The following is a 115,343-nucleotide window of genomic DNA, read 5'->3' as shown; positions in this document are numbered from 1 at the left end:
CGACCACGATCACGGCCGCGAGCGTCGTCAGAGCGGCCAGGGCGATCGGGGTCCCCGCACGCCGCACGCGGCTGCGCTGGCGAGAGGTCCGAAGTGTCACCCGTCAAGGGTAAAACCATCTGCGGCCGAAAGATCACCATCGAGTGCAACCCATTCGGGGGACGTGCGGTGATCGGATGCTTCTCGTCGCCCCGGTCGAGATCTGCCACGCGGCGCATAAGCTGAATCATGGCCGTTTACGTGCGCAACATCGCAACAGTCGTTCCCCCGACCGTGCTCGTGCAGAACGAGGCGAAAGAGGTCTTTGCGACCCAACCCGGGCTCACGAGGCTCGGCGAACGACTTGTGCGCACGTCGTTCGATTCGTCTGGGATCGACACCAGGCGCAGCGTGATCGACGAGTTCGATCTCAGCGCCGAGGTGAACGAGCCGATGTTCTACGACCGCGACTCCGGTGCGCTTCTCAGCCCGGGGACCCGCGCGCGCAACGAGATCTACATCGCCAACGCGGGCCCTCTCTACGTCGAAGCCGCGAGGCGGGTCATCACCCAGACGGAGGGTGTCGACGAGAGCACGATCACCCATGTCGTGACCGTCTCGTGCACCGGGTTCTATGCACCGGGGCCGGACTACGAGATCGTTCGGGAGCTGGGCCTGCCGAGCAGCACACTTCGTTACCACATCGGTTTTATGGGGTGTTACGCGTCGTTTCCCGCGCTGCGGGCCGCGCTGGCGTTCTGCCGGGCAGACCCGAGCGCTGTGGTTCTCGTTGTGAGCGTCGAACTGTGCTCGATTCATGTGCGGTCGTCGAACGACCCCGACCAGATCGTCGCCGCTTCGGTGTTCGGCGACGGCGCCGCGGCCGCGATCGTCACCGGTGAGCACGGTGCCGCGGCAGCAGCGTTGCGGATCGACGCACTGGCGAGCGATCTCACACCGGTGGGAGAGCGCGACATGGCCTGGACGATCGGAGACCACGGGTTCGACATGGTGCTGAGCGCCGCCGTGCCGAAGATCATCGACACCTATATCGAGCAGGCCATTCAACCGGTGCTGGCCGACGAACCCGAGCTCGCCGGTGACCCGGCGGCCGGCATCAGCCACTGGGCCGTCCACCCCGGCGGTCGAAGCATCCTCGACAAGGTCGAGTCTCGTCTCGGGTTGTCTGCCGAACAGCTGGAGCCGTCACGCGACATCCTGCGAGACTACGGGAACATGTCGAGTGCGACGATCCTCTTTGTGCTGAAGCGGATTCTCGATGCAGCAGGCTCCGCAGACGGCGAGCGGGTGTGCGCGATGGCCTTCGGTCCGGGCCTGACCGTCGAGACGGGACTCTTCACACGGGTGTCGGCACGGAGCCGGTCGCAGTGACCCCTCTGCTCGGCATACGCGATCTCGATGCCGTCGAGCTGATGGACGACCCCGACTGCGACGCACGGGCTCTGATGCGCACGTACGCCCAGTTCCGAATGGTCAACGCGGTCGTCGCCGGCTGGCGGCACACCTACCGCACGCGGCTCAGGCCGTCATTCGTCTCTGACACCCACTCGCTGCTCGACATCGGCACCGGGGGAGGCGACGTCGCCCGTGCGCTTGTCAGATGGGCGGAACGCGACGGGGTCACCCTCACGGTGACCGCTATCGACCCGGACCCGCGTGCGCTCCGCTTCGCCCGTCGGCACGGCGGCGGCATCGACTGGAGAAGCAGTTTCAGCTCAGAGCTCGCCGATGCGGGAGAGACCTTCGATTTCGTCGTCTCGAACCATGTGCTGCACCATCTCGATGCCGCCCAGCTCGGAACGATGCTCGCCGATTCCGCGGCCCTGGCCACCAGGGCCGTCGTCCACAGCGATATCAGGCGCTCCCGAGCGGCGTATGCGCTGTTCGCCGTCCTCACCGCACCCGCCCTCGTCGCGCCGCCCTCACGGCGTTCGTTCATCCGCGCAGACGGCCTCACGTCGATCAGGCGCAGCTACACTCCTGTCGAACTCGCACGGCTTGTGCCGACAGGCTGGAGTATCGCCCCACAGGCGCCCCATCGGGTCCTCGTGCTCCACGCCGGGCGGGGTGCTGATGCCTGAGGTGGCCATCGTCGGTGCAGGCCCCGTCGGTGTCCTGCTCGCGATTCTGCTCGCCGATCGCGGGATCGAGGCGGCAGTCTTCGAAGCGAGATCCGGTGAGTCGTCGCATTCGCGGGCCATCGGCATCCATCCGCCTGCGCTCGCCGTGCTCGAGCGCGCCGGGGTGGCGCAGCGCCTGATCGCAGACGGTGTCACGATCGAGAACGGCAGTGCCTTCTGCGAGGGTGAGAAGCTCGGCTCGCTGTCGTTCCGGATTGCCGGTGCGTCACATCCGTTTATTCTCGCGGTGCCGCAGCAGAGAACACAGGCGGCGCTCGACTCGGCTCTGCTGCAACGGTCCCCGGATGCCGTTCGCCGCGGATGCCGTGTGCGGCGGCTCTCACACGCGGGCGGCTCACTGCTCGTGCACCACGAGGGCGGAACCGACAGCGCACGGCTCGTCGTCGGGGCTGACGGAGCGAGAAGCGTGGTCAGGCGGGACGCCCATGCCCGCGTGCGGAAGCGCCTCTATGCTGACAGCTATCTGATGGGCGACTTCGCCGACGACAGCCGATTCGGGCGCGAAGCCGTGCTCTTTCTCGAACCCGAGGGTGTTGTGGAGTCTTTTCCGCTCCCGGGAAGGACCAGGCGGTGGGTGGCCCACTGGAACGGATGCGCTCGCCCCCTGACTGCCGACGCGCTCGCGGCGGAGGTGGCGTCGCGAACGGGCGAGACGATAGACCCGGGAACCGTGTCGATGCTGAGCGGTTTCTCACCGCGTCGGGCGCTCGCACACCGGATGGCCGGGCCAGGCGTGCTGCTCATCGGCGACGCAGCGCATGAGGTGAGCCCGATCGGAGGCCAGGGAATGAACCTGGGCTGGCTCGATGCGGCTGCGATCGTCGAACCGATCACGAGGTTCCTGGCCACGGATGACGACGCTCAGCTGCGCGAGGCGGTCGAGCGCCGGCGCCGGGCGGCCGGGCGTGCCGCGACGCTGGCCGAGATCAACATGGCGCTCGGAAGACCGCGATCGGGCCGTTCGCTGGTCGCACGCAACGCGCTGGTCAGGGGAGCCACGCGAGTCGGGGCGCATGTCGCGATCGCCCGCGCATTCAGCATGCAGTGGTGAGGCGCCAGCATGCTTTGTGCGCTGTCGCATAGAATCGCCACGTGCCTGGCTCAAGCGATTCCACGGTGAGTGACCGGATCATCACGGTCCCCAACCTCCTCAGCTTCGCTCGGCTCGCCCTGGTGCCCGTGTTCCTGGTGCTGCTCGTCGTCGAGCTGGACCTGTGGGCGCTCGGCACTCTCGCTGTCTCCGGATTCACCGACTTTCTCGACGGGTACCTCGCGAGACGGCTGAACCAGGTGTCCAAGCTCGGGCAGATTCTCGACCCGGCCGCAGACCGCCTCTACATCCTGGCCGCACTCCTCGGACTCGCCTGGCGGGAACTCATCCCGTGGTGGCTCGTCGGCGTCATCCTCGCCAGAGACGTGATGCTGATCGTCATCGGGTTTCTTCTCGCGAGGATTTCACACGGCGCCTACCCGGTGAACTGGATCGGAAAATGGGCGACGGCATGCCTCTTCGTCGGCCTGCCGCTCCTGATGCTCGCCGCCGCGTTGCCTTCCATCGCGGGCTTCGCACAGCCGTTCGGATGGATCTTTGCGCTCGCCGGCGCGGTGCTCTACTGGTGGGCCGGTGTGCTGTACCTCGTTCAGACGGTCAAAGTGTTTGCCGACCGCCGGCGACAGACGTCCGCCTGATCAGATACGCTGGAAACACAGGAGGTTCAGGTGGCTTTTTCTGACGAGCAGGACCCGCAGACCGGAGCGTTTCTGCGCGAACCGGCAGCGCAGCAGCACGGCGCAGACGACACGACGGCGAGCCTCGGCGACGAGTTCAGCGCCGCGCTTTCTGCTGCGATAGAAGCGGACATCAGCGCAGAGGAACTCGAGGCGATCCAAGCGCTTCCGTCCGGGTCCGCACTGCTGATCGTGCGCCGTGGTCCGAATGCGGGAGCCCGGTTCCTGCTCGACGCCGACGTCACGAGCGTCGGTCGGCATCCGAACGCAGACATCTTCCTCGACGACGTCACGGTGTCGAGGCGGCACGCGGAGTTCGTCCGCCACGCGTCGGCCTTCGAGATCCGTGACCTCCATTCATTGAACGGCACCTACTTCGACGGCGTGCGCATCGAGAATGCTCTTCTGCACGACGGCGCAGAGGTTCAGGTCGGCAAGTTCCGGCTGACCTTCTACCCGTCTCGACGTGACCTGATCGCCCCGTCCCCGGACGCCTAGCGGTGTCTGCGCCTGCACAACGCGGCACCGGTCAACCCGCGTTACTCGGTATCGGACAGGTGCTTGCGCGCCTGACCGAGGAGTTCCCCGACCTGAGCAACTCCAAGCTCCGATTTCTCGAAGAACAAGGGCTCGTCTCGCCCTCGAGAACGAAATCCGGGTATCGCAAGTTCTCGCACGCGGACATCGACCGGCTCAGGCTGATCCTCTCGATGCAGAGAGATCATTACCTGCCGTTGAGGGTCATCCGCGGGTACCTCGCCGATCTCGACGCCGGCCGTTCGCCGTCTCTGCCCGGCGGGATCGGGGCATCGATCTCGAGCATCATTCCCGCTGTTCGCCGATACAAGCGCGACGATCTGCTTCGCGAGACGGGAGCGTCGGCGGCGCTGTTCAACGACGCGGCGTCTGCCGGCCTCATCGTGCCGGCCGAGAGCTACGCCGACGACACGATGAGCGTGGTGCGTGCGCTCGTCGCTCTGCAGAGATGCGGCATCGAGCCCCGTCACCTCAGGGGGTATCGCCAGGCGGCTGAGCGCGAGGTGAGCCTCATCGAGAACGCGGTGATGCCGATGTCCAAGCGTCGGGACACCGCCAGCCGGGCCCGCGCCGCAGAGTTGTCGAGCGAGATCGCGGGGCAGCTCGATGTCGTGCGCTCGAGTCTCATTCGCGCGGCTCTCGGCAGGCTCGTACCGTGATCGGGCCCGTTGGCCGTTCGGCGACGCGCAGCGCGTGTTCGCGAGCGGCACGTCTCTGGATCGGCTGACCTGTGTGGCGTAGACTTGTCGCAGCTGCGTGGTCGAAGATCACGGTAGGGTCACGACCCTCGACACGCCGACACTCACCGGTCGGATGTCGTTGATCAGGACACACTCCATCGATACCGTTGGAACACACGCACGACAAACGCACACGAGAGGGGGTAGTGGATGAGCGAGCTGGAATCCAGCGGCGGCCCCCGCTACGACCTCGGCCTGCTGTTCACCGACGGCCTGCCCGAGATGGACGACGAGGCGGGCTACCGGGGCGCGGTCGCTGCTCGTGCCGCAAGCATCAGCTACCGGCAGCTGGACTACTGGGCACGGACGGGTCTTGTGGAGCCGACGGTTCGCGGCGCGGCCGGTTCGGGCTCTCAGCGCCTTTACGGTTTTCGCGACATCCTTGTGCTCAAACTCGTGAAGCGGTTGCTCGACACCGGCATCTCACTGCAGCAGATCCGAACAGCGGTCAACCAGTTGAGAGAAGCCGGGGTCAACGACCTCGCGCAGACCACGCTGATGAGCGACGGTGCGAGTGTCTATCTCTGCACGTCGAACGACGAGGTCATCGATCTCGTGAGTCGCGGCCAGGGCGTCTTCGGCATCGCCGTGGGCAAGGTCCTCCGCGAGGTCGAATCGAGCCTTGTCGAGTTCGACGCTCAGAAGCCGGACCCGATGGACGAGCTCGCGGCGCGGCGCGCTGCCAGAACGGCCTGAGCCGGAGCTTTTCCGGTGTGGTTCGCCCCCCGTTGTGAGGAGCGAACGATGAGGAGCGTGCCCGGCGTCTGTGTCGGTCAGGCGTCTGTGTCGGTCGGGCAGGATGTGTGTCGGTCGGGCAGGATCTGTGTCGGCAGGATGTGGGCTTCGCGGGCGATGCACGCGCCCCGCTTCGGGATGTGCCGCGAGGTGCGTGGCCCGGCCTGGGCCTGATCGCGACCCCTCTGCCGATCCGCTCCGGCCATACGATCGCAGTGAGGTGAGCTGTCGGTGACTACGTGCGGCGCGGCTCGGCGTACTCGCCGATGCGACCGGTGCGCAGCACCCGGTCGAGGATCTGGTCGAAGTAGTGTGCCATCTCTTGAGCGCTGTCTCCCGGCCAGATGTGCAGGGGTTTGGCTGCTCCCTGCGCCTGTTGGAGTGATGTGCGCTCGGGCAGCTGCGGGCTCAGCACGAGGGGGCCGAACATGTCGCGGAGTTCTTTGATGCGGAACTGGTGCTCGAGCGATGCGCTCCGAACGCGGTTCACGATGATGCCGAGCGGCTGCAGGCGGGGGCTGAGCCCGCGCCTGATCTCTTCGATCGCCCGCAGCGCACGATCGGCTGCTGCGACGGAGAACAGCCCCGGTTCGGTCACGACGCTGACGCGGTCGCTCGCGGCCCAGGCCGTCCTGGTCAGTGCATTGAGCGACGGGGCACAGTCGATGAGAACGAGGTCATAGTCGTCTTCGACGTGCGCCAGCGCTTCTTCGAGCTTCCAGATGTCGCGGATCGACGGGTGCGGCCCATCGAAGTTGATGGCAGACGGGCTGCCGATCATCACATCGATTGTGCCGGGGTGTGTCTTCGTCCACCCGCTCGGGGCGATCGCCTGGCGGACCGTCTTCTCTTTCGGAGAAGCGAGCACATCCGCGACGTTCAGACGACCGGCGAGGGCGATGTCCATGCCCGTCGAGACATCGGATTGGGGATCGAGGTCAACCACAAGGGTGCGAATACCCTTGGAGAACGCGGCTGACGCGAGGCCGAGACTGACCGTGGTTTTGCCGACGCCTCCTTTGAGGCTCGAGACGCTGAGTACGTGCACAAGTAGATACGTTACCTTCACTAAGCTATGAGAACCTAACCGTTCGCTGAGCGGACCGTGTGCCAGAGAGGTCTGAATGTTCCGGAAGATTCTTGTAGCCAACCGAGGCGAGATCGCGATTCGCGCATTCCGCGCGGCCTATGAGCTGGGGGCGCAGACCGTTGCGGTGTTCCCGTACGAGGATCGAAATTCCCTGCACAGGCTCAAGGCAGACGAGGCCTATCAGATCGGGGAACCCGGTCATCCCGTCCGTGCGTACCTGAACGTGGCCGAGATCATCCGAGTCGCGAAGTCGAGCGGCGCAGACGCGATCTACCCCGGTTACGGGTTTCTCTCAGAGAATCCCGAACTCGCCGAACAGGCGGCGGCGAACGGCATCACCTTCATCGGCCCTGGTTCTGGTGTGCTCGAGATGGCGGGCAACAAGGTCACGGCGAAAGAGCACGCGATCTCGGCCGGTGTGCCCGTGTTGAAGTCGAGCCCGGCATCGCGTGACATCGACGAGCTGCTCGCGGCCGCGGGCGACATCGGTTTTCCGATCTTCGCCAAGGCGGTGGCCGGTGGCGGCGGCAGGGGGATGCGTCGGGTCGAGACGCCTGACGAGCTCGCACCGGCCCTCGCCGAGGCGATGCGAGAGGCAGACAGCGCGTTCGGCGACCCCACGATGTTCCTCGAGCAGGCAGTGCTGCGCCCCCGGCACATCGAAGTGCAGATCCTGGCCGATGCAAGCGGCAACACGATGCACCTGTTCGAGCGTGACTGCTCCGTGCAGAGACGCAACCAGAAGGTTGTGGAGATCGCACCGGCACCCGGTATCGGCGACGATCTTCGCCAGGCGTTGTACCGTGACGCCGTCGCCTTCGCGGAGTCCATCGGATACGTCAACGCCGGGACCGTGGAGTTTCTCGTCGACACCGCGGGCGAGCGGGCAGGCCAGCACGTGTTCATCGAGATGAACCCGCGCATTCAGGTCGAGCACACGGTGACGGAAGAGGTCACCGATGTCGACCTCGTCCAGTCGCAGATGCGCATAGCGGCGGGGGAGTCTCTGGACGACCTCGGGCTGTCGCAAGACACCGTGGTGCTCCATGGGGCAGCTCTGCAGTGCCGCATCACCACCGAAGACCCGACACAGGGTTTCCGTCCAGACACGGGCAAGATCACCACGTACCGCTCACCGGGCGGAGGCGGCATCCGCCTCGACGGCGGCACGATCAACCCCGGGGCGCAGATCAGCCCGCACTTCGACTCGATGCTCGCGAAGATGACCTGCAGGGGCCGTGACTTTCCGGCGGCCGTCGCCCGCGCGAAGCGAGGCCTGGCGGAGTTCCGCATCCGCGGGGTCTCCACGAACATCCCGTTTCTGCAGGGTGTGCTCGAGGACCCGGCATTCGTCGTCGGAGACCTCAGCACATCGTTCATCGACGAACGCCCGCACCTGCTGAAGGGGCGGGCGTCGAAGGACCGCGGAACGAAGATCATGACGTGGCTGGCAGACGTCACCGTCAACCAGCCGAACGGCCCGAAGCCGACGACGGTGCAGCCGGCAGAGAAGCTGCCCCGATTCGATGCGGAGGCACCGGCTCCAGACGGCTCGAGGCAGCGCCTGCTCGAACTCGGTCCTCAGGGGTTCGCGCGTGCGCTCAGGGAGCAGACGGCCCTCGCCGTGACCGAGACCACCTTCCGCGATGCACACCAGTCGCTGCTCGCGACCAGGGTGCGCACCCGCGATCTGCTCGCCGTCGCTCCGGCCGTGTCTCGGCTCACCCCTCAGCTGCTCTCCGTCGAGGCGTGGGGCGGCGCCACCTATGACGTCGCCCTTCGGTTCCTCGGCGAAGACCCCTGGGAACGCCTCGCCTCGCTGCGCGAAGCGCTCCCGAACATCGCCATCCAGATGCTGCTTCGAGGCCGGAACACGGTCGGATACACGCCGTACCCGACAGCGGTGACAGACGCATTCGTGCGTGAGGCGGCATCGACGGGGGTCGACATCTTCCGGATCTTCGATGCGCTGAACGACGTCAGCCAGATGAGGCCGGCGATCGAATCGGTGCTCGAGACCGGCACGGCCGTCGCAGAGGTGGCTGTCTGCTACACGGGTGACCTGCTCAACCCGGACGAGGATCTCTACACACTCGATTACTATCTGAGGCTGGCAGACGACATCGTCGCGGCCGGGGCACACATCCTCGCCATCAAAGACATGGCCGGGCTTCTTCGCCCGGCCGCTGCGGCCAGGCTGGTCTCTGCCTTTCGTGAGCGCTTCGACCTGCCCGTGCACGTGCACACCCACGACACGGCGGGCGGCCAGCTCGCCACGCTCCTTGCAGCGAGCCAGGCCGGTGCAGACGCCGTCGACGTCGCGAGCGCCGCGATGGCCGGAACGACCAGCCAGCCATCGGCATCCGCTCTTGTGGCCGCGCTGGCACACACCGAGAGGGACACGGGGCTGTCGCTCAGAGCCGTGTCAGACCTCGAGCCGTACTGGGAAGCGGTGAGGCACGTCTACGCGCCGTTCGAGTCCGGGCTGCCCGGCCCGACAGGCCGCGTCTATCAGCACGAGATCCCCGGCGGTCAGCTCTCGAACCTGCGCCAGCAGGCGATAGCACTCGGGTTGGAAGACCACTTCGAGCTGATCGAAGACATGTACGCAGCCGCCGACGCGATCCTCGGGCGGGTTCCCAAGGTCACGCCGTCGTCAAAGGTCGTCGGCGACCTGGCCCTCCATCTGGCCGCCGTGAAGGCGGATCCGGCCGATTTCGCCCAGAACCCCGAGAAGTACGATGTTCCGGACTCTGTCATCGGATTCATGGCCGGTGAGCTCGGTGACCTCCCCGGCGGATGGCCTGAGCCGTTTCGCAGCAAGGTGCTCGCGGGCAAGAACGTCAACATCGAGGTGGCGCCGCTGAGCGAGGCCGACGCCGCACTTCTCGAAGGAACCTCGGCGGAGCGACGTTCGACCCTGAACCGGTTGCTGTTCGCAGGCCCGACCAAGCAGTACGAGCAGACTCGGGAGCAGTACGGAGACCTCTCGGTGCTCGACACCACCGACTATCTCTATGGCCTCGAATCCGGTGTGGAACACGTCATCGAGATGGAGAAGGGCGTCAGGCTCTATGCGGGTCTCGAAGCGATCGGTGAACCGGACAACAAGGGCATCCGCACGGTGATGACCACACTCAACGGCCAGCTTCGACCGGTCTTCATCCGCGACCGCTCGATCGCCGTCGAGACCAAGACCGTCGAGAAGGCAGACACGTCGAAGCCCGGTCAGGTGGCTGCGCCGTTCTCCGGTGTGGTGAGCCTGAAGGTCGTGGAGGGGCAGAGCGTCAGCATCGGACAGCCCGTCGCGTCGATCGAGGCGATGAAAATGGAAGCGGGAATCACCGCGACGGTGGCAGGCACGATCGAGAGAATCGCCATCGAATCGACCCAGCAGGTCGAGGCCGGCGACCTCATCGTGGTGATCAAGCCGCAGTAGTGGCTCGCACCATGTTCACAGGGTCCTCTAAGCTTGAGGTTCAGCGTTGAACTGAGAGGAGATGTCGCGATGGACGATTCGAAGCGAAACGGCACTGAACGTGATTCTCGGGGCGACGTTTCGGAGCTCGACAACCTGTCGGTCGACACGGCGGCCATCAACATCGTGATGCCGACGACCAGGTCTGTGACCCTCCCCGGCGCGCCCATCCATGACCTGGACGATGAAGACCTGCTCGAGGACGATCAACCGATGCAGCCGGTGACGGACGCTCGGGCGAATGCAGACGCGGACGCGGATGCAGACACCGATCCGGGCGCGACGGCGGGTTCCCGGATGGATGCAGGCCATGAGGACCGTATCGATGCTGCGGCGGACCGCGAACGTGGCCGAGCCGACGATCACGAGACCGCGGAGCAGGCCCGTTCGCCCCGGCACAGCACTCCCGCCCGCGGTGTCGCAGCGGTGACACCGGCACCTCAGCCGACGCCGGCACCGGCTCCTGTGGCCTCTTCGACATCTGCGCCGTCTCCGGCCGACGTGCGACAGGTGAGCGCACTGCGGTACCACACGGGAGCGCCTGAGCTGAGTTCCATGCTGACTGCTGAACGCCTGCTTGAGAACGACGCACGCACCAGGCCCGTTCCGCACGGGTTCTGGCAGAGACTGCTGTACACGGTCTCGTTCCGCCGGATCAACGTCGGGGACTCGCGTGCCGTGCGCGCACGCAAAGAGCTTGACAGGCGCATCTCGCGCCACTTCGACGGGGGAGCGAGGTTCGTTCCCGTGCTCACCCGCAAGGGCGGGGTCGGCAAGACCACTGTGACGGCGCTCCTCGGCATGGCACTCGCCGATGCGCGCGACGATCGAGTCATCGCGATCGACGCGAACCCCGATCGTGGCACGCTCGCCGAGCGTATGGGGCGGGCGAGCAGGTTCACCGTGAGAGACGTTGTGCGCCGGGTCGACGACATCGGCGGCTACAGCGAGTTCTCAGAACTGGTCGCCAGGGATGAGACGCGCCTCGACGTGCTCGCCTCTGACACGGACCCCCACCTCGCCGATGCGTTCAGCGGCGATGACTATGACGCGGTGACGAGGCTCGCGGAGCACTACTATTCGCTTGTGCTGACCGACTGCGGCACCGGCATCGTCCATTCGGTTATGCGCGCGACGCTCGATCGGGCGGATGCCGTTGTGATCGTGTCAGGCGGCAGCGTCGACGAGGCGCGGCTCGCGTCTGAGACGCTCACCTGGCTGGAGTCGAACGGCTACGAAGAGTTGGCGAAGAACGCTGTCGTCGTGCTGAACCTGGCAACGCAGGGCGCCCACGTGGTCCGGCTCGGCGAGATCGAGAGTCATTTCAGCTCACGGGTCCGCAAGACGGTGCGTGTCCCGTATGATCCGCAACTGGCGGCCGGTGCCGCCATCTCGTTCAAGGATCTGCGCCCGGACACACGTGAGGCCGCCCGCCGGCTCGCTGCGCTCGTTGTCGACGGCATCCCCTCTGAGCGCGCGGGCGGCCACCCGTGACAGACGGCCAGCCGTGACAGTCAACCGCCCGTGACAACTGAGAGACAGCAGTGACAGAACGCCAGATCCGCCTGTTCGGCGATCCCGTACTCAAAACACCGTCCGAACCGGTGACCGTCATCGACGATGGAGTGAGGAGGCTCGTCGAAGACCTCGTCGACAGCGTCCGCCCGCCCGGGCGCGCAGGCGTCGCCGCCAGCCAGATCGGTGTGAACCTCCGTGTGTTCAGCTACAACGTCGACGGTGCGATCGGATACCTGATCAATCCGATGCTCGCCGAGGTTCGCGGCGAGAAAGAACTCGTCGACGAAGGATGCCTCTCCGTCCCGGGCCTCTGGTACCCGACGGCGCGATTCCCGTTCGCCAGGGCGACGGGCATCGACCTCGACGGACACGAGGTCGAGCTGTCTGGAACCGGGGTGCTCGCGCAGGCCATCCAGCACGAGATCGATCACCTCGACGGCTACCTGTACCTCGATCGGCTCGACAAGGCCAATCGCCGTGCGGCGATGAAGGAAGTGCGCGAGAGCGCCTGGTTCTAGGCGTTTCCGGCGACTACTTCAGCGAGATCCCCTGCGTCGACGGCGTCTCGGCATAGACCCCGTCGATCAGCGACGCGAAGTCCTTGAGGATCACGTGTCGTTTGATGCTCATCTTCGGCGTGAGGTGACCGCTCTCTTCGGTGAACTCGGTCGGCAGCACAACGAATTTGCGAATGGACTCCGCCCGCGACACCCGCGAGTTCGCCTCATCGACAGCGTGCTGCAGCGCGGCGAGCACAACGGGGTTCTTCGCCGCCTGCTCCATGGTGAGGTCCGACTGGACGCCGTTGTTGCCCAGCCAGGTGGGCATCATCTCGGGGTCGAGGGTGATCAGCGCCGAGATGAACGGTCGCTGGTCTCCGACGACGACCACCTGGCCCACCAGAGGGTTCGCCCTGATCGGGTCTTCGAGCGCCGCCGGGGCCACGTTCTTTCCGCCCGCCGTGACGATCAGCTCTTTTTTGCGTCCGGTGATGGTCAGGAACCCGTCGCCATCGAACGAGCCGATGTCTCCGGTCTTGAACCAGCCGGCATCGAAGCTGGACGCTGTCTCCTCGGGGTTCTTCCAGTACTCCTTGAAGACGTTGACGCCTCTGACCTCGATCTCTCCATCGTCCATCACGCGCACCGAGACGCCGGGCAGTGGAGGCCCGACGGTGCCGATCTTCGATTTGTCTGCAAGGTTGACGGTGGCGGGGGCCGTGGTCTCGGTGAGGCCGTAACCCTCGAGGATCACGATGCCGAGGCTGTGGAAGAAATGACCGAGGCGTGGCCCGAGGGGTGCGGAGCCCGAGACGGCGTACACAACGTTGCCGCCCATCGCGGCGCGGAGCTTTCCGTACACGAGCTTGTCGAAGAGGGCGAACCGAAGCCGCAGGCCGAGGGGGATGGATCCTGCGGCCCCGGCTTTGGAGTACTCGACGGCCGTGTCGGCAGCTCTGCGGAAGATCTTGCCCTTGCCCCCTGACTCTGCCTTCTGTTCGGCGGAATTGTAGACCTTCTCGAAGACGCGCGGGACGGCGAGCAGGAACGTGGGTTTAAACGATCCGAGCGCGGGCAACAGCTGCTTGGTGTCTGCCTGATGACCCACCTTGACACCGGCGTGCACGGCGAGCACCGAGATGAACCGGGCGAAGACGTGAGCAAGGGTGATGAAGAGCAGCGTGGACGATCCCGGACTGACGACGTCTTTGAGCGCAAGGGCCGAGTTGCGTGAGAGCTCGACGAAGTTCGAATGCGTCAGGACACAGCCCTTCGGGCGCCCGGTGGAGCCCGAGGTGTAGATGAGTGTGGCGATGTCGTCGCCGTTCGCGATCGTGCGGCGGCGCTCGATCTCTTCGTCCGATACGCCGGTACCCGACGCGGCCAGTTTCTCGAGGTCACCGAGGTCGACCTGCCAGTGCACTCGGATGTTCGGCAGGTCGGGGTGAACCTCGTCGAAACGGGCGAAATGCTCTGCCGTTTCGACGATGAGGGCGACGGCGCCGGAGTCACTCAGGTTCCACTGCATCTGGCTGGGTGCGCTCGTCTCGTAGACGGGAACGAGCACACCCCCGGCGAACCAGACGGCGAAATCGATGAGCGTCCACTCGTACCTCGTCTTGCACATCAGGCCGATCTTGTCGCCCGGCTCGATCCCGGATGCGACCAGGCCTTTCGCAAGGGCTGTCACCTGGGCGAGGAACTCAGCGCTGGTCACGTCGCGCCATCCGTCGCCGGCGGGAACCGAGAAGAGCGGCTCATGTGGTGTTGCCCGCGCGCGTTCGACGAGAAGATCTGAGGCATTGGCCTGCGGGTCTGCGGCGACCAGGGCGGGCACATCGTGCTGTTCCACGGTAACTCCTTCGGTACCTGGCGGATGATGGTCCTAGTCTATCCGCGCACGACGACTGCGTGCGTCGAATGGCACGGTGTCTTGTCTGTCATTACACTCGGATGGTGCCATGTCGGCGCGCTCATCATCCCGCAGGCCAGAGACCCGGAGGCAGCTACGTTGCACGCCATTGGCATCGACATCGGAGGAACGAAGATCGCCGGTGCCGTCGTCGACTCAGGAGGCGCCATCATCGCTGAGGACCGCACACCGACGACGGCGGCCGCGCCCCACGAGATCGAGGATGCCGTGGTGGCCATGGTCGGTCGGCTCGCCGAACGCCACACCGTGTCTGCTGTGGGCGTCGCCGCGGCAGGGTTTATCGACGCCTCGCGGTCCACTGTGTACTACGCTCCGAACATCAACTGGCGGAATGAGCCGTTCAGAGAGAAGCTCTCTGCGAGGGTCGATCTTCCGATCATCATCGAGAACGACGCGAACGCCGCGGGATGGGCCGAGTTCCGGTTCGGCGCAGCCAGGCTGGTGAGCGATATGGTGATGTTGACCATCGGCACGGGTGTGGGCGGTGCGATCGTCTCAGAAGACAGGCTCTACAGAGGCGGATTCGGAATCGGGGGCGAGCTCGGGCACATGCGGGTCGTCCCCGGCGGACTGCCCTGCGGATGCGGTGCACACGGATGCCTGGAGCAATACGGCTCAGGCCGTGCCCTGCAGAGAATCGCGAACACGTTGGCGGACGCAGGAGGCATCGGGCAGACCCTCGCGGATGCGCGTCTCGAGCACGGCAGCCTTGACGGGCACGTGATCGCGGGACTGATCGGCGCCGACGATCCGGGTGCTCTCGCCGCCCTCCGTGAGCTGGGAAGCTGGCTGGGTCAGGCCTGCGCCAGCTTCAGCGGAGTGCTCGATCCTCAGCTGTTCGTCATCGGCGGGGGCGTGGCCCAGGCCGGCGACAAGCTCCTCGACCCGATCAGACGCTCATTCATCGAGCACCTGCCCGCTCGCGGCTATCGACCGGAGCCGGAGTTCACCATCGCAGAGCTCGTCAACGACGCAGGGGTCGTCGGCGCCGCCGACCTCGCGCGAGAGTACGCTGGGCGCACGCCGCAGGCGTAGTCAGCAGGTCGGAGAAGCCGCGATGTTCTACTGGGTCATGAAACACATCATCGTCGGACCGGTGCTCAAAGCCCTGTTCCGGGTGTGGGTCGTCGGGGCTGAGAACGTGCCGAAGAGCGGTGCGGCGATCCTGGCGAGCAATCACCTGTCGTTCATCGATTCGATATTTCTGCCGCTGCATCTGAATCGACGTCTGTCGTTCCTGGCGAAGAGCGAATATTTCACGGGCAAGGGGCTCAAGGGGCGGGCCACGAAGTTCTTTATGACGGCGACCGGCCAGTTGCCGATCGACAGGTCGGGCGGACGAGCGTCGGAGGCATCCCTCAACACGGGCCTGCAGGTGCTCGGACGCGGCGACCTGCTCGGCATCTATCCGGAGGGAACACGAAGCCCTGACGGCAAGATGTACCGCGGGCGGACGGGCGTCGCCAGGATGGTTCTCGAAGCGGGGGTCCCGATCATTCCCGTCGCCATGATCGACACCGAGAAGGTGCAGCCGATCGGCTCGCGGCTGCCGAAGATCCGCCGTGTCGGCATCATCATCGGCAAACCGCTCGACTTCAGCCGGTTCGAGGGGCTTGAGGGTGATCGCTTTGTGCTGCGGTCGATTACCGACGAGCTGATGTACGAGATGCAGCGACTCAGCCGCCAGGAATACGTCGACGTCTACGCCACCAGCGTCAAAGAGAAGCGAGGCTCTCTTTCCCGCTAGGCTGGTGATCAGTGCCCGCGGACGCGGGCACTGTCATCTGTCACCCGGATGGCACATCGAAGATCACACATAAGATCACAAAGAATCGGACGACAGTGTTAGACCAGATTGAGCCGCACGTGACCGCAGACGAGTCTGTGATTGCCGGTCTGGACTATTGGCGCAACCTGCCGATCAAACAGCAGCCGGTCTGGGCGGACCCGGATGCCGTCGGCCGTGCCTCTGCGCAGATCGCCACGCTGCCTCCCCTCGTCTTCGCGGGAGAGGTGGACGATCTTCGGGACCGTCTGGCGGTCGCAGCACGTGGAGAGGCGTTTGTGCTGCAGGGCGGCGACTGCGCCGAGACGTTCGCAGGCGCGACCGCAGACCAGATCCGCAATCGTGTGAAGACTCTGTTGCAGATGGCCGTTGTGCTCACCTACGGTGCATCGATGCCCATCGTCAAGATGGGCCGGATGGCCGGCCAGTTCGCCAAACCGCGATCGAGTGACACCGAGACCAGGGGTGACGTCACCCTTCCCGCGTACCGCGGCGACATCGTCAACGGATATGACTTCACACCGGAATCCCGCCAGGCGGACCCGCGTCGGCTCGTGCAGGGCTACCACACGGCGGCGTCGACGCTCAATCTGGTGCGTGCGTTCACCCAGGGCGGTTTCGCCGACCTCAGGGAGGTGCACAGCTGGAACAGGGGATTCGCGTCCAACCCGGCGAACCACCGCTACGAGCAGCTCGCGAAAGAGATCGACAGGGCGATCAAGTTCATGGAGGCCGCCGGTGCGGACTTCGATGAACTGAAACGCGTCGAGTTCTACACAGCGCACGAAGCACTGCTGATGGACTACGAGCGGCCGATGACGCGGATCGATTCTCGCACCGGAACGCCGTACAACACGTCAGCCCATTTCGTCTGGATCGGCGAGCGGACGAGGGATCTCGACGGTGCGCACGTCGATTTCCTGTCGCGCGTGAGAAACCCGATCGGCGTCAAGCTGGGTCCGTCGACGACTCCGCAGACGATGAGGGAGCTCATCGACAAACTCGATCCGAACCGTGAGCCGGGGCGCCTGACCTTCATCACCCGGATGGGCGCCGGCAAGATCCGCGATGCGCTGCCGCCCCTTCTCGAGGCGATCACGTCAACCGATGCCATGCCGCTCTGGATCACCGACCCGATGCACGGCAACGGCATCACCACGCCGAACGGCTACAAGACGCGTCGGTTCGACGACGTCGTCGACGAGGTGAGGGGCTTCTTCGAGGCGCATCGTGAGGCAGGCACGCACCCCGGCGGCATCCACGTCGAACTCACCGGCGACGACGTCACGGAATGCCTGGGCGGCTCAGAGCAGATCGACGAGGCGACGCTGTCGACTCGCTACGAGTCCTTGTGCGACCCGCGGCTGAACCACATGCAGTCCCTTGAACTCGCTTTTCTCGTGGCAGAGGAGCTCGGCAAAGCGCAATAGACCGGCCCACGCACGAACAGGCCGGCTCAGCGACGAGCGGGCAGGATGCGGATCCGGGCAGGATGCGGATCGGACTGTCCGACGCAGCCGTCTGCGGGGCGGTCGCCCCGCCTAGTAGTTCGCCTGGATCGTCACCGTGGAGCCCGGAGTCAGCTCGGTGCCGGCGACGGGGTCGGTGCTTACCACGGTGAAACCACCGATTCCCCAGAACGGTTGCGGAAGCCCCGTCGTCACCTCCACATGGAGACCGAGAGACTCGAGCTCTGCCTTCGCATCTGCGACATTGTCGTTGACAACGTCGGGAACGGGGATCGGTTTGGGTCCCTTCGACACGATCAGCGTGACGATGTCGCCCGGCACGAAGGCGACAGACTCACCTGCGTCGTTCGTCTTCGGGGCGATGCCGATCACCGTGCCGGCCTGCACCTCATCGTTGAACTCCTCGGCACGATCGCCGACCGACAGGCCCACCGCCTGGAGAGCATCCTCTGCCCCGCCCGGAGAGAGACCGAACACCTCGGGAACCTGACCGGCCGACACCACCAGATCCACAACCGATCCTTCCAGGGAAGAACCGCCCTGGGAGAGATCGGCGCCGTCAGACTGCTGGAGCGCAGCCAGGACGGTGTCCGCGGGGCTGTCGGTGAACTGTTTCGAGACCTGCCCGACCGCCAAACCGAGATCGTCGAGCGCCACACTCGCCTCGTCGAGCGAGAGACCGGCGAGGACGCCGACGGTCACGGGGCGGGGGCCGACAGAGACCTGCAGCTCGACGTCGCTGTTCTTGTCGACACGGGTGCCGGCCGCCGGGTTCGTTCCGATGACCAGCCCGGGCTGCACGGTGAGACTGTGCTCCTCAACGGGCGCGACCTGGAAACCGAGTTCTTCGAGCTGGGCCGTGGCATCGGCCTGCGTGGCATTCTCGAGAGACGGCACCTCGATCTGGGAGCCGGGGCCTGAGCCGAACCACCATCCGGTTCCGCCGGCCGCGGCGACCAGGAGAAGCACAAGGAGGAGCGCCCACCATCCCTTGGCGCGCCGCCTGGCGCTTTTGGCGCTGAGCGCCGTCGAGGGATCCTCAGGATCGACAGGCCCTGTGCGCACAGACCGAGAGGTGAGCACCTGCGTCAGCTCGGAAGAGTCGACGGTGAGCGGCTGCGGCATGACCATCGTCGACGCGGGAGCGGCACTGCGCCCGAAGCCCAGGTGTTTCTCGACCTCGCGCAGGCGTTCGAGCAGCTCTCTGGCGTCGCGCGGGCGTTCGTCCGGGTTTCGTTCGGTTGCCCAGAGCACCAGGTCGTCGAAATCGTCTGGCACGGCGGAGTTCTGCGAACTCGGCCGGGGAACCGATTCGTTCGCATGCTGATAGGCGATCTGCATCGGCTGCTCGCCCTTGTACGGCTGCTCCCCGGTGAGCATCTCGTACATCATGATCCCGAGCGCATAGATGTCGCTCCTGGCGTCTGCGACGCCCCTCGTGACCAGTTCGGGCGAGAGATAGGCAATGGTACCGAGGAGGGCCTGCCCCGTCGCCGTGTGCGCGCTCGCGGCCCTCGCCAGGCCGAAGTCGCTGATCTTGATGCGCCCGTCGTCGGCGAGAAGGATGTTCTCGGGCTTGACGTCGCGGTGCACGATGCCGGCGCGGTGCGCGGCGGCGAGCCCGCTCGTGACGGCATCCATGATGTCGATGACCTGATGCGGGGTGAGTCGCCCGTGGTCGCGGAGCAGGTCCCTCAGGGTGATACCCGGGAGGTACTCCATAACCAGATACGCCATATCGGAGTCCTGGCCCTGGTCGAAGACACTGACGACGTGCGGGTCTGCGAGCCGGGCGGCGGAGCGTGCCTCCTGCACGAATCGATTCTTGAAGTTCGAATCGTCTGAGAGGTGGCCATGCATGACCTTGATCGCGACGCGGCGCTCCAGGCGCCTGTCCGTGGCGAGATAGACGGTGGCCATACCACCGCGCGCGATACGCGAGCGCACCTCGTATCGGTCGTCGATGAGACGACCGATCATCGGGTCAGTGGCCTGGCTCGTTGTCACGCAATGAGTCTAGGTACGACGGGAGCGCCTGAGCTGGTAAAACACCGCGCGAGGGCGGAATCGCTCCCATTCGTGATGGAATCGTGAACGTCTCAGCCGAGCTCGGCGAGCCAGGCGGTCGCCGATCGTTCCCACGCCGCATAGGCGTCTGGATAGGCCGAGACCTGCACGGCCTGGGCGGCATCGGTGACGCTCATCTGCTCCCAGCCCGGGATGTCGAGCAGCCCGGCCGTCGACCCCGCGTTCGGGTTCGTCGCGCCGCCGAAGAAAGCGAGTGTGGATCTCACCGGGTCCATGATCTCTGCGGGGCTGCCCCAGCCCTGGGTGGGACGCTGCTGAAAGAGACCGAGGGAGTCGAGGTGCCCGTTGTCGAGGTTGCGCAGAGTCGATTCCTGCATCGCGGTGGCCAACGCGATCACGATTCCGCGGTCGCTCACGCCGATCGACCTGGCGGTGTCGATGATGATCCGGGCGTTCGCGGCCATCTCGGCGCTCAGTGCGGTGACATCGGCGTCCGGCATCGGTTCGGTTGTGGGCGGCTGAGCCGGTTGCGCAGTCGTCGACACGCCGGGGATGACGAGCTGCTGACCCGGATAGATGATGCTCGCCCGCTGCAGTCCGTTCGCCGAGAGGATCGCATCGACCGACAGCCCGTATCGGGCGGCGATGCCGCTCACGGTGTCGCCCGCGATGACCGTGTACGAGGTCTCCGCCGCGGGCGGGCTCGCCGGGGGCGGAGCCGTTTCGGCAGGAGCGGCGGCGCTCGTGAGAACGAGTATCTGCCCCGGGTAGATTGTGCTCGACCAGCTGAGCCCGTTCAGCGCGAGAACGTTCGCCGTGGCGAGGCCGTATCTGGCGGCGATTCCGCTGATCGTGTCGCCCGCCGCGACGGTGTAGCTGTGGGGTGCCGATGCCGCCGGTCCAGCCTGGGGAGCGGTTCCCTGACGGCTGGTGCCGGTGAGCGCTCCTGGAGCGAGGTGTGCGCTCTGCTCGGCATCCGATCGCTCAGGTGACCGGCGCTCGGAACGTTGTGGCAACTCGGTTGCTCCCGCGGGAATCGGCCCGGTCAGGTTCATCGCCGCGGCGAGTGAGCCCGCGACGACGATCGGCATGGTGAGTCGGCGAGCGGTGCGTGTCGGCATTGGTGGCCCCCATTCGAGTGACAAGCCTCTCTTACGGTGGCACACCGTGCGACTCGAGTCAACCAATGTGGTTGATGTGACAAGGCGTCAGGCACTGGAAATGCGAGATCTGGAGGGGAACCGGGGTCTGTCATGGCAGACTCGTGGTTGTGAGTGACGCGCATAAAAACAGAGAATGGCTGACAATTCCCGACCTCGTCGACCTGCTCGGCCTGACCCAGAGCCGCGTCAGACGACTGATCGAAGACAAACAACTCCTCGCGGTCAGGCGAGACGGGGTGCTCAAGGTCCCCGCTGATTTTCTTGTGGACGATCAGCCCCTCGGAGACTTGAGAGGCACGGTCTTCGTGCTGTCCGATGCGGGGTTCACAGACGATGAAGCGATGGAGTGGTTGCTGACGACCGACGAAAGCCTCGGTGTCGCGCCGATCGACGCCCTTCGCTCCGGTCGAAAGACCGAAGTGAGGCGCGTTGCCCAGGCATTGGCCTGACCCGCGGGTTCAGTAGGTGCGCCGGGTCACGGCATCGGCAAGCTCGCGCAGATTGTTGACGGCCTCGCTCGCGAGCGGAGCGCCATTCAGGGAATCGCGTGCCTCGCGCACATAACCGGCGATCTGCTCTTCGACCCTCGCCACAGCCCCCGACTGCCTGATGGTCGCCTGCAGTGAGGCGACCTGATCAGGATCGAGCTCGGGGTCGCCGATCAGCTCGTCGAAGATCCGGCGGGCGGGAGCAGGCAGGCCGTTCCTGGTGATCGCGACCAGGACCGTGCGCTTTCCCTCACGCAGGTCGTCTCCGCTCGGCTTGCCGGTGACCTCGGCATCGCCGAAGACTCCGAGGATGTCGTCTCGCAGCTGGAACGCGATGCCGAGGGGGAGTCCATAACTGCGCAGGGCAGAGACCTGCGCATCGTCCGCCCCGGCGAGCAGCGCTCCGATGACCAGAGGGCTTTCGATGCTGTATTTCGCCGATTTGTACGTGATCACACGCTGAGCGCGCTCCAGGTGGGTGTCGTCCGGATGCCGTCGCCAGGCGCGTTCTTCGAGGATGTCGAGGTACTGCCCGGCGGTGACCTCGGTGCGCATCTTCGTGAACTCCAGGCGGGTGCTGCGAGCGGTGCGGATGTCTGCAGCAGCCCAGAGCCCTTCGTCGAGAAGCTCGTCACTCCAGCCGAGCAGCAGGTCGCCGAGCAGCAGCGCCGATGCCTCGCCGTAGTCAGAAGGAGGGCCGTCCCACTCGCCGTCTGCGTGCATCCGTTCGAACATCCGGTGGGCGCTCGGCGCGCCCCGCCGGGTGTCCGACCGGTCGATGATGTCATCGTGCACAAGAGCCGCCGCGTGGAAGACCTCGAGGGCACTCGCCACCGAGACGATCGCGTCGATGTGCTGCGGGGATTGGCGCCGTTCGGCCGCGGCGACGACGCTGTTCCATCCCCAGTAGCAGAAGCTCGCCCTGAATCTTTTTCCACCGCTGAGAAAGTCCCGAGAGAACCGGCAGAAGGGCAAGAGGTCAGGGCTGATCCGGGCGAGAATGGGTTCACGGGAGTCCAGGAATTCATCGATACGAGACTGCACAAGATCAAAGAGATTTCCGGTTTCGCTCACGTAGCTAGCCTAGCCATCCAGAGGTGACTAGAATTGGAACCGATGTACCTGCGTGATACCCGGGTTGGAGGGGAACATCATGCCACTGTCTGAACAGGAGCAACGTCTTCTCGATGAGATGGAGCGCAATTTATACCGCAACGACGCGGATGTTGTGTCGACCAGCGGCGACCATAGAGGGCGTCCGACGTATCGAAGCATTGCGCTCGGCAGTGTCATCACGATCGCGGGAATCGCTGCACTCGTCGCTGGTGTGATCATGCAGCTCGCCGTGGTCGGCATCGTCGGCTTTGCGATTATGCTCGCCGGAGTCATGGTCGCCATCACCCCGACCAGGGTCGCATCCGATCATGAGCCGAGCGCAGAGGACCGGCTGCACGCGGCAAAGGCGGGCGGGTCGAAGCGGAACGTCAACCTCATGGATCGTCTGAACGATCGCTGGGACAAGCGCCAGGACGAACGCTAGCCTCCACTTCCCTCCACGTTCTCACTGAAACAGGTCGGCCTTCGGGCCGGCCTTTTTTGTGCCCGCATGGGAGGTGAGCAGAACCCTGCAGCGACGCAAGCCAACTGTGTTTGAGCAGGCGCGTTTGAGCAGGGTGTTTGCGTGCAGACGTCAGTCCACCGTGGCGGTGCTCACACCATTCGGGGCCTTCCCGGTGCCGGCGGTCGCTCACGCTCTCGCCTGGAGCCCGGCCAGCCGGAGCAGCAGGTCTTCTTGCTCCGGCGTCCGTCCCAGGAGCGCGATCGCCCGCTCGTACTGGCGGGCCGCCTCGCCCGAGCGGCCGAGGCGCTCGAGCAGGCGCGCTCGCGCGGCGTGCAGGTAGGGGTAGTCGTCCAGACCGTGCACGTGCCGCTCGATGAAGGCGAGGCCGCCGGCCGCCCCTGACTCCTCGGCCAGGGCGCAGCCGAGGTTCAGTGCGACGACGGGCGACGGCGACATCGCGTACAGCCGGCGATAGAGCGCGACGACGGTGACCCAGTCGGTCTCGGCGTAGCCGGGGCTCGAGGCGTGCACTGCAGCGACCGCGGCCTGCAACTGGAAGGGGCCGATGCGACGCTGCGCGGTGGCGCGTTCCATGCGGGCGTGCGCGCGCTCGATGAGACGCCGATCCCAGAGGAACCGGTCCTGCGCGTCGAGGAGCACGAGGCGGCCATCGGCGGCGCGTCGCGCCGGCCTGCGAGCGTCGGTGAACTCGAGCAGGGCGGCGAGGCCGAGCGCCTCGGGCTCGCCCGGCAGCAGGCGGGTGAGGAGCTCCGCAAGCGCGCGAGCCTCCATGCAGAGGTCCTCCCGCCCGTCGTCTGCTCCGGCATCCGCGTGGCCGGCGTTGTAGACGAGGTACACGACCTGGAGTACGGCGGCGAGCCGCTCCGCGAGCTGCTCGGGGACGGAGAACGGGATCCCGGACGCACGGATCTTGTGCTTCGCGCGCACGAGGCGCTTGGCCATGGTCGCGGTCGGCACGAAGAAGGCCCGCGCGATCTGCTCGGTGCTGAGCCCGGCGACGTAGCGCAGCGTCAGCGCGATCTGCGCTTCGAGGGGGAGCGCGGGGTGGCAGCAGCCGAAGACCGTCTCGAGCAGCGCGGCGTCCGGATCCCGGCGGTCCCATCCGGCCCGGAGCGCGGGGTCCGCGCGCAGGCTGGTCGCGTGCGCGTGCGCCAAGCGCTCGCGCCGCAGCCGATCGATCGCACGGTTGCGCGCGACGCGGTAGAGCCAACCGGCGGGGTTCTCGGGTGGGGCATCGCCCCACCCGATCGCCGCGGCGAAGGCTTCCTGGGCGCACTCCTCGGCGAGGCCGAGATCTCCCGTGTCTCTCGCGAGCACGGCGACGATCCGCGTCCAGTGTTCGCGAAAGACGCGATCGAGGCTCAGCTCCATTCGCGGATGGGACGGATCTCGACGGAGCCGTACTCGGCCACCGGGATCCGTGCTGCCCAGGCGATCGCGTCGTCGAGGCTGGGCACGTCGAGCACGAAGTACCCGCCGAGCGCCTCCTTCGTCTCGGCGAAGGGGCCGTCAGTGACGAGCGTGTCGCGGCCCCGCACGCGCACGGTGGTCGCGGTGCTCGCGAGCTCGAGCTCCTCGCCGCCGAGCAGCGCGCCCGCGGCTTCGAGCTCCTCGCCGAGTGCGGCGAAGCGTTCCATCTCCGCCTCGGCCTCGGGCGTGCCGGGCGCGGCATACGTCGACTCGTCGGCGGCGAGGATCAGCAGGTACTTCATGGTCATTTCCTCTCTCGGCGCCTCGGAGGACGGGGCGCTCACTGAGAAGACGAACGGGCGCGCCTCCTATGGACATTCTGCCCGAAGGTGCTCGCGGTCCCCGAGGCGTGCATCTGAGGGTCTTTTGTGCCATTTGACTCCATATCCCTCCACCTCTGGCATCCCCGTTATTACGGGGATCTGAGGGACCCAGTGTCCGATTGTTGCGATATTTCGTGGATTTGTGGTTGATAGTGGAGTAAAGTGGAGGCATGAAGGCAGATCGCCGACGCGGAGGGGGAGGTGAGCGGTGTTTCTCGGTACCTACGCCCCCAAGCTCGACGAGAAGGGCCGGATCATCCTTCCCGCGAAGTTCCGCGACGAGCTGGCGGGCGGAGTCGTTATGACCCGCGGCCAGGAGAACTGCATCTACGTGTTCTCCACCCGCGAGTTCGAAGCGCTCCACGACAAGATCCGTCAGGCTCCCGTCACGAGCAAGCAGGCTCGTGACTATCTGCGTGTGTTCCTCTCGGGCGCCAGCGCAGAGACGCCCGACAAGCAGCACAGGGTGACGATTCCGTCTGCACTGCGCAGCTATGCGGGGCTGACGCGCGAGCTCACGGTGATCGGCGCGGGGACCCGCGCCGAGATCTGGGATTCGCAAGGCTGGGAGACCTACCTCGCCGAGCAGGAGGCCGCGTTCTCCGAAACCGCCGAGGAGGTGATTCCGGGACTCTTCTAGCCCCTGGTGCCCGACTCCCAGCCGTTCACTCGCCCTGACACACTTCCCCGGTGCCAGGTCGGAATGGATGGGGATCAGGTCTCAGGGTCCTCCCGGCCCGCCATGAACGACAATCGCATTCACACACCGGTTATGCTCTCGCGCTGCGTCGAGCTGCTCGCCCCCGCCCTCGAGCGCCCAGGCGCTGTTCTCGTCGACGCGACACTCGGAATGGGCGGTCACGCCGAGGCCATGCTCGAGAGGTTCCCCGATCTTGTGCTCGTCGGCCTCGACCGTGATCGAGACGCGCTAGCCATAGCCGAGGGGCGGCTCAGTGCCTTCTCCGACCGTGTGCATCTCGTCCACACCGTCTATAACGGCATCGCCGAGGCTGTCTCAGATCTCGGAGTGGGGCCGGTCAGCGGCATCCTCTTCGACCTCGGTGTCTCATCGCTCCAGCTCGACCGGGCCGAGCGCGGATTCGCGTACGCCCAGGACGCCCCCCTCGACATGCGTATGGACGACACAAGCGAGCTCACCGCAGAAACCGTCCTCGCGACATACAGCGAGGGGGAGTTGCGGCGCATCTTCTATGAATACGGCGAAGAGAAACTCGCCCCGCGGTTCGCCCGCAAGATCGTCCAAGCACGAGACCGGGAGCCTCTCACGAGATCTGAGCAGCTCGTCTCCCTGATCAGGGACGCGACGCCGGCGGCCGTGCAGCGCACGGGGCATCCGGCGAAACGGGTATTCCAGGCGCTGCGCATCGAGGTGAACAGCGAGCTCTCCGTGCTCGCAGAAGCCATCCCGACGGCACTCGACCTGCTCGAGAACGGCGGCCGGATCGTTGTGCTCTCGTACCAGTCACTCGAGGACCGCATCGTGAAGAGGGAATTCCAGAAGCGAGCAGCCTCGTCTGCGCCCGCGGGTCTGCCCGTCGAGCTGCCTGAGCACAGCCCGATGTTCAGGTTGCTGGTGCGTGGCGCGGAGCTCGCGAGCGAGGGCGAGAGAGCAGAGAACCCCCGCGCGAAGCCCGTCAGGCTTCGCGCGGCTGAGCGAGTGAGGACACCACGATGAGCAGCGCGACAGCCCGCAAACACTCTCTCAGCCCCGTACCGGCCCCGGTAAGGGCGCCATCGGCGCCGTCCCGCATCAGGGCGGTTCCCGCAGCGCCGGCCACCCGCACCAGACCGAAGCTCGTATACGCGATCATCGTCATCGGGGGCGTACTGGGCATCGTCGTCGCGCAGTTGCTGCTCAGTGTCGGGATCAGCCAGGGGGCATACGACGTGTCGTCCCTCCAGTCCCGGCAGACGGAACTCGACTGGCAGAAACAGGCTCTCGCAGAGGAGGTCGCCCACATCTCGTCTCCGCAGTATCTCGCCGCCAACGCTCAGGCGCTCGGGATGGTCATCGGCGGCACTCCGGCTTATCTGAGGCTCTCCGATGCGGGAATCGTCGGTGTTCCGGCCGCGGCCTCCGCAGAGGAATCCGAGTATTCGGGCACTCTTCTCGTCGGCAACTCGCTGCTGGACGGCGTGCCGCTCGTCACGGTTTCTGACGGCGTTGTGTCTGAATCGAATGCTGCGGACAGTGGCGCGTCGGACGCACAGGCGCCGCCGGCGACCATATCGTTGGAAAACGGGCTGCCGTCACCGAACACACGCTGACCTGCCCCGATTGTCAGCACTGCAGACGGGACTGGGCGTGGCACGATATTCACTCGCAACCAGGCGACGCATCGCCATAGCGATCGTCTGCATCGTCGCGGTCGTGGGCGCCTTCGTCGTTCGTCTCATCGACATCCAGGTGGTGCGAGCCGACCAACTCGTCGCCGACTCCCTGGCCAAAACGGGAACCTCGAGCACGATCCACGCTCTCCGGGGTGACATCGTCGACACGAACGGCACCGTGCTCGCCTCGAGCGTCACCCTCTTCGACATCACAGTTTCGCCCCGAGACGTGTCAGCGATCACACGGATCGCAGACGACGGGTCAGAAGTGAAGGTTCCCGTCGACGAGCTCCTGGCCGAGATCGCGGCGATCACGGGGCAGACGGCGGAGGAGCTGCGCACCATCATCGATTCCGCGCTCGGCGAGAACCCGGACTCGAACTTCGCCTACCTGACGAAGAGCGTCGACTACGACACCTACCGCAGGCTCGTCGAGCTCGACATCTGGTGGCTGTATCCACAGCAGACCTCTGGCCGGGTGTATCCGCTCGGAGCGGTCGCCGGCAACGTCGTCGGCTACGTCGGCACGGACCAGCACGGACTGGAGGGTGTCGAGCTCTCAGAGAACGACTGCCTCACCGGGGTCGACGGCACCCAGGCGTACCAGCAGAGCAAAGACGGGGTTGCGCTGCCGGGGACCACTGTCGTCACCGAGCCGGCGAAACCGGGCGGAACACTCGAACTCACGATCGACTCCGACCTGAACTGGTATCTGCAGCAGCTGGTCAGCGCACAGGTGGAGAAGACGGGCGCACAGTGGGGCACCGTGATCGTGACAGAGGTGAAGACCGGCAAGATCAGGGCCATCGCAGAGTCGAGCGCGGCAGACCCCAATGCTCCTGGGGCCGAGCGGCAAGGATCGAAGGCCTTCGAGTATCCGTTCGAGCCGGGGTCGATCTTCAAGCCGCTCACCGCCGCGATGCTGATCGACCAGGGCGTCGCCGACCCGTCGACACACGTGCTCGCCGAGTACCGCTACAACCCCAGCAACGGTGCGAGCATCAAAGACGCCGTTCCGCACGACCCGTATCAGCTCACCCTCTCGGGTGTGCTCCAGCAGTCGTCGAACACCGGTCTCAGCATTCTGGGCGAACAGTTGAGCGCCGAGACCCGCTACGACTACCTCGCCGACCTCGGATTCGGAAAAACGAGTGGGCTGAATTTTCCCGGTGAAGAGCCGGGTGTCTTGCACCCGTGGCAGGAATGGGACAACCAGACCTGGTACACCACCATGTTCGGGCAGGCGGTGCAGACCTCTGCCCTGCAGATCGCGAGCGCCTATCAGGCGCTCGGCAACAACGGAGTGCAGCTTCCACTGCAGCTGACAGAGGGATGCACATACCCGGACGGCACAACGACCGGCGTTCCCGAAGAGAGCGACGGGAACCGAGTCTTCTCGGAGGCGGCGGCCGATCAGACCGTCGGCATGATGGAGACCGTGGTGACGGACGGCTTCCTCTCGGAGGATCTCGAAATCCCCGGTTACCGCGTCGCTGCGAAGTCTGGCACGGGTGAGATCTGGGAGGACGGTAAACTCAAGTCGACCTATTTCTCTTCGATGGCCGGACTCGTTCCGGCCGAGGACCCGGAGTACGCGATCACCGTCCATCTGAACCAGCCGCAGACGCATCGGACTTCTGAGTCCGCTGCGCCGGTCTTTCAGCAGGCCGTGCTCCAGGTCGCGAAGAAATACGGAATTCCGCCATCGACCGAGCCAGCGCCCGATTACCCCGGCTGGTACTGACCCGTGAGCCTGCGTCGACGCCGGCCGGCCGGTCGCATACCGTGTCGTCCGGCTCGCCTGCCCTGCAGCGACGCGCCTCTGAAAGACCCTCACCATGATTGAAATCTCGTTTGCCGGTATCGCCGCACACCTCGACGGTGTCCTCGCGCTCCACGGAACAGACGCGACAGGGCGGACCACCGTGTCAGGCCCGGTCGAGACCGACTCGCGAGAGATCGTGCCGGGCGGCATTTTCGTGGCGAAGCCGGGCGAGACGACAGACGGGCACAACTTCGTCCGGCAGGCACGCGAGAAGGGTGCCCGGCTCGCCATCGTCGAGCACGAGGTCGACGAGCAGATCCCGCAGGTGATCGTGCAGGATGCCGTGATCGCCCTCGGTGAGCTCGCACGCCTCGTCGTCGAGCGGGTGAGGTCGTCTGGCGACATAACGGTGGTCGGTGTGACCGGTTCGAACGGCAAGACGACCACGAAGAACATGCTCTCGGCCATCCTCTCGCCCCGGGGACGGACCGTCGCTCCGAAGGGGTCGTTCAACAACTGGGTGGGTGCGCCGTTGACGATGCTCCGCATCACGGACGACACCAGGTATCTCATCTCAGAGATGGGGGCGAACTCGGTTGGCGAGATCGCGCGGCTTGTGCGCATGGCACGGCCGGACATCGGCGTTGTGCTCTCGGTCGGTCTGGCCCACGCCGGGGAGTTCGGCGGCATCGAACGTACGGCCGTGGCGAAGAGCGAGATGGTGACGGACCTGCCGGCAGACGGCCTCGCCGTGCTCAATCGCGACGATCCGAGGGTCGCCGCGATGGCCGAGCTGACGCCGGCGCGCGTGCTCTGGTTCGGGCTGCATCCCGAAGCGGACGTTCGTGCGAGTGACATCGTCGCCGACCGCTCGGGCACAACATTCACCGTGACGCTCGCGTCGGGGGAGAGCTCGCGCATCCACCTGCGCGTTCTCGGGGAGCACCACGTGATGAATGCCCTCGCGGCCATCTCCGTCGCGCACGCACTCGATGTCTCGCTCGAGGACTGCTCGAAAGCGCTCGGCGCGCTCGAGCGCGCCGAGCGCTGGCGTATGGAGGTGCTCGGAGGCAAAGACGGCGTCACCATCATCAACGACGCATACAACGCCAGCCCGGACTCGATGTCGGCGGCGCTCAGGACTCTGGCGCAGCTGCGCGAGGGCGACGGGAGGACGATAGCCGTTCTCGGCGCCATGACCGAGCTCGGCGAGTTCTCGCAGGACGAACACGACCGCATCGGGCTTCAAGCGGTCAGGCTCAACATCTCGCAACTCATCGTGATCGGTCCAGAGGCGAGGCGTATGCACATCACAGCCATCAACGAGGGCTCATGGGACGGCGAGTCGCTGTACTTCGACGACGCAGACGCCGCATATGACCATCTCGCCGCAGGATTACGACCGGGAGACACGGTGCTCGTGAAATCATCGAACTCTGCCGGGTTGCGACATCTCGGTGACCGGCTTGGAGGTCTGTACTCGTGGTAGCTCTCCTGACGGCGGGTGCGTTGTCTCTCGCCTTCTCACTCTTTCTCACGCCGCTCTTCGTACGGCTCTTCAAGAAGCTGGAGTGGGGCCAGTTCATCAGAGACGACGGCCCGCAATCCCACCACGCCAAGCGGGGAACGGCGACGATGGGTGGCATCATCATCATCGTCGGAACACTGTTCGGCTACTTCACGGCCATGCTCATCACGGGCGACCACATCACCATGTCGGCCCTGCTCGTCCTGTTCATGATGGTCGGGCTCGGCATCGTCGGCTTCATCGACGATTTTCTCAAGACCCGCAAGCAGCAGAGCCTCGGGCTCGGCGGCTGGGCGAAGGTCATCGGGCAGGTCGTCGTCGCAGCAGCGTGGGGCCTTCTCGCGATCAGCTTTCCCAACGCACACGGCGCCACTCCGGCATCCGGCGCCATCTCGCTGACCAGGGATCTTCCGATCAACCTGCTGCTCGCGGGACCCATCATCGGTGTTGTGCTGTACCTGCTCTGGACGAGCGCGATAGTGGTTGCGACGTCGAACGGCGTGAACGTGACAGACGGGCTCGACGGGCTCGCGACCGGTGCATCGATCCTGGCCATCGGCTCGTATGTGGTCATCGGTTTCTGGCAGTACAACCAGTCGTGCTTCGGCGGCGTCGCAGACGACGTGGCGTTCAAATGCTACGACGCGAGGGACCCGCTCGACCTCGCGATCGTCGCCGCCGCCATCTGCGGAGCGCTCATCGGTTTTCTCTGGTGGAACACCTCTCCGGCGCAGATCTTCCTCGGAGACACGGGCTCGCTCGCGCTCGGCGGCGCGATCGCCGCCCTCGCGATCCTCACCCGCACCGAACTGCTGCTCGTGCTCATCGGCGGGCTGTTCGTGATCGAAGCAGGCTCCGTGATCGTGCAGCGCGGGTACTTCAAGCTCACCAAGGGCAAACGGATCTTCCGTATGAGCCCGATCCACCACCACTTCGAGCTGAAGGGGTGGGCAGAGGTCACGGTCGTGGTGCGATTCTGGATCATCGGCGGGCTGCTCGTCGCGGCCGGCGTCGGCACGTTCTATCTCGAGTGGATCTCCAGACAGGTATGAACGGGCGACTCCGAACCCTCACGAGCTGGCATGCGGACTGGAACGGGCTTCGAGTCGCCGTGCTCGGCCTCGGTGTCACAGGCTTCTCGGCAGCGGACACACTCACGGAGCTCGGGGCGGACGTGCTGGTCGTCGCGGCGTCCGCCGCAGACGAACGCGCAGCGCTTGTGCCCGTCATCGGTGCGAAGCTCGTGCACGGTGACCTCGGGTCTCCTCCTGCCGAGCTCGTCGACCACACACCCGAGGTCATCGTCGTCTCACCCGGATTCAGGCCAGACCACCCGCTTCTCGTATGGGCGGCAGACGAGGGAATTCCGGTCTGGGGCGATGTCGAGCTCGCGTGGAGGGTGAGAGACAAGGTCGGCACACCGGCCGAGTGGATTCTCGTCACCGGCACGAACGGCAAGACGACGACGGTGCAGCTTGCCGCGACCATGATCAGGGCCGCGGGAAAACGGGTGGCGCCGTGCGGCAACATCGGTGTTCCCGTTCTGGACGCCGTTCGCGATCCACAGGGATTCGACGTGTTCGTCGTCGAGCTGTCGAGCTACCAGCTGCACTACCTTCGGGCTCAGGACCCGGCGAACGCGGTATCGCCGTACTCGGCGGTCTGCCTGAACATCGCCGATGACCACATCGACTGGCACGGAACCCGTGATGCCTACGTCGACGCGAAGGCACGCGTCTACGAGAACACGCGCGTGGCATGCGTCTACAACAAGTCCGACGATGCCACGCGGGCGATGGTGGAGCGTGCGGACGTCGTCGAGGGCGCCAGGGCGATCGGCTTCGACCTCGGTGTCCCCGGTCCGAGCGATCTCGGCATCGTCGACGGAATCCTGTGCGACCGCGCGTTCCTCGATGAGCGGATGTCGAACGCCCTCGAGATCGTCACACTGGAAGACCTCGGCAGGCGCGGCCTCGATGCACCCCACGTGGTGTCGAACATCCTCGCCGCAAGCGCGCTCGCACGATCCTTCGGAGTGCTTCCCGAGCAGATCAGATCCGCGCTCGGTGAATTCGATCTGGATGCGCACCGCATCGAGCACGTCCTGACTGCCGCTCAGGTGACCTGGATCGACGACTCGAAGGCGACGAACGCGCACGCCGCAGACGCCTCGCTCGCGGCATACCCCTCGATCGTCTGGATCGTCGGCGGGCTGTTGAAAGGCGTCGACATCGGCGAGCTCGTCGCGAGGCATGCCTCCCGTCTGAGGGGTGTCGTCGTCATCGGCCGAGACCGCGACGACGTGCTCCGCGCATTCAGGCGACACGCGCCCGAGGTTCCGCTCGCAGAGGTCGTCACAGATGAGACTGATCATGTGATGCCACAGGCGGTCGAACACGCCGGAGCATTCGCCGCACACGGCGATGTCGTCCTTCTCGCGCCGGCGGCTGCGTCCATGGACCAGTTCGCCGACTACGCGGAGCGGGGACGGCTGTTCGCAGAAGCCGTGAGAGCGAGATGGGGAGGTGAGGCGAATGAGCGCCCCACCGACGGCCCGGAATAGCCGCCGTTCGCGTGAGCCAGGCTCTCCGCTGACCGGCGCGCCCGGCGCGACCGCGCCAGGGAACAGCCGTGGGCACGCACCCCGGACGAGCGACGAACCGCGCGCGCGCACCGCCCGGATATCCCTCGGCCGGCTGCAGACCTCAGAGAACGGCACGTATTTTCTTCTTCTCGGCACCACCCTGTTCCTGGTCGTCGTCGGCCTCGTGATGGTGCTCTCGTCGTCGTCTGTCGATTCGTTTCTCGACGACCAGGGGTTTTTCGGGGGATTCTGGAAACAGGCGACGTATGCCGTGATCGGCATTCCCCTGATGCTCGTGCTCAGCCGCATCCCCGTCGGGTTCTGGAAGAAGTGGGCCTGGGCCGCGCTCGGCGGCGCCGTCTTTCTGCAGCTTCTTGTGTTCACACCGCTCGGCATCACCGACGGCGGAAACCGCAACTGGATAGCCGTCGGCCCGATCACCGGGCAGCCGTCGGAGCTGTTGAAGCTGGCCCTCGCGGTCTGGATGGGCGCTGTGCTCACGCGCAAGTTCGATCTGCTGTCGGACTGGAAGCACGCGTTCGTCCCCGTGATCCCGCTCGGTGGCGGAGCGGTCGGACTCGTGCTGCTCGGTCACGATCTGGGCACGGTCGTGATCATGAGCCTGCTGCTTTTCGGCGGGATGTTCTTCGCGGGGATCAAGCTGCGCCACCTCGCCGTCATCGCGCTCGCAGGGGCAGCGCTCTTCGCGGCGATGACCCTCACGAGCGCGAATCGAATGGCACGCTTCGGCATTCTCTTCGATCAGGAGTGCGCAAACGACTACGCGGGCCTCTGCTGGCAACCGCTTCACGGAACGTGGGCTCTGGCGAACGGCGGGCTGTTCGGGCTCGGGCTCGGCAATTCGCGTGAGAAGTACTCCTGGCTGCCCGCCGCATCGAACGACTACATCTTCGCCATCGTCGGCGAAGAGCTCGGGCTCGTCGGTGCCACAGTCGTCCTGCTGTTGTTCGTGGTGCTCGCCATCGCGTTCGTGCGGGTGATCCGGTCGAGTCCAGACCCGTTCGTGCGGATCGCAACGGGCGCCATCATGGTGTGGCTCGTGGGACAGGCGTTTGTGAACATCGGCGTTGTGCTCCGTGTGCTGCCGGTGCTCGGTGTGCCGCTTCCGTTCATCTCCGCGGGGGGCACGGCGCTGCTCACCTCGCTCGCCGCTGTCGGAATCGTGCTCTCGTTCGCACGCGCACGGCCGGGCACATCACCTGATCCTTCCACTCACTCCGCCAGACAGAGGCTTCGATGACAACATATCTGCTCGCGGGCGGTGGCACAGCCGGCCATGTGAATCCGCTCCTCGCCGTTGCCGACGGTCTCACACACAGAGATCCTGATGCCGTTGTGCTTGTGCTCGGCACCCGTGAGGGCCTCGAGGCACGGCTCGTCCCCGCACGCGGATACGAGCTGCTCACCATCGAGAAATTGCCGTTCCCACGTCGGCCGAGCCTGTATGCCATGACGTTCGGCTCCCGGTACCTGCGCGCCGTTCGTCGTGTCACCCAGATCCTGCACGAGCGGGACGTGGATGTGGTCGTCGGATTCGGCGGGTATGCCTCGGCACCGGCATACGCGGCCGCGAAGAAATCGAGGATCCCGTTCGCGATTCACGAGGCGAACGCGAAACCGGGGCTCGCGAACCGTCTCGGCGCCAGGTCCACCGAGTTCGTCGGCATCGCCTTCCACGGCACGAACCTCAGGAACGGCGAGTACGTCGGAATGCCACTGCGCCGCGAGATCGAACAGCTCGACAGACAGACGGCCAGGCATGCCGCCTCGGAGGAGTTCGGCCTCGACCCAGACACGCCGACCATGCTGGTGACGGGTGGGTCCCTCGGGGCCAGGCGCATCAACCAGACGGTGTTCGAGTCGCGTCGGCAGATCATCGACGCCGGCTATCAGATCCTGCACATCGTCGGCGACCGCTCGGACCTCGAAGACCCGGGAACGGACCACTACCGGATGATCGCGTATTGCGACCGTATGGACCTCGCCCTTTCGCTCGCGCGGTTCGCGATCTCGCGAGCGGGAGCCGCAACGGTCAGCGAGCTCTCGGCCCTCGGCATCCCCGCATTGTACGTGCCGTACCCGGTCGGAAACGGTGAGCAGCGGTTCAATGCCGCAGACGCTGTGCAAGCCGGTGGCGCCCTGCTCGTCGATGACGCACGGTTCACGCCGTCCTGGGTGAAAGAGGAGCTGGTTCCCCTCATCGGGGACAGCACGCGTGTGCACGACATGGCCGTGCAGTCCCGCCTGATGGGAACCCGGGACGGCACGACACGCATGATCGGCCTGATCGACCGAGCAGCGGCATCGCGCTGATTGCCAGCGACGTGAGCTATAACGGATACCCGGGGTCACGTCTCAGCACACCCCGGCACCACAAGAGGCCTCGGAAGCGTGACGTGGCAACCGCAGCCGAAAGCGACAGGAAGAGCAATCCCCAGTGATCAAACCGGACTTCACGATCGAGTTACCCGACGACCCCGGCACCGTGCACTTCGTCGGGATCGGCGGGTCGGGGATGAGCGGGATCGCGCGGCTGTTTCTGCAGGCGGGGCACACCGTCTCCGGCTCCGACCTGAGGGAGTCTTCGAACGTCGACGCCCTCCGCGCGCTTGGAGCATCCGTGGAGATCGGACACGACGCGGCCAACCTCGGCGACGCAGACACCGTTGTCGTCACCGGCGCCCTCTGGCAAGACAACCCGGAATACCTCGAAGCGCTGCGCAGGGGCCTTCCCGTCCTGCATCGCTCTCAGGCGCTGGCTTGGCTGATCCGTCGTCACCGCCTCGTTTCGGTCGCGGGGGCGCACGGCAAGACGACGTCGACGGGAATGATCGTCACCGGCCTGATCGAACTGGGGGAGGACCCGAGTTTCGTCAACGGGGGAGTGATCGAGTCCCTCGGTGTATCGAGTGCATCCGGGTCGGGCGATCTGTTCGTCGTCGAAGCGGACGAGTCAGACGGCTCGTTTCTGCTCTATGACACGTCCGTCGCGCTCGTGACGAACGTCGACGCGGACCACCTCGACCACTACGGCTCGCCAGAGGCCTTTGAAGACGCGTTTGTGACGTTCGTCCGGAATGCGAGCGAGCTGGTCGCGATCTCTTCCGACGACGCGGGCGCGCGGCGTGTGGCCGAGAGAATCTCAGACAAGCACGTCATCACCTTCGGCGAGCACGAGGATGCCGACGTGAGGGTTCACGGCATCTCGACTGTTGGCCCCGTCTCGTTCGTCATCAGCTACCGCGGCCAGGACAACGGGGCGACGCTCCGTGTCCCTGGCCGCCACAACGCGATCAACGCCGCCGGCGCGTTCGCGGTTCTGGTCGGGCTCGGCTTCGGGGCGAACGAGTCGCTCAGGGCGATCTCGCAGTTCGGAGGGACGCAGCGCCGTTTCGAGCTGCACGGAACGGTGGGCGGTGTCAGTGTCTACGACGACTACGCACACCATCCGACCGAGGTGGCGGCAGCCCTGAGCGGTGCGAGGAGCGTTGTGGGCGAGGGGCGGATCATCGCGGTGCATCAGCCGCACCTCTACAGTCGTACACGGATGTTCGCCGGGGAGTTCGCCTCGGTGCTCGAGGAGCATGCGGACCTCACCGTGGTTCTCGATGTGTATGGAGCTCGTGAAGACCCTGAACCCGGTGTGACCGGTGCTCTTGTCGCGGAGCGCTTCGCCGAGGCGGACAGCGTGGCGTTCATCGCGGACTGGCAGGAGGCCGCCGATCATGTCGCCCGGATCGCTCGCCCGGGCGACTCTGTGATCACGCTCGGCTGCGGCGACGTCTATCGGATCGTTCCGCAGCTGCTGGGCTCGCTCGCTGCAGTCCGAACCTGAGCTCGGGAACAGACCACGATGATCGACGCAGGAACGAGTATGAGGTGAAGAGACCGGCAGGCTTCCGTCGCGCCAGCCCGGCCGGGCGTCCTGCCGCAGCAGACGCTCCGGTGTCGCCGAGCGCGGATCGGACGACCGCCGAGGCGGACGAGGGTGTGGCCGCCCCGGTTCCCCTGTTCGACGCCGTGGCGACTGAAAGCGTCTCCGGCGCGCGTGAGTCGAACCACAACGGCGACAACGACGATGACCTGCGGTCGACGGCGGCGCTCAAGAAGGCGGCAAGACGCCGACGCCGGGTTGAGCGTCAGGAGATCCGGCGGTTCACGGCTGCCTCACGCCGACGGCGCATCGGGTGGCTGATCGGAATAGCGTCTGTGGCCGGGCTGGCTCTCATCGCGGTGCTTCTCGCCTACACACCACTGCTCAGCGTGCGCCAGATCGTTGTCGAAGGCTCGTACCGCGTGAGTTCCGATGCTGTCATCGCGGACCTCGAATCCCAGATCGGCACTCCGTTTCCCCTCATCGACGAGGGTGAGATCAAAGCTGCGCTCGTCGGCTTCCCGCTGATCCAGTCCTATTCGGTCGAGAGCAGGCCGCCGGACACCCTCGTCGTCCGCATCGTGGAGCGCACTCCGGTCGGGGTCATCGATACGGGTGAGGGGTTCAATGTCGTGGACGCCGCGGGCGTTGTGATCGAGGCCAGCGAGACGCGACCGGAGAGCTATCCTCTCATCACCGTGGACTCGGACGCTGCCGGTGACGGTTTCGAGTCGGCGGCGGCCGTGATCAGAGCGCTTCCAGAGACGCTGTCGACGAGAGTGGACACGGTGAGGGCCGGGAGCGCCGACGACGTCGCACTCACCCTGAGGGATACCGGGCAGCAGATCGTCTGGGGGAGCGCGGAGGAATCGACGTTGAAGACAGCCGTCCTCGAGGCGCTGCTCGTGCAGTATCCGAACGCGCCCTATTTCGACGTCTCGTCGCCCGACGTACCGGTCGTGCGCGCGGAATGACGGCTCCGCCCGTGCTGCGTGCGTGAGAACCCGCTCATTTCTTCGTGGACTTGACGACACGCGGATGGCATCCCCGCGCGAGCACCGAGTCGATCTAACGTCAGGTTCAAGAAATGCATACTGAGCAAAACTTTAAACCTCAACTTGAGGTTGAGAGTTCTCACCGGAGGCCGGACGTGACTACAAACCAGAACTACCTTGCCGTGATCAAAGTCGTCGGCATCGGCGGCGGCGGGGTCAACGCTGTCAATCGCATGATTGAGCTCGGACTCCGTGGGGTCGAGTTCATCGCCATCAACACAGACGCACAGGCCCTGCTGATGAGCGATGCCGACGTCAAGCTCGACGTCGGCCGTGAGATCACCAGGGGCCTCGGCGCCGGCGCCGACCCCGAGGTGGGGCGCCGTGCGGCTGAAGACCACGCCGAAGAGATCGAAGAAGCACTCGCCGGAGCCGACATGGTCTTCGTGACCGCCGGCGAAGGCGGCGGAACCGGCACCGGGGGCGCCCCTGTCGTCGCGCGCATCGCGAAATCGATCGGCGCACTCACGATAGGTGTGGTGACGAAGCCGTTCGGATTCGAGGGCCGTCGTCGCCAGGCGCAGGCCGAGCTCGGCGTGGCGAAGCTGAAAGAAGAGGTCGACACGCTCATCGTTGTGCCCAACGACAGGCTGCTCGAGATCAGCGACCGGGGCATCAGCATGCTCGAAGCGTTCTCGACGGCGGATCAGGTGCTGCTCGCCGGCGTCCAGGGCATCACGGACCTCATCACCACACCAGGCCTCATCAACCTCGACTTCGCAGACGTCAAGAGCGTGATGCAGGGCGCGGGCTCGGCTCTCATGGGTATCGGGTCTTCGCGCGGCGCGGACCGCGCGATCAAGGCCTCAGAGCTCGCGGTCGCCTCTCCGCTGCTCGAGGCGAGCATCGAAGGCGCGCACGGTGTGCTCCTCTCGATCCAGGGCGGCTCGAACCTCGGCATCTTCGAGATCAACGACGCGGCCAGACTCGTGCAAGAGGCCGTGCACCCGGAGGCGAACATCATCTTCGGCGCCGTCATCGATGACACCCTGGGCGACGAAGTCCGCGTGACCGTGATCGCCGCGGGCTTCGATGGCGGAGAACCGCCGGCCAAACAGGTGGAGCCGCGAGCGGATGCTGTTCTCTCGACCGGTGGTGTGATGAAGAGCACGGCCGCCGCAGCTGAGGGAGGTGAGGTTCGTGAGCGCCCGGCCGCGGTTCTCACCGAGACCCAGCCGGCCCCTTCCGAGCCCCGCGGTGATGCGTGGAAGGTCAGCGAAGAGGCTCTCGCCGCGCCGCCCGTTGCGGCCGACCCGGCCTTCGCAGACGAAGACGAGCTCGACATCCCGGACTTCTTGAAGTAGATGGATGGCACGACACTCGCCGAGCGAGTCGATCGTGTGCGCCAGGGCGTGGCCGAGGCGATGAGGTCAGCGGGTCGACGTCCCGATGAGGTCACGCTCATCGCGGTGACCAAGTTCCACCCTGCCAGGCTGGTGGACGACCTGTATCGCCTCGGCCTGCGCGACATCGGAGAGAACCGGCACCAGGAGGCGCAGGCGAAGGCAGACGAGCTTCGCGACCTCGCGGATCTGCGGTGGCATTTCGTCGGACAGTTGCAGTCCAAGAAGGCACGGCAGGTCCGCCGCTACGCCGATGCGGTGCACTCGCTCGACCGGGCATCCGTTGTGGATGCACTCGACTCGGCGGGGAGAGAGGAGACCGGCAGGCTCGACTGTTTCGTGCAGCTGAATCTGACGGACGACCCTGCTCGTGGCGGGGTGGCGGCGGCCGACCTCGATCCGCTCGTCGAACGGGTGCTCGGCGCGAGCTCGCTCAGGCTGCTCGGCGTGATGGCTGTCGCTCCGCTCGGCGAGGATCCCCGCCGCGCGTTCGCGAGAGTGCGTGAGGCCTCTGAGCGTGTGAGGGCGCTCGCGCCGCACGCGTCGGCGATCTCGGCCGGCATGAGCCAGGACTTTCGCGAAGCCGTGCTCGAGGGCGCGACACACCTTCGGATTGGCGCTGCAATCACCGGCAAGCGGCCCGATGGAGGTTAATCTCATGGTGAACCAACAGCTCAAACGGAGGTAGCGATGTCCAACCCGCTCAAGAAGACCATGGTGTACCTGGGTCTTGCTGACGACGAACTCGAATACGAGCAGGAGTCCGGTCAGCAGGCGGCTCCCGCAGCGCAGCCCCAGGCAGCACCGCAGGCTGTGCCCGCGCAGGCCAACCGAGCGCCGGTGACGCCTCTGCGTCGCCCGACCGTCACCAAACAGGCTGCGCCGAGCGAGCTGAACGAGATTCTGACCGTTCACCCCAAGCAGTACCGTGACGCGCAGGTGATCGCAGAAACATTCCGCGAGGGTGTGCCCGTCATCATCAACCTGTCTCAGATGAGTGAGGGAGACGCGCGCCGGCTCATCGATTTCGCGAGCGGTCTCTCGCAGGGCCTCTACGGCAAGATCGAGCGCGTCACGAACAAGGTCTTCCTCCTCTCGCCGCAACACGTGGCTGTGCTCGGCGATTCAGGCGTTGCGGCAGCCGAGGGCGAAGCAACCTTCTTCGCTCAGCAATAATTGACGGGTGGACCTCGTTATATCGCTCGTCGGCAATATTCTCTATTTTGCGCTGCTGCTGTACTTTTTCGCCATGTGGGCCAGGTTCGGCCTCGATCTGGCGCGCAGTCTGAAGCCCCAATGGCGTCCGCGTGGCGCGGGTCTCGTCGCCGCTGAGATAGTTTTTTCGATCACCGACCCTCCGATTCGCTTCTTCCGCAGAATCCTGCCGCCGGTGCGGATCGGCGCGCTCGCGCTCGATTTCGGCTGGAGTCTGACGATGCTCTGCGTGATCATCGCGATGACGGTGGTCAATATCCTGCGGTAGGTGCCTGCACAGGGTATTCTTCACGTGTGTTGTGCGTCGCTCAGGGAACACCGCCGTGGTGTTTGCTAGCGTGGGCACGTTCAAAGAGTCGTTACAAGTTGAAGGTGGAAAGCCATGGCGCTCACTCCGGAAGATGTAGTCAATAAGCAGTTCCAGCAGACGAAGTTTCGTGAGGGTTATGACCAGGATGAGGTCGATGACTTTCTCGATGAGGTCGTCGTCGAACTGCGCCGACTGACGCAGGAGAACGAAGAACTCAAAGAGCGGCTCGCCAAGGCCGAGTCCGGCGAGGGCCAGAGCGCCCCTGTCGCAGCTGCCGCGCCCGTGGTGGCCGCCGAGCCGGTCCCCGCTCCGGCACAGCCGGCGGCAGTGGGCGCTGACGATTCCGAGAGCTCGAGCAGTCTGCTGCAGCTCGCTCGTCGGCTGCACGACGAGCACGTGCGCGAGGGCGCCGAGAAGCGCGACGCACTCATCGCAGAGGGTCACGCCACCGCCGCCCGCGTTGTCGCTGAGGCAGAGGCCAAGCAGCGCGCGCAGATGGAGATCCTCGACGAGGAGCGCGGAGCACTCGAGCGCAAGATCGATGAGCTTCGCATCTTCGAGCGTGATTACCGCCAGAAGCTCCGTGCATACATCGAAGGTCACCTGAAGGACCTCGATGCAGGATCCGGCAGCCAGTCCGGCTCGAGCTTCGCCCAGACCTCCAACGCCTGACGCATTGGATTCCGCGCGCACCGGTCACTCCGGTGGCCGGGCGCTCGTGATGCTCGCCGCTGTTGCGGTCGTCGCGTATGCGCTCGACCAGGTCACGAAGCATCTCGTCCTCACGAACCTCGTCGAGGGCCAGCAGTACAGGATCTTCGGTGACGTCCTGATCTTTCAGTTCGTCCGGAACTCGGGTGCCGCCTTCTCGCTCGCGAGCGGGAGCACCTGGATCTTCTCGATCCTCGCCAGCGCGGTCACCATCGCGATACTGGTCCTGGCGCGCAGGATCCGCTCGATCGCGTGGGGGATCGTCTTCGGGCTGCTCCTTGCGGGGGTCGTCGGAAATCTGACGGATCGCTTCTTCAGGGAGCCGTCCTTCGGACTTGGACACGTGATCGACTTCATCTCGACGCCGTGGATGTTGCCTGCGATCTACAACGTCGCCGACATCGCCATCGTCTCGAGCATGGCCATCTTCGTGATCCTCACCATCAGGGGGATCAGGCTGGACGGCTCGCGAGACGCAAAAGAGCACAGCGACGAACCGGTCGAGTTGTCCGCTGATGACCCTGGGGCACAGGCTCACGCGTCGAAGAACGAGAACGACGTCTCGCCGTGACCGAGAACCGTATGCTGCCGGTCCCAGACGGCCTGGACGGCGCTCGCGTCGATGCGGGTCTTGCGAAGCTCCTGGGATTCTCGCGAAGCTTCGCCGCAGACGTGGCAGACGCCGGCGGTGTCACGCTCGACGGGCGTGTGCTGACCAAGTCGGACCGGTTGCGGGCCGGGGCGTGGCTCGACGTCGCCTGGGAGCCCAGGCAGGCGCCCACCGTCGTCCCCGTTGTGGTCGACGATCTGAGGGTCGTCCACGACGACGATGACATCGTCGTCGTGGACAAACCGCTCGGAGTGGCCGCGCACCCGTCGATCGGCTGGACCGGACCGACCGTGCTCGGCGCCCTCGCGGGGGCCGGGTATCGAATCGCGACCTCCGGGGCGACCGAGAGGGCGGGAATCGTGCATCGGCTCGATGTGGGCACGAGCGGCCTGATGGTCGTTGCGAAATCCGAGAGGGCCTACACGGCGCTGAAGCGCGCTTTCCACGATCGCGAGGTCGAGAAGATCTACCACGCGGTCGTGCAGGGGCATCCCGATCCCCTTGCCGGCACGATAGACGCGCCGATCGGGCGACACCCGAAGCACGACTGGAAGTTCGCCGTGACGGCCGAGGGCAAGCCGTCCGTCACCCACTATGAGACAGTCGAGGCTTTCCCGAGCGCTTCGCTGCTCGTTGTCCATCTGGAGACGGGGCGCACACATCAGATACGGGTGCACATGGCCGCACAGCGGCATCCGTGCGTCGGCGATCCGCTGTACGGCGCCGATCCGACGCTCTCGGCTCGGCTCGGCCTCACCAGGCAGTGGCTGCAGGCGGCTGAGCTCTCGTTCACCCACCCGGCCTCGGGGGATCGCGTCACGTTCCGTTCGCAATACCCGGACGACCTGCGACACGCACTCGACGTCCTGCGCGCAGACTGAGGATGTCGGGTCAGGCGTTTAAGCTGGTCACTCACCACCATCGTCAGTCGGAGTAGTTTTGGCCGGTTCAACGGACTCGTTCGTCCACCTGCACGTTCACAGCGAGTACTCGATGCTCGACGGCGCCGCTCGCGTCAAACCCCTCATCGACGCGGCCGTCGAGAAGGAGATGCCCGCCGTCGCCGTCACCGACCACGGCAACGTGTTCGGCGCGTTCGACTTCTGGAAGACGGCGACAGACGCCGGCATCAAACCGATCATCGGCACAGAGGCCTACATCACGCCTGGCACCCATCGTTCGGACCGCACGCGCGTGCGCTGGGGCAACGGCGACAGAGACGATGTCTCGGGTTCGGGCGCCTACACGCACATGACCCTCTTGTCAGAGACCACGGAGGGCATGCACAACCTCTTCAGGATGTCGTCGCGCGCGTCCATCGAGGGCTACTACTTCAAGCCCCGTATGGACAAAGAGATCCTGAGCACGTACGCGAGCGGCCTGATCGCGACGACAGGGTGCCCGAGCGGCGAGGTCCAGACCAGGCTCAGGCTCGGCCAGTACGACGCCGCCGTCCAGGCGGCCGCCGACTATCGCGACATCTTCGGTGCAGAGAATTACTACTGCGAGATCATGGATCACGGCCTCGGGATCGAGAGACGGATCATGTCGGATCTCATCCGTCTTGCCACAGACCTCGGCCTGCCGCTCGTCGCCACGAACGACCTGCACTACACCCACGCGGCCGATGCGAAATCCCACGCCGCCCTGCTGTGTGTGCAGTCGGGCTCGACCCTCGACGACCCGAACCGCTTCAAGTTCGACGCGGACGAGTTCTATCTGAAGAGTGCTGCAGAGATGCGGCAGCTCTTCCGCGACTACCCCGAGGCGTGTGACAACACCCTGCTGATCGCGGAGCGCTGCGAGGTCGCGTTCAACACGAGCGCGAACTATATGCCGAGGTTCCCGGTGCCGGCCGGAGAGACCGAGGAGTCCTGGTTCATCAAAGAGGTCGAGAGCGGCCTGCACCAGAGATATCCGAACGGCATCACGCAGGCCGTGCGCGAGCGCGCGGACTACGAGGCAGGCGTGATCGTGCAGATGGGTTTCCCCGGGTACTTCCTCGTTGTCGCCGACTTCATCAACTGGTCGAAGCGCAACGGCATCCGCGTCGGGCCCGGCCGAGGCTCAGGCGCAGGCTCGATGGCGGCGTACGCCATGGGCATCACCGACCTCGATCCGCTGCAGCACGGCCTCATCTTCGAGCGCTTTCTCAACCCGGATCGTGTCTCGATGCCCGACTTCGACGTCGACTTCGACGACCGGCGCCGCGGCGAGGTCATCAAATACGTGACAGAGAAGTACGGCGACGAGCGAGTGGCGCAGATCGTCACCTACGGCACCATCAAGGCCAAACAGGCGCTCAAGGACTCGTCGCGTGTGCTCGGGTTCCCCTTCGGCATGGGCGAGAAGCTCACCAAGGCGATGCCGCCTCCGGTGATGGGAAAAGACATTCCGCTGACGGGCATCTTCGACAAGGATCACCCGCGCTACAAAGAGGCCGTCGACATCCGTGCGCTCGTCGAGACGGACGCAGACGCCAAGACGGTGTTCGACACCGCGCTCGGCATCGAGAACCTCAAGCGCCAGTGGGGGGTCCACGCGGCCGGTGTGATCATGTCGAGCGACCCGCTCATCGACATCATCCCGATCATGAGGCGCGAGCAGGACGGCCAGATCGTCACGCAGTTCGACTACCCGGCGTGTGAATCGCTCGGGCTCATCAAAATGGACTTCCTGGGGCTGCGCAACCTCACGATCATCAACGACGCCATCGACAACATCGAGTCGAACCGCGGTTTCCGTCCGATACTCGAAGATCTGAGCCTCGACGACGAAGCGGCATACGAACTGCTCTCGAGAGGTGACACGCTCGGTGTCTTCCAGCTCGACGGCGGGCCGATGCGATCGCTGCTCCGGCTGATGAAGCCAGACAACTTCGAAGACATCTCTGCGCTGATCGCGCTCTATCGGCCGGGGCCCATGGGCGCGAACTCCCATACGAACTATGCGCTCCGCAAGAACGGGCTCCAAGAGATCACCCCGATCCACCCCGAACTCGAAGAACCGCTCGCCGAGATCCTTTCGACGAGCTACGGCCTCATCATCTACCAGGAGCAGGTGATGGCCATCGCGCAGAAGGTGGCAGGCTTCTCGCTCGGGCAGGCAGACATCCTGCGCCGTGCGATGGGCAAGAAGAAGAAGTCGGAGCTCGACAAGCAATTCGAGGGCTTCTCGGCCGGTATGCAGGCGAACGGCTACTCCATGGAGGCCGTGAACATGCTCTGGGGCATTCTGCTGCCGTTCTCGGACTATGCCTTCAACAAGGCGCACTCGGCGGCGTATGGTGTTGTGTCCTACTGGACGGCATACCTGAAGGCGCACTATCCCGCCGAGTACATGGCGGCGCTCCTCACGAGTGTCGGCGATTCCAAAGACAAGCTGGCGATCTATCTCAACGAGTGCCGCCGTATGGGAATCAGGGTGCTTCCCCCAGACGTCAACGAGTCCATCGGATTCTTCGCCGCCGTCGGCGACGACGTGCGCTTCGGCCTCGGCGCCGTGCGCAACGTCGGCTCCAATGTCGTTGAAGGGATCAGGCGTTCGCGTGAGAAGGAAGGTGCGTTCACGAGCTTCCACGACTTCTTGCGCAAGGTGCCGCTCCAGGTCGCCAACAAACGCACGTGTGAGTCGCTCATCAAGGCCGGTGCATTCGACACACTCGGTTCGACCAGGCGGGCGTTGGTCGAGATACATGAAGATGCAGTGGAGTCTGCTGTCAGTCTCAAGCGGAACGAGGCGAACGGGCAGGTCGACCTTTTCGGCGGCATTTTCGACATCGATGAGCATGCAGAGAGTGTTCCGGAGCGCCCAGAGTGGACCAAACGAGACAAACTCGCATTCGAGCGCGAGATGCTGGGCCTCTATGTGTCTGATCACCCCCTCGCCGGCCTCGAGTTGCAGATCGCCAAGCATGCGAGCGCGTCGATCACCGATATCCTCACGTCCGACAGCGCACAGGACGGTGAGACGGTGACGATCGCCGGCCTGGTCACGAGTGTGCAGCACCGTGTGGCGAAGGCATCCGGCAACCAGTACGGCATGATCCAGGTCGAGGACTTCGGCGGTGAGATGACCGTGATGTTCATGGGCAAGGCGTACCAGGAGTTCGCTTCGACGCTCGTCAACGACAGCATCGTTGTGGTTCGTGGCCGCATCAGCATGCGCGATGACGGCATGAACCTGCACGCATACAGCATCATGTCGCCGGAGTTCGACCAGTCAGGACCCGTGGGGCCGCTCACCCTCATGATGCCGGATTCCCGCGCGACGACAGAGGTGGTCGCTGAACTCGGGCAGATCCTCGGACGACACGGCGGTGACACCGAGGTGCGTCTCAAACTGGTCAGGGGAGACACGGCGCGCGTGTTCGACGTGCCATACCCGGTCCAGGTGACCGCCGATCTCTACGGAGAGCTCAAATCCTTGCTGGGCCCAAATTGCCTCGGATAAGATCAGGTGACCCGTTCGGGGGAGGCTTCTGCGTGGCGCTCTCCCTCGTGTCCAACCATGTGAGGACGCTTCGACAATGACCGATCCAGAGACCATCTCGCCACACGATTGGAATTCGCAACCGCCGGCCGGTGAAGAGGCTGCGCGATACGGCATCGGCCCGTTCACACTGCGCGAGGTGATCTTTCTCGGACTGTCGGCGATTGTGCTGATCGCGTCGTTCCTTCCCTTCGTCTCCGGCCTGTTCGTCGGGTACCAGACCGTGTGGGCGCCGTTCAGCTGGTTCGTCGTTCCGGGGCTTCTCTTTCAGCTCGCGGCAGCGATCCTCATGGTCCTCCGGCGTCTTGTGCCGTCGGTCAGATGGCGGGTCGGTTCGCTCTCTGTCGATCAGTTCGCCTCGGCGGCGGTTCTTGTGACGGCCGCGTTCTATTTCGGGATGCTCGTGTTCATCACCAGTGTGCCCGGGCTGCTCGGCGTCGGCGTCGCACCAGGGCCGGGAGCGATCGTCGGGCTCATCGCATCGGTCCTCTCGCTCGCGGTGACGACGCTCGCGATGTTCATTCCCCCCTTCCGCGACGAGTTCTTACAGCGACCCGAGACGGCGGCGCACCCGACGGCGAGGGAGCCGATCGCCGTTCCGAGGCGGCCGAAACCCCACCCAGCGCCCCAGACGACCGGTCAGCAGGATACAGCCGGTTACGCTCAGGGAGTCGAGTACGGCCAGCCGGCGGAACACGCTCTGGCGGGCCAGGACACCTGGGCGGGCGGATACGGTCAGACAGCGGAATACGGCCAGGGTGTGTCTCCTGCTGCCGATGATGTCGGCCCTCGTTATGCCCGCACACCCGCGACTGAGCCGCCCGCAGAAGCCACCGCCGCCGAAGCCGCCAGCACGGCGGGCGCGGACCACCCCGGAGAGGCGGAATCGGCTGACGAGGAGCGCACAGACACCGCGCGGGAGCAGGCAGCCGACGATGAAGAGTCGGCTGTCGATGAGCTTCTCGCCGAGCTGAACTCGGAAGCCGTCGACGAGACTCCTCGCGCAGACGACACGTCGGCACCGGTCGAAGAGCCGGTGCCGGGCGAAGAGCCGCTCGAACAGGATCTTGCTCCGGACGAGTGGCTCGACGACGAGCAGGCAGACGCCGCCGAACCGAGAGCCGCGTTCAGTCACGTTTCGGCACACCCCGCCGTCGAAGAGCACTCCGCGCCGCAGGTGGTCTCGACGCAGCCCTTCTGGGTCTATTCGGCAGTGCCGCGTGTCGTCGTCGACGAAACCACGGGAGCACCGCTGTTCGAGATCGGCCCGACGGCGTGGGCACTCGCCATCGTCGATCGTGGAACCGAACTCGTCATCAGGCACGACGATGGCCGGGTGGGGGTTCTGCGTCACGTTGACGGCCTGATGCGGGGCTGACGAGGAACAAGGCCCAGCCGCGATAAACTGTGCGCAAATGATCAACACCATCGACATGCGGGGCATGCGCCCGAGCCCTGCAGAGCTGCTTCAGCTGATACCACGGCCCCTCGTCGACATCTCGCGCGCATCCGACGCTGCAGCACGTCTGATCGCCGAAGTCGACGAAGAGGGCGTCGCAGCCCTTCTGCGCCATGCAGACGCTTTCGACGGCGGGGCGCCACAACAGATCCGGGTGCCTGCAGAACAGATCTCCGACGCTGTCGCAACGCTCGACACGGCGGTTCGAGACGCCGTCGACGAAGCGATCGCCCGTGTGCGTGAGGCGACGATCGCTCAGGTGCCGCCGACCGTCGACACACAGGTCGCACCCGGAGCGGTGATCACTCAGCGATGGCAGCCTGTTTCCCGGGTCGGCCTCTATGTGCCCGGCGGCAAGGCGGTCTATCCCTCGAGCGTGGTCATGAACGTCGTTCCGGCACAGGTCGCCGGGGTCAGTTCCATCGCCATCGCCTCACCGCCCCAGTCGGAGTTCGGCGGACGTGTGCACCCGACCATCCTCGCCGTCGCCGGGCTCCTTCACATCGATGAGGTGTATGCGATGGGCGGCGCCAGCGCGATCGGCGCATTCGCGCACGGCGTCGCCGAGCTCGGCCTCGAACCTGTAGACGTTGTGACAGGTCCAGGCAACATCTACGTGGCAGCGGCGAAACGCCTGGTGAAGGGACGCGTCGGCATCGACTCGGAGGCGGGAACGACAGAGATCCTCGTGATCGCGGACTCGACCGCCGATGCGACGTACGTGGCCGCAGACCTCGTGAGTCAGGCCGAGCACGACGAAGCTGCCGCATCGGTGCTCGTCACGGATTCCGAGCAGTTCGCACACGACGTCGTCAGGGAGGTGCGCCGGCTCGCCCGCACCACACCGAGTTCTGAGCGTGTGTCACGCGCACTGGCCGGTCAGCAATCGGCGATCGTGCTCGTCGACGACATGCCCCAGGCCGCCGAGTTCAGCAACGCCTATGCGCCCGAGCACCTCGAGATACAGACCGCCGACGACGACGCGCTGCTCCGGCAGATCACGAACGCGGGTGCGATCTTCGTCGGGCCGCACGCACCGGTGAGCCTCGGCGACTACATCGCCGGGTCGAACCACGTGCTGCCGACGGGCGGGCAGGCCCGTTTCTCGTCAGGCCTCGGTGCATACACCTTCCTGCGTCCGCAGCAGATCGTCAGATACAACAGGGATGCCCTCGCTCTGGTCGCCGAGAAGATCGTCACCCTGTCGCGAGCCGAGCAGCTTCCCGCGCACGGCGACGCCGTGAGCATCCGCTTCGAAAGCCGCCCGTCGTTGTGACCTTCGACTAGTCTGGATCCCGATGTATTGTCCGTTCTGCCGCCACCCCGATTCGCGTGTCATCGATTCACGCACGAGCGACGACGGACTGTCGATTCGTCGCAGGCGGCAATGCCCCGAGTGCGGGCGCCGGTTCAGCACCACGGAGACCGCGAGCCTCGCCGTCATCAAGCGAAGTGGTGTCGTCGAGCCCTTCAGCCGTGAAAAGGTCGTGGCAGGCGTGCGCAAAGCCTGTCAGGGTCGCCCCGTGACCGACTCGGACCTGGCGCTCCTGGCGCAGAAGGTCGAAGAGAGCATCAGACAGACCGGATCGTCGCAGATCGACGCGAACGAGATCGGCCTCGCGATCCTCACGCCGTTGCGCGAGCTCGACGAGGTCGCGTACTTGCGTTTTGCGAGTGTGTACCAGGCGTTCGAGTCGCTCGACGACTTCGAAGACGCCATAACTCTTCTGCGGGTCGAACATGCAGAGCAGACGTCGGCGGAACGTGAAAGTGCAGACGACCGCTGAGCGCCAGCGGTGACGGTAGCCTTGCAGAGGCATGTATCGCATACTCTTCTCACACGTCCTGACGAAATTCGACCCGGAACTCGCGCATCACCTGGCGTTCGACGCCATCAGGGCACTACCCGCCCTGGGGCTGCGGCGGGCGCTCGAGCGATTGACGTCTGCCCCTGACGACCTCTCGGTGCACACCCTCGGACTCACCTTCGCGACACCGTTCGGTCTCGCAGCCGGCTTCGACAAAGACGCGCGGGCGGTCATCGGCCTCGGCGCCCTCGGCTTCGGCCACATCGAAGTCGGCACCCTGACCGCACATGCGCAGCCGGGGAACCCGAGGCCGCGACTCTTTCGGCTGGTCGACGATCGGGCCCTCATCAACCGGATGGGGTTCAACAACGGGGGAGCGGCGGATGCCGCGGCGAGGCTCGCCAGGGTCAGGAACGTTCGGGGCCGGCCGGTCATCGGCGTCAACATCGGCAAGAGCAGGGTCACGAGCGTCGACAACGCGACGAACGACTACCTCGAGAGCACACGCCTGCTCGCACCGCTTGCCGACTACCTGGTGGTGAACGTCAGCTCGCCGAACACACCAGGGCTGAGGGGTCTGCAGGAGCTCGATCGCCTCGAGCCTCTGCTCTCGGCCGTGAGGGACGCATCCGGAGCCACTCCGCTTCTCGTCAAGATCGCGCCGGATCTGGGCGACGACGAGCTGAAGCGCATCTCGGAGCTCGTTGTCGCGCTCGGGCTCGACGGCATCATCGCCACGAATACGACGATCGCCCGCACAGGTCTTCGCACAGGGGCGCGAGCTGTTGATGCAGCCGGAGCCGGCGGACTGTCGGGGGCGCCCCTGGCAGAGCGCTCACTCGAGGTGCTCCGTCTGATCCGGCGGTTCGTTCCTCCCGAGATGTGCGTCATCTCTGTCGGCGGGATCGAAACGGCCGAACAGGTCGCAGAGCGCATCGCCGCGGGGGCCACCCTGGTGCAGGGATACTCCGGGTTCATCTATCACGGGCCGTTCTGGGTCAGACAGATCAACAGGAGGCTCGGTCGGCTGCTGCGCGACCGGTCCTCCCGGAACTGAACGAGGACGTGCTGGGCGGGTTCGCACGTCTGCGCAGCACCGAGACCGGCCAGCACCGAGACCGGCCAGCACCGAGACCGGCCAGAGTCAGCTCGGGTACTGCCTGCGCTTGACCTGGGGCTTCGGAAGACGGAGCACACGCAACTGCAGTGCCCGCATAGCGGCGTACCAGCGGACACCGCGTTCGGCGCTCCCGAACTTCGCGGTGAGCCTGCGTCGTACGATGAATCCGAGGATCACGCTGTCGAGCACGGCCAGCAGAAAGAACGCCCAGAGCGCGAACATCCCGTACAGCTGTACGGCCGGATCAGGCATGAACGTGACGATGATGACGACGAACATGAGCGGAATGAGGAACTCGCCGATGCTGAAGCGAGCATCGACGTAGTCTCGCACCCACTTCTTCTGGGGGCCGCGATCGCGCGTCGGCAGATAACGCTCGTCACCTGCAGCCAGGCCGATACGCGCTTTCTCACGTTGTTCGGCCATCTTCGCCCGTGCGGCCTTCTGCGCCTCTTTGCGGTCGCCTGGCACAAGCGGGCGCTTGTTCAGCGCCTCACGTTCCTTGCGTGTCGGGGTCGGCCGGCCTTTGCCCGTCACCGAGCCCTGATCGCTCTCGGTGTCGACGGGGTTGCGGGGGGATTGCTTCGTCACTGTGTGTCCTCGGATCGCGGGTCTCTTAAGATTACCTGCATGACCGATTCCCCGCAGAGCCTTCCAGACGATGCGACCTCCCTCGACGACGCGATCCGCCGTGCCGTGCACGCACGGCTCCCCGCCACGATCGCCGATTTGACGGGCCTCGTGCGCATTCCGAGCGTGTCGTGGGCGGCTTTCGATCCGGAGTTCGTCCGTCAGAGCGCGGAGGCCGTCGCAGAGCTGGCCAGACAGACCGGGCTCTTCTCCGACGTGCAGGTGAAACGCTCGCGCATCGGTGACACCGATGAGCTCGGCCAGCCCGCTGTGCTCGCTGTGCGAAAGGCGAGGAACGGCCGCCGGACGGTTCTGCTGTATGCACATCATGACGTGCAGCCGCCCGGGCACGACGGGGACTGGGAGTCTGCCCCGTTCGAGCCGACGGTCAGAGGCGACAGGCTGTACGGCCGCGGTGCAGCGGACGACAAAGCCGGGGTGATGACCCATATCGCTGCACTGCGGGCGCTCACCGATGTGCTCGGCGACGACCCCGATCTCGGTGTCGCCCTGTTCATCGAGGGTGAAGAGGAGTTCGGTTCACGCTCGTTCTCGACGTTCCTCGCCGAGAACAGGGCAGCACTCGCCGCGGATGTGATCGTTGTGGCCGACTCGAACAACTGGGACGACAAGACACCGGCGCTCACCGTTGGCCTCCGGGGCAACGTGACGTTCCGCCTGACCGTCAGCACCCTGGCGCATGCCTCGCACTCCGGCATGTTCGGGGGCGCGGTCCCCGACGCGATGATGGCGACCATCCTCCTTCTGTCTACGCTGTGGGACTCACGCGGCGCCGTCGCCGTCGACGGGCTCACCGGCCGCGAGACGACCACACCCGAGTACGGCGAGAAGCAGTTGCGCGACGAGGCGGGGCTTCTCTCCGGGGTCGAACCCGTGGGCGAGGGACCGATTCTGAGCCGAATCTGGTCACAGCCGTCGATCACCGTCACGGGCATCGACGCGCCGACAGTGGCGAATGCGTCGAACACCCTCTCGCCGAGCATCTCGGTGCGGATCAGCGCGAGGATCGCGCCGGGCCAGTCCGCCCACAACGCCTATGAGGCACTGGCTGCCCACCTGCGACAGAATGCCCCATTCGGAGCGCACATCGAGATCGACGACGTCGACCTGGGCGAGCCGTTCCTCGTCGACACGAGCGGTGAGGCCGTGGCACTGGCCAAGCAGGCGATGACGGATGCCTGGGGCACAGAGCCGGTCGAGCTCGGCGTCGGCGGGTCCATCCCGTTCATCGCCGAGCTCGTCAGGGTGTTTCCCTCCGCCGAGATCCTGGTGACCGGCGTCGAAGACCCCCACTCGCGCGCGCACAGCCCGAACGAATCGCTGCACCTCGGAGTCTTCCACCGGGCAGTCCTGACAGAGGCGCTGCTGCTCGCGCGACTGAACGGCTGAACGCGTCTGACACGGTGTGATTGCGGTCAGGGGAATGAACACGGCCATCGGCCGGTTATCGCAGGTAGAATATCTGAGGGCACGCGCGCCGCGCGCTGCACATTCGATCACGAGGAGCGTCATGAGCGACACGACACTGACATCCACCACGACCGAAGCCGCTCACGGAGTCAAGCTCAGTGACACCGCGGCTGCCAAGGTCAAGAGCCTGCTCGAGCAGGAGGGTCGAGACGATCTTCGCCTGCGGGTGGCCGTGCAGCCCGGTGGCTGCTCTGGGCTGATCTATCAGCTGTACTTCGACGAGCGTATGCTCGACGGTGACGCGGCAGTCGATTTCGACGGTGTCGAAGTGGTCGTCGACAAGATGAGCGTCCCGTACCTCGATGGCGCGTCGATCGACTTCGAAGACAGCATCCAGAAGCAGGGCTTCACCATCGACAACCCGAACGCCGGTGGCAGCTGCGCGTGTGGAGACAGCTTCCACTAAGCAGATTTTCAGCAACATGTGCAGGGGAACCGCCGTCACGGCGGTTCCCCTGCACTGGTTTAACGCCGGATGAAGCGGAATCGACCGCGTCGCGCCCGGAATGGTACGGAGGCGACGCGTGGATCGGGCTAGACTAATTCGGAACCAACAGTGTCTTCGAAAGGTCCCAGGTGCGCTCGAATCGTCGTCTCCGATGGGCTGCAGTTCCCGTGGCGGTCACCCTCGCGGTGATACTCGCAGGATGTACCCAGGCCGAACTCCACGGCTATCTCCCCGGCTTCATCGAGGGCGAACCCCCCGTCACGAACCACACCGAACGCGTTGCAGGTCTGTGGACCACATCGTGGATCGTTCTGCTCGGCGTCGGCGTCGTCACCTGGGGACTCATTCTCTGGGCGACGATCGCGTACCGCCGTCGCAAGGGACAGACCGGCCTGCCCGTGCAGCTGCGATACAACATGCCGATCGAGATCTTCTACACGATCGTGCCGCTCATTCTGGTGCTCGGGTTCTTCGCCTTCACCGCGCGTGACCAGACCGCCATCGAAACGCAGTATGACGATCCTGACGTGTCGATCGAGGTCTATGCCAAGCAGTGGTCGTGGGACTTCGTCTACACGGGCGCCGTCGACGGCGACGACGTCTGGACCGCCGGCATCCAGGCCCAACCTGACCCAGACGGCGAACGGGGCTCCATCGATCAGGAGCAGCTCCCCACCCTGTACCTTCCCGTCGGTCAGACGGTGACCATCGCACTCGAGTCGCGTGACGTCATCCATTCGTTCTGGGTCATCGACTTTCTCTACAAAAAAGACATGTTCCCCGGCAAGACGAACTACATGTCGTTCACTCCAGAGCGTGAGGGAACGTACGAAGGCAAGTGCGCGGAGCTCTGTGGTGAATACCATTCGATGATGCTTTTCAACGTCGAGGTCGTGTCACCGGACGAGTACGAGGCGCATCTCGAAGAACTCGCGGCGAATGGAAACGTCGGTGACTACGGCGAAGACTACGACCGCAACTCAAACCTTCCCGGAACAGGCACGCGCGAGGGCACATCTCAAGAGGAAGAGGAGTAGACCATGGCCACAACCATCGAACTCCCCGAAGGCCAGGCAAAAGACCTCCCCGAAGGTCAGGCGAAGGTCGTCAATCGTCCGAGTCAGGTCGAGCGAAAGGGAAACGTGATCGTCAACTGGATCACGTCGACCGACCACAAGACCATCGGTCACATGTACCTGATCGCGTCATTCCTTTTCTTCCTGATCGGCGGCGTGATGGCGCTGATCATCCGCGCACAGCTGTTCGAACCCGGACTGGCCGTCGTCGAGACGAAAGAGCAGTACAACCAGCTCTTCACCATGCACGGCACAATCATGCTCCTGATGTTCGCGACGCCGCTGTTCGCAGGCTTCGCGAACGTGATAATGCCCCTGCAGATCGGTGCACCTGACGTTGCGTTCCCCCGTCTGAACGCGTTCGCGTTCTGGTTGTTCCTCTTCGGCAGTCTGACGGCCCTCGGCGGTTTTCTGACTCCGGCCGGCGCCGCGTCGTTCGGCTGGTTCGCATACGCTCCGTTGTCGAGCACCACGTTCTCGCCTGGTATCGGCGGCCATCTCTGGGTGTTCGGGCTCGGTATGTCCGGGTTCGGAACGATCCTCGGTGCCGTGAACTTCATCACCACGATCATCACCATGCGCGCACCGGGCATGACGATGTGGCGGATGCCGATCTTCACGTGGAACACGCTCGTGACGTCGATCCTCGTGCTGCTCGCCTTCCCGGTGCTCGCTGCCGCATTGTTCGCGCTCGGGGCCGACCGCGTCTTCGGGGCACACATCTACGATCCCGAGAACGGTGGTGTGCTCCTCTGGCAGCACCTGTTCTGGTTCTTCGGGCACCCGGAGGTCTACATCATCGCGCTGCCGTTCTTCGGCATCGTCTCTGAGATCTTCCCGGTCTTCAGCCGCAAGCCGATCTTCGGCTACAAGACTCTTGTGTATGCGACCATCGCGATTGCGGCTCTCTCTGTGACCGTGTGGGCGCACCACATGTACGTCACCGGTTCGGTGCTCCTACCCTTCTTCGCGCTGATGACGATGCTCATCGCGGTTCCGACGGGTGTGAAGATCTTCAACTGGATCGGCACGATGTGGCGTGGCTCCGTGACGTTCGAGACGCCGATGCTGTGGTCGATCGGGTTCCTCGTGACCTTCACGTTCGGCGGGCTCACCGGGGTGATCCTGGCCTCCCCGCCGCTCGACTTCCACGTGTCGGACACGTACTTCGTCGTCGCGCACTTCCACTACGTCGTCTTCGGCACGGTTGTGTTCGCGATGTTCGCCGGGTTCTATTTCTGGTGGCCGAAGTGGACGGGCAAGATGCTCAACGAGCGTCTCGGGCAGTGGCACTTCTGGTTGCTCTTCATCGGATTCCACACAACGTTCCTTATTCAGCACTGGCTCGGAGTCGTGGGCTTCCCACGTCGCTACGCGACCTACTCACCCGAAGACAACTTCACCTGGATGAACCAGTTGTCGACGGTCGGTGCGATGATTCTCGCGACGTCGATGATCCCGTTCTTCTTGAACGTGTACCTCACGGCGCGCAAGGCTCCGAAGATCACCGTGAACGACCCATGGGGATACGCCCGTTCGCTCGAATGGGCCACGTCATGTCCGCCGCCTCGCCACAACTTCACATCGATCCCGCGGATCAGGAGCGAGTCGCCCGCGTTCGACCTCAATCATCCCGAGGCCGGAATACCCGTCGGGATCGGGCCGGCCAAGGATGCACCCGATGCGTCCACCTATGACGCCGCAGACGGAAAGGTGAAGTAGCCGCATGAAGACGAACGCAGTTCTCTTTTGGATACTCGCCGCCTATTTCGCCGTGCTCGCGGTTGTCTACACGCTCTGGAACATACACGATCCGCAGCACAGCTACTTCTCCGCGGACTACTTCGAGCAGGGCGGTGGGCCATCGGTCGAGTGGGCGGGAACCGTCGCTCTCAGCCTCGCCGCGATCATGTCGACGTTCATCGCCTTCTATGTCGGCAGAACACGCAGCCATCAGGGTGGTGAACTGCCTGAAGACATCCTCACGGCGAACGTCGATGACGGCGACCCCGAGATCGGGCATTTCTCTCCGTGGAGCTGGTGGCCGATCTTCTTGGCCGGCGCCGCTGCACTGCTCCTGCTGGGCATCGCCGTCGGTTTCTGGATCTCGTTCTTCGCCGCTCCATTGCTGGTCATCTCCATCGTCGGATGGACGTACGAGTACTATCGCGGATATCACGTGAGCTGAACGCGACAGAGCCTGTTCTCTGTTGTTGTCACACCCGTGTTTTCGGGGTGCTGTGGCCGGTCTGCGGCCTTTGCGCGCGAGCTTTCTTCACGGGTTCTCACCTGCCGAATTCTGGCCCATGCACTGCCATCAGGGAGCATCCGTGGTCGAGCAGCGTCCGGAGCGCTGGCGACGGCAGCTGCTGTTGTGACCTCCCGTCGGGCGTGCATGGCGGGAGGGATGCTCGATGACGGCGGATGTTCTCGGATCGGCGGTGAGGGCGGCGGGAACGAGGCGATGCACCGATGCACGGCAGACACGCTCAACCGTCCCGGTCGCTCCGTGACCTGTGTCGAGCATCGGGCACGCTCTCGCTCGTCTTTCCGCAACGCGCAAGCCTCTTCGGCGCGCCGCGTCGCCCACGGATGTGCGGGGGAGAACTCGTCCGTCGAGACGAGACGGAGCCACCGCTGTGGGGTTCCGCGCGCGGTGAGCGGTCTTCGGATCCACAACGCATCGCCTCTGAGGCTTGATCGCTGTACGACCGATCACAGACCGGGTTGAGGTCGCATCGTCGGGTCCCACACTCGTCCGTCGGCACAATGCAGAACGGGCAGACGATCTCCCGGGGGAGAAGGACTGCCCGTTCTGCGTCGTGCTTCTAGTGGTGATCTCCGTGCGATTGCTCGATCTCGCCCCTGGTCGGGGGAGCGATGCGGTCTTCGAAGAACCAGCGAGACAGCCCTGCACGCATCCGCTGGCCCGCTGTGATCTTTCCGCGTGCGTTCGGGCGCAGCATCAGCGGCTGATAGGTGGTGTAGTCGACCAGCTTCCAGCGCTCGTACTCGTCGATCGGCTGGTGCACCTCGATGTACTCTCCACCGGGCAGTCGCACGATCCGTCCGGACTCGTAGCCGTGAAGCACGATCTCGCGGTCCTTCTTCTGCAGCGCCAGGCATACGCGTTTGGCCACGAAGTAGGCGATGATCGGTCCGAGGATCAGCAACGCCTGCAGTGTGTGGATGACGCCCTCCATGCTGAGCATGAAGTGGGTGGCGATGATATCGGAACTCGCGGCGGCCCAGAGCACGGCATAGAAGGTGACACCTGCAGCACCGATCGCCGTGCGTGTCGGTGCGTTGCGCGGACGGTCGAGGATGTGGTGTTCACGTTTGTCACCTGTCACCCACGCCTCGATGAAGGGGTAGAACATCACGAGCACGATGAATCCGCCCAGGATCACGAGGGGAGCGATGATGTTGAACGACCACGTGTGCTCGAGCCAGACGAACTCCCAGTGGGGGGGCACGAGGCGAAGCGCACCGTCTGCGAAGCCGATGTACCAGTCGGGCTGTGTTCCCGCTGAGACCGGAGAGGGGTCGTACGGCCCGTAGTTCCAGATCGGGTTGATCGTGAAGAACGAAGCGATGACGACGATCACACCGAAGACGATGAAGAAGAACCCGCCCGCCTTTGCCGCATAGACCGGAAGGACCGGGTACCCAACGACATTCTGCTGGGTGCGACCCGCGCCGGGGAACTGGGTGTGCTTGTGCACAACGACGAACAGAAGGTGCAGCGCGATCAGCGCGACCAGCAGTGCCGGTAGCAGAAGGATGTGAAGCGAGTAGAGCCGTCCGACGATATCGGTGCCGGGGAACTCGCCGCCGAAGAGCAGGAACGAGATCCAGGTTCCGATGAGGGGGATGCCCTTGACCATGCCGTCGATGATGCGCAGGCCGTTGCCAGAGAGCAGGTCGTCTGGAAGCGAGTAGCCGGTGAAGCCCTCTGCCATGGCCAGGATGAAGAGGATGAACCCGATCACCCAGTTCAGCTCACGCGGCTTGCGGAACGCTCCCGTGAAGAAGATGCGCAGCATGTGCAGGCCGATGGATGCGACGAAGAGCAGCGCCGCCCAGTGGTGTATCTGCCGCATCAGGAGACCACCCCTGACGTCGAAGGAGATGTCGAGTGTGGACGCCATCGCCGCAGACATCTCGATGCCCTTCAACGGCACGTAGGAGCCGTCGTAGTGCACCTCTGCCATCGATGCCTGAAAGAAGAAGGTCAGGAAGGTGCCAGAGAGCAGGATGACGACGAAGCTGTAGAGCGCCACCTCGCCGAGCAGGAACGACCAGTGGTCGGGAAAGACCTTGCGCCCGAACTCTTTGACCGCACCAGAGATGCTTGTGCGTTCGTCGATGTAGTTCGAGGCGGCCGCTGTGAACCCACCGCGCTTCTTTTCAAGGGAAGAAGGGGCTGACGGGGCGGTTGTCGTACTCAATGACGCTCCCAGAAACTCGGGCCGACAGGCTCTCTGAAGTCGCTCTGGGCGATGAGGTACCCCTCGTCGTCGACGGCGATCGGAAGCTGCGGAAGTGGGCGGGCGGCTGGTCCGAAGATCACGGCACAGTGGTTTGTCACGTCGAACTGCGACTGATGGCAGGGGCAGAGCAGATGGTGCGTCTGCTGTTCATAGAGCGCCACAGGGCAGCCGACGTGGGTGCAGACCTTCGAATACGCGACGATGCCGTCGTATGACCAGTCCTTGCGGTCTTCCTGCTCGACCAGGTCTTCCGGCTGCAGGCGCATGAGCAGCACAACGGCCTTCGCTTTCTCTTCGAGCATGCCTTCGTCGTGTCCCATGCTCGCGAGCTCTTCCGGAATGACGTGGAAGACGGAGCCGATGGTGACCTCTGATGCCTTGATGGGCACACCGGAGGGGTCGCGCGCGAGGCGTGAGCCCTCTTTCCACATGGTGTGCGACAGCAGCTCCACCGGGTCCTCGCCTTCGGGCGCGAGACCGCGGAAGAGCACAACAGCGGGGAGAGGGAAAACGAGAAGTGCGCCGATGAGGCTGTTCCTGATGAGTGAGCGACGGCCGAAACCCGATTCCTGGTTCGCTTCGTCGAAGATCTCGACGGCTCTGGCGCGCGTCGTGTCCGTGCCGCGAACCGGGTGGCGCTCGTCGACGCTTTCGTGATCGGCCATCAGCGCTTTGCCCCAGTGCACGGCACCTATGCCGATTCCGAGAAGCGCGAGGGCCATCCCGAGGCCGACGAACATGTTGTTGAGCCTGACCGACAGCAGGTTTTCAGGCTCGATCGGAAAGGCCATGTATGCGGCGATGGCAAAGATACTGCCCGCGATCGACAGATAGAAGAGCGTATAGACCGTGCGCTCTGCCTTCTTGTCTTTCTTCGGGTCGAGATCCGTCACGCGCGAACGGTGTGCCGGATGCCCGGGGTTCTCAATGGCATCGCTCACGACGACGGCCGTGCCCGCTGATTCCGCGCTGCTGTGGCCGTGGTCGCCGGCAGCGGCGAGATCTGCGCCGCTGTTACCGTCCTGTGCCATTGTGCTCCTTCAGTGTGTTCTTACTCATGTTTCGTCGGCCGGTCAGTTCGAGCGGGCCGTGATCCATACGGTGATCGCGACGATCACGCCGAGGCCGAAAATCCAGGCGAAGAGTCCTTCTGCGACCGGCCCGAGCGAGCCGAGTTCGAAGCCACCCGGCGCTGCATTGTCTTCCATGAATTTGAGCGCTGTGATGATGTCGGCTTTTTCTTCAGGCGTCAGGTTCATGTCGTTGAAGACGGGCATGTTCTGGGGCCCCGTGAGCATAGCCTCGTAGATGTGTGCCGGCTCCACGCCTGTCAGCGGCGGGGCGTACTTGCCCTCGGTCAGGGCGCCGCCGGCGCCGGCGACGTTGTGGCACATGGCGCAGTTGATGCGAAAGAGCTCCGCACCGTTCGCGGCATCGCCGTCTGCCTGGAGGTACTCGTCAGCGGGGATCTCGGGGCCGGGAGAGACCGACGCGACATAGTCGGCAAGGGCTTCGATCTGGTCATCGGTGAACTGGACCGGCTTCTGCGGTGCCTGCGGACCCTGGGCTTGCAGCGGCATACGCCCCGTGCCGACCTGGAAGTCCACAGCTGCAGCGCCGACGCCGATGAGGCTCGGGCCGTTCTCGGTTCCGTCGAGCGACAGACCGTGGCATGTCGCGCAGTTCGCCTGGAAGAGCTTTTCACCGTCTTCGATGCTCTGCGCCGAGGCGTGGGCGGTCTCTGCGTTTGCCGTGCTGTTGCTGAACGCCGCGTAGGCGCCACCGGTGAACAGCAGCCCCAAGGCGATCAGGGCAACCGTTGCCAGGGGGTGACGGCGCCCCTGCTTGCGGCTTCTGGGCGAGGACGAAGGTGCGTTTCTCATGTGCGCTCTCTGCTGGTGGCTTGCGTCTAAGACAGGAGGGGCAGGATGTAGATCACGAAGAACAGGCCTACCCAGACCACGTCAACGAAGTGCCAGTAATACGAGACGACTATCGCGCTCGTAGCGGTGCGGTGCGAGAAGTTCTTCTGTGCATAGGCCCTGCCGATGACGAGCAGGAAGGCGACGAGACCACCCGTGACGTGGAGGCCGTGGAAACCTGTTGTGAGGAAGAACGCCGATGCGTAGGAGTTCGTGTCGAATGCCACGCCCTCGCTGACGAGCGTTGCGTATTCCCACACCTGACCGCCCACAAAGACCGCACCGAGGGCGAACGTCAGGTAGAACCACTCGATCATTCCCCACTGGGATGGCTTCCACCCCGTCGACCGCGGCTGCATGCGCTCGGCGGCGAACACCCCCCACTGGCAGGTGAACGACGACGACACCAGAATGATCGTGTTGATTGCCGCGAACGGAATGTTGAGCTTCTCGAACTCGGCGGCGAACAGATCGGGTGACGTCGACCGAAGGGTGAAGTAGATCGCGAACAGGCCCGCGAAGAACATCACTTCGCTGCCCAGCCACACGATGGTGCCGACCGCAACGGGATTGGGCCGGTTGATCTTCGGTTTTCCGGCTGCGTAGTTCAATGAGGTGCTCGTCACCGTTCCATTATGGCCGATATCGGCGAGCGATTTTTGCAATCGCCGTCCCGATTCGGGTGAGGCGATGCTTATGACCGCCTTACGCCGAGCCGTGAATCAGCCGTGAATAGCCGGCCGAGCGGTGCTCGATATGATGTGCACCATGCTCCCGTCACAGAATTGGCCAGACATTCTCAGCGCGCTGCTCAGCGGAAACGACCTCAGTGTCGCAGACGCGACCTGGTCGATGGAGCAGGTGATGACGGGTGATGCCACGCCCGCTCAGATCGGTGCGTTTCTTGTGGCCCTGAGGGCAAAGGGCGAGACCGTCGACGAGATCGTCGGGTTCAGGGATGCCGTGCTCGCGCACGCGCTGCCGTTGAACGTGCCGTCGATGGCTCTCGACATCGTGGGGACCGGGGGAGACCGATTCGGCACGGTGAACATCTCGAGCATGGCGTCGATCGTCTGCGCCGCCGCGGGGATTCCCGTGATCAAACACGGAAACAGGGCGGCAAGTTCTGCATCCGGATCGAGCGACGTGCTCGCCGCACTCGGCATCGACCTGTCGCTCACGCCGGAGGCCGTCGCGGCGACACTCGAGGAGACCGGCATCACCTTCGCCTTTGCGAACGGATTCCACCCCGGGTTCAGGCACGCGTCGCACGTTCGGAGCGAGCTCGGCATTCCGACCGTTTTCAATTTTCTGGGCCCGCTGTGCAACCCGGCCAGGCCCGAGGCATCGGCCGTCGGGGTCGCTCACCTCGACCGGGTGCCGCTGATCGTCGGCGTGTTCCAGACGAGGGGCGCAACCGCGCTGGTCTTCAGAGGCGACGACGGGCTGGACGAGCTCACTACAACCGGTCATTCCCACATCTGGGAGGTCAGTCGTGGTCTCGTCACCGAGCATGATCTGGATCCGCGTGATCTGGGCATCCCGCTGGCCTCGATCGACGACCTTCTCGGCGGGCGGCCGGAGCACAACGCCGAGGTCGTGCGACGGGTGCTGGCGGGGGAGACCGGAGCAGTTCGCGACATCGTGCTGCTCAATGCGGCGGCCGGTCTCGTGGCCTACCGACTCGAAGAAGAACCGGGGCAGAAGGATGAGACCATGGTCGCCCGATTCCAGGCCCAGCTCGAGGTTGCACGCGACGCGATCGATTCGGGCGCGGCCGAGCGCAAACTCGCGGATTGGGTACGAGCGAGCGCGGCGCACGGCTCTGGGCACTGACGAGCGCCGAGCTTCGAGCCGGCACTTACTGAGACGCCCCACGCTGGCGTAGGTTGTGAAAAGACCCCGTGTCCACCTACTCGCGTGAGGACAGTTCAATGAAGAAACTCATCAATGATCCGAAGAACGTTGTGATCGAGGCTGTTGAAGGGTTCGCTGCGGCGCACGGCGATCTCGTTAGTGCATCGGCCGACCCGCTCTACCTGTGCCGCGCCGATGCGCCCGTGAGCGGCAAAGTGGGTCTGGTGAGCGGCGGGGGCAGCGGACATGAGCCGTTGCACGGAGGCTTCGTCGGCTTCGGCATGCTCGACGCCGCAGTCCCCGGCGCCGTGTTCACCTCTCCGACTCCGGACCCCATCCTCGCGGCGACGAAGGCCGTCGACGGCGGTGCGGGGGTTCTGCACATCGTGAAGAACTACACGGGTGACGTGCTGAACTTCGAGACCGCTGCCGATCTCGCGGCCGCAGATGGTGTGGATGTGCGTTCGGTCGTTGTGAACGACGACGTCGCCGTTCAGGACTCGCTGTACACAGCCGGACGACGAGGTGTGGGGGGCACAGTGCTCGTCGAGAAGATCGCAGGCGCCGCGGCCGAGCGGGGAGACTCGCTGGACGAGGTCGCCGCGATCGCCGAGACGGTGAACAGCAAGGTGCGCACGATGGGGGTCGCCCTGACGCCGTGCGTCGTTCCGCACGCCGGTGAGCCGAGTTTCACGCTCGCAGAAGACGAGATCGAGATCGGTATCGGCATCCACGGCGAGCCCGGGCGTGAGCGGATCGAGCTCGAGCCGGTGGATGCCATCGTCGAGAGGCTGCTCGACGTGATCCTCAATGACCTGCCCTTCGCAGACGGCGACAACGTGCTTCTTTTCGTCAACGGCATGGGCGGCACACCTCAGATCGAGCTCTACATCGCCTTCCGGCACGCGGCTGCGGTTCTGCGCGAGCGCGGGATCACGGTGTCACGCTCCCTCGTCGGCAGCTACATCACGTCACTCGAGATGCAGGGGATGTCGATCTCTGTGCTGAGGCTCGACGACGAGATGACATCGCTGTGGGATGCTCCCGTGCAGACGGCCGCATTGCGCTGGGGACGATGAAGAAGACCGGCCGGTTCGGCGGAGAGAAAGGGAGACGTGATGTCGCTTGACGGAAAGTGGGCCGTCGACTGGGTGAAGCGGAGTGCGGAGGTGATCGCCGAGCATCGTGTTGAGCTCATCACACTCGACCGCGAGATCGGAGACGGTGATCACGGAGAGAACATGGACCGCGGGTTCACAGCCGTCGTCGCCAAGCTCGACGGTCTCGATGCCGCCGCAACACCCGCTGACGTTCTCAAAGTCGTCGCCACCACACTGATATCGACGGTCGGCGGGGCGGCGGGTCCGCTCTTCGGAACCGCCTACCTCAAGGCGTCGGCAGCGATCGCCGGACTCGACGAGCTCGACGGTCCAGCCCTCGCGCGGCTTCTCACGGCCGCACGAGACGGCATCGTGCTGAGAGGCAAGGCAGAGCCGGGAGACAAGACCATGATCGATGCGTGGACGCCGGCCGTCGACGCGGCCCGATCGGCGAGCGAGGCAGGCTCCGGCCCAGAGAAGGTGCTCGAAGCGGCGGCGGATGCGGCGGCGACCGGCGCAGAGGCCACGGAGCCGCTGGTCGCACGAAAGGGCCGGGCCAGTTATCTCGGGGAGCGCGCCGTCGGGCACCGCGATCCGGGGGCTGAATCCACCGCGCTCATCCTGCGCGCCGCGGCAGAGGCGGCGACCGCACCATGACGGTCGGGATCGTGTTCGTCTCTCACAGCCGTCAGCTCGCGGAGGGTCTCGTGGAACTGGCCGCCCAGATGGCGCCGGATGTTGCGCTCATCGCAGCCGGCGGCACAGATGACAACGGAATCGGCACGAGCTTCGATCGTGTGAACACGGCGCTCCGCCTCGCAGAGAGCGGCGACGGTGTTGTGGTGCTGTGCGATCTCGGATCTGCGGTACTGACGACGGAAACCGCCCTCGACTTTCTCGACGACGACGCCAGGTCGCGCATACTGCTCGTCGATGCGCCCATCGTCGAGGGGGGAGTGGCCGCCGCTGTCTCGGCCCAGACAGGCAGCAGTCGCGACGCCGTTGCCGTCGCCGCCCGCGAGAGCGCCTCGGTCTGGCGGGACAACAGCAGCAGGCAGGGCGAACCCGTCGCCGATGAGGGTGTATCGGATGAGAGCGGATCCGCTCCTGTTGTGCGCGACGTCACACTCGTCAACAGAGACGGACTGCACGCGCGGCCCGCCGCGGATTTCGTGAAGACGGCGACGACGTTCGACGCGCGCGTGACGGTGAACGGAACGGATGCCAAGAGCCTGCTCGGCATCATGTCGCTCGGGCTCGTGAAGGGGACGACCGTGACACTCCGGGCTGAAGGTGCTCAGGCGCAGGAAGCGGTCACGGCGCTCGAGGCGCTGATCTCCTCCGGGTTCGACGAGGGGTCTGAACGCTCACCCTGAGTCTCGCTGCTGAGAGCGGTGTGGCCCGCCGTGACCTGAGCTCACGCTCGGAACCTGTTGTTGCTGTGACCGCTGTTACTCCTGGGGCTCCTTCTGCTACTGTGACCTTTGTTGCGCATGTGCATATCTCATGCGTCTGAGGTTTTCGCGGAAAGAGATCGGCGTGTCGCGCATTCGCGTCCGCGTCGGAGAGGCGGTCAGAATGAGACGACGCCGTGCTTTCGTCGCCCTTCTCGCGACGGGACTCGTCATCGGTTCGATCGGTATCGCCTCTCCGGCGTTCGCCGCTCCTGACTACCCGAGCTGGGACGACGTGCAGAACGCCCGTCAGGACGAGGCGTCGAAACAGGCGGAGATCGATCGGATCAGCGACCTGGCCGACGACCTGCGCACAGCGTCGGACGACGCTCAGATCGTTGTGCAGCAAGCGGCAGAAGCGTACCAGGTTGCGCTCCAGGCACAGACGCAGGCAGAGGCGACGCTGTCGGACCTCCAGACCCAGCTCGACGACGCGAAGGCGAACGCAGCGGCATCCCTCAAGCAGGTGGGATCGCTTATCGCCAGGCTCCAGCGGACCGGGAGCGTCGACGTCTCGGCGACCATGTTCGTCGGATCGGCAGACGCCGACGACACGCTCTATCGACTCGGCGCCCTGACACGACTCTCGAGCCGCTCGGCCGAGACCCTCCAGAGCGCGCAACGAGACGCCAACGAGGTTGACTCGCTGACGGCCCAGGCGGACGTCGCCGCCGATGCGCTCGAAGAGGCGCGTGCGGATGCCGCAGCAAAGCTCGAGGCCGCTCAGACCGCCGCGGAGTCCGCGGCCGCCGCGGTCGCGGAGAACGAAGAGACCCAAGCACAGCTGGCCTCCCAGCTCGCGTACTTGCAAGACGAGAGCCTCACCGTCGAGGCGGCCTACCAGGCCGGCGCAGCGGCTCGCGCCGCACAGGCGGAGGCCGAGGCGGCCGCAGCGGCCGAGGCGGCAGCTGCACGTCAGCCCGCGCAGCCGAGTGCTCCGCAACCCGGTGCTCCGGAGCAGCCCACCGCTCCGGAGCAGCCCGCCGCTCCTCCCGCAACCGGTGGTGGCGGGTCGACGCCCACACCCTCCGCCCCTTCGACCGCTCCGGCCTCTGCCGCGCAGATCGCCATCGACTTCGCCTATGCACAACTCGGAGAGCCCTATGTGTGGGCGGGGGAAGGCCCGTACGGCTGGGACTGCTCCGGGCTCACGATGATCGCGTACCGCCAGGCCGGTGTCGACATCGGCTATCACACCGTCGGCGCCCAGTATCGACAGATGCAGGCCACCGGTCGCCTCGCGCCGGTCTCCGGCGGACTCGTGCCAGGCGACCTCCTGTATTACTCGCAGGGCTCAGTCGTCAACAGCCAGGTGATGTACCACACAACAATGTACGTCGGGAACGGCATGATGATCGAGGCCCAGAACTTTGGGATCCCCGTCCACGTCACACCCGTCCGCACCCGAAATCTCGTCCCCTACGTCGGCCGCCCGGTCGGCTAGCACACGTCAGAGAGCGGCAGCCTTGGCGCGAAGGACAGCGCTCTCGCGTTCGTTCGCTGAGAGAGCCGCGGCCGTCAGCAGCTCAGAACGCGCCTCCTCGTTGCGACCGAGCTGCGCGAGCAATTCGCCGCGCACACTCGGAAGAAGATGGGATCCGCGGAGCGCGCCCTCCGATGCGAGGCTGTCCACGATGCGGAGCGCACTCGCGGGTCCGGTCGCCATCGACACGGCCACTGCCTTGTTCAACTCGACCACCGGGCTGGGGGAGAGCCGGCCGAGCGCTTCATAGAGCAGGACTATGCGCTCCCAGTCGGTGTCTCCGATGCTCGGGGCCACCGCGTGGCACTCCGCGATCGCCGCCTGCAGTGCGTAGCTCCCGCGACCGCGGCCGACGGCATCCGCTCGAGCGAGCGAGGCGCTGCCGCGTCTGATCTGAGACCGGTCCCATCGTGAGCGGTCCTGGTCCGCCAAGAGAATGGGAGATCCGTCGGACGTGACGCGGGCGGCGAATCGTGACGCCTGGAACTCCATCAGTGCCAGGAGTCCGTGGACGTCAGGTTCGCGTGGAAGAAGGCCACAGAGAATGCGCCCGAGCCGCAGCGCCTCGTGCGCCAGGTCCGTTCGCATCCATCTGTCGCCGGAGGTCGCGGCATAGCCCTCGGTGAAGATCAGGTAGATCACGCCGAGAACGGCAGCGAGGCGGGTGCTCCATTCGGAGGGATCCGGTGCCTCGAACGGCACGTGCGCCGCGGCGAGCGTCTTCTTCGCACGCACGATACGCTGCTGAACGGTCGCGACCGGAACCAGCAGCATCCGGGCGATCTCGTCACTCCCGAGACCGCCGACGGTTCGCAGGGTCAGGGCGACCTGCGCCTCCCGAGAGAGCACGGGGTGGCATGCCGTGAAGACAAGCCTCAGAACATCGTCGTCAATCGGCTGCCATTCGGCGTCTTCTGCCGACTCGAGGTCGTGGGCGATGGCCCGGTAGCGCTCGTCGAGTCGTTCTCGGCGCCGCCAGCCGTCGATGGCCTTGCGCTTGGCCACGGTGGTGAGCCAGGCGCCCGCGTTGCGCGGGACGCCTGACTCGGGCCATTGAGTGAGCGCGTCGACGATCGCCTCTTGTGCGAGGTCTTCTGCCAGGCCGAGGTCGCCCGTCATCCGCGCGAGCGTCGCGATGATGTGGGCACTCTCGATGCGCCAGACGGCGTCGACGGTGCGCGTGATGTCTGACATCGTCGTTCCGGTGGATCGTGCGGTCAGTTCGTTCCGAGCTGCTCGCGCCAGCCGGCCTCTTTCTGCACGTACTCGTTGTCGGCGAAGTCCGCGAAGTCGCTCTCGTCTGTGACGCGTCGCACTTCGAGCTTGCTGCCGGGGCCAAGCGGGCAGCGGCTCGCCCATTCGGCGGCTTCTTCTCTGCTCGCGGTCTGGATGATCCAGAAGCCGTTGAACAGCTCATGGGTCTCTCCATACGGGCCGTCTGTGACGATCGGCTTCTCTGAGTCGAAGTCCACAACGAAGCCTTCCTTGGCATCGCTGAGTCCCTCGCCCGCGAGGAGCACACCCGCCTTGATCAGCGCCTCGTTGTATGCGCCCATCGCGTTGATCGTCTCTTCGAAGTCCGTCTCTTTCCAGGCTTCGACGGCAGCGTCGGTGCTTCGCATGATCAGCATGTACTTCATGGTGTTCTCCTTCTGTCTGAGGTCGCCTGATGCGTGCCTTCATTATGACGTCGAACGGGAACACAACAGATCGACATCGCGCGGAAAAATGTTTGAGGCCTCGGGGCTGGCGCCCTCTGCGCGTTCCGACCAGGTCAGGGCACGATCGTGTACTGGGCGATGGCCGCCTCGCGCCCACCGGCGATCTCTTCTGCGGTTGCAGTGCCCGAGGTCTGCACTGCGTCTGTCCATCTCTCGATCGACCCGCGGTTGAACTCGACCACCTCGGGTGAATTGGCTGCTTCGAGCGGATCACCCACCGTCTGGCCGCGCAGGTGGATTCCGAGTCCGAGCATGGCGCCATCCCAGCCGGGCCCGACGAAGAGCGCGCCGGCACCGCTGCCGGCCATCGCCAGGGGCACGGTGTGCGTGAGATCGAGTGTCGTCCCGTCCTCGGTCTCCGTCAGGGTGAGGTCAAGAAAGCTGTCCGGGCCGCCGAACGTCACCTGCAGGAGTGTTGGTCTCTCGCAGCTGCGGATCTCGCCGCCGGCGTTTCCCTCGAGCTGAAATGTTCCGCCGACCCTCAGATCGCCACTGATCGGATAGAACCAGCGGGGGAGGCGTTCCGGACTGGTCAGGGCGTCCCACACCTCGTCGCTTTCAGCGTTATACGTGCGGCTGAGTGACACAGACACCGTCTCAGCGCTCTCGTTTCGCGCGACTCGTCTGTGGATCGCCGCCAGTTCTTCAAGCAGGTCGAACATCGTCATCTCTCCTCTGTTGTGTGCGGGCTCGCTTCTCGCGACGACCCCTGGTGAGCTCGGTACCGAGTGCGTCGAGTCGCTGGTTCCAGAACTCGCGGAAGGGCTGTAACCATCGATCGACCTCTTGAAGGGGAGCGGGCTCAACGGCGTACAAACGCCTGGCGCCCTCCGAACGCACACGGGCGAAGCCGTTCTCCCTGAGCACACGCAGGTGTTGTGAGACCGCGGGCTGGCTGATGCGGAACTCGGCGCGGATGATCGCGACGATCTCTCCCGACGACTGTTCGTCGTCGAGGAGCAGTTCGAGGATTCGCCGGCGGACCGGGTCTCCCAAGACGTCAAAGGCGTGCACGGCGCCAGTATATAGCCTTAACCTTATATAAGCTACAACTGATATATCATCCGTCGGCGGTCAGGCCGCCATCGGCGCCCCCGACCGCCCTGCAGCGACCTCCGATGGTCCCGCAGCGAGGGGACGGTGGCTGTGGCGGCCTGCTGAGGCCTCCTCGGCCGCCGGCCCGCCATCGACCGGACCCGTCGTTCGGCACCCGGTTGCTAGCCTGTGTTCCGCACACGTGTGTTCCGCACACGTGTGTTCCGCACATGCTCAGGACAAAGGGGACAAGGGGACCGGTATGACCTATTCCACGACTCGGGCACTTCGTCGCATGGTGCCCCGACGACCAGACGAGGCGCATCGAACCGCCAGTCCGCTTGAGCTGTTCTTCGACCTCGTTTTTGTCGTCGCCGTGGCGTTCTCGTCGCAGCAACTGCACCACATGGAGACCGAGGACCACCTCGGCGAGGGGGTGCTCGCCTACCTTCTTGTGTTCTTCGCGATCTGGTGGGCGTGGATGAATTTCACGTGGTTCGCCACGTCTTTTGATACCGACGACTGGCTGTACCGGGTCACCACGATCGCACAGATGGCCGGTGTGCTCGTGCTCGCGGCCGGCACCTCTGCGGCGATGGTCGAGCATGATTTCACGCTTGCCACCATGGGTTACGTCATCATGCGTCTGGCCATGGTCAGCCAATGGCTGCGCGCGGCGATCAGTCACCCGGATCTGAGGACGACGGCGCTCCGCTATGCTGCGGGCATCACGGTTGTGCAGGTCGGTTGGCTCGTTCGCCTCACTCTGCCTGAAGAAGCGGGACTCGTCGGATTCGTTTTTCTGGCCCTCGCCGAGATCGCCGTGCCCGTCTGGGCGGAGGCCCACCGGACCACACCATGGAACGCGCATCACATCGCGGAACGATACGGTCTGTTCACCATCATCCTTCTCGGCGAATCCATCCTCGCGTCTGCGAATGCGGTTGTCGAGGCGATCAACGAGGGGGAGCACATTCCCGATCTGCTCCTGATCTCTGCTGCTGGACTCGTCATCGCCGCGGGAATGTGGTGGGTCTATTTCGCGCGGGAACAGCACCACCACATCCGGACTCTCCGCTCGACCCTGACGTTCGGATATTTCCACTACGTGATATTCGCTGCTGCCGGTGCTTTCTCTGCGGGTGTGGAAGTCACCATCGACGTTGCCACCGGCCATTCAGAACTACATACCGGAGCCGCCGCCACTCTCACGGTGCCTGTCGCGCTTTTCATCCTCGGCATGTGGGTGCTCACACTCCGAGGAGCGCTGAGCGGTCTTGCGAATGCTGTGCTTCTCGTCGGCGTGGCCATCGTGGCGGTCAGCTCTTTCGCGAGCGTTCCCTGGTCGATAGCACTGACTGCCCTTGGTGTGGTGGTCAGCGTGGCAGCGACCGAACTGTCACCCAGAGAGTCCGCAGGTTGGGAGGCCGGGTCCGGCTGAGGCCGAATCTGTCGCACAGTTCGCGATGACCGCCACGGCCGGCGGAGGTCGCCCTTGTCCTCGGTCACAAGCGAGGGCTATCGTTGGCCGCATGTGCCGCAACATCCGCGTCCTCCACAATTTCGAGCCGCCGACCACCGATGACGAGGTGCGCGAGGCCGCGCTGCAGTTCGTCAGGAAGGTGAGCGGGTCTACCCATCCTTCGCGCGCGAACACCGAGGCGTTCGAGCTGGCGATCGACGAGATCGCCTGCGCAACTCGCCGCCTGCTTGACGCCCTGGTCACCAATGCCCCGCCGAAGAGCCGGGAGGCGGAGGCGATCAAAGGCCGCGCACGCCACGAGAAACGGATGGAGCGCGAGGTCCGCATCCGAACGGAGGCGGCCCCGGCCCGCTAAAGCGGGGGAGCCCTCGCGATCTGTCGCCAGCGTGTATCGTCCAGCGCGGAGAGGCCCAGCACGGAGAGGGGTTGCGCTACGGGTCGTCTCGTCTGGGATGTGATCTCATCGGAACGTTCCGAGCGCCACGGCATAGCGGTCGGGGTCGTTGCGGGTGACTTCCGTCAGGAGGGCTGAGTCCCCGACGACTCGGGTGTACTCACCGCGGCAGGGAATCGTGATGATCTTCGAGAGCCCGGCCTCCCAAGCGGGGATGAGGGAGTCGAGCGATCTGTGCTCGGGCGAGTCCTCCAGGGAGCGCGGCCGATGCCGGTTGCGCTCATGGAATCGCCGTCGCCGTCCGGACCCGTCAGTTGGCCGGAGGAGTAGCTCGGTAAAAGAACCACTTGACATAATGTGCATTATCGGCGATTACGCGCAGCTCCATTGCTGTACTGAGCGGGCACCTTGGGTCTGCGGGGCGCCGGCAGCGATGATGTCGGGATGCCGGCTTCTTCACAGCCTTGATCCACTCCGTCGCCTCATGATTGCGAGACAACGCCTCGATCAGAACGGGAAACTCTCGGGTCCGTCCTGACAATCAGGAGACGCGTACCATGAAGTCATGTCAACTACCAGTGGTTACCGCGAGCGCAACAGTACTGCCGATCGCACGCTCTCTATCCTTCAGATGTTCGACGAGGACAGTGCCGAGATAACCGCCGTAGAGGTGGCGGCCGCCCTCGGCGTCGCACGCTCGACTGCCTATCGCTATCTCGAGACCTTCGTGCAGGCGCGCTTTCTCGTTGAGACGGGGCGGGGCGGATTCCGCCTTGGAACGCGGATCCTCGAGCTTGCGAAAATCGCCCGGGATGGGCGAGGGCTCTCGGAACTGAGCGTGCCCGTCATGCGAGATCTCGCTGAGCACTTGCGCCAGACCGTTCTGCTCACCCGACTCAGCGGCGAGTCGGTTGTCTGTGTGGAACGCGAAGAGGCCGGTGGTCAGTACGTCCGTCTGTCGTACGAGCGCGGATCAGTGCTTCCCGTGCATGCGGGCGCGTCTGCGCATGTGCTCCTTGCCTGGTTCTCAGAGCAGCGCGTGCGTTCACTCCTTCGCTCGGTTCCGCTGCCTCGATATACAGACCGCACGCTTACGGATCCCGATGAGATAGTTCAGCGCCTCGCCAGCATACGAGCCGCCGGCTATGCGGTGTCCGAGGGTGAGGTCGACAGTAGCGCGACGGGCGTGGCTGCTCCGATCTTCGGGCCAGACGGCGAGGTGGTAGCCGGGTTGAGTGTCGTGCTTATTCGACCTCTCGTGCCCGCGGACCAGGTTCGCAACATCGTCGAAGCTGTTGTGACTGCGGCCGATTCGCTCACGAAGGAACTCGCGGTGCTTCAGGCCTGACGCCCTCCTCTTGCGCTGTTCTATTTCTCAGGTAGTATGACCTGAGAAACAGGACGCACTTTGAGGGGGCGAATGAACGACCAGCGAACAGCGAAAGCGCTCGTCGCGGGAGTCTGTCCGGGCGGAGTGGCTGCGGCGATCCTCTTGGCCTGGTGCGGAGTCCGACCCGCGGTGTCGGAGCGAAACGCGACGACCGCGGACGGCGCCAGGGCGATCGGCATCGATGACGAATCTCAGCGCGTGTACCAGCGCGAGGATCGCGGACGATGTGCGCCCCGTCGTCCAGGGCCTTCGTGGTTGTCCGAAGCAGCAGCGTCCCCTGTCGAACGAATCATCGGTTGCGTCGCTGCTGCTGCAGCGCCCTCGCATTGAAAGGAAAAACTATGGATCGTCCTCAGCGCGTCATCTTGCCCGAGGGGCAGCACGCGGGAAGCCTGCGACGGACAGCCGTGTCTCACATCGGTTTCGCCGTTCCGGACGTCGACGCAGCGGAGACCTTCTACACGCGTGTGCTCGGGATGAAACGACACGACGTGTTGGAGGGCGGCGGGGTCCGGCTCGGCTGGGGCGAAGGACATCACGTCGTCGACCTCCATCCAGGTGAGAAGAGCCTGCTCCACTATGGATTCGAAGTACGCGACGAGGGTGGGCTCGACGGGATCGGTGAGCGCCTCACCGCGGCCCGCGTGCCGTTCCGCGACATCGATCCGTCGGACGTGGATGCCGCAGTGGCAGGTGAGGCGGGGATCGTGGTGCAGGATCCGGACGGGACGGACGTGCATTTCCATGCGGCGGTGCGCCGTCACGGCGAAAATGCGGCGGATACCGGTCGGCGCCCCATCAAATTCCAGCACACGACAATCGGTACCGGGGATGTGGCGTCTGTGGTCGCCTTCTTCACAGATGTCATCGGCTTTCGCATCTCCGATCAGCTCAAGGACGGGAACTTCGCCTGGCTGCGCAGCGACCGGGATCACCACACCCTGGCCGTGGTGTCCGCAGCCAGCGCCGACATCGACCACTACTCGTACGACCTTGCCGAGTGGGAGGACTTCAAGGCGTGGTGCGACCGGCTCACCGATCTCGATGTTCCGGTGGCGTGGGGGCCGGGTCGCCATGGGCCCGGCAACAACCTCTTTGTCTTCTTCGAAGATCCAGCCGGCAACCACATCGAACTGTCAGCCGAGATGGAGAAGTTCCATGACGACCGGGTGGAGTACGTCCCGAGGCGTTGGACCCCTGCGCCGCAGACGATCAATTTGTGGGGCGGACAGACACCGAGCTGGCGCCACCTGAGCGAGAGCGCCGTCTGATGGCGTGGGTTGCCTACCGTCACGGCGAGCACGAGCACGTCGGACTCGTCGATGGTGCGGACTACATCCCGCTGCGTGGAATACGCCGCGTAGACGCGAACACGGGTGCCGACGCCCTTGCCGCTGCTGAACTGGATCATTCAGGGCGTGTAGCAGCCGCAGATGTCGAGCTGCTCCCCCCCTCCTGGGCGCCCTCGAAGATCTTCTGTGTGGGACTCAATTACAAGGAGCACGTGGCCGAGACGAAGCGGGACCTCCCCACGTACCCCGTCCTGTTCCCGAAGTATGCCTCGAGCCTCATTGCCGCGGATCGGCCCATTCCGGTTCCGCCCGAATCCGCTCAAGTCGACTATGAGGGTGAGCTCGTGGTCATCATCGGCAGGCGCGGCCGACGGATAGCTCGCGAGCACGCCCTCGACCATGTCCTCGGCTACACCGTCGCGAACGACGTGACGATGCGCGACTACCAGTACAAGACTCACCAGTGGCTGCAGGGCAAGGCGTGGGACAGAGCGACGCCCGTCGGGCCGCACATGGTGCCCGCAAACGAGGTGGACCTGGCTTCCTGCGGCATCCGGACCGTTCTCAACGGTGTCACGGTGCAGGAGTCGGACTTGTCACACCTCATTTTCGATGTGGGCACGCTCATATCCACGATATCGGAGTTCACAGAACTGCTGCCCGGGGATCTCATTCTTTCGGGGACTCCGGGCGGCGTGGGATTCCGCCAGGACCCCCAGCTGTTCCTCGCGCCCGGTGACGAAGTGAGCGTCGAGATCGATCACATCGGTCGGATCGACAGTGTCGTGACGGCGGAATAGGGAGACGGAATGTCTGAGAAGCTCGAGCGGCCTTCGGGGGCCGCCGAAATCACGGCTCGGCGACGCACTGAGAGCCTGACAATCTCGACCGATGTCCTACTACGTGGTAAACTATCCCTGCCTGGCAGGACAAGGAGCGCGACCGTCGACCGATCGCTCAACGTCTTGATGCTCTATAGCGACGCGTTTCTCGATGCACATCCGGCGCCTGACGCCGCGCTTCTTGAAGCGACAGAGTGCATAGGCATTCGGAAGCCGGAGCGGGGCTCAGATCAAACGACATCTAGGGAAGGAAACCATGTCCGGTCACATTATCGAAGCGCTCCGTAACGCTCCTGGTTGCGCCAACGCACCAACATTCTTTTCGCCGCCGGAGTTCACGAATTGGCGCGACGAGCAGATGTCGTGGAAACAAACGGTTTCGCTCGGCAACTGGTCCTTCGTCATCAAAGCTGTTCTGGAGGGAGCCGATGCACTCGCTCTTCTTGAGCGGTATTCGGTCAATAGCCTGAAGAACTTCGCGATCAATCAAGCGAAACACATCATCAATTGCAACGCAGAGGGCAAAGTGATCTGCCAGGGCGTGGCCATCCGGCTCGCCGAGGATAGATTTTTTCTGAGCGGCCTGCCCTGCTTTTGGATCGGCTATCAGATTTCTACGGGCAAGCACGGTGATGTCAGGATCAAGATAGATGAGCACGGTGAAACTTGCTTCTATCAGGTGGCTGGACCGAACGCCATTCATCTACTGGAAGAGGTTTCAAACGAGAACCTCCGCGACTCCAAGTTCATGCGAGCCCGCGCAATGAAGATCGCCGGCCGCGAAGTTCGCGGAGTCTATGGGCTCACTATGTCAGGCGAGACCGGCTTCGAACTCGAATTCGAGTCGGCGTTCCGCGACGAGGTTGTGGGCGCGCTACTGGCGGCAGGCGAGAAGTTCGGCTTGCGCCAGGTTGGAAATCGGACATTCCATATCAACCATCTCGAGGCCGGTGTGCCGACAACCTCATTCCACTATCTCCCGGCGGTGTTCGAGAAGGAAATGGAGCCATTCCTGGAATACATGAATGGGATTCCAGTCGCGGAAAACTGGGTGAAACAGTTCAAGATTACGGGCAGTTTCGAAGCTAGGGACGTCAGCGACTATTACCGCTCACCGATCGAAATGGGATGGGTGAAAAACGTAAAGCTCGACCATGAGTTTTTAGGTAGAGAAGCGTTGGAGGCGGAGCTGGCCTCTCCCCTGCGTCAGGTCGTCACTCTCGAGTTCGACAAGGAGGACGTGATCGAAATCTACGCGTCATATTTCGAAAGCGGGGAGCCCTTCGAGTTCATAGACGTGCCCCACCAGTACAACCAGAACACTCACACGGATGCTGTAAACGTCAACGGTGTGGGAGTTGGCGTCTCAACAACTCCTGGGTACAGCTTCTACTTCCGCAAGATGTTGGCGCTCGCCTACGTATCCCCCGAGTTCGCAACGCCTGGCACTCGAGTGGAGATCGTTTGGGGACAGCCAGATAAGCGCAAGAGGATGATCGGCGCGACGGTTGCGCCGGTTCCGTACAAGAAGGACACCCGGCGCATAGATCTGTCCTCGCTTCCGAACCTTTATTGACCGTCACCCCCATGGTGGCGCTTTTCCTCAACGGAGTGGAGAAACAATCGTGACATCGACTGTAAATCAGGTTCAGTGGGACGAGCGGAAAGCACGCAAAGCCGCACGGAGTGCGGCGATCGGGACAATGCTCGAGTGGTACGACTTCGGGATATACGGATCCGCGGCCGCTCTGGTGCTCAACAGCCAGTTTTTCCCGTCCCTGAGCCCTGCGGCCGGGGTGATCGCTTCGTTTGCAACGTTCGCGGTGGGATTCTTCGCACGCCCACTCGGCGCAATACTGTTCGGGCATCTCGGAGACACATGGGGGCGGAAGAACACACTGATCCTCACCCTGGTCATCACAGGAGGCGGAACGTTCGCCATCGGGCTGCTGCCCACGTTCGACAGTATCGGGATCGCGGCCCCGATCCTTCTCGTGGCTCTGAGGTTCGTGCAGGGAATCGGGATGGGTGGCGAGTGGGGCGGAGCTGCGCTGTTCTCCGTCGAGCATGCACCTCCCGAGCGCCGCGGTCACTATAGCGGCATCATGCAGATGGGGGTTCCGCTGGGAGTCGCTCTCAGTAACGGCGTGTTCCTTGCCGTTGCCCTCTTCGTTCCCGTCGAGGCTTTCGCGGACTGGGCGTGGCGTGTGCCTTTCCTGGCGAGTGTCGTCGTTCTCTTGTTCGGGCTCTGGCTACGATTCCACACTGACGAGACCGTAGACTTTGCCGTTACCAAGTCAGCCGTGCGGCCAGCCACCAAAGAGCGTGCTCCTCTCGGCGTGCTCCTCCGATCGCATAAGGCTGCGCTCTTGCTTGGACTCGGCCTTGTCGTCGGCAACTCGGCGGTGGCTTACATCTACCTCGCCTTCTCGCTCTCTTTCGGTAGCAGTGCAGGCTTCACCTCGGTCGAGCTGCTGACAAGCATTGTCGTGGGTGCTCTCGTGTGGGCGGCAACTGCTCCGATCTGGGCCAGAATCGGTGACAAACGCGGGGGCCTTCGCTGGCTCTTCGTCTGGGGCGGGTGGATTCGCACGTTGGCGGTGGTGCCGTTCTTTCCACTACTTCTCACGGGCGATTTCGCCGCTCTCCTGGTCACAATGATGGTGATGGGCGTCGTGATCAGCGCGACTCAGGTGCCCGCGGCAGCGGCGATCCCCGGCCTGTTCCCCGTCCCTGTGCGGTACACCGGCGCGTCAGTGAGCTATCAGATCGGCAACATCCTCGGTGGTGGCATCGCCCCGCTCGTCAGCGCTGCTCTTCTCGCGGCAACTGGTAGCTTCTGGGCAGTGGTTGTCTATGCCGTCCTGGTCAGTATTATCGGCACGATCGGCGGCTATTGGCTCAGAAAAGACGCCACAGCCTTTCCTTCCGCTGATGGGGAAGCGCTGTGACCGCCCGCGACCCTCACAGCAGCCGTCTCAAGCGGAGAGGAACCAGCGGTCACGAGGGGCGCGTGTCCCGAGATCCCGATACCTCAACCATCGGCGATCCCTCTCTGATCAGGCGCCGACGTAGGCAGCGAGGTGTTCGCCGGTGAGCGTGGAGCGGTCGGCGACGAGGTCGGCCGGTGTTCCCTCGAAGACGATCCGGCCGCCGTCGTGACCGGCACCCGGTCCGAGATCGATGATCCAGTCCGCGTGGGCCATGACCGCCTGGTGATGCTCGATGACGATGACGGACTTGCCCGAGTCGACGAGCCGGTCGAGCAGGCCGAGCAGCTGTTCGACGTCGGCGAGGTGCAGGCCCGTTGTCGGCTCATCGAGAATGTAGACGCCGCCCTTCTCAGCCATTCGGGTCGCCAGCTTCAGCCGCTGCCGTTCACCGCCGGACAGGGTTGTGAGCGGCTGACCGAGCTTGAGATAACCGAGGCCGACATCTGCAAGTCTGTCGAGGATGGCGTGGGCAGCCGGAGTGCGCGCTTCGCCTTCTTTGAAGTACTCTTCGGCCTCGGCGACAGACATCCCGAGGACCTCGCTGATGTTGCGGCCGCCGAGCCTGTACTCGAGCACTGCCGCCTGGAACCGCTCCCCCTCACACTCCTCACAGGTGGTGGAGACGGTCTCCATAAAGCCCAGCTCGGTGTAGATCACACCGGCGCCCTTGCAGACCGGGCACGCGCCCTCTGAATTGGCGCTGAACAGCGCCGGCTTCACCCCGTTGGCCTTCGCGAACGCCTTGCGGATCGGCTCGAGAAGACCGGTATAGGTGGCGGGGTTGGACCGGCGCGAACCTCTGATGGCGGTCTGATCCACGACCACAACACCGTCACGCCGGGCGAGGCTCCCGTGGATCAGCGAGCTCTTGCCCGAGCCCGCAACGCCCGTGACCACTGTGAGCACTCCGAGCGGGACGTCGACGTCGACGTTCTGGAGGTTGTGCATCGACGCTTCACGGATCTCGAGCTTGTCGGTCGATGTGCGCACGCTCGGCTTGAGCGAGGCGCGATCGTCGAGGTGGTGCCCGGTGAGGGTGCCGCTTGCTCGAAGACCGTCGAGTGTGCCCTCGAAGCAGATGGTCCCGCCCGCCGTACCCGCCCCCGGGCCGAGGTCGACGACGTGGTCGGCGATGGCTATCGTCTCGGGCTTGTGCTCGACGACGAGAACGGTGTTGCCCTTGTCGCGCAGCTGGAGCAGCAGGTCGTTCATCTTCTGGATGTCGTGGGGATGCAGGCCGATGGTGGGCTCGTCGAAGACATAGGTCACGTCGGTGAGCGCGGACCCGAGGTGGCGGATCAGCTTCGTCCGCTGCGCCTCTCCCCCGGACAGCGTGCCAGACGGGCGGTCGAGCGAGAGATAGCCGAGTCCGATCTCGACGAAGGAGTCGAGTGTGTCGCCCAGGGCGTTGAGGAGGGGCGTCACCGACGGCTCGGTGAGGCCCCTGACCCACGCCGCCAGATCGCTGATCTGCATAGCGCATGCGTCGGCGATGTTGATGCCATCGATCTTCGACGCTCTCGCCGTCTCGGCGAGCCTCGTTCCGTCGCACTCCGGGCAGGTCGTGAACGTGACCGCTCGTTCCACGAAGGCGCGGATGTGCGGCTGCATCGACTCCTTGTCTTTCGACAGCATCGACTTCTGGATCTTGGGGACGAGGCCTTCGTACGTCATGTTGGCGCCACCGACAGGAACCTTCGTCGGCTCCTTGTACAGAAAGTTCTCAAGCTCTTTTTTGGTGTAGTCGCGGATGGGCTTGTTCGCGTCGAGAAAACCGGACTCGCTGAAGAGCTTCACGTACCAGCCGTCGGCCACATAGCCCGGGATGGTGATGGCGCCCTCTGAGAGCGACTTGGAGTCGTCGTAGAGCTGGGTGAGGTCGATGTCTGTCACCCGGCCCGTCCCCTCGCAGCGCGGGCACATTCCTCCGAGCTGATTGAACGTCGCCTTCACGGTCTTCGTGTTGCCGCGTTCGATGGTGATCCCCCCAGAGGCCTTCACCGACGGCACGTTGAACGAGAAGGCGTTGGGCGAGCCGATGTGCGGCTGTCCGAGGCGGCTGAAGAGGATGCGCAGCAGCGCGTTGGTGTCTGTGACGGTTCCGAGTGTGGAGCGGGGGTTTGCGCCGAGCCGCTCCTGATCGACGATGATCGCTGTCGTCAACCCGTCGAGCAGGTCGACCTCCGGCCGTGCGAGAGTTGGCATAAAACCCTGGACGAACGCGCTGTAGGTCTCGTTGATCATGCGTTGTGACTCTGCAGCGATCGTCCCGAACACGAGTGAGCTCTTGCCCGAGCCCGAGACGCCGGTGAACACGGTCAGGCGTCGTTTGGGAATCTCGATGCTGACGTTCTTGAGGTTGTTCTCTCTCGCGCCCTGCACCCGGATCAGATCGTGGCTGTCTGCCGGATGCAGCGCTGTCGACTGCTGTGCTGTCGAACGCCTATCGGTATCTGTGCTCGTGGTCATCGTGCCTCCGTCAGATTGATGTGCAGAGCCGTTTCGGGTCTCCGTCGGCCATCCGCATCCATCTAACCAGCTCTTCCGCTCACGAGGTGTTGCTGAGGCAGCGCCTCACAGCGCACCTGATGCCCGCGTTTCGCGACGGGGGTGCGGTGTGCGTCAGGGCAGGCCCGCGCATCGGGATCAGCGGGCTGAGGTGTGCGGGGCGACGGCGATCACCTGACGGCTCAGCTGCGCTCCTGGATGCGCAGCAGGTTGCCCGAGGGGTCGCGGAAGGCGCAGTCGCGGATGCCGTACGGCTGATCTGTCGGCTCCTGGACGACCTCTGCTCCGCCGGCCTCGAGCTTCGCGAAGGTCTCGTCGAGATCGGTGGTGGCCAGGTTGACTCCGAAGTAGCTGCCCTTGGCCATCAGCTCGAGCAACGTGCGTGTCTCGTCTTCGGTGATGCCCGGTGCAGCGGTGGGTGGCTGGAGGACCAGCGCGGTGTCCGGCTGGTCTGCCGGGCCGACGGTGATCCACCGCATACCCTCGTAGCCGACGTCGTTGCGGACCTCGAAACCCAGCGTGTCGCGGTAGAAGGCCAGCGAGGCGTCAGGATCGGTGTGCGGAAGGAATGACTGGTGAATGGTGATGTTCATGGAACTCACGTTAGCCGCGGCTGCGGCACCCGCGCTTCTCGATTCCTGATCGGTCTGGTGACCTGCTTCGCGACACACGGTGCCATTCCCACCGTCGCGCCTGCCGCTTCGCGGCGGTAAACGCTGGGCGGCACCCCCACCAACTCGGTGAAGCGCGTGCTGAACGTGCCGAGCGACGAACAGCCGACCGCGAAGCACACCTCTGTGACGCTGAGCTCGCCACGACGCAGCAGCGCCATCGCCCGCTCGATACGCCGTGTCATCAGGTAGGCGTACGGCGACTCGCCGTACGCCTGACGGAACTGGCGGCTCAGGTGCCCGGCAGACATGTTCACTCCGCGAGCGAGCGCCTCGACGTCGAGCGGTTGTGCATACTCCCGGTCGATCCGATCGCGCACACGACGCAACAGCACGAGGTCGCGGAGCTGCTGCGATGCTGCAGATGTGCTGGCCACGTGGTTGATCGTTTCACCTCGCACGTGAGTTGTCCAGCACCGCCGGCATCCGGCAGGCGGAGTGTCTTCTGCAGCCGTCCCGTGTGTCGCGGGTCCTGTTCTGTGCACGGTGAGCGTCCCGGCGTGCACGGAACGGGGCACTCAGGCGTTCCATAAAAAAGGATGGCGCGCCGCAGGTCCGTGAGCCAGAATCAGAGACGTGGGGCGTGCGCGAGCACGAGGATGCCACGGGCGTCGCCCGCACGGATGTCACCACCGAGCGTGAGGATCACATATGTCACAGTCACTTCCGCAGATCTTCGGCGTAGACAGCTCTCGTCTCAGCCGAGCTCAGCTGACCGGTATCAGGGTCGCCTTCGCCGTGTCCGGCGTCGTCGCGATCATCGTCGGAGTCGTCATCGTCGCTCAGCCGGGAGCGGCACTTACCGTTGTCGCATGGCTGTTCGCTCTCTTTTTTCTCGTCGCAGGCGTGCTGCACATCGTGAGGGCCGTCACGACCACCTCTGGCTCGGCCGGCTTCAGATGGCTCACCGGTATTCTGGGCGTTCTGCTCATCGTCAGCGCGATCGTCGTGCTGCTGAACCCGGGCTTCGGAATCGAGGTCCTCGCGATCCTGATCGGGATCTCGTGGATCGTCGAGGGTGCTGTCGTCCTCGCGGCATCCGTTCCCGATTCTTCGAAGTGGCTCGGGGTGCTCTACGGTCTGCTCAGCGTCGTCGCGGGCATCATGGTGATCCTGCTCCCCTTCCAGTCCGCCGCCGTGCTCTTGCTCATCGTCGCGATCATGCTGATCGTGGCCGGGGTTGTTCAGATCGTGCAGGCGTTCACTTTCGGCCGTTCGCGTCGGAACGCTGCTTCATGACGTAACAGATCGGGGTCACGGCTTCTCCGTGCGCTGCTCAGCTGATGTCTCAGCGGGCGAAATCGCCCGTATCGCCGACGTACCGGGTGTTGTCGGCCGGAACGGGCTCGACGGCGGCCAACGCGACCTCTGCGGCGAACTCGCCGACGTTGTAGAGTCTGCCGGCGGCATCCTTCCGCGCGGAGATGGCTCCGGGGTTTGCCCGCTCGAGCAGGGTTGCCGTGATGGTGCCCTCGATCATGTCCCCTGAGACGACGACGAACTCCACGCCCGCGTCGGCGAGGGCCGGGATCCTCTCGCGCAGGGCGTCCTCGCCCGCGCGCTTCGAGAGGGCCACCGGTTCATACTCGGGCATGGTGGGAGTGGTGCGGATGAAATGAGCCTGATGACTGGTCACGAACACAACGCGCGACGGGTCATTCATCACGGTCAGCGCCTGCTCGAGCACACTCACCTGGGCGTCGCGGTTGAGCAGCATGGCGTAGTCCTCCGCCATGCCGCTCTCCATTCCCCCTGAGGCGTTGAGAACAAGAATGTCGATGTCGCCGAGCTCGGTGGCGACCGTGTCGATCATCGCGGCGACAGATGCCGGATCGGTGAGGTCGGCTCCGACGGTTATCGCCGTGCCACCCTGAGCGCGGATCTCATCGGCGAGCTTCACCGCCCGTGCTTCCTTGTTGCGGTAGTTGATGGCGACCGCCGCGCCCGCCCGTGCGAAGTACCTCACGGTGTCCGCCCCGATGCCGCGTGACGATCCGGTGACCAGCGCAACCTTCCCGGTGAGAGTGCCGGGGGCGATGGGGCCGGTGGTGAGCGGTTCTGGCACGGAAACTCCTCGAGTGACGCTGAGCGGCCCGAGCGGCAGCTCTCCGCATCGAGGCTATCAAGAACAGCGTGCCGGTGAATCGGTCGGGCACTGCCGCCCCGCCATGCGCACCTGATAGATTCATGAATGACGCACGGATCGTGCGCGAGACCGAATGGATGGCCTCATGGACTGGATGGCGCAGTACACATGGATCGTCTGGATCGTGCTCATCCTCGTGTTCATCACGATCGAGATGCTGTCGCTTGAGTTCACATTTCTGATGCTGGCGTCAGGCAGCCTGATCGGTCTTCTCTCCGGCTTCATCGGGGTGCCGTGGTGGGGGCAGCTGCTGATCGCGGCCGCGGCGTCTGTGCTGCTGCTGTTGCTCGTGCGTCCGCCACTTCTCCGAGCGCTCCGAAAGGGCGAAGACCCGAGCAAGAGCAACGTCGCCGCGCTTATCGGTCAGACGGGCCGCGTTGTGCAGACCGTCAGCGCGCACGGAGGGCAGGTCAGGCTCAGCAACGGCGAGACCTGGACGTCCCGCGTCCCGAGCGACTCAGACGTCACCACTCTCGAACCGGGAACGGTGATCGAGGTCACATCCATCGACGGGGCGACAGCCGTGGTGGTCCCACAGGGAAGGAACGTCAATGAATGACTCTCAGGAGATGCTCGGCACGGTGATCTGGTGGATCGTCGTCGGCCTCATCGTCATCTTTGTGCTCGTGGTGCTCTTCCGCTCCATCCGGATCATCCCGCAGGCGAGCGCCGGTGTCGTCGAACGGCTCGGTCGCTATCACAAGACGCTCAACCCCGGACTGAACATCCTCGTTCCGTTCATCGACAAGGTCAGGCCGCTCATCGACATGCGAGAGCAGGTGGTCTCGTTTCCGCCGCAGCCGGTGATCACCGAGGACAACCTCGTGGTGTCCATCGACACTGTTGTGTATTTCCAGGTCACCGACGCCAGGGCCGCGACCTATGAGATCGCCAACTATCTCGGAGCCGTCGAACAGCTCACCACAACCACTCTTCGCAACGTGGTCGGCGGGCTCAACCTCGAAGAGGCCCTCACCAGTCGCGACAACATCAACGGCCAGCTCCGCGTTGTGCTCGACGAAGCGACCGGAAAATGGGGAATCCGCGTGGGCAGGGTCGAGCTCAAAGCGATCGATCCCCCTCTCTCGATCCAGGACTCGATGGAGAAGCAGATGCGTGCCGAACGTGACCGGCGCGCGCTCATCCTCACCGCAGAGGGCACAAAGCAGTCGGCGATCCTCACCGCAGAGGGCGCGAGGCAGGCAGCGATCCTCGAGGCGGAGGGTGACGCCAAGGCCGCGGTCCTTCGTGCTCAGGGTGAAGCCGAGGCGATCATGACGGTGTTCCGATCGATCCACGAGGGCGGGCCATCCGCAGATCTGCTCGCCTACCAGTACCTGCAGACCCTGCCCAAGCTGGCTGAGGGAGAGTCCAACAAACTCTGGATCATCCCGTCAGAGCTGACAGAGGCGCTCAAAGGCATCGGCCAGGCTTTTGTGTCGCGCCAGGGAGCGCCCGCCGGGGCGCCTGACACCACATCGTCGGGTGGCGCAGACCAGAACGCACGGCATTCGGGAGTGCAGGGGCCAGTCGCACCGCCGACATCCGAGTAGTCACTGCTTGTGAACACCCTCGCCTACTTCGCGCCGGAACGACCGAGGGTTCTTGCACACAGAGGGCTGGCGCTCTCGGCCGGTGAGAACACCATCGCCGCGTTCACCGCTGCCGTTGACGCCGGCGCTGCGTATGTCGAGACGGATGCCCACGCGACCGCCGATGGTGTCGCAGTCCTCGTCCATGACCCGCAGGTGGTCGTTCGCGGCGAACCGCACACCGTGGCGGATCTGACTCTCGCCCGGCTGCGCGACCTGGAACCGGATGGCGGTGACGTGCCGACGCTGGCAGAGGCGCTCGAGCGACTGCCAGAGGCCCGTTTCAACATCGACGTGAAGGCGGACGATGCGCCCGACGCGGTCGCGCGCGCCATCAACGGATGCGGAGCGCATGATCGTGTGCTCGTGACATCGTTCGACGAGACGAGAAGGCGGCGGGCGCTCAGCGCACTCGCGGCCTCGAGCACCGCCGAGGTGGCGACCGCCGCCTCCGCCGCGATGGTGACCAGAGCGCTTATCGCCGCCCGGTCAGGGCAGCGCCGGCTTCTGAGCAGGGTGCTCGATGGTGTGCACGCGGTTCAGGTTCCGGAGCGCCACCGCGGAATCCGCATCGTGACGCCGCGGTTCGTTCGTGCCATTCACCGGACCGGTGTCGAGGTGCACGTGTGGACGGTGAACGACCGGGCAGATATGCATCGTCTGCTCGACACGGGTGTCGATGGGCTCGTGACCGATCGGTGCGACCTCGCAGCCGAGGTGCTCGCCGAACGCTGATTCGCGTGTGTGATCCGGTATCGACAGACTGGCTGATCCCCGCCGTTCGCGTGCGCCCACGCGCTTCGACTGATAGTTGGCTGCGAGTGTTGCGCGCACGGGAAGGTCTTGCCCAGCTTGGGGGTCTATAACTGAGGAAGCAAGCGAGAGAGGACCACACAATGGCAGATCGCAGCCTGCGCGGAATGCGCATCGGAGCCCAGAGCCTACAGAGCGAAGAGGGCGTCGTTTTTTCGGAACGAACCAGGTACACCTACCTGTGCCCGAACTGCAACCAAGAGACCGCGCTGATGTTCGCGGCCGATGCGGAGGCACCGGACACCTGGGAATGTCGTCACTGCAGTCACGAGGCTGTGCTTATGGTCGGGTCTGAACCGATCGTGCTCGACCGCTCTGACGAGAAACAGGCTCGCACGCACTGGGACATGCTCCTCGAGCGTCGGACCCGTGCCGAGCTCGAGGACCTTCTTCAGGAGCGCCTCGACTACCTGCGGGCACGTCGAGGGCAGCAGAAGAGCGCCTGACTCCGTTATTACAGTACGCCGTGCGCCGCAACGCGCACGGCGTTCCTTGTGCGGCGCGAGACACGCGGCAGGAGCACCCCGGCGGTGACGAGAGAGCCGAGGCCGAACAGGCAGAGGAACAGCTCGAGCGGCCCGCCCACGGCGACTGCCGGGGTGATCCCGTCTGACAACGGAACGTCTGCGACCATCCGGCCGGGCTCATACGCGGGAATCTGCGTGATCGTCCCGCCGTCCGGTCCGATGATCTGGCTGGTGCCGACCGTCGAGATGTTGACGATACTCCGGCCGGCCTCGATCGCGCGCAGTCGAGCGATCGCAAGCTGCTGCTGGTTCTCATCGGTTGTTCCGAAGTCCGCATTATTGGTCTGGGCGAGGATCACCTGCGCCCCCGCATTGACCGTCTCGCGAAGCAGTGCGTCATCGACGATGTCGAAGCAGATCGAGACGCCGGCGGTGAATCCGTTGAGGGTGAAGACGGGATCGGTTGTGCCGGGGGTGTACTCGCGCTGGATCAGCCCGATCAGATCGGGTGCGAGCGGTTCCCAGAAGCTCCGATTCGGTACGTATTCCCCGAAGGGGATCGGTCGACGTTTGTCATAGGCGTCCAGCGCACCCCGCCCGACATCCCACAGCAGCGAGCTGTTGAAGATCTGACCGTCGCGCTCCGTGATGGTGCCGAACACGATCGGCGCGCCCGTCTGCAGACTGAGATAGTCGATCACGCGCGCCGCCTCTCGATACTCGAGCGGGTTCAGGTCGCTGCCGCCCTCGGGCCAGACGATGAGGTCGACGCCCTGTCCGATCAGCGGCATGGTGGCAGAGGCCTGCGCGTTGAGAATGTCTCCCGGCTCGCGTTCGTCGAAGTACCCGGCCTTGCCGTTTCCCTGCACTCCGGCGATGGTGGTGTGTCCCGTGACGGCGGTCGGCCAGGCGGGCACCGCGAGCACGGCGGCCACGGCGGCGATCGGGATGGTGAGGCGCAGGGAAGCCCGCAGCGCCGAGAACGCCATCGGCTCACGGATGCACTGCACGATCAGAGCGACGAGTGCGACCATGATGAAGCTGAGGCCGCTCAGCCCGACCCACGCTGCGAGCGAGGCGAACGGGCTCTCTGACTGGCTCAGCGACATCCTGCCCCAGGCGAAGCCTCCGTATGGCCAGGTGCCCGCGACCGTCTCACGCGCCGTCCAGAGGGCTGCGACGACGACCGGAACGAGGCCTATGCGCGCCCAGCGCCCGGTCCACACCCTGGGAACCCATCTGTACGCGAGGGCGATGAGCGCCGCTCCCCCGGCGAAGAACAACGATTCGAGCGCAGAGAGCGCAACCCACGGCACGGGCCCGAGATAAAGCGCCGTCCATGAGACGTGAACGAGATAGAACGAAATCCCCGCGACGAATCCGACGACGAGCGCTCCGCCGAGGTGTCGTCCGATCAGAGTGATCAGCACGAGGCCGATGCCGACGAACGTCAGAGGCCACAGGTCCCGGTCGGGGAATCCCGAATCGAGCACGATGCCAGAGAACGCGGCGACGAGGAGCGCGGCCCAGAAAGGCATCACGGGCGTCTCGGGCTGTCTCACTCCCCCAGCCTAGATTGCGGGCGGTCCCTCAGGCTTACACCGAGCTGTACGCGACGATGCCGCGTCTCACCGCGTCGAGCGCCTTTCTGGCGTTTCGTCCGACTCCGCCCTCGGCCACGATCGACATCTGGTCGAGCAGATCGATGGTCTGCTTGGTCCAGCGCACGAAGTCGCCCGCCGCCATGTCGGCCTCGGTGAGCACGGCATCGAGAGCTCCTCCGCGTGCCCACTGGTGCATGGCGAGGCTCAAACCGGTTGACGGCGGATCGCTGCCGGACAGCCTGTGATCGCGTTCGGTCTCGTCGAGCTTCGCCCAGAGGTCGAGCGTGTTCGACAGTGCAGTGCGGAATGATCCGCGCGGGAGCAGGTGTTCTGGAAGGTCGCCTTCGTCTCGACGCGGTTCGAAGACGATGCAGCTCGCGATCGCCGCGAGCCCGGCGGGATCGAGATCGTTCCACAGGCCGCGTCGGAGGGCTTCGGCGACCAGCAGGTCGCGCTCGCCGTAGATGCGCTTGAGCGCGCGCCCTGTCGGGGCCACGAGAACGGTTCCGGACTCGTCTCTGATGAGGTACTCATATTCGAGCAGCACATCGGTGACTCGGTCGAAGACTTTCGCGACGGCGCCGGTTCGGCTTGAGATCTGCCGGGTGAGCTGGTCGGTCTGGCGTTTGAGCCGCCACCAGCGTTCCGCCCAGCGTGCGTGATGCTCGCGGTCCGGGCAGCCGTGGCACGGGTGCGCCCTCAGCCGTTTGCGCAGACCCGTGAGCTGACGTTGCCGACGGTCGCGCTGTGCGCGTGACCCTGCACCGGTCTCGTTCTTGCGCTCCAGGTCGGTGAGTTCGCGCCTGATCGACGAGTACTCGGTGAAGTCGCCGAGGTGGCACGACATCGCTTCAGCGTACTTCTCGAGGCTGCGCTCCTGTTCGCGCACCTTCTGTGCGAGCCCGACCACAGCACGGTCGGCCTGGAACTGTGCGAATGACGACTCGAGGATCTCGCGGGTGCGATCGCGACCGAACTGGTCGATGAGGTTGATCGCCATGTTGTATGTGGGCTTGAAGCTCGAGTTGAGCGGGTAGCTACGGCGTGAGGCGAGGGATGCGACGGATTGGGGATGCAGGCCGTCTTGCCACTGGATGACCGCGTGGCCCTCGACGTCGATTCCGCGGCGTCCTGCTCTGCCCGTCAACTGGGTGTACTCGCCCGGTGTGATGGGCACACGTGCCTCGCCGTTGAACTTCTCCAGTTTCTCGAGCACAACGGTCCGGGCAGGCATGTTGATTCCGAGCGCGAGGGTCTCGGTGGCGAAAACGACTTTCACGAGTTTGCGCTGAAAGAGCTCCTCGACGACCTCTTTGAACGCGGGAAGCATCCCCGCGTGGTGTGCGGCGACACCCCGTTCGAGCCCGTCGAGCCATTCCCAGTATCCGAGCACGGCGAGGTCCTCATCGAGGATCGTGCGGCACCTGGCCTCGACGATCTGCCTGATCTCTTCGCGTTCGTGGGTCTCGGTGAGGCGAATGCCGGCCCTGAGCACCTGGCGGACGGCCTGGTCGCATCCGACCCTGCTGAAGATGAAGAAGATGGCCGGCAGCAGGTGGTGCTCGTCGAGAAGACGAATGATCTCCGCACGGTCGGCGCGCTCCTGCCTGTGGGGTGCGCGTCGCTGGTTGTAGCGGCTGACGTCGCTGTATTTCTTCGAGGACGGCGGTCGTCCGCCGAACTGGGCGAGCCGCACGAGTTCGGGGTTCACCTGGTGGGTGTCCGCCAGGCTGGGAGCCGCGAAGAGATCAACGAGTTTGCTGCGCACGAGCACGTGCTGGTCGAGAGGCACGGGGCGTTCCTCAGAGACGATCACGTCTGTGTCACCGCGGACGGTCTGCAGCCAGTCGCCGAATTCTTCGGCGTTCGACACGGTGGCGCTGAGCGAGACGAGTCTCACCTCTGGCGGCAGGTGGATGATCACCTCTTCCCAGACCGCTCCCCTGAACCGGTCTGCGAGGTAGTGGACCTCGTCCATCACCACATAGCTGAGGTCCGTGAGCAGATCCGAATCCGCGTACAGCATGTTGCGGAGGACCTCTGTGGTCATCACGACAACCCGAGCAGACGAATTGACGTTGGTGTCGCCCGTGAGAAGTCCGACGTTCTCTTCGCCGTACTCCTCGACGAGCTCGTTGAACTTCTGATTGCTCAGCGCCTTCATCGGCGCTGTGTAGAACACTTTGCTCCTGGCCTGCTGCATGGCCATATAGATGGCGAACTCGGCGACTATCGTCTTGCCCGCCCCCGTCGGAGCGGCGACGAGCACACTCCGTCCGTTCTCGAGACTGCCGCACGCCTCGACCTGGAACTCGTCGAGATCGAACGCGAGTCGTTCGCGGAAGGCGTCGACGAGGGGGCTTCGCTTGCGCGAAGCCGCGTAGCGTTCGGCTGGAGAGAGGCTCACACGGCCCATTCTGCATCATCTGCGATGTGACGCCTGCGCGCGCGCCGGTCGTGAAGCCAGGCGATGCCGTATGCCCCGAAATACAGGGCGACCATCGGGATCGCGAGAAGGAACATCGAGATGACATCGGCCGCGGGGGTCGCCGTGGCGCAGAAGAGCGCGATCACCAGCACGGCGACACGCCACGATCTGATGATGGACTGTGCGCTCAGCACACCGACGAAGTTGAGCAGGACAACGAAGACCGGGAGCACGAACGCGATTCCCACGGCGAGCACGAGTTTGAGCACGAAGTCGTAGTAGTAGCCCGCCTGATAGAAGTTGGCCGCCCCCGGCGGCGTGAAGCCCGCCATCAGCTCCACGATGTGCGGAAACACGTACCAGCCCGCAACACATCCAGCGAAGAACAACGGGATCGCCGAGCCGAAGAACCCGAGGGCGTACAGCTTTTCCTTGCGTGTGAGCCCCGGCACGAGAAACGCCCAGATCTGATAGAGCCACACGGGCGCAGAGACGACAAGCCCGAGGGTGAGGGCGATCTTCATGCGCAGGTCGAACCCGCCGGTCACCGTGTCGACGTTGAGCTGCGCATTGTGGCTGAGGGCGATCTCATGGATCGGTCCAGAGATGGCGATCGTCACCTGTTCGGCGAAGAGGAAACCGATCACCACACCGACGACGATGCCGATGGCACTGAAGTACAGGCGCTTTCGGAGTTCGAGCAGGTGCTCTTTGAGAGACATGCGTCCCTCACGGTCGCGCACCGGCCGCGTTGATCCGGTGGCCATAGAGCCTACGGTTTCGCCGAGTTGTCGGTGCCGGGTGCCGACGGCTTCGCCTCGTCACGTAGGTGAGCGTTCGCCTCGTGATCCGTGGCGTTCTGCGGCACAGACGGATCGACCTCGGCGGCGTCGGTCGTTTTATCTGTCTTGACCTCGCTGCGGAAGATCTTCATCGACTGCGCGACGCTCTTGGCAAGCGCCGGCAGTTTCGGTGCGCCGAAGAGCAGAAGGACCAGAAAAAGGATGACGAGCAGGTGCCACCCGCCGAAGGTGTTGCCGAACATTCCCATGATGTGTCCCTAATACGTTGCTCAGAGACAGCTTACAGCGTTTGGCTACGGGCCCTCTTCTGAGCGGGGTCCCCCGACGCCATACCTGTCGAGCGCGGTGTGCGCCCAGTCCGAGACCACCTCGATCGCCGAGTCCGGCGAGACCACCGTGATGATCCCGGGCAGCCCTGCGACCAGCCTCTTGAGACCATGGTGGTGGGCGACGCTGAGCGTCGCCCTCACCCGGCCCGAGCCTTTCGACGGCCGCGAGGTCCGGGTGACGTACTCGGCGATCAGCGGAAGCGACGCCTCGTCGAGCTCCACCTCGACGCGAAGATGGCTGTCAGAGGGTTCGAAGAGCGTTTCGGGCAGCATCACCTCGTGCGCGTGGTCGCTGATCGGCCTGTCGGTTTTTCTGACGGCCGTCATCCGGTCGAGGCGGAACGTCCTGACGGCTCCGCGCGTGTGACACCAGCCGCGCAGGTACCAGTCATCGTCGAGCGACTCGATGCGCAGTGGATCGACGGTACGGTGCTCGCGCTCGTCCCTGGCGCTCACGTAGTCGAATTCAACCTGGTGTGCGGCGGCGACCGCTTCACGGATCGTCGAGAGATCCGTGTGCGAGGCCCGTATCCCGACAGCCACTTCGCTCGGCCTCGACGACGCACCGATCGCGAGTTTCGAGAGCAGCGATCCGACGACCTGCCCGTTCGCCTGCTCCGGAAGCGCGGAGAGGTACTGCAGTCCGGCGATGAGCGCCGCGGCCTCGCGCGACGAGAATCGGGGAGAATCGTCGATCACCACCAGGTTGGTGAGCACGATCTCATCGTGTTCGAGAAAAAGATCCCAGTCGATGTCGAAGAGATCGTCCGGCTGGTACGCATCCGTCTCGCCAGGAACGCCCGAGACCGCGATCAGGCGCACGGCGTCCCTGATCAGCTGCGGGTCGAGACCGAAGTGCGCTGCGGCATCCGACACGGTGACCTGTTCATGCTCCATCAGATAGGGCACGAGGGACAGCAGCAGGGCGAGTTTGTCGCTGCCCTTCAACTGATCATCGTCTGCCATCGTCAGCTCCGGTCGTCGTGGTGCGTTGCTCGTGAACCGGGTGGGCGTCGACGGTGAGCGCGTGACGCGCGACGACCGCGTCGCGCAGGTCGTCCGGGGCCTGGACGTACACCTCGGGGCCGAACCCGGCAAGCTCATCGGCGAAGAGGGCGCCGTCCGTGTAATGGATGTGCAGCGCGCCGTCTTCCGCGATCGAGGACGCTCGCTTCGCGAGCCGCGACTCTGCTTCGCTGCCCGCGTCGGCGTACACCACTGCCTGCTGCGCGTGCCAGAGGGCGTCGAGCTCGCGGAGCGCCCGCTCTGCCGAGCCGGATTCCTGGACCTCGAAGGTGCGGCCGGTCACGTGGACGCCGCCGACGACCCGTGACAGCAGGAAGGTGCGTGCCGCGTCGACGTTCTCATCATGACCGTACAAAAGCCACCTGCCCTGGTGCTGCACCAGGGCGAGCGGTCGCACTGTGCGCAGGCGCGGGGTCGTGCCTCCCGCCCGGAGATAGGTGAAGGTGACCACCTGACGGCGATCGAGGGCGTTCTTGAGCGGCTCGAACGCGGCATCCCTGGTGCGAACACGCGGTGCATACCCGATGACGGACGCATCGGGTTCGACACCGAGGGACCGCAACTTCATCAGAGCGCGGTGCGACTCTCGGGACATCGAGCCCTGCCGCCACACCGTCGCAGCGAGCGAGAGCATAGCGATCTCTTCGGGTGTGAACGTGAGCTCGCGGGGAAGATCGTACTCGCCCTTCGGGATGCGATAGCGCAGTGTGTGATTGTTGCCGGGTTCGCCGGGCTGCTCAACGGTCTCGAGCGGGATCCCGAGTTCCCTGATGTCGTCTTTGTCTCGCTCGAACTGACGTTCGAGGCTGGCATTGTCGCCGCCTGGCCGGTATCTCTGACGGTAACCTTGCACAGTCGACAGGATCTCGGCCTTCGCCAGCCCCTGCTCGGTTGCGAGCAGAGCGAGCACCAGCGAGAACAGACGTTCCTCTACGGGAACCCCGGCGTCGTTTTGCAGCACGTAGACATCTTAGTTGGGGACGGTTGCCGCAGGGCCTCTCCCCCGTCAGCCGACGATGCCGAGGATGTCGACGACGAAGATCAGCGTCGAGTTGGACGGGACGGCGCCGTTCGCCGCGTCTCCATAGCCGAGGCTCGGCGGAATGACGGCGAGAACCTGCGAACCGACCTGCTTTCCGACGAGCGCTTCCGACAGCCCCGGCACGATCTGGTCGGTCGAGAACACAGCAGGCGCCCCGTTCTCCCACGTGGAGTCGAACACGGTCTGCTCGTTCCAGAGCACGCCGGTGTACTGCACGACCATCTGGTCGCCGGACTCGACAGTCGCTCCGTCGCCCTGCTTGAGCGTCGCCACTTTGAGCTCCGTGGGCGGGTCGGAATCCGGGATCGTGAGTCCGGGTGTTCCATCGGCTGCCGTCACGACGGAGGGGAATCCGGATTCGACGACGGGGCGGTCGGCGCCATCCGCCTTCGCGGGAAGCACCTCGTCGATGTCTGCGACCAGCACGAGGGTGTCGTCAGCCTCGACGCCGATCTGCGGCGACCCGGCATCCTCCCCGAACGCGTCAGCAGGTGAGATGGCGACCGCGACGCGCGAGCCTTCTGTGTGGCACATCAGGCCTTTCCGCATGCCGTCGAGCAGCTGGGAGGTGAGATACAGCGCCGGTTCCGCGTATGCCGTGCCCTGCAGCACATCGCCGGTGGAGCCGTTGTACATCACCCAGCTCATATTGAGGACCTGGTCGCCCGTGATGGCGGGTCCATCACCCTCGACGATGACCGAGGACTGCGTTGTGTCCGTTTTGATCGGCGTCGGGAACGAGACCGTCGGCGCACGTCCGAACTCGCCGGCCACGTCGATGAGCTCGGATGCCTCACCGGAGGGTGTGCACTCGCTTCCGTTGCTCGCCGAGCACGCTGTGAGAGCGGTGACGAGCAGCCCGGCTGACACGATCAATGCGGAAACCCTGCGCACAGTACCTCAATTCGAACGGGGCGAGATCTTCGCCGTGTGAGAGTTTAGTGGGAAACCTGGTCGTCCGACGCCGGATCAGACGGGGTCGGCGTCTCGGCGCCGAGCGCCCTCCGCCTCGAGAGGTCGGCAGAGGACGAGGCGGTCCTGACACGCTTGCGCATGCTCTTCTCGCTCGGTACGCGCTCTCCCAGCGCACCCGGCGTCCACGCCTCGACGTCGGCCTCGCTGAAGTCGGACTTGCTCGGACGCCGTTTGAGTTCAGGCAGAACAGTGCCGGGTGCGAGCCGGCGGGCCGTGATCAGAAACCCCGTGTGCCCGATCATCCGGTGTTCCGGTCGCACCGCGAGCCCCTCGACGTGCCAGCCGCGCATCATCGTTTCGGTCGAGACGGGATTCGTGAACAGGGCGGAGGCCCTGATCGCCTCTGCAACCCGTGACAACTGTGTGACGGTCGCCACATAACACAGCAGCACTCCGCCCGGCTTCAGCGCCGTTGAGCATTCGTCGAGGCACTCCCACGGTGCGAGCATGTCGAGCAGGATCCGGTCGGCTTCGCCGGGGGCGACCTCGGCGCCGAGTTCCGCGCTCAGGTCACCGACGGTCACCGTCCAGTTCTGCGGGTCGTATCCGAAGAAGGTCGCGATGTTCGAACGGGCGACATCGGCGAACTCGTCGCGCCGCTCGAACGATGCGAGGCGCCCCGTCGGTCCGATCGCGCGCAACAGCCACAGCGACAGGGCGCCGGAGCCCACACCGGCCTCGACGACCGTCGCCCCGGGGAAGATGTCGGCCTGGGTGACGATCTGCGCGGCATCCTTCGGATAGATGATCGCCGCGCCGCGCGGCATGGACATCACGAAATCGACGAGGAGCGGCCTGAGCGCGAGATATTCGACACCCACTGTGTTGGCGACGACAGAGCCGTCCGGCAGTCCGATGATGCTGTTGTGGTCGATGGCCCCCCTGTGCGTGTGGAACTGCTTGCCCGGTTCCAGGGTGATCGTGTTGCGCTTGCCCTTCGGCCCCGTGAGTTGCACACGATCGCCGACGCGGAAGGGACCGGAACTCTGCGGGAGCTCGTTTGCGGGTGGTTGATTCATACGAGCTGCTCTCCTGTGAGTCGTGCGTCGACCAGGGCGGAGAGGTCTTCGACGGTGCGACCGGCGAGTGTCTCCCAGAGGGTGTGCGTCTGGCCTGGCCCGACGTTGACGGCGTGTGGAATAGCGATCGGAATCGTTCCCGCCGCGATGGCGGAGGCGATCCCCGAGCGGGAGTCTTCGAGTGCGACGCAACGGGTGACGTCGACGCCCAGCTTCTCCGCGGCAGTGAGATACGGCTCCGGATGCGGTTTCGGCTGTGCGACTTCGTCGCCGGTGACGAGAACACCGAAGGCGTCGAACGGTATCTGCGTGACCACCAGCTCGGCCATCGACCTCACCGACATGGTGACGAGTGCCTGGGGAACACCTCGATCGTGAAGGGATCGCAGCAGCTCCTGGGCGCCGGGGCGGAACGGAACGCCGTCGCGGCTGAGACGGTCTGTGACCGCATGGGTGAGACGGGCGACGATGGCGTCCGCCTCCATATCGACGCCGTGCGACTGAAGGACGGCGGCAGACTGCCACAGGCCCGAGCCCACGAGAAGGAGCGCGTTCTCATAGGTCCAGGTATGCCCGAACGACTCGACGAGGTCGGTTTCGGCCTGTATCCAGTACGGTTCGGTGTCGACGAGGGTGCCGTCCATGTCCCAGAGGACGGCGGCGGGCAGCGGAATAGTCACGGGGCACCATGCTACCCGTTGGGGATGCGCCTATCCTTGAGGTGCGACGGCAGCGCCGTCGAGGTGCGGCGGTTCGGCTGCCGGTGAGAAGGAGAACGGATAACGCGTGCTGAATGGACGACTGCTGGTGGTGGCATTCGAAGGCTGGAACGATGCCGGAGAGTCCGCGACGGGGGCAGTGCGTGTGCTCAAAGACAATCTTGAGCTCGCGCCGCTCCTGGAGTTCGATCCCGAGCTCTTCTACGACTACCAGTTCACACGGCCCGTCGTATCGGCTGACGACACCGGTCGTCGGCGCCTGAGCTGGCCGGGCGCTGCCTTCTACGGTCCCCTTGTGCCCGCGCTTGTGCCCGAGCAGCTCGCCGACGACGCACAGCTCACGGTGAGCGGAGACAACGGCGGCAACATCTACCTGCTGCTCGGGGTGGAACCGTCCCGCGGATGGAAGGCCTTCACGGCAGACGTGATCGACGCGGCACTCGCCGTTGATGTGTCTGCCGTCGTCTTTCTGGGAGCCATGCTCGCGGATGTCCCGCACACGAGACCCATCTCGGTCTTCGTCACGAGCGAGAACCCCGAGGTCAGGTCTCACCTCGAGGTCGAGCGGAGCAATTACGAAGGCCCCGTCGGAATCCTCAGCGTGATCTCGGAGGCTGCGGAAGACGTCGGGATCCCCACTCTCTCGATCTGGGCTTCAGTGCCCCACTATGTGCACAACGCGCCCTCTCCGAAGGCGGTGCTCGCCCTCATCGACAAGCTCGAAGAGATCATCGACGTCGTCATTCCGCGTGGAGACCTCGTCGAGCAGGCTGCGGAGTGGGAAGCGGGAATCGACGCTCTCGCCGCCGAAGACGACGAGATGGCCGCCTACATCCAGCAGCTCGAGCGCGCGAGGGACACGGTCGAGTCTCCAGAGGCGAGCGGCGAGGCGATCGCGAAGGAGTTCGAGCGTTATCTCAGGCGATCGAACGATGGCAGGGGCGATCGCCCGGACCCGCCGAAGATGGGCTGAGCCCACCCGGGATCCCGCACTCCCTCGGTGGTCGAGCTTGTCGAGACCCTGCGTTGGCCGAGAAAACCCGCGTTGTTCTCGGCTCACGAGAGGCCTCGACACGGTCGCTCGTTCCTCGCGGCCTGCTCGACCACCGAAAGAGGCGGAGGTTTCGACACGGTCCGGCGTCGCTTCGCTCGGTCGGGCCTGCTCAACCACCCGGGATCCCGAGGCTCGACCATCGGAGGAGCTACAGCTCGATCCCGAGCAGGGCGTGCACCACGCGGGCCAGGAGCGCCACGTCGTCCACCCCGCCGTGAACGGCCTCGTCGACGAGTGCCAGCGCTCGGGGGGTGTCGAGGTCGTCGCAGAGTGCCGCGCGGATGCCCGCGAGCACACCCGTGGCGCGGATCGGCTCCGCAGAGACATCGCCTGACCGGATCGAGCGCCATCGGGCGAGGCGGTCTGTGCCATCGGCGAGAACGGAGTCCGTCCATTCCCAGTCCGAGCGGTAGTGGTGCGCCAGGATGGAAAGCCGTATCGCCCCGGGGTCGACACCCTGCCGGCGCAGTTCTGACACGAGAACGAGGTTGCCGAGCGACTTCGACATCTTCTCGCCCTCGTACGCGACGAGCCCCGCGTGGCTGTAGACGAGAGCCAGCGGCTGACCCGAGAGACGCGCGGCGTGTGCCGCGCTCAGCTCGTGATGCGGAAAGATCAGGTCAGAGGCTCCGCCCTGCACCGTGAAGTCCGTGCCGAGTTCACGAAGCGCGATCACCGAGCATTCGATGTGCCAGCCAGGCCGCCCCGGCCCGAGAGCGCTTGGCCAGCGTGGTTCGCCAGGCCTCGCAGCGCGCCAGAGCAGGGGGTCGAGCGGATCGCGTTTGCCCGGACGATCGGGGTCTCCCCCGCGTTCGGCGAAGAGCGTTCGCATGGTCGCCTCGTCGAGATTGCTGATCTCGCCCAGGTGCCAAGGGGTGTGGTCCGACGCGCGACGAACATCGAAATAGATGTCGTCGCTCTCGCTGTCCTCCGTGGGAACCGCGTAAGCCACACCCTGTTCGAGCAGGCGGCCGACGGCATCCGAGATCTCGTCGATGACCTCGGTGACAGCTACGTAGTCGTCTGGCGGAAGAACCGAGAGAGCGGACATGTCATGCCTGAAGAGCTCGATCTGCTCTTCTGCGAGGTCATGCCAGTCGACGCCCGTGGTGGCCGCACGCTCGAGAAGAGGGTCGTCGATGTCTGTGATGTTCTGCGCGTAGTGGACCTCCAGCCCCGCGTCGAGCCAGACCCGTTGCAGTGTGTCGAAAGCGATATATGTCGCCGCGTGGCCGATGTGCGTTGCGTCGTATGGCGTGATGCCGCAGACGTAGAGACGCGCGATGTTCCCCGGGTCCGCCTTGACCAGTCGACCGACCGACGTGTCGTGCAGGTATGGAATGGGCGATTCGCCCAGGAGGGTCGGGACTGTCGGTCGGGGCCAGGATCTCACCGCTTCAGCCTATCGACGGTGCAGAGGGCTTCTTGCCATCGCGCATCCGTGGCGATCACATCGCCGGAATGACACCGGCTCCGAGCAGGATGAAGAGCACGATGCCCACGACGATCCGGTAGATCACGAACGGGAGGAAGCTGCGCTTGGAGATGTAGCTCATGAAGAAGGCGATCACGACGAGCGCGACGAGGAACGCGACGACAGTGGCGATCAGGGTCTCGACCGGGCCGTAGACCTCTGGCAGGCATCCGGTGTCTCCTGGCAGGCAGGGTGATGCGATCGACTTCGCCAGCTGGTAGAAGCCGCTTCCCAGGACCGCGGGAATCGCGAGGAGGAACGCGTACCTGGCCGCGGCGCGCCGCTCGTAGCCGAGGAACAGCCCGGCCGTGATCGTTCCGCCCGAACGCGACACGCCCGGGATGAGCGCGAGCGCCTGCGCCAGACCGTAGATGACGCCGTGCGCGTAGGTCGTGTTCTTGAGGCGCAGGTTCTTTCGGCCCACCCAGTCCGCGATCCCGAGAAGGATGCCGAAGCCGACGAGCATCGCCGCTGTGAACCACAGCGAGCGGAACGTCGTCTCGATCTGATCCTGGAACAGCAGACCGAGCACAACGATCGGGATCGAGCCGATGATGATGAGCCAGCCCATCCGCGCATCAGGGTCGTTGCGAGGGATCTTTCCGAAGAGCGCCTTGAACCACGCGCCGATGATGCGGACGATGTCCCGCCAGAAGAAGATGATGACGGCGAGTTCTGTGCCGATCTGCGTGATCGCCGTGAACCTGGCGCCCGGGTCTTCTCCTGTGCCGAGGAACTCACCGACGATGCGCAGGTGCGCGCTCGATGAGACGGGCAGGAATTCCGTCAGCCCCTGCACGAAGCCGAGGATGATCGCACTCAGAAAGTCCACGGTGTTGGGCCTCCGATCGTCCGGTCGTCGACCGGGGCGGTTTCAGTAGTTCGCGAGCAGGTCTGCGAGAACCCGCCTGCCAAAGACTAATGCGTCGAGCGGGACGCGTTCGTCAACACCGTGGAACATCGCGGGAAAGTCAAGGGATTCCGGCAGCTGCAGCGGTGCGAACCCGTAGCCGGTGATTCCGAGGAGTGACAGCGCCTTGTTGTCTGTGCCGCCCGACAGCATGTACGGAAGCACAACGGCCTGGGGGTCGTGCCTCGTCAGCGTGTCGATGGCGGCCTCGACCAGCGGGCCGGAGAACGGGTTCTCGAGACCGAGGTCGCGTTGCACGATCTCGATCTCGATGTCTGGGCCGACGAGTTCGGCGATCGCGGTGAGCACCTCGTCTTCCTCGCCAGGGAACGGCCGGATGTCGACGAGGGCTGTGGCCTCGTCGGGGATGACGTTGTGTTTGTAGCCCGCCTGCAGCAGTGTCGGGTTCGACGTCGTCCGAAGGCTTGCCTGAATGAAGCCGGCGGCCGTGCCCGTGGCGAGCACGATCTCGTCAGGCCCCGTGGACTGCGGGTCGACGCCGAGGATTCTCGCGAGCTCGGACAGGAGCGCCGTTGTGGTTCCGGTGAGCCTGACGGGCCATTCCTTCGAGCCGATGCGAGAGATGGCTGTGGCCAGTTTGGTGACGGCGTTGTCGTGGATCACACGGGATCCGTGCGCCGCTGTGCCCCTGGCGCGAAGACGAACCCAGACGAGTGCCTTCTCGGCGGTCTGCAGCAGGTACGCGCGTTGTCCGGCCAGGGTGATCGAGTAGCCGCCCACCTCGCTGATCGCCTCCGTCGCCCCGGCGAACACCTCGGGGTGATGGTCGACCATGTGATGGGAGCCGTAGACGCCGCCGTTCTCTTCGTCGGCGAAGAACGCGACGATGAGGTCACGCTGCGGCTCGCCGCTGTCGAGCACGTCGCCGAGGGCGGTGAGGATCATCGCGTCCATGTTCTTCATGTCGACGGCGCCCCTCCCCCAGAGCAATCCGTCCTTGATGACGCCGCCGAACGGGTCCACGCTCCAGTTGGCGGGGTCCGCAGGCACCACATCCAGATGGCCGTGAACCACGAGTGCGCCTTTCGATGGATCCGAGCCTTTCACCCGTGCGACGACACTCGTTCGCCCGGGCTCTGACTCGTACATCGTCGGCCGAAGGCCGAGCCGCTGCAGGCGCGCCTCGACGTACTGCGCTGCCTCGGTCTCGCCCTTCGATCTTCCCTCACCGTAATTGGTTGTGTCGAACCTGATCAGGTCTCGCGCGATGACAGCCGTCTCTTCGAGTGGATTCTCGGTGTGATCAGCGGGACTCGTGTGATCGGTCATGCGACAACGTTATCGCGCAGACGCCGAGACCCGCTGTGCGTTGCCGCCGATGCAGAATCGACCGCGAATTCGTGCTAATGTCTTACCTCGGCGCCTGATGAAGGAGCCGTGGGAAACAACTCGCGCGGGTGGCGGAAATGGCAGACGCGCTAGCTTGAGGTGCTAGTGCCCGTATTAGGGCGTGGGGGTTCAAGTCCCCCCTCGCGCACGCGAATGAAATGACCCCTGACCTGGGATTTAGTTCTCAAGGTCAGGGGTCTTTCTCGTGCCATGTGCTGAGATATGTGTACGCGAGTGCGGTGAGGTCGTCCACGTCCGCCCGGCGGTCGGCGTTTTCGATCTTGCTGATCCCGGACGGCGTTCTCTTGCGCCCCGCCTCGGTCACCAGCCGTGCGGTCGTGCGCACGGCTCGTGACCAGAGACCGACGGCGATGCCCGAGCATCGTCAGGAGCAGGTGAGCGATGTTGCTCCCAGGGAGACGTTTGAACCGGAATTTGCGCCGACCGTCGTGAGGAGTGTGGATTTTTTGTAGACCTTGATTCTCTTTCCTGACCGGTTGTTCGCGATGGACCGCACGGCGGACAGGACGCCAAGGCTCTGGTTGCTGGAGCAGGAACTGAATGCGAGGCGCTCGCCACTGTAGCCAGTTCCGCTGAAAGCGCAGTGTCGGCCGGAGTCGCAGTTGCGTGTCGCTGCTGCCGATACTGAGCGCTGGATGAGTTGTGCTTCGTTGACCGGTGCAGCCGTAAAGACTATTTCCCCGTCATTCCATTCGACTTCGTTCCAGGCTGTTTGTTCGCCACCATATTCGGCGATGACCTCGTCGATTCGCTTCTGCGTAGGGTCTTCATCACCTTCGACGGCTTGTGCCATGCTCGGGGTTAGCAAGCTGAGACAGGCCACGAGGATCGTCGCGGATAGGGTTTTGGGGTGGCGAATCATCGAGAATCCATTCTGTGTCGGGTGGTGCATGGTCGAGTTACCGTTCCCATGCCGTATAGGACGTGACAGCGGGAGCGGATAGGTCGGCACGTGACGAGCCGATGTATACGGTCTCAGCGGCGAGGAACTTTCCGGTTTCGGGTGAAAGCACGAGAAGGTGCGCGTAGTCGCCGGTTGTAGCGCGGAGAACCACCCCTGAGCGACCTAGGCGGTCTGTCGTGCTGCCGTCGATTTCGATATCGGGCAGGGTCGCGATGAATCCCAGGAGCGCAGCTTCTTGCTCCGCCGTGAGAAACCGATTGCTGAGAAGACCTGTGATGGCATCGAAGTACTCGGCAGTGGCAGGGTCTTCGGTGCCAAGGGTCATGGACAGATAGTCGCCGACGAGGGTTGGATCGGTGGGCGGTTCAGTTTCGTATGTATCGCTGAGGTCGAACGGATTGGTGTCATCGTAGGTGGTGTCCTCGAGCACGGTGCCGGGTTCGGGAAGCGTTGCCGAGTTCTGCCCTGCAAACGGTTCGCCCGCCGTGATTCGCAAGCGGATCGTGCCGTCAGTGCCGAAGGTAAGTTCGCGCCACTGCGGCACGATGTCTGACGATTCGATCTCCCCCTTGTCGTTGACGTAGCTGTGCAGTGACCATTCGCTGAGGCGTAGGGTTCCGGTCGCTTCTACGGTGTCCCTGGCGTTTGTGCGCACCTGACTCAACTCCCCTGCTACCTCTGCCGCGCTCTTGGACACCGCCGTGGTGTGTAACGGCTTGGGAGTCGCCGCCTGGGCTGGCGTCATTGGTTGAAGCACAGTGAGCACAATGGCGACCATGACGAACAGCGCCACTGATGTGCTTGTGATGAGAATTGTGCGCGTTCGGCCGAAGAATCCTCGGTGGGGACGGGCTCTCGTTGACCGGTCGTGTGGAGATATGTGCTCCGGGCGTTCGGCGTGAATCGCTTCAAGCAGGCGAAGCCCTGTCTCAGATACAGGATCGGTCCGATGAGATTTGCCTGGTTTTGCGTCACGGATAACTTGCTCGATGTCATCGGTCATCATGGATCACCTCCATCTCTAGATCGAGTGCCAGTGCGTCACGCACAAGACGACGGGCACGGAACAGCCGGACGCGGACGGTTGATGTTGGAATTGCCAAGATTTCGCTGATCTCCGTCGGGCTCAGTTCGTCCCAGTAGGCCATCTGAAGCAACACACGTTGCGGCTCGGGAAGCGATCGAATCGCATCTCGAACGCTCCGCCGTCTCTCGGCCACATCCGCGTCCTCATTCACGGTCTCTTCGGCAACACGGTCACGGAGTGCCGCAGCGCGTTTGCGCCGACGGTACTCATTGCCGATGAGATTGCGGACGATTCCGTAGAGCCATGGGACGTTGAGGGCTCTGCCGACTTGGTACTGCTGCCAGACGATACGGAACGCCTCAGCGGCGATCTCCTCGGCATCGGCCCGTGAGTCGAGCCGATGCTCGGCGACAGAGACCACGAGTGAGTAATTCGCGAGGAAGAACGCGTCATACTCAACCACCCGGTCCCCCTCTCTGTGACCCGCGTCTGGCTCTGTGACCCGCGTCTGGCCGCGGCCCGCTCACTTTCTTCGTTTCCGGATACCCCCGGAGCGTTTCACAGTGGCGCAGATTTTTCGAGACGTCGTCGTCTCGGTTTGCCTCAGAGCGCGTATTTGGGAGACCGGGTTGAGTCCTAACCTATTTCATCGTCAGTGAAACGCTCGGCCGAGTGCCGGAAACATACAGCATGACGGAGTGGCTGTCATATCTACCGAATCAACTCATCGCTTTAAGGGAGAACATCATGAGGAAACGCAACAAGATTATCGCGGCGGGCGCTCTGGCGGTCGCGCTCGCATTCGGCAGCAGCACTGCTGCCTTCGCCGCGTCGTACGGGGCCAAGAGCTGCGGTGGCATCACTCACGCCTTCGTGGAGGGCACCACGAAGGGTGTGCCCACCCTGAAGATCACTGGCACCAACGGTTCATACAACGAAACGAGGTTCCAGCGCAGTACGTCATGGCAGCGCAACTATCTGAACAGCCCCACTCAGAGCTCCAAGAGCGCAAGTGTCACCGGCTACACGTCGTTGCAGAGCGGTGGCGTCGGCTGCAGTATCTAACCTTCGCCCCGTAATATCCCACCGACAGCTCACACCTTCATGTGACGGAGGTCGTCTGAATCCGAGCAGACGGCTCAGACGACCTCCGTTGCTCATCAGATCAAGGGAGTCGATCATGCAAGCAAGACACAATCTTACGACGGCCACTTTCGCAGTTGCGATAATCGGCGCGTTGCTCACTGGCTGCAGCTCAACGTCGAGCGCCACGCCGATCGACTACGAACCGGGAGAGCTCAGCGGCCAGGAACAGGACTTCGCCACAGACATGGCCGCGTGTTTGAAGGAATCTGGGTGGGAGGTCGAAGTGCGCCCTGACAACTCGTACACCATTCAGCTCCAAGAAGAACAGTCAGATGCATATGACGCTGCCGTCGAAGCATGTTCGGAGAGCCTCGGCTACGAGGAGGAGCCTGAGCCGCTCACGGATGCACAGATGAAACGTCTCTACGCAGGGCTCGTCTCTCTCGCCGGATGCCTCCGTGACGAGGGTCACGAGGTGCGAGACGTCCCGAGCGAACAGGCGTTCCTCGACGACGCCGTCTTCGACCCGTACGGCGAGCTGCGTGATCCCAAACGAGCCGATGCGCTCAGTGATGACGACTACTACGACCTGCTCCAGATTTGTCCCAGGCCTTGACGTGTAGCAAGGCTGGCAGGAAGAGAATGAGTGCGAGCGGGCAGGAGGCTGAACGTTGATGTCTTCGGCGAGTTCTCGGCGGTACAGATGGCAGGGCGCGGCGCTTGGTGCTCTTCTCGTCGCCATCCTGGCGGCAGCGGGCGTGTGGGCCGGGTTGACCGTCCTGCAGCCGGCGGATGATCCGCTCGCAGCCAAGGCGTACACCTACGTCGAAGTGGCCGAAGGAGAAGTCGGTTCCGAGCTGTTGCTGAACACGATCGCACAGTGGCGCACAGAACCAGTCGGAGAGAACCGTGCGGCAGGGGTGGTGACTTCGGTTGATGTCGCTACTGGAGATGAGGTGAATGCTGGTGACACGTTGTACACCGTGGATCTGAGGCCCGTTGTTGTCGGTCAGGGTTCGACCCCCGCTTTTCGTGCCATCGGCGAAGGTGCCGAAGGCCCGGATGTGCAACAACTCCAGGAGATGCTGGGTGCTCTGGGGTTCTATCGACACATGGCAGATGGCAAGGCTGAGAGCGGAACGGTCGCGGCGATTCGTGCGTGGCAGAAGTCGCTCGGACTGGAGCAGACCGGCCAAGTTGAGTTCGGCGATGTTGTCTTCGTCGCCAGCCTGCCATCGCGGATCGCACTCGACGCGGAGCAGATCGCCACAGGCAACTCGCTCAGTGGAGGAGAGCCAGTCGTTCGCGGCTTGTCGAACGCCCCGGCGTTTTCCCTTCCCGTCACCGATGCGCAAGCGGCGATGATTCCGACCGGCACCCGCGTCGAACTGACCTCTCCCGACGGTGACGTCTGGTCGGCAGTGACAGCCGATCAGAACCGGGACAAGGACACCAACGCACTCACAGTGGCACTCAACGGTGTGGACGGCGCGACGATTTGCGGCGACGGCTGCGGTCAGATTCCCGTGTCCGGCCAGGCTCAGCTCGTCTCTCGCATCATCACCGTGGAGCCCGTCGACGGACTGATCGTGCCGTCGGCGGCGCTGGTGACAGACGCGAACGGCGATGTCATGGTCATCGATGCGAAAGATCGCCGGGTGCCAGTTAGCGTGGTCGCCTCAGCGAAAGGGATGTCCGTCATCGAGGGGGTCGAAGCGGGTTTGCGTGTGCGGGTGCCCGCCCAGGCATCGCGTGGGAAAACGTGACCGGCGACGCAGACAGGCCACTACTTGAAGCAGATCAGATCAGCTTCCAGTATGCGCCCGGCACGCCCGTCCTGGATACGTGGTCAGCACAGTTCTTCGCGGGATCAATGACCGCTCTCACGGGGAAGTCCGGACGCGGCAAGTCAACATTGCTGTATCTGCTCGGACTCATGCTCAACCCCAGCTCCGGAGACGTCCTCGTCAACGGAGAAGCAACCAGCCGACTGCACGACGTCGACCGTGCCCGGCTCCGCGCAAACAGATTCGGCTTCGTGTTCCAAGACGCCGCCCTCGATGCCACCCGCACCGTCATGGACAACATCACCGAGACAACGCTCTACCGACAGGGTCCGCGGTCGGCTCTTCACCCTCGGGCAGAATCACTCCTTGAACAGTTCGGTGTGAACGTGCCCGCGCACCGTAAACCAGGTCAGGTCTCCGGAGGACAAGCGCAACGCATCGCACTGTGTCGGGCACTCCTCACCTCACCGCCGATACTCCTCGCCGACGAGCCCACCGGGAACCTGGACCCATCCAGCACCGAGGTCGTCGTCACCGCGCTACGCGAACACGCATACACCGGCGCGGCCGTCATCGTGGTCACCCACTCGCCGGACGTTGCCGCTGCCTGCGACCGGGAGATCGTATTGTGATCGTCAAGACCATCCGTGAAGCTGTGCTTTCCGCACGCTCCCAACCCGTCGCTTCCGTCGTGACGGTGTTGACAATCGTCGGCATGATCCTCGCCGTGATGCTTACGACAGGCCGCACCGTCGGAGCCGAGCAGCACGTCCTCGGCTCTATCGACTCTGCCGGTACGCGATCGATCATCGTTCGCGCGGACCATGGCGCAGGGATCACGGCCAGCGTTCTCGACCGGATCTCCTCGGTCGAAGGCGTCGAATGGGCGGCCGGATTCGCGACCACTGTTGACGCGACCAACAGCGAAGTCCGCGACGGCACCCGCGTACCCACCCGGATCGCCTACGGTCACGACCTCGACCGACTGGGTATCCCCGTCTCCCCTTCAGCTGCAGGCCAGCTCGGCTACGCGTCGACCAATGCCCTCGAACAGCTCGGATTGGTCGACGGCGTCGGCGCAGTCACCCTCACTACGGGGACGAACTACGGCATCGCCGGACCGATCGACACCCCGGATTTCCTGACCCCCTTCGAACCGCTCGTGCTTATGCCCGTCACCGATTGGGAGGGAACCGAAGCAGTCGGGCTCATCGTTGTCATTGCCAAGACTCCTGAGCTCGTCGCGCCCGTCGCTGACATCCTCGGTTCCGTCCTTGCAGCAGAGGATCCATCCCAAGCGCAGATCCACACCAGCGAAGCACTCGCTCAGCTCCGCGGGCTCATCCAGAGCCAGCTCGGCTCATTCTCACGCGGACTCGTGCTCGCTCTCATGGGCCTCACCGGGATGCTTGTCGCGGTCCTCCTATACGGGCTCGTCATGATGCGCCGGAAAGACTTCGGTCGTCGCCGTGCACTCGGCGCGACACGCTCGCTGATCGTCTCCCTCCTGCTCATCCAAACAGCCTTCCTCAGCATCATGGGCATAGTGACGGGAATGATGGTCGCGGTGGTGGTTCTCCTCGTTGCCAACGACCCGTTGCCCGGTGCCGCCTTCTCCGGAGCACTCGCGGTGCTCACACTCCTCACGACGCTCATCGCTGCCCTCATACCAGCGCTGATCGCGAGCCGGAGAGAACCGATCCGCGAACTCAGGATCGCATAGCCTCGCCTCGATTTCCTTGAGCATCAGCGAGTTCATGTGGACCGTTTTATGCCCGTCCGGCGCGTAGCCAGAGCCCCTCGTTGGCGCTGAACGCGATGTCGTAGAGCGGGCTCAGCTCGTCGATCTGGGCTGCGTCCGATTCCGGCGGGTTCGCGGGACGTGCTGCGCAGACGTTCGCCTTGTGTGCGGGATGGCGGGCGCCGCGTCATCGCTTGCAGCCACGGCAGAACATATCTTCTATTAATTGAGGAAGGCGGGGGAACCCCAGGGGGAACCGATCCGGATAATCCCGGGAGTTATCTCGCAAGGATAGAACATATCAACGAATAAACGTGCTATGATTGACCATGGCCAACGCGACCGAGCAGCTCCTCGATCTCGCCCGTCGGGTGTGCGAACGGCTTGTCGCGTGTGAGGAGCGGGAAGCCTCGACCGGAGATCTGGCGGTGACTGAGCTGTTGGATCGCGTGGACGATGGCGGGCTCGAGGACCTGTTGAGAGACGTGTCCGTGTTGCGGAGCGAGCTGGACGGCCTTCTCGCAGCGGGCGCGGGTGTGATCGCGAAGCGGTCGGAATACGGGCTCGGGTACGCAGGCCTGGCGCAGAGTCGCGGGCATCGGTCGCCGGTCGCGATGGTGCAGCAGATCACGGGGACGACCCGGGCTGAGGCGTCGCGGCACGTCCGGCTCGGGAACCTGATGGGTGAAGCGGATGCTGCGACCCGGCTCGCCGGTACAGCGTTCGCGGATGCCACGACGGATGCCGACCCGATGACCGGGGACCTGCATGGCCGCGCCGCGCCTCTTTCCGAAGAGATGGGACCTGAGGTCGACGCTGACGCGAATGCTGAGGCCGGCGCCGATGCGGGCGCTCATGAGGGCATCGGTCGTTCCCCGGACGGGACAGCTCTGGGGGCGGACCCCGGAGCGTTCCCGAGCGTATTGCCCTGGTACGAGCCCCTCACCCGGGCGATGCGGGAGCACAGGCTGAAGTCAGAGTCCGTCGCCCTGGTGACGCGGATCCTCGGCGAGGCCGCCGAACGCGCCCCGGCGCAGACCCTACGGCGGGCTGCCGAGGAACTGGTTGACACAGCCGGAGACGCTCACGTGGACGAGCTCGCGAAACGGGCCAGATACCTCCGCGACGAGATCGACCCGGTCGGCGTCGGATTGCGGGCCGAACAACGCTATGCCGCACGGTCGTGGCGGTTCGGGAGGAACCCGAAGACCGGGGCACGGACCGCGCAGATCGAGTTCGACGACGAATCCGCCGCGTGGGTCGACTCCATCGTCGGAGCAGCGCTACGTCCCCGCCGCGGGGGTCCGCGGTTCATCGACTCGGACGAAAGAGCCCACGCGCAGAATCTGATCGAAGACCCACGATCGAACGAGCAGATCGTGTTCGATCTGCTTATGGACATCATCCGCACCGGTGTCGACGTCGACCCGGGACTCGCATACGGAACCAGGCAACCCGGGATCCGAGTCGTGATCACCCAGGAGCAACTGGACACCCGCGACAAGGACGGGCGCATTGTCGGGAACGGGTATCTCGAAGAGACCGGGGAAACGGTTCCCGGAGCGACAGTTGAACGGTTGATCTGCACCCATGGAACCCTGCCCGTCACCGTCGATCCCGACGGCCATCCCCTCGACGTGGGGCGCGAGCATCGTCTATTCGTTCCGAAGCAACGAATCGGATTGTCGATCCGGGATGGCGGATGCCGATATCCCGGCTGCGACAGGCCACCGTCTTATACCGAGGCACACCACATCAACCCCTGGACCTCCGAGCACGGACGAACCGATTGTGCAGACGGGATCCTGCTCTGCCGGCATCACCATATGCTCATCCACAACAACCACTGGCGAGTCGTGAGGGAGAACTCTGCCTACCACCTGATCCCACCTCCGAACATCGACCCCACACGCACACCGGTTCCCATGCCCTCACGATCACCCCTCAATCCCGCATGGCGACAAGCAGCACGCCCGCACAACAGAGCCGTCGTCGATGAGAGAAGCGATGCGCTGGAACGGGTATAAGACCGGTTTGGGCGCGACCGGTGGTCCTCTCCTCGTTCCGTCGCGATTCCGTCGCGATTCCCTCACGCCGCACTGCTCAAACCTGCAGAGGGAGAACACCCACGGTGGAGCGTCTATCGCGAGCTGCCCAGGCGCTTGCGCAGGTACTCGATCCGCGCCTGCAGCTGGGTGACACTCGCCTGCGGCACGGCCGGGCCGCCGCACACCCTCCTGAGCTCGGCGTGCACCAGGCCGTGCGGCTGCCCGGTGTTCTTGGCATAGAGCCCCACCAGGCTGTTCAGAAGGCTCCGCTGCTCCTTGAGCGTCCGGTACAACGGCGCCGGCTCTTCGCGCTCAGGCTCGGCCTTTTTGCGCTCCGTCTGGCGCCTGGCCTGTCGCTGGTGCCGCTGCTTCAGCAGTTCGTGCACCTGATCGGGTTCGAGAAGGCCGGGAAGGCCGATGAAGTCGAACTCCTCGTCGGTGCCCGGCGTCGCATACTGCCCGAACTCAGCCCCGTCGAAGAGAACACGATCGAACGTCGCATCGCTCGACATCGCCTCGAAGCTGAACTCGCTCGTCAGCGCATCCGATGCCGTGTCGTCGCGATTCGCCTCGGCCATCATCGCGTCTTCGGGGTTGTGCAGATCGCCCTCCCCGTCACCGACCGGTCGGTCGAGGGCGTGGTCGCGTTCAAGCTCGAGAGCGCTCGCGAGACCCATCAACTGCGGAACATTGGGCAGAAACACCGACGCCGTCTCACCACGGCGCCTGGCACGAACGAATCGTCCAATGGCCTGAGCGAAGAAGAGCGGTGTCGACGACGACGTCGCGTACACACCCACCGAGAGCCTCGGCACATCGACGCCCTCACTCACCATTCGCACCGCGACGAGCCACCTGCTCGTGCCCTGTGAGAACGCGTCGATCCGGTCGCTCGCCTCTTTCTCGTCGGAGAGGACGACAGTCGGCTCTTCGCCGGTGATGGTGTGCAGGATGGCCGCATACGCCCTGGCTGCGAAATGATCGGTGGCGATCACCAGGCCCCCGGCATCGGGAACGTGGTTCCTGACCTCTGTCAGGCGTCTGTCTGCGGCGGCCAGCACCTGAGGGATCCACTCCCCCGCCGGGTCGAGAGCCGTTCGCCAGGCCTGCGAGGTGATGTCTTTGGTGTTCCCCTCGCCGAGCTTGGCCTCCATCTCATCACCGGCTCGTGTGCGCCACCGCATGTGGCCGGCGTAGACCATAAAAATGACCGGGCGAACGACGCCGTCTGCGAGCGCGCGACCGTAGCCATAGTTGTAGTCGGTCTGAGAGGTGCGGATTCCCTGCCGGTCGGGCAGGTATGAGACGAAGGGAATCGGCGCCGTGTCTGAGCGGAACGGCGTCCCGGTCAGAGACAGACGCCGGGTGGCCGGCTCGAAGGCTTCACGGATGGCATCGCCCCAGCTGAGCGCGTCGCCACCGTGGTGCACCTCGTCCAGGATGACGAGGGTGCGGGACGCCTCGGTGATCTCTCGATGAAGAGAGGCGCGCACGGCGACCTGCGCGTAGGTCACGACGACACCGTGGTAGTGGCTTCCGTAACGCCTGGCGCTGTTGGTGAACGTGGGGTCGAGACGGATGCCCGCACGGTGCGCGGCATCCGCCCACTGCTTCTTGAGGTGCTCGGTCGGCGCCACCACCGTCACACGGTCGACGGTTCGCCTGGCGAGCAGTTCTGCGGCCAGTCGCAGCGCAAATGTCGTTTTTCCGGCGCCGGGCGTCGCCGCGGCGAGGAAATCCCGTGGCTCGGCTCTGAAGTAGGCATCCATGGCCTCGTGCTGCCATGCGCGCAGCTTGCCGACGGTGCCCCATGCCGCACGTTCCGGGAACGCGGGTGACAGATGCTCAGCGGCAGCCGTGCCGATCCTCGGGCGTGGTGCGGCGTCGAATTCGATCTCTGAAACGGGTTCACTCGTGTTCACGTCGTCTGTCGTCACCTGCTCTGCGCTCACCAGACAGTAACTTAGCCAGCCCGGGTTCGACGCGCCAAACGGAGGGGATTCCGACCGGGTGCACACACAGTCGCGTCGGTTATGCTCGCAGGGTCTGGCTGAGCAGGCGTGGAAGGGACATCGTGGGCACGAACGACATCGACGCAGAACCGCTCGCGGCGAACGTGCACCCGTGGCGACGTTTCGTTGCGATCGGCGATTCGTTCACGGAGGGCATCGGCGACCCTGAGCCGTCATCTCCCGGCGGACATCGCGGTTGGGCCGATCGTGTCGCAGAGGTTCTCAGCAGGGACGTCCCTGACTTCGCCTATGCGAACCTGGCCGTGCGCGGCAAGCTCATCGCGCAGATCGTCAGCGAGCAGATCGAGCCTGCCATCGAGCTGAAGCCAGACCTCATCACCATCTCAGCGGGCGGCAACGATGTGATCAGGCCCGGCAGCGACCCCGACCTGATCGCCGAGAAGTTCGAGTACGCGATCAGAAAGTTGCGTCGCGGAGGGGCGAGCGTTGTGATCTTCACGGGCGTCGACGTCGGGTTCTCACCGGTGTTCAGGGGCATCAGGGGCAAAGTCGCGATCTACAACGAGAACCTGCGCTCCATCGCCTTGAAACACGACTGCGTCGTGGCAGACCAGTGGGCGCTGACCGAGGTGCAGGACTCACGGATGTGGGCACCCGATCGCCTTCACCTGAACTCGCTCGGTCACCACACGGTAGCTCGTATGGTGCTTGAGGCGCTGAACGTCGAGAACGACCTTGAAGCGCTGAAGCCGGAGCCTCTGCCCCAGGTGAGCTGGCGTCAGGCGCGGGCCGACGACCTGAGCTGGGCCAGAGAGCACCTCGTCCCCTGGGTGTTGCGTCGCATCAGACATCAGTCGTCCGGTGACCATGTTCAGCCCAAGAGACCCATCGCAGAGCCGTGGGCGAGGCCCCGAGCGGGTGGGAACGGCACGGATGCTGCGGGTGATGCCGCCGATCGGGCGCAGAACCTCAGTCGACCGGGTTCATAAGACGCCAGAACGGATCGGCCGGTTCGATGGAGCCGGTCAGCACGAGCGGAACCTCCTGCGTCTGCCCGTTGTAACTGACGGTGGCCGTGCCGACGGTGTCCCCGCTTTCACCAGCGTCGATGGGTGCCGCGCTCGCTTCAACGCTCGCCACGCCGTCCTGCCAGGTCAGGACGGATGCTGACTCAGCGGCGACGAGGCCGGCCGAGTCTCCCCAGACGGTGGTGTACAGGCCGAACTCCTGCCCGGCCGTCACCACGTCGGTCTCGTGGAATGCGCTGTTCACGCTCGATAGCAGAGCGAGCACGTCTTCGCTCAGCGTGCGGTGATTCGGAGCGCCGAGGATCACGCCGACGACCGTCACGGTCGATTCGCCGACCACCTGCTCCGCCGCGAAGAGCAGGCAGGCTCCGGCGACGTTCGTGGTTCCCGTCTTGAGGCCGATCACACCCTGTGTGCCGAGGAGCTGGTTCGTGTTGTGGACCGTGCCGATCACCGGCAGCTCAGCGGTCGGCTGGCGCACGATCTCACTCAGGGCAGGGTGCTCGAGCACAAGCTCGCCGATTCGCACGAGGTCGGCGGGCGTCGACGCGCTTCCCTCATCGAGCCCGCTCGAATCGACGACGCTCGTGCCGGTGAGGCCGTTGTCGGCCAGCCACCCGGCCGCCGCAGCCAGAAAGGCATCCATCGACCCGAACGCCCAGTTGACGATCGAGATGCTGTAGTTGTTCGCAGACGGAAGCATCATCGCCTCGAGCATCTGCCGCTCGGTGAACACCGAACCGGCTACGACCGGTGCCGCAGAGCCTCCTTCGGCGATCACATCGTGATAGATCTGCTCGTCGGCCGCCGTGATGTCGATGGGCGGCCCGCTCTCTCCTGCCGCAAGAGGTTTGGCGGAGAGCACAACGAGCGAGGTGACCGTTTTTGTGATGCTCGCCATGGGAGTCGGCTGCTGCGCGCCGTGCTCGGCGAGGATGCCGTCGAATCCCACGGCGCCGATCGCGCCGTTTCCGTATGCGGGCCAGGTGAGGGGAACAGGAGCCGTTGTGGCGACGGCCGGTTCTGTCAGCGCGGCCGCGGCCGCGGGGACCGTTCGTGTGAGTGCCGTACCGGTGTAGACGCCGAGCCCCAGCACGAGCACGAAGACGATCGCGACGCCGATGCGCCGACGTCGGTAGGTTCTCGGGTCACGTCGGTGGTCTGAACTCGGCACCACGCCATCTTAGACGCCGGAGGCTGTCGGAACGCGCAGCGCCCACAGCGCAACCGCGCTGGCTGACGCCACGTTCAGCGAGTCGATGCCGTGGAGCATCGGGATGGTCACAACGGTGTCTGCGGCGTCGAGCGCCTGCCTGCTCAGCCCGTCGCCCTCTGCCCCGAGCGCGAGCGCGACACGTTCAGGCGGACGCTCGGCGAACTCGTCGAGTGATGTCGAGTTGTCCGAGAGCGCGAGCGCAGCGACATGGAAGCCCTCCTCCTGGAGGATCGCCCTCGCCTCCGGCCATGCGGGCATCCTCGTCCAGGGAATCTGAAGCACCGTTCCCATGCTCACGCGCACGCTTCGCCGGTAGAGGGGATCCGCGCATCGCTCGCTCACGAGCACGGCGTCGGCCCCCAGTCCGGCGACGGAACGGAAGATCGCGCCGACGTTCGTGTGGTCGACGATGTCTTCGAGCAGCACAACGCGTCTCGCATCGCGCAGCACATCGCGCATCGCGGGCAGGTCCGGCCTGTGCATCGCGGCCAGCGCTCCCCTGTGCAGGTGATATCCGGTGAGGGCCTCGAGAGTGACCGCGTCGCCGACATACACCGGCAGGTCGTCGAACCGCTCGACCAGCGGCGCGACGTCTGCAAGCCAACGTTCCTCGAGAAGCACGGAGCGCGGCCGGTGGCCGGCGCGGAGGGCACGCGTGATCACCTTCGTGGACTCGGCGATGTAGAGGCCGCCTTTCGGCTCGGACACCTTGCGCAGCGCGACATCCGTAAGCCGCGAATAGTCCGAGAGCCCCTGCTCGGCGAGGTCGGAGATGGGGATGATCTGCACGCGATTCCTTTGTGTATGCCCGTGGTCTGGATCCGCTGCGAAACAAATCGGCAATGTGCGGCGTTTACAATCGTGTCACCTGCCACAACGGAGGCCTAATGACGCTGGTTGAACCGGGGGCGATCGCCTCACAGCTTGAGGCGGCGACGGAAGTGCTCAGGCGCGGCCGGGTCGCCGTCCTGACCGGCGCCGGCATCAGCACCGATTCCGGCATTCCCGATTATCGGGGTGCCGGTGCGCCCGTGCGCACACCGATGACGATTCAGCAGTTCCTGCGGAGTGAGGCGGCGCGCAAGCGCTACTGGGCCGGCAGTCACCTCGGGTGGGCGACGTTCAGGTCGGCCGCACCGAACGCCGGGCATAAGACCCTCGCCCGTTTCGAGGAGGACGGGCTCATCAATGGTGTCATCACACAGAACGTCGACGGACTTCACCTGAGGGCAGGATCGCGACGCGTCGTCGACCTTCACGGCTCGATCGACCGCATCCTCTGCCTGGATTGCGGGCAGGTGTTCGCTCGCGAGAGCATCGCCGTGAGCATCGAGCGGGACAACCCCTGGCTGACGCCCTCTGAGCGGGTTCGGCCCAACCCGGACGGCGACGCCGACGTCGATGACGTCGAGCGGTTCGTGCTCCCGATCTGCACGGTGTGCGGAGGGCGGCTGAAGCCGGATGTCGTCTTCTTCGGGGAATTCGTGCCGCCCGAGAGATTCCGGGCGGCGCGTGACCTCGTC

The 115,343-nt window shown here is 64.7% G+C and carries 109 protein-coding genes and 1 tRNA gene (2 of these 110 only partly in view); 70 read left to right on the top strand and 40 right to left on the bottom strand.

Annotated elements, in window-relative coordinates; genetic code table 11:
• A protein-coding gene (locus ACYVF5_RS11170) for an SGNH/GDSL hydrolase family protein (RefSeq protein WP_460946316.1) crosses the window boundary here: on the bottom strand, positions 1–100 show its beginning. 752 nt of this gene lie to the left of the window's left edge; the window shows 100 of its 852 coding nt (coding positions 1–100); the start codon lies at positions 98–100; its stop codon lies beyond the left edge, outside the window.
• Positions 101–228: 128 nt separating this feature from the next.
• Here ACYVF5_RS11170 and ACYVF5_RS11165 point away from each other — a divergent pair, with 128 nt between their 5' ends.
• The 7 genes from ACYVF5_RS11165 to ACYVF5_RS11135 all read left to right on the top strand — a co-directional run bounded on the left by ACYVF5_RS11165 (position 229) and on the right by ACYVF5_RS11135 (position 5,842).
• On the top strand, positions 229–1,371 hold the full coding sequence (locus tag ACYVF5_RS11165; RefSeq protein ID WP_460946314.1) for a type III polyketide synthase: 1,143 nt from the start codon (positions 229–231) through the stop codon (positions 1,369–1,371).
• The gene (locus ACYVF5_RS11160) at positions 1,368–2,081 is read left to right on the top strand and encodes a methyltransferase domain-containing protein (protein ID WP_460946312.1); all 714 of its coding nucleotides are present in this window, start codon (positions 1,368–1,370) and stop codon (positions 2,079–2,081) included. Before ACYVF5_RS11165 ends, ACYVF5_RS11160 begins: the two co-directional genes overlap by 4 nt.
• Positions 2,074–3,192 carry an FAD-dependent oxidoreductase gene (locus tag ACYVF5_RS11155; protein WP_460946310.1) on the top strand — a complete coding sequence of 373 codons (1,119 nt, stop codon included), beginning with the start codon at positions 2,074–2,076 and terminating at the stop codon, positions 3,190–3,192. The genes ACYVF5_RS11160 and ACYVF5_RS11155 overlap by 8 nt, the downstream gene beginning before the upstream one ends.
• Before the next feature lie 41 nt (positions 3,193–3,233).
• Positions 3,234–3,830, top strand: coding sequence for a CDP-alcohol phosphatidyltransferase family protein (locus ACYVF5_RS11150; protein WP_460946308.1), 597 nt, complete (start codon positions 3,234–3,236; stop codon positions 3,828–3,830).
• Positions 3,831–3,902: 72 nt separating this feature from the next.
• Complete coding sequence (locus ACYVF5_RS11145; RefSeq protein ID WP_460946640.1) at positions 3,903–4,367, top strand: FHA domain-containing protein; 465 nt, start codon at positions 3,903–3,905, stop codon at positions 4,365–4,367.
• A 2-nt stretch (positions 4,368–4,369) separates the two neighbouring features.
• Complete coding sequence (gene ftsR / locus ACYVF5_RS11140) at positions 4,370–5,065, top strand: transcriptional regulator FtsR (protein WP_460946306.1); 696 nt, start codon at positions 4,370–4,372, stop codon at positions 5,063–5,065.
• Positions 5,066–5,296: 231 nt separating this feature from the next.
• Positions 5,297–5,842: a MerR family transcriptional regulator gene (locus ACYVF5_RS11135; RefSeq protein WP_460946304.1), complete on the top strand. Its 546-nt coding sequence runs from the start codon at positions 5,297–5,299 to the stop codon at positions 5,840–5,842.
• 274 nt (positions 5,843–6,116) lie between these two features.
• On the opposite strand, the gene ACYVF5_RS11130 is transcribed toward ACYVF5_RS11135, so the two are convergent.
• A complete protein-coding gene (locus ACYVF5_RS11130; RefSeq protein ID WP_460946302.1) occupies positions 6,117–6,929 on the bottom strand; it encodes a ParA family protein in 813 nt (270 codons plus the stop codon).
• Between the two features lie 76 nt (positions 6,930–7,005).
• On the opposite strand from ACYVF5_RS11130, the gene ACYVF5_RS11125 reads away from it, so the two are divergent.
• The 3 genes from ACYVF5_RS11125 (at position 7,006) to def (ending at position 12,485) form a co-directional block, all read left to right on the top strand.
• Entirely contained in the window at positions 7,006–10,410 is a 3,405-nt protein-coding gene (locus ACYVF5_RS11125) for a pyruvate carboxylase (RefSeq protein ID WP_460946300.1), read from the top strand.
• A gap of 69 nt (positions 10,411–10,479) precedes the next feature.
• Entirely contained in the window at positions 10,480–11,943 is a 1,464-nt protein-coding gene (locus tag ACYVF5_RS11120; protein WP_460946297.1) for a MinD/ParA family ATP-binding protein, read from the top strand.
• A 50-nt stretch (positions 11,944–11,993) separates the two neighbouring features.
• The gene (gene def, locus ACYVF5_RS11115) at positions 11,994–12,485 is read left to right on the top strand and encodes a peptide deformylase (RefSeq protein ID WP_460946295.1); all 492 of its coding nucleotides are present in this window, start codon (positions 11,994–11,996) and stop codon (positions 12,483–12,485) included.
• Between the two features lie 13 nt (positions 12,486–12,498).
• On the opposite strand, the gene ACYVF5_RS11110 is transcribed toward def, so the two are convergent.
• Complete coding sequence (locus ACYVF5_RS11110; protein ID WP_460946293.1) at positions 12,499–14,319, bottom strand: AMP-dependent synthetase/ligase; 1,821 nt, start codon at positions 14,317–14,319, stop codon at positions 12,499–12,501.
• Positions 14,320–14,478: 159 nt separating this feature from the next.
• On the opposite strand from ACYVF5_RS11110, the gene ACYVF5_RS11105 reads away from it, so the two are divergent.
• The 3 genes from ACYVF5_RS11105 to ACYVF5_RS11095 all read left to right on the top strand — a co-directional run bounded on the left by ACYVF5_RS11105 (position 14,479) and on the right by ACYVF5_RS11095 (position 17,616).
• Positions 14,479–15,435: an ROK family glucokinase gene (locus ACYVF5_RS11105; protein ID WP_460946638.1), complete on the top strand. Its 957-nt coding sequence runs from the start codon at positions 14,479–14,481 to the stop codon at positions 15,433–15,435.
• A 22-nt stretch (positions 15,436–15,457) separates the two neighbouring features.
• Positions 15,458–16,147, top strand: a complete 690-nt coding sequence (locus tag ACYVF5_RS11100) for a lysophospholipid acyltransferase family protein (RefSeq protein WP_460946291.1) — start codon at positions 15,458–15,460, stop codon at positions 16,145–16,147.
• Positions 16,148–16,284: 137 nt separating this feature from the next.
• The gene (locus ACYVF5_RS11095) at positions 16,285–17,616 is read left to right on the top strand and encodes a class II 3-deoxy-7-phosphoheptulonate synthase (protein WP_460946636.1); all 1,332 of its coding nucleotides are present in this window, start codon (positions 16,285–16,287) and stop codon (positions 17,614–17,616) included.
• 111 nt (positions 17,617–17,727) lie between these two features.
• Here the strand turns inward: ACYVF5_RS11095 and pknB are convergent, their stop codons facing one another.
• On the bottom strand, positions 17,728–19,662 hold the full coding sequence (gene pknB / locus ACYVF5_RS11090) for a Stk1 family PASTA domain-containing Ser/Thr kinase (RefSeq protein ID WP_460946289.1): 1,935 nt from the start codon (positions 19,660–19,662) through the stop codon (positions 17,728–17,730).
• 92 nt (positions 19,663–19,754) lie between these two features.
• Positions 19,755–20,804, bottom strand: coding sequence for a LysM peptidoglycan-binding domain-containing protein (locus ACYVF5_RS11085; protein ID WP_460946287.1), 1,050 nt, complete (start codon positions 20,802–20,804; stop codon positions 19,755–19,757).
• Positions 20,805–20,953: 149 nt separating this feature from the next.
• Between ACYVF5_RS11085 and ACYVF5_RS11080 the strand changes: the two genes are divergently transcribed.
• A complete protein-coding gene (locus ACYVF5_RS11080; protein ID WP_460946285.1) occupies positions 20,954–21,295 on the top strand; it encodes an Rv2175c family DNA-binding protein in 342 nt (113 codons plus the stop codon).
• A 9-nt stretch (positions 21,296–21,304) separates the two neighbouring features.
• Here the strand turns inward: ACYVF5_RS11080 and ACYVF5_RS11075 are convergent, their stop codons facing one another.
• The gene (locus ACYVF5_RS11075; RefSeq protein WP_460946283.1) at positions 21,305–22,408 is read right to left on the bottom strand and encodes a polyprenyl synthetase family protein; all 1,104 of its coding nucleotides are present in this window, start codon (positions 22,406–22,408) and stop codon (positions 21,305–21,307) included.
• 76 nt (positions 22,409–22,484) lie between these two features.
• Between ACYVF5_RS11075 and ACYVF5_RS11070 the strand changes: the two genes are divergently transcribed.
• Positions 22,485–22,874, top strand: a complete 390-nt coding sequence (locus ACYVF5_RS11070) for a DUF3040 domain-containing protein (RefSeq protein WP_460946634.1) — start codon at positions 22,485–22,487, stop codon at positions 22,872–22,874.
• Between the two features lie 207 nt (positions 22,875–23,081).
• On the opposite strand, the gene ACYVF5_RS11065 is transcribed toward ACYVF5_RS11070, so the two are convergent.
• Together ACYVF5_RS11065 and ACYVF5_RS11060 are read right to left on the bottom strand one after the other, a co-directional pair.
• On the bottom strand, positions 23,082–24,287 hold the full coding sequence (locus ACYVF5_RS11065) for an RNA polymerase sigma factor (protein ID WP_460946281.1): 1,206 nt from the start codon (positions 24,285–24,287) through the stop codon (positions 23,082–23,084).
• Positions 24,278–24,628, bottom strand: coding sequence for a YciI family protein (locus ACYVF5_RS11060; RefSeq protein ID WP_460946279.1), 351 nt, complete (start codon positions 24,626–24,628; stop codon positions 24,278–24,280). Before ACYVF5_RS11060 ends, ACYVF5_RS11065 begins: the two co-directional genes overlap by 10 nt.
• A 289-nt stretch (positions 24,629–24,917) precedes the next feature.
• On the opposite strand from ACYVF5_RS11060, the gene mraZ reads away from it, so the two are divergent.
• The 23 genes from mraZ (at position 24,918) to ACYVF5_RS10945 (ending at position 50,892) form a co-directional block, all read left to right on the top strand.
• Entirely contained in the window at positions 24,918–25,349 is a 432-nt protein-coding gene (gene mraZ, locus ACYVF5_RS11055; RefSeq protein WP_460946277.1) for a division/cell wall cluster transcriptional repressor MraZ, read from the top strand.
• Positions 25,350–25,451: 102 nt separating this feature from the next.
• Entirely contained in the window at positions 25,452–26,405 is a 954-nt protein-coding gene (gene rsmH / locus ACYVF5_RS11050) for a 16S rRNA (cytosine(1402)-N(4))-methyltransferase RsmH (RefSeq protein ID WP_460946275.1), read from the top strand.
• Positions 26,402–26,998, top strand: a complete 597-nt coding sequence (locus ACYVF5_RS11045) for a hypothetical protein (protein WP_460946273.1) — start codon at positions 26,402–26,404, stop codon at positions 26,996–26,998. Before rsmH ends, ACYVF5_RS11045 begins: the two co-directional genes overlap by 4 nt.
• A gap of 37 nt (positions 26,999–27,035) precedes the next feature.
• Positions 27,036–28,805: a peptidoglycan D,D-transpeptidase FtsI family protein gene (locus ACYVF5_RS11040; protein WP_460946271.1), complete on the top strand. Its 1,770-nt coding sequence runs from the start codon at positions 27,036–27,038 to the stop codon at positions 28,803–28,805.
• Positions 28,806–28,899: 94 nt separating this feature from the next.
• Positions 28,900–30,315: a UDP-N-acetylmuramoyl-tripeptide--D-alanyl-D-alanine ligase gene (locus tag ACYVF5_RS11035; RefSeq protein WP_460946269.1), complete on the top strand. Its 1,416-nt coding sequence runs from the start codon at positions 28,900–28,902 to the stop codon at positions 30,313–30,315.
• Positions 30,309–31,406: a phospho-N-acetylmuramoyl-pentapeptide-transferase gene (gene mraY, locus ACYVF5_RS11030; RefSeq protein WP_460946267.1), complete on the top strand. Its 1,098-nt coding sequence runs from the start codon at positions 30,309–30,311 to the stop codon at positions 31,404–31,406. Before ACYVF5_RS11035 ends, mraY begins: the two co-directional genes overlap by 7 nt.
• A complete protein-coding gene (gene murD / locus ACYVF5_RS11025; protein WP_460946265.1) occupies positions 31,403–32,917 on the top strand; it encodes a UDP-N-acetylmuramoyl-L-alanine--D-glutamate ligase in 1,515 nt (504 codons plus the stop codon). Before mraY ends, murD begins: the two co-directional genes overlap by 4 nt.
• On the top strand, positions 32,889–34,199 hold the full coding sequence (locus tag ACYVF5_RS11020) for a peptidoglycan glycosyltransferase FtsW (protein WP_460946263.1): 1,311 nt from the start codon (positions 32,889–32,891) through the stop codon (positions 34,197–34,199). Before murD ends, ACYVF5_RS11020 begins: the two co-directional genes overlap by 29 nt.
• Positions 34,196–35,272 carry a UDP-N-acetylglucosamine--N-acetylmuramyl-(pentapeptide) pyrophosphoryl-undecaprenol N-acetylglucosamine transferase gene (locus ACYVF5_RS11015; protein ID WP_460946261.1) on the top strand — a complete coding sequence of 359 codons (1,077 nt, stop codon included), beginning with the start codon at positions 34,196–34,198 and terminating at the stop codon, positions 35,270–35,272. Before ACYVF5_RS11020 ends, ACYVF5_RS11015 begins: the two co-directional genes overlap by 4 nt.
• A gap of 124 nt (positions 35,273–35,396) precedes the next feature.
• On the top strand, positions 35,397–36,794 hold the full coding sequence (murC, locus tag ACYVF5_RS11010; protein WP_460946259.1) for a UDP-N-acetylmuramate--L-alanine ligase: 1,398 nt from the start codon (positions 35,397–35,399) through the stop codon (positions 36,792–36,794).
• Positions 36,795–36,838: 44 nt separating this feature from the next.
• Positions 36,839–37,807 carry a cell division protein FtsQ/DivIB gene (locus tag ACYVF5_RS11005; protein WP_460946257.1) on the top strand — a complete coding sequence of 323 codons (969 nt, stop codon included), beginning with the start codon at positions 36,839–36,841 and terminating at the stop codon, positions 37,805–37,807.
• 176 nt (positions 37,808–37,983) lie between these two features.
• Entirely contained in the window at positions 37,984–39,192 is a 1,209-nt protein-coding gene (ftsZ, locus tag ACYVF5_RS11000) for a cell division protein FtsZ (protein WP_460946255.1), read from the top strand.
• Positions 39,193–39,885 (top strand): YggS family pyridoxal phosphate-dependent enzyme, encoded by a 693-nt coding sequence (locus ACYVF5_RS10995; protein ID WP_460946253.1) that lies wholly within the window; start codon positions 39,193–39,195, stop codon positions 39,883–39,885.
• 36 nt (positions 39,886–39,921) lie between these two features.
• The gene (locus tag ACYVF5_RS10990) at positions 39,922–40,407 is read left to right on the top strand and encodes a cell division protein SepF (RefSeq protein WP_460946251.1); all 486 of its coding nucleotides are present in this window, start codon (positions 39,922–39,924) and stop codon (positions 40,405–40,407) included.
• A gap of 7 nt (positions 40,408–40,414) precedes the next feature.
• Positions 40,415–40,714, top strand: coding sequence for a YggT family protein (locus ACYVF5_RS10985; protein WP_460946249.1), 300 nt, complete (start codon positions 40,415–40,417; stop codon positions 40,712–40,714).
• Positions 40,715–40,828: 114 nt separating this feature from the next.
• Complete coding sequence (locus ACYVF5_RS10980) at positions 40,829–41,428, top strand: DivIVA domain-containing protein (protein WP_460946247.1); 600 nt, start codon at positions 40,829–40,831, stop codon at positions 41,426–41,428.
• Between the two features lie 4 nt (positions 41,429–41,432).
• Positions 41,433–42,038: a signal peptidase II gene (lspA, locus tag ACYVF5_RS10975; protein ID WP_460946245.1), complete on the top strand. Its 606-nt coding sequence runs from the start codon at positions 41,433–41,435 to the stop codon at positions 42,036–42,038.
• 11 nt (positions 42,039–42,049) lie between these two features.
• Positions 42,050–42,958, top strand: a complete 909-nt coding sequence (locus ACYVF5_RS10970) for an RluA family pseudouridine synthase (RefSeq protein ID WP_460946632.1) — start codon at positions 42,050–42,052, stop codon at positions 42,956–42,958.
• A gap of 112 nt (positions 42,959–43,070) precedes the next feature.
• Positions 43,071–46,529, top strand: coding sequence for a DNA polymerase III subunit alpha (dnaE, locus tag ACYVF5_RS10965; protein WP_460946630.1), 3,459 nt, complete (start codon positions 43,071–43,073; stop codon positions 46,527–46,529).
• 76 nt (positions 46,530–46,605) lie between these two features.
• Positions 46,606–47,946: a hypothetical protein gene (locus tag ACYVF5_RS10960; RefSeq protein WP_460946243.1), complete on the top strand. Its 1,341-nt coding sequence runs from the start codon at positions 46,606–46,608 to the stop codon at positions 47,944–47,946.
• 37 nt (positions 47,947–47,983) lie between these two features.
• Positions 47,984–49,303 carry a histidinol dehydrogenase gene (gene hisD / locus ACYVF5_RS10955; RefSeq protein WP_460946241.1) on the top strand — a complete coding sequence of 440 codons (1,320 nt, stop codon included), beginning with the start codon at positions 47,984–47,986 and terminating at the stop codon, positions 49,301–49,303.
• A gap of 22 nt (positions 49,304–49,325) precedes the next feature.
• The gene (nrdR, locus tag ACYVF5_RS10950) at positions 49,326–49,814 is read left to right on the top strand and encodes a transcriptional regulator NrdR (RefSeq protein WP_460946239.1); all 489 of its coding nucleotides are present in this window, start codon (positions 49,326–49,328) and stop codon (positions 49,812–49,814) included.
• 31 nt (positions 49,815–49,845) lie between these two features.
• Positions 49,846–50,892, top strand: coding sequence for a quinone-dependent dihydroorotate dehydrogenase (locus tag ACYVF5_RS10945; protein WP_460946237.1), 1,047 nt, complete (start codon positions 49,846–49,848; stop codon positions 50,890–50,892).
• Positions 50,893–50,979: 87 nt separating this feature from the next.
• On the opposite strand, the gene ACYVF5_RS10940 is transcribed toward ACYVF5_RS10945, so the two are convergent.
• Positions 50,980–51,546, bottom strand: a complete 567-nt coding sequence (locus ACYVF5_RS10940; protein ID WP_460946235.1) for a DUF3043 domain-containing protein — start codon at positions 51,544–51,546, stop codon at positions 50,980–50,982.
• A gap of 39 nt (positions 51,547–51,585) precedes the next feature.
• On the opposite strand from ACYVF5_RS10940, the gene ACYVF5_RS10935 reads away from it, so the two are divergent.
• From ACYVF5_RS10935 to ctaF, 5 genes are all read left to right on the top strand, one after another.
• Positions 51,586–52,995 (top strand): M20/M25/M40 family metallo-hydrolase, encoded by a 1,410-nt coding sequence (locus tag ACYVF5_RS10935; protein WP_460946233.1) that lies wholly within the window; start codon positions 51,586–51,588, stop codon positions 52,993–52,995.
• Between the two features lie 121 nt (positions 52,996–53,116).
• Positions 53,117–53,482 (top strand): iron-sulfur cluster insertion protein ErpA, encoded by a 366-nt coding sequence (erpA, locus tag ACYVF5_RS10930; protein WP_460946231.1) that lies wholly within the window; start codon positions 53,117–53,119, stop codon positions 53,480–53,482.
• A gap of 170 nt (positions 53,483–53,652) precedes the next feature.
• Positions 53,653–54,561, top strand: a complete 909-nt coding sequence (gene ctaC, locus ACYVF5_RS10925; protein WP_460946229.1) for an aa3-type cytochrome oxidase subunit II — start codon at positions 53,653–53,655, stop codon at positions 54,559–54,561.
• 3 nt (positions 54,562–54,564) lie between these two features.
• Positions 54,565–56,322, top strand: coding sequence for an aa3-type cytochrome oxidase subunit I (ctaD, locus tag ACYVF5_RS10920; protein ID WP_460946228.1), 1,758 nt, complete (start codon positions 54,565–54,567; stop codon positions 56,320–56,322).
• A gap of 4 nt (positions 56,323–56,326) precedes the next feature.
• Positions 56,327–56,788, top strand: coding sequence for an aa3-type cytochrome oxidase subunit IV (gene ctaF, locus ACYVF5_RS10915; protein WP_460946227.1), 462 nt, complete (start codon positions 56,327–56,329; stop codon positions 56,786–56,788).
• A gap of 640 nt (positions 56,789–57,428) precedes the next feature.
• Here the strand turns inward: ctaF and qcrB are convergent.
• From qcrB to ctaE, 4 genes are read right to left on the bottom strand one after another with little or no spacing between them, the layout of a single operon-like run.
• Positions 57,429–59,051, bottom strand: coding sequence for a cytochrome bc1 complex cytochrome b subunit (gene qcrB / locus ACYVF5_RS10910; RefSeq protein ID WP_460946226.1), 1,623 nt, complete (start codon positions 59,049–59,051; stop codon positions 57,429–57,431).
• Positions 59,048–60,124, bottom strand: coding sequence for a cytochrome bc1 complex Rieske iron-sulfur subunit (gene qcrA / locus ACYVF5_RS10905; RefSeq protein ID WP_460946224.1), 1,077 nt, complete (start codon positions 60,122–60,124; stop codon positions 59,048–59,050). Before qcrA ends, qcrB begins: the two co-directional genes overlap by 4 nt.
• A gap of 42 nt (positions 60,125–60,166) precedes the next feature.
• Positions 60,167–60,976, bottom strand: a complete 810-nt coding sequence (gene qcrC / locus ACYVF5_RS10900; protein ID WP_460946222.1) for a cytochrome bc1 complex diheme cytochrome c subunit — start codon at positions 60,974–60,976, stop codon at positions 60,167–60,169.
• Positions 60,977–61,002: 26 nt separating this feature from the next.
• A complete protein-coding gene (ctaE, locus tag ACYVF5_RS10895; RefSeq protein WP_460946220.1) occupies positions 61,003–61,641 on the bottom strand; it encodes an aa3-type cytochrome oxidase subunit III in 639 nt (212 codons plus the stop codon).
• Positions 61,642–61,783: 142 nt separating this feature from the next.
• On the opposite strand from ctaE, the gene trpD reads away from it, so the two are divergent.
• The 5 genes from trpD to ACYVF5_RS10870 all read left to right on the top strand — a co-directional run bounded on the left by trpD (position 61,784) and on the right by ACYVF5_RS10870 (position 66,870).
• The gene (gene trpD, locus ACYVF5_RS10890; RefSeq protein ID WP_460946218.1) at positions 61,784–62,851 is read left to right on the top strand and encodes an anthranilate phosphoribosyltransferase; all 1,068 of its coding nucleotides are present in this window, start codon (positions 61,784–61,786) and stop codon (positions 62,849–62,851) included.
• A gap of 98 nt (positions 62,852–62,949) precedes the next feature.
• Positions 62,950–63,951 carry a dihydroxyacetone kinase subunit DhaK gene (dhaK, locus tag ACYVF5_RS10885; RefSeq protein WP_460946216.1) on the top strand — a complete coding sequence of 334 codons (1,002 nt, stop codon included), beginning with the start codon at positions 62,950–62,952 and terminating at the stop codon, positions 63,949–63,951.
• 39 nt (positions 63,952–63,990) lie between these two features.
• Positions 63,991–64,629 carry a dihydroxyacetone kinase subunit DhaL gene (dhaL, locus tag ACYVF5_RS10880; protein WP_460946214.1) on the top strand — a complete coding sequence of 213 codons (639 nt, stop codon included), beginning with the start codon at positions 63,991–63,993 and terminating at the stop codon, positions 64,627–64,629.
• A complete protein-coding gene (gene dhaM / locus ACYVF5_RS10875; RefSeq protein WP_460946212.1) occupies positions 64,626–65,348 on the top strand; it encodes a dihydroxyacetone kinase phosphoryl donor subunit DhaM in 723 nt (240 codons plus the stop codon). Before dhaL ends, dhaM begins: the two co-directional genes overlap by 4 nt.
• 202 nt (positions 65,349–65,550) lie before the next feature.
• Positions 65,551–66,870: a C40 family peptidase gene (locus ACYVF5_RS10870; protein WP_460946210.1), complete on the top strand. Its 1,320-nt coding sequence runs from the start codon at positions 65,551–65,553 to the stop codon at positions 66,868–66,870.
• 6 nt (positions 66,871–66,876) lie between these two features.
• Here the strand turns inward: ACYVF5_RS10870 and ACYVF5_RS10865 are convergent, their stop codons facing one another.
• The 4 genes from ACYVF5_RS10865 to ACYVF5_RS10850 form a co-directional block, all read right to left on the bottom strand.
• Entirely contained in the window at positions 66,877–68,103 is a 1,227-nt protein-coding gene (locus ACYVF5_RS10865) for an RNA polymerase sigma factor (RefSeq protein WP_460946208.1), read from the bottom strand.
• 23 nt (positions 68,104–68,126) lie between these two features.
• On the bottom strand, positions 68,127–68,549 hold the full coding sequence (locus ACYVF5_RS10860; RefSeq protein WP_460946206.1) for a YciI family protein: 423 nt from the start codon (positions 68,547–68,549) through the stop codon (positions 68,127–68,129).
• A 134-nt stretch (positions 68,550–68,683) separates the two neighbouring features.
• Positions 68,684–69,298, bottom strand: coding sequence for an SRPBCC family protein (locus ACYVF5_RS10855; RefSeq protein ID WP_460946204.1), 615 nt, complete (start codon positions 69,296–69,298; stop codon positions 68,684–68,686).
• Positions 69,276–69,644, bottom strand: a complete 369-nt coding sequence (locus tag ACYVF5_RS10850) for an ArsR/SmtB family transcription factor (protein WP_460946202.1) — start codon at positions 69,642–69,644, stop codon at positions 69,276–69,278. The genes ACYVF5_RS10855 and ACYVF5_RS10850 overlap by 23 nt, the downstream gene beginning before the upstream one ends.
• Positions 69,645–69,927: 283 nt before the next feature.
• On the opposite strand from ACYVF5_RS10850, the gene ACYVF5_RS10845 reads away from it, so the two are divergent.
• From ACYVF5_RS10845 to ACYVF5_RS10815, 7 genes are all read left to right on the top strand, one after another.
• Complete coding sequence (locus tag ACYVF5_RS10845) at positions 69,928–71,106, top strand: low temperature requirement protein A (RefSeq protein WP_460946199.1); 1,179 nt, start codon at positions 69,928–69,930, stop codon at positions 71,104–71,106.
• A 91-nt stretch (positions 71,107–71,197) separates the two neighbouring features.
• On the top strand, positions 71,198–71,503 hold the full coding sequence (locus ACYVF5_RS10840) for a DUF2277 domain-containing protein (RefSeq protein WP_460946197.1): 306 nt from the start codon (positions 71,198–71,200) through the stop codon (positions 71,501–71,503).
• A gap of 604 nt (positions 71,504–72,107) precedes the next feature.
• A complete protein-coding gene (locus ACYVF5_RS10835) occupies positions 72,108–72,890 on the top strand; it encodes an IclR family transcriptional regulator (RefSeq protein WP_460946195.1) in 783 nt (260 codons plus the stop codon).
• Between the two features lie 383 nt (positions 72,891–73,273).
• Positions 73,274–74,203: a VOC family protein gene (locus ACYVF5_RS10830; protein WP_460946193.1), complete on the top strand. Its 930-nt coding sequence runs from the start codon at positions 73,274–73,276 to the stop codon at positions 74,201–74,203.
• Complete coding sequence (locus ACYVF5_RS10825) at positions 74,203–75,024, top strand: fumarylacetoacetate hydrolase family protein (protein WP_460946191.1); 822 nt, start codon at positions 74,203–74,205, stop codon at positions 75,022–75,024. Before ACYVF5_RS10830 ends, ACYVF5_RS10825 begins: the two co-directional genes overlap by 1 nt.
• A gap of 298 nt (positions 75,025–75,322) precedes the next feature.
• Entirely contained in the window at positions 75,323–76,642 is a 1,320-nt protein-coding gene (locus tag ACYVF5_RS10820) for a glycine cleavage T C-terminal barrel domain-containing protein (protein ID WP_460946189.1), read from the top strand.
• 49 nt (positions 76,643–76,691) lie between these two features.
• Positions 76,692–78,017 carry an MFS transporter gene (locus ACYVF5_RS10815; protein WP_460946187.1) on the top strand — a complete coding sequence of 442 codons (1,326 nt, stop codon included), beginning with the start codon at positions 76,692–76,694 and terminating at the stop codon, positions 78,015–78,017.
• A gap of 108 nt (positions 78,018–78,125) precedes the next feature.
• Here the strand turns inward: ACYVF5_RS10815 and ACYVF5_RS10810 are convergent, their stop codons facing one another.
• The 3 genes from ACYVF5_RS10810 to ACYVF5_RS10800 all read right to left on the bottom strand — a co-directional run bounded on the left by ACYVF5_RS10810 (position 78,126) and on the right by ACYVF5_RS10800 (position 81,615).
• Positions 78,126–80,528 carry an ATP-binding cassette domain-containing protein gene (locus ACYVF5_RS10810; RefSeq protein ID WP_460946185.1) on the bottom strand — a complete coding sequence of 801 codons (2,403 nt, stop codon included), beginning with the start codon at positions 80,526–80,528 and terminating at the stop codon, positions 78,126–78,128.
• A gap of 221 nt (positions 80,529–80,749) precedes the next feature.
• On the bottom strand, positions 80,750–81,160 hold the full coding sequence (locus ACYVF5_RS10805) for a VOC family protein (protein ID WP_460946183.1): 411 nt from the start codon (positions 81,158–81,160) through the stop codon (positions 80,750–80,752).
• 5 nt (positions 81,161–81,165) lie between these two features.
• The gene (locus ACYVF5_RS10800; RefSeq protein WP_460946181.1) at positions 81,166–81,615 is read right to left on the bottom strand and encodes a helix-turn-helix transcriptional regulator; all 450 of its coding nucleotides are present in this window, start codon (positions 81,613–81,615) and stop codon (positions 81,166–81,168) included.
• A gap of 274 nt (positions 81,616–81,889) precedes the next feature.
• Here ACYVF5_RS10800 and ACYVF5_RS10795 point away from each other — a divergent pair, with 274 nt between their 5' ends.
• Positions 81,890–82,477 carry an HdeD family acid-resistance protein gene (locus ACYVF5_RS10795; RefSeq protein ID WP_460946179.1) on the top strand — a complete coding sequence of 196 codons (588 nt, stop codon included), beginning with the start codon at positions 81,890–81,892 and terminating at the stop codon, positions 82,475–82,477.
• A 49-nt stretch (positions 82,478–82,526) separates the two neighbouring features.
• Here the strand turns inward: ACYVF5_RS10795 and ACYVF5_RS10790 are convergent, their stop codons facing one another.
• Positions 82,527–83,303 (bottom strand): SDR family oxidoreductase, encoded by a 777-nt coding sequence (locus tag ACYVF5_RS10790; protein WP_460946177.1) that lies wholly within the window; start codon positions 83,301–83,303, stop codon positions 82,527–82,529.
• Between the two features lie 166 nt (positions 83,304–83,469).
• On the opposite strand from ACYVF5_RS10790, the gene ACYVF5_RS10785 reads away from it, so the two are divergent.
• The 4 genes from ACYVF5_RS10785 to ACYVF5_RS10770 all read left to right on the top strand — a co-directional run bounded on the left by ACYVF5_RS10785 (position 83,470) and on the right by ACYVF5_RS10770 (position 86,235).
• Positions 83,470–83,943 (top strand): NfeD family protein, encoded by a 474-nt coding sequence (locus ACYVF5_RS10785; protein WP_460946175.1) that lies wholly within the window; start codon positions 83,470–83,472, stop codon positions 83,941–83,943.
• Positions 83,936–84,937 (top strand): SPFH domain-containing protein, encoded by a 1,002-nt coding sequence (locus tag ACYVF5_RS10780; RefSeq protein WP_460946173.1) that lies wholly within the window; start codon positions 83,936–83,938, stop codon positions 84,935–84,937. Before ACYVF5_RS10785 ends, ACYVF5_RS10780 begins: the two co-directional genes overlap by 8 nt.
• Before the next feature lie 9 nt (positions 84,938–84,946).
• Positions 84,947–85,711 (top strand): glycerophosphodiester phosphodiesterase family protein, encoded by a 765-nt coding sequence (locus ACYVF5_RS10775; protein WP_460946171.1) that lies wholly within the window; start codon positions 84,947–84,949, stop codon positions 85,709–85,711.
• A gap of 161 nt (positions 85,712–85,872) precedes the next feature.
• Complete coding sequence (locus ACYVF5_RS10770) at positions 85,873–86,235, top strand: RNA polymerase-binding protein RbpA (RefSeq protein ID WP_460946169.1); 363 nt, start codon at positions 85,873–85,875, stop codon at positions 86,233–86,235.
• An 8-nt stretch (positions 86,236–86,243) separates the two neighbouring features.
• On the opposite strand, the gene lnt is transcribed toward ACYVF5_RS10770, so the two are convergent.
• The 9 genes from lnt to ACYVF5_RS10725 all read right to left on the bottom strand — a co-directional run bounded on the left by lnt (position 86,244) and on the right by ACYVF5_RS10725 (position 96,162).
• On the bottom strand, positions 86,244–87,818 hold the full coding sequence (lnt, locus tag ACYVF5_RS10765; RefSeq protein ID WP_460946167.1) for an apolipoprotein N-acyltransferase: 1,575 nt from the start codon (positions 87,816–87,818) through the stop codon (positions 86,244–86,246).
• Positions 87,819–87,852: 34 nt separating this feature from the next.
• Positions 87,853–90,276, bottom strand: a complete 2,424-nt coding sequence (locus ACYVF5_RS10760) for a DEAD/DEAH box helicase (protein ID WP_460946165.1) — start codon at positions 90,274–90,276, stop codon at positions 87,853–87,855.
• Positions 90,264–91,010 carry a twin-arginine translocase subunit TatC gene (gene tatC / locus ACYVF5_RS10755; RefSeq protein ID WP_460946628.1) on the bottom strand — a complete coding sequence of 249 codons (747 nt, stop codon included), beginning with the start codon at positions 91,008–91,010 and terminating at the stop codon, positions 90,264–90,266. Before tatC ends, ACYVF5_RS10760 begins: the two co-directional genes overlap by 13 nt.
• Positions 91,011–91,060: 50 nt before the next feature.
• Positions 91,061–91,339: a twin-arginine translocase TatA/TatE family subunit gene (tatA, locus tag ACYVF5_RS10750; protein ID WP_460946163.1), complete on the bottom strand. Its 279-nt coding sequence runs from the start codon at positions 91,337–91,339 to the stop codon at positions 91,061–91,063.
• A gap of 45 nt (positions 91,340–91,384) precedes the next feature.
• Positions 91,385–92,386, bottom strand: coding sequence for a helix-turn-helix transcriptional regulator (locus ACYVF5_RS10745; protein ID WP_460946161.1), 1,002 nt, complete (start codon positions 92,384–92,386; stop codon positions 91,385–91,387).
• A complete protein-coding gene (locus tag ACYVF5_RS10740; protein ID WP_460946159.1) occupies positions 92,373–93,407 on the bottom strand; it encodes a helix-turn-helix transcriptional regulator in 1,035 nt (344 codons plus the stop codon). Before ACYVF5_RS10740 ends, ACYVF5_RS10745 begins: the two co-directional genes overlap by 14 nt.
• Positions 93,408–93,452: 45 nt before the next feature.
• The gene (locus ACYVF5_RS10735; protein ID WP_460946626.1) at positions 93,453–94,358 is read right to left on the bottom strand and encodes an FKBP-type peptidyl-prolyl cis-trans isomerase; all 906 of its coding nucleotides are present in this window, start codon (positions 94,356–94,358) and stop codon (positions 93,453–93,455) included.
• A 68-nt stretch (positions 94,359–94,426) separates the two neighbouring features.
• Positions 94,427–95,482 (bottom strand): tRNA (adenine-N1)-methyltransferase, encoded by a 1,056-nt coding sequence (locus tag ACYVF5_RS10730; protein WP_460946157.1) that lies wholly within the window; start codon positions 95,480–95,482, stop codon positions 94,427–94,429.
• A complete protein-coding gene (locus tag ACYVF5_RS10725; protein WP_460946155.1) occupies positions 95,479–96,162 on the bottom strand; it encodes an HAD family hydrolase in 684 nt (227 codons plus the stop codon). Before ACYVF5_RS10725 ends, ACYVF5_RS10730 begins: the two co-directional genes overlap by 4 nt.
• Positions 96,163–96,268: 106 nt before the next feature.
• Here ACYVF5_RS10725 and ACYVF5_RS10720 point away from each other — a divergent pair, with 106 nt between their 5' ends.
• Positions 96,269–97,174, top strand: a complete 906-nt coding sequence (locus tag ACYVF5_RS10720; RefSeq protein WP_460946153.1) for a proteasome assembly chaperone family protein — start codon at positions 96,269–96,271, stop codon at positions 97,172–97,174.
• Between the two features lie 229 nt (positions 97,175–97,403).
• Here the strand turns inward: ACYVF5_RS10720 and mshC are convergent, their stop codons facing one another.
• Genes mshC through ACYVF5_RS10705 form a run of 3 tightly spaced genes read right to left on the bottom strand, consistent with a single transcriptional unit; the run spans position 97,404 to position 100,929 of the window.
• Entirely contained in the window at positions 97,404–98,648 is a 1,245-nt protein-coding gene (gene mshC, locus ACYVF5_RS10715; protein WP_460946151.1) for a cysteine--1-D-myo-inosityl 2-amino-2-deoxy-alpha-D-glucopyranoside ligase, read from the bottom strand.
• Positions 98,649–98,703: 55 nt separating this feature from the next.
• Positions 98,704–99,561, bottom strand: coding sequence for an undecaprenyl-diphosphate phosphatase (locus ACYVF5_RS10710; RefSeq protein WP_460946149.1), 858 nt, complete (start codon positions 99,559–99,561; stop codon positions 98,704–98,706).
• 42 nt (positions 99,562–99,603) lie between these two features.
• Entirely contained in the window at positions 99,604–100,929 is a 1,326-nt protein-coding gene (locus ACYVF5_RS10705; protein ID WP_460946147.1) for a M20/M25/M40 family metallo-hydrolase, read from the bottom strand.
• Between the two features lie 122 nt (positions 100,930–101,051).
• Here ACYVF5_RS10705 and ACYVF5_RS10700 point away from each other — a divergent pair.
• Positions 101,052–101,137 (top strand) — tRNA-Leu (locus ACYVF5_RS10700).
• Positions 101,138–101,179: 42 nt separating this feature from the next.
• Here the strand turns inward: ACYVF5_RS10700 and ACYVF5_RS10695 are convergent.
• From ACYVF5_RS10695 to ACYVF5_RS10680, 4 genes are read right to left on the bottom strand one after another with little or no spacing between them, the layout of a single operon-like run.
• Entirely contained in the window at positions 101,180–101,335 is a 156-nt protein-coding gene (locus tag ACYVF5_RS10695; protein ID WP_460946145.1) for a hypothetical protein, read from the bottom strand.
• A 39-nt stretch (positions 101,336–101,374) separates the two neighbouring features.
• Positions 101,375–101,872 (bottom strand): peptidase inhibitor family I36 protein, encoded by a 498-nt coding sequence (locus ACYVF5_RS10690; RefSeq protein WP_460946143.1) that lies wholly within the window; start codon positions 101,870–101,872, stop codon positions 101,375–101,377.
• A 37-nt stretch (positions 101,873–101,909) separates the two neighbouring features.
• On the bottom strand, positions 101,910–102,920 hold the full coding sequence (locus ACYVF5_RS10685; RefSeq protein WP_460946141.1) for a hypothetical protein: 1,011 nt from the start codon (positions 102,918–102,920) through the stop codon (positions 101,910–101,912).
• Positions 102,907–103,404: an RNA polymerase sigma factor gene (locus ACYVF5_RS10680; RefSeq protein ID WP_460946139.1), complete on the bottom strand. Its 498-nt coding sequence runs from the start codon at positions 103,402–103,404 to the stop codon at positions 102,907–102,909. The genes ACYVF5_RS10685 and ACYVF5_RS10680 overlap by 14 nt, the downstream gene beginning before the upstream one ends.
• 227 nt (positions 103,405–103,631) lie before the next feature.
• Between ACYVF5_RS10680 and ACYVF5_RS10675 the strand changes: the two genes are divergently transcribed.
• From ACYVF5_RS10675 to ACYVF5_RS10650, 6 genes are all read left to right on the top strand, one after another.
• The gene (locus ACYVF5_RS10675; protein ID WP_460946137.1) at positions 103,632–104,006 is read left to right on the top strand and encodes a hypothetical protein; all 375 of its coding nucleotides are present in this window, start codon (positions 103,632–103,634) and stop codon (positions 104,004–104,006) included.
• Between the two features lie 172 nt (positions 104,007–104,178).
• On the top strand, positions 104,179–104,643 hold the full coding sequence (locus ACYVF5_RS10670; RefSeq protein WP_460946135.1) for a hypothetical protein: 465 nt from the start codon (positions 104,179–104,181) through the stop codon (positions 104,641–104,643).
• A 58-nt stretch (positions 104,644–104,701) separates the two neighbouring features.
• Entirely contained in the window at positions 104,702–105,793 is a 1,092-nt protein-coding gene (locus ACYVF5_RS10665) for a peptidoglycan-binding protein (RefSeq protein WP_460946133.1), read from the top strand.
• The gene (locus ACYVF5_RS10660; protein WP_460946131.1) at positions 105,790–106,446 is read left to right on the top strand and encodes an ABC transporter ATP-binding protein; all 657 of its coding nucleotides are present in this window, start codon (positions 105,790–105,792) and stop codon (positions 106,444–106,446) included. Before ACYVF5_RS10665 ends, ACYVF5_RS10660 begins: the two co-directional genes overlap by 4 nt.
• A gap of 59 nt (positions 106,447–106,505) precedes the next feature.
• Positions 106,506–107,537, top strand: a complete 1,032-nt coding sequence (locus tag ACYVF5_RS10655) for an ABC transporter permease (protein WP_460946129.1) — start codon at positions 106,506–106,508, stop codon at positions 107,535–107,537.
• 347 nt (positions 107,538–107,884) lie between these two features.
• Positions 107,885–109,582, top strand: coding sequence for an HNH endonuclease signature motif containing protein (locus ACYVF5_RS10650; protein WP_460946127.1), 1,698 nt, complete (start codon positions 107,885–107,887; stop codon positions 109,580–109,582).
• A gap of 113 nt (positions 109,583–109,695) precedes the next feature.
• Here the strand turns inward: ACYVF5_RS10650 and ACYVF5_RS10645 are convergent, their stop codons facing one another.
• Positions 109,696–111,498: a DEAD/DEAH box helicase gene (locus tag ACYVF5_RS10645; RefSeq protein ID WP_460946624.1), complete on the bottom strand. Its 1,803-nt coding sequence runs from the start codon at positions 111,496–111,498 to the stop codon at positions 109,696–109,698.
• 179 nt (positions 111,499–111,677) lie between these two features.
• Between ACYVF5_RS10645 and ACYVF5_RS10640 the strand changes: the two genes are divergently transcribed.
• The gene (locus tag ACYVF5_RS10640; RefSeq protein WP_460946125.1) at positions 111,678–112,565 is read left to right on the top strand and encodes an SGNH/GDSL hydrolase family protein; all 888 of its coding nucleotides are present in this window, start codon (positions 111,678–111,680) and stop codon (positions 112,563–112,565) included.
• Here the strand turns inward: ACYVF5_RS10640 and ACYVF5_RS10635 are convergent.
• Positions 112,546–113,778 carry a D-alanyl-D-alanine carboxypeptidase family protein gene (locus tag ACYVF5_RS10635; RefSeq protein WP_460946123.1) on the bottom strand — a complete coding sequence of 411 codons (1,233 nt, stop codon included), beginning with the start codon at positions 113,776–113,778 and terminating at the stop codon, positions 112,546–112,548. The genes ACYVF5_RS10640 and ACYVF5_RS10635 overlap by 20 nt on opposite strands.
• Positions 113,779–113,787: 9 nt before the next feature.
• The gene (locus ACYVF5_RS10630) at positions 113,788–114,609 is read right to left on the bottom strand and encodes a TrmH family RNA methyltransferase (protein WP_460946121.1); all 822 of its coding nucleotides are present in this window, start codon (positions 114,607–114,609) and stop codon (positions 113,788–113,790) included.
• Positions 114,610–114,707: 98 nt separating this feature from the next.
• Between ACYVF5_RS10630 and ACYVF5_RS10625 the strand changes: the two genes are divergently transcribed.
• Positions 114,708–115,343, top strand: the 5' portion of a protein-coding gene (locus ACYVF5_RS10625) for an NAD-dependent protein deacetylase (RefSeq protein ID WP_460946119.1). 207 nt of this gene lie beyond the right edge of the window; only the first 636 of its 843 coding nucleotides appear in the window; the start codon lies at positions 114,708–114,710; its stop codon lies beyond the right edge, outside the window.

The sequence above is a fragment of the Okibacterium endophyticum genome (genome assembly GCF_054780075.1).
Note: the sequence above shows the minus strand (reverse complement) of the source record. Positions and strands in the feature narration are given on the sequence as shown.

Excerpts from the sequence above, each read along its gene's own strand:
- ACYVF5_RS10830 (WP_460946193.1), top strand. The coding sequence starts at position 73,274 with ATGGATCGTCCTCAGCGCGTCATCTTGCCCGAGGGGCAGCACGCGGGA.
- ACYVF5_RS10785 (WP_460946175.1), top strand. The coding sequence starts at position 83,470 with ATGGACTGGATGGCGCAGTACACATGGATCGTCTGGATCGTGCTCATC.
- ACYVF5_RS11065 (WP_460946281.1), bottom strand. The coding sequence starts at position 24,287 with ATGGAGCTGAGCCTCGATCGCGTCTTTCGCGAACACTGGACGCGGATC.
- ACYVF5_RS10730 (WP_460946157.1), bottom strand. The coding sequence starts at position 95,482 with ATGAATCAACCACCCGCAAACGAGCTCCCGCAGAGTTCCGGTCCCTTC.
- ACYVF5_RS11045 (WP_460946273.1), top strand. The coding sequence starts at position 26,402 with ATGAGCAGCGCGACAGCCCGCAAACACTCTCTCAGCCCCGTACCGGCC.
- dhaL (WP_460946214.1), top strand. The coding sequence starts at position 63,991 with ATGTCGCTTGACGGAAAGTGGGCCGTCGACTGGGTGAAGCGGAGTGCG.
- murD (WP_460946265.1), top strand. The coding sequence starts at position 31,403 with ATGAACGGGCGACTCCGAACCCTCACGAGCTGGCATGCGGACTGGAAC.
- rsmH (WP_460946275.1), top strand. The coding sequence starts at position 25,452 with ATGAACGACAATCGCATTCACACACCGGTTATGCTCTCGCGCTGCGTC.
- ACYVF5_RS10840 (WP_460946197.1), top strand. The coding sequence starts at position 71,198 with ATGTGCCGCAACATCCGCGTCCTCCACAATTTCGAGCCGCCGACCACC.
- ACYVF5_RS11060 (WP_460946279.1), bottom strand. The coding sequence starts at position 24,628 with ATGAAGTACCTGCTGATCCTCGCCGCCGACGAGTCGACGTATGCCGCG.
- tatC (WP_460946628.1), bottom strand. The coding sequence starts at position 91,010 with ATGTCTCTCAAAGAGCACCTGCTCGAACTCCGAAAGCGCCTGTACTTC.
- ACYVF5_RS10945 (WP_460946237.1), top strand. The coding sequence starts at position 49,846 with ATGTATCGCATACTCTTCTCACACGTCCTGACGAAATTCGACCCGGAA.
- ACYVF5_RS10650 (WP_460946127.1), top strand. The coding sequence starts at position 107,885 with ATGGCCAACGCGACCGAGCAGCTCCTCGATCTCGCCCGTCGGGTGTGC.
- ACYVF5_RS11155 (WP_460946310.1), top strand. The coding sequence starts at position 2,074 with ATGCCTGAGGTGGCCATCGTCGGTGCAGGCCCCGTCGGTGTCCTGCTC.
- ACYVF5_RS10675 (WP_460946137.1), top strand. The coding sequence starts at position 103,632 with ATGACGGAGTGGCTGTCATATCTACCGAATCAACTCATCGCTTTAAGG.
- ACYVF5_RS11120 (WP_460946297.1), top strand. The coding sequence starts at position 10,480 with ATGGACGATTCGAAGCGAAACGGCACTGAACGTGATTCTCGGGGCGAC.
- ACYVF5_RS11035 (WP_460946269.1), top strand. The coding sequence starts at position 28,900 with ATGATTGAAATCTCGTTTGCCGGTATCGCCGCACACCTCGACGGTGTC.
- ACYVF5_RS10760 (WP_460946165.1), bottom strand. The coding sequence starts at position 90,276 with ATGGGCCGTGTGAGCCTCTCTCCAGCCGAACGCTACGCGGCTTCGCGC.
- ACYVF5_RS10980 (WP_460946247.1), top strand. The coding sequence starts at position 40,829 with ATGGCGCTCACTCCGGAAGATGTAGTCAATAAGCAGTTCCAGCAGACG.
- dhaM (WP_460946212.1), top strand. The coding sequence starts at position 64,626 with ATGACGGTCGGGATCGTGTTCGTCTCTCACAGCCGTCAGCTCGCGGAG.
- erpA (WP_460946231.1), top strand. The coding sequence starts at position 53,117 with ATGAGCGACACGACACTGACATCCACCACGACCGAAGCCGCTCACGGA.
- ctaD (WP_460946228.1), top strand. The coding sequence starts at position 54,565 with ATGGCCACAACCATCGAACTCCCCGAAGGCCAGGCAAAAGACCTCCCC.
- ACYVF5_RS10685 (WP_460946141.1), bottom strand. The coding sequence starts at position 102,920 with ATGATGACCGATGACATCGAGCAAGTTATCCGTGACGCAAAACCAGGC.
- ACYVF5_RS10705 (WP_460946147.1), bottom strand. The coding sequence starts at position 100,929 with ATGACCGATCACACGAGTCCCGCTGATCACACCGAGAATCCACTCGAA.
- qcrA (WP_460946224.1), bottom strand. The coding sequence starts at position 60,124 with ATGGCACAGGACGGTAACAGCGGCGCAGATCTCGCCGCTGCCGGCGAC.
- ACYVF5_RS10855 (WP_460946204.1), bottom strand. The coding sequence starts at position 69,298 with ATGACGATGTTCGACCTGCTTGAAGAACTGGCGGCGATCCACAGACGA.
- ACYVF5_RS11015 (WP_460946261.1), top strand. The coding sequence starts at position 34,196 with ATGACAACATATCTGCTCGCGGGCGGTGGCACAGCCGGCCATGTGAAT.
- ACYVF5_RS10780 (WP_460946173.1), top strand. The coding sequence starts at position 83,936 with ATGAATGACTCTCAGGAGATGCTCGGCACGGTGATCTGGTGGATCGTC.
- ACYVF5_RS10870 (WP_460946210.1), top strand. The coding sequence starts at position 65,551 with ATGAGACGACGCCGTGCTTTCGTCGCCCTTCTCGCGACGGGACTCGTC.
- qcrC (WP_460946222.1), bottom strand. The coding sequence starts at position 60,976 with ATGAGAAACGCACCTTCGTCCTCGCCCAGAAGCCGCAAGCAGGGGCGC.
- nrdR (WP_460946239.1), top strand. The coding sequence starts at position 49,326 with ATGTATTGTCCGTTCTGCCGCCACCCCGATTCGCGTGTCATCGATTCA.
- dnaE (WP_460946630.1), top strand. The coding sequence starts at position 43,071 with ATGCTCGACGGCGCCGCTCGCGTCAAACCCCTCATCGACGCGGCCGTC.
- ACYVF5_RS10795 (WP_460946179.1), top strand. The coding sequence starts at position 81,890 with ATGTCACAGTCACTTCCGCAGATCTTCGGCGTAGACAGCTCTCGTCTC.
- tatA (WP_460946163.1), bottom strand. The coding sequence starts at position 91,339 with ATGGGAATGTTCGGCAACACCTTCGGCGGGTGGCACCTGCTCGTCATC.
- ACYVF5_RS11100 (WP_460946291.1), top strand. The coding sequence starts at position 15,458 with ATGTTCTACTGGGTCATGAAACACATCATCGTCGGACCGGTGCTCAAA.
- ACYVF5_RS11135 (WP_460946304.1), top strand. The coding sequence starts at position 5,297 with ATGAGCGAGCTGGAATCCAGCGGCGGCCCCCGCTACGACCTCGGCCTG.
- ACYVF5_RS10995 (WP_460946253.1), top strand. The coding sequence starts at position 39,193 with ATGGATGGCACGACACTCGCCGAGCGAGTCGATCGTGTGCGCCAGGGC.
- ACYVF5_RS10665 (WP_460946133.1), top strand. The coding sequence starts at position 104,702 with ATGTCTTCGGCGAGTTCTCGGCGGTACAGATGGCAGGGCGCGGCGCTT.
- ACYVF5_RS10805 (WP_460946183.1), bottom strand. The coding sequence starts at position 81,160 with ATGAACATCACCATTCACCAGTCATTCCTTCCGCACACCGATCCTGAC.
- ACYVF5_RS10960 (WP_460946243.1), top strand. The coding sequence starts at position 46,606 with ATGACCGATCCAGAGACCATCTCGCCACACGATTGGAATTCGCAACCG.
- ACYVF5_RS10990 (WP_460946251.1), top strand. The coding sequence starts at position 39,922 with ATGTCCAACCCGCTCAAGAAGACCATGGTGTACCTGGGTCTTGCTGAC.
- ACYVF5_RS10745 (WP_460946161.1), bottom strand. The coding sequence starts at position 92,386 with ATGGCAGACGATGATCAGTTGAAGGGCAGCGACAAACTCGCCCTGCTG.
- dhaK (WP_460946216.1), top strand. The coding sequence starts at position 62,950 with ATGAAGAAACTCATCAATGATCCGAAGAACGTTGTGATCGAGGCTGTT.
- ACYVF5_RS11020 (WP_460946263.1), top strand. The coding sequence starts at position 32,889 with ATGAGCGCCCCACCGACGGCCCGGAATAGCCGCCGTTCGCGTGAGCCA.
- ACYVF5_RS10835 (WP_460946195.1), top strand. The coding sequence starts at position 72,108 with ATGTCAACTACCAGTGGTTACCGCGAGCGCAACAGTACTGCCGATCGC.
- ACYVF5_RS10935 (WP_460946233.1), top strand. The coding sequence starts at position 51,586 with ATGACCGATTCCCCGCAGAGCCTTCCAGACGATGCGACCTCCCTCGAC.
- ctaF (WP_460946227.1), top strand. The coding sequence starts at position 56,327 with ATGAAGACGAACGCAGTTCTCTTTTGGATACTCGCCGCCTATTTCGCC.
- ACYVF5_RS10820 (WP_460946189.1), top strand. The coding sequence starts at position 75,323 with ATGTCCGGTCACATTATCGAAGCGCTCCGTAACGCTCCTGGTTGCGCC.
- ACYVF5_RS11085 (WP_460946287.1), bottom strand. The coding sequence starts at position 20,804 with ATGCCGACACGCACCGCTCGCCGACTCACCATGCCGATCGTCGTCGCG.
- ACYVF5_RS10690 (WP_460946143.1), bottom strand. The coding sequence starts at position 101,872 with ATGATTCGCCACCCCAAAACCCTATCCGCGACGATCCTCGTGGCCTGT.
- ACYVF5_RS10865 (WP_460946208.1), bottom strand. The coding sequence starts at position 68,103 with ATGTCAGACATCACGCGCACCGTCGACGCCGTCTGGCGCATCGAGAGT.
- ACYVF5_RS10970 (WP_460946632.1), top strand. The coding sequence starts at position 42,050 with ATGCTGCCGGTCCCAGACGGCCTGGACGGCGCTCGCGTCGATGCGGGT.
- ACYVF5_RS10810 (WP_460946185.1), bottom strand. The coding sequence starts at position 80,528 with ATGACCACGAGCACAGATACCGATAGGCGTTCGACAGCACAGCAGTCG.
- ACYVF5_RS10825 (WP_460946191.1), top strand. The coding sequence starts at position 74,203 with ATGGCGTGGGTTGCCTACCGTCACGGCGAGCACGAGCACGTCGGACTC.
- ACYVF5_RS10845 (WP_460946199.1), top strand. The coding sequence starts at position 69,928 with ATGACCTATTCCACGACTCGGGCACTTCGTCGCATGGTGCCCCGACGA.
- ACYVF5_RS10860 (WP_460946206.1), bottom strand. The coding sequence starts at position 68,549 with ATGAAGTACATGCTGATCATGCGAAGCACCGACGCTGCCGTCGAAGCC.
- hisD (WP_460946241.1), top strand. The coding sequence starts at position 47,984 with ATGATCAACACCATCGACATGCGGGGCATGCGCCCGAGCCCTGCAGAG.
- ACYVF5_RS11165 (WP_460946314.1), top strand. The coding sequence starts at position 229 with ATGGCCGTTTACGTGCGCAACATCGCAACAGTCGTTCCCCCGACCGTG.
- ACYVF5_RS11125 (WP_460946300.1), top strand. The coding sequence starts at position 7,006 with ATGTTCCGGAAGATTCTTGTAGCCAACCGAGGCGAGATCGCGATTCGC.
- ACYVF5_RS10770 (WP_460946169.1), top strand. The coding sequence starts at position 85,873 with ATGGCAGATCGCAGCCTGCGCGGAATGCGCATCGGAGCCCAGAGCCTA.
- trpD (WP_460946218.1), top strand. The coding sequence starts at position 61,784 with ATGCTCCCGTCACAGAATTGGCCAGACATTCTCAGCGCGCTGCTCAGC.